77 protein-coding genes, 1 tRNA gene, 3 pseudogenes and 2 riboswitches (1 of these 83 running past the window's edge) are annotated in these 94043 nt (G+C 41.6%); of the genes and pseudogenes, 67 read left to right on the top strand and 14 right to left on the bottom strand.

Annotated elements, in window-relative coordinates; all coding sequences use genetic code 11:
• The 16 genes and pseudogenes from G613_RS0105695 to G613_RS0105625 form a co-directional block, all read left to right on the top strand.
• A pseudogene (locus tag G613_RS0105695) lies at nucleotides 1-200 on the top strand (transposase); the annotation flags it as partial.
• Nucleotides 201-561: 361 nt separating this feature from the next.
• Nucleotides 562-1266 (top strand): sugar transferase, encoded by a 705-nt coding sequence (locus G613_RS0105690; protein WP_081647792.1) that lies wholly within the window; start codon nucleotides 562-564, stop codon nucleotides 1264-1266.
• 150 nt (nucleotides 1267-1416) lie between these two features.
• Complete coding sequence (locus G613_RS0105685; RefSeq protein ID WP_029231739.1) at nucleotides 1417-2454, top strand: glycosyltransferase; 1038 nt, start codon at nucleotides 1417-1419, stop codon at nucleotides 2452-2454.
• On the top strand, nucleotides 2447-3430 hold the full coding sequence (locus G613_RS0105680; protein ID WP_035774281.1) for a radical SAM/SPASM domain-containing protein: 984 nt from the start codon (nucleotides 2447-2449) through the stop codon (nucleotides 3428-3430). The genes G613_RS0105685 and G613_RS0105680 overlap by 8 nt, the downstream gene beginning before the upstream one ends.
• 46 nt (nucleotides 3431-3476) lie before the next feature.
• Complete coding sequence (locus G613_RS0105675; RefSeq protein WP_029231738.1) at nucleotides 3477-4607, top strand: glycosyltransferase; 1131 nt, start codon at nucleotides 3477-3479, stop codon at nucleotides 4605-4607.
• Between the two features lie 23 nt (nucleotides 4608-4630).
• Nucleotides 4631-5812 carry a hypothetical protein gene (locus G613_RS0105670; RefSeq protein WP_029231737.1) on the top strand — a complete coding sequence of 394 codons (1182 nt, stop codon included), beginning with the start codon at nucleotides 4631-4633 and terminating at the stop codon, nucleotides 5810-5812.
• Nucleotides 5813-5824: 12 nt separating this feature from the next.
• On the top strand, nucleotides 5825-6811 hold the full coding sequence (locus G613_RS0105665; RefSeq protein ID WP_029231736.1) for a hypothetical protein: 987 nt from the start codon (nucleotides 5825-5827) through the stop codon (nucleotides 6809-6811).
• A gap of 55 nt (nucleotides 6812-6866) precedes the next feature.
• Nucleotides 6867-7013, top strand: coding sequence for a hypothetical protein (locus G613_RS19440; RefSeq protein ID WP_155828039.1), 147 nt, complete (start codon nucleotides 6867-6869; stop codon nucleotides 7011-7013).
• Nucleotides 7014-7056: 43 nt separating this feature from the next.
• Nucleotides 7057-7386, top strand: a complete 330-nt coding sequence (locus G613_RS0105660; protein ID WP_029231735.1) for a glycosyltransferase — start codon at nucleotides 7057-7059, stop codon at nucleotides 7384-7386.
• 188 nt (nucleotides 7387-7574) lie between these two features.
• Entirely contained in the window at nucleotides 7575-9071 is a 1497-nt protein-coding gene (locus G613_RS0105655) for a polysaccharide biosynthesis C-terminal domain-containing protein (protein WP_029231734.1), read from the top strand.
• Between the two features lie 13 nt (nucleotides 9072-9084).
• Nucleotides 9085-10077: a hypothetical protein gene (locus tag G613_RS0105650; protein ID WP_029231733.1), complete on the top strand. Its 993-nt coding sequence runs from the start codon at nucleotides 9085-9087 to the stop codon at nucleotides 10075-10077.
• 59 nt (nucleotides 10078-10136) lie between these two features.
• Complete coding sequence (locus G613_RS0105645; RefSeq protein WP_029231732.1) at nucleotides 10137-11072, top strand: DMT family transporter; 936 nt, start codon at nucleotides 10137-10139, stop codon at nucleotides 11070-11072.
• Between the two features lie 28 nt (nucleotides 11073-11100).
• Nucleotides 11101-11523: an HIT family protein gene (locus G613_RS0105640; protein ID WP_029231731.1), complete on the top strand. Its 423-nt coding sequence runs from the start codon at nucleotides 11101-11103 to the stop codon at nucleotides 11521-11523.
• 124 nt (nucleotides 11524-11647) lie between these two features.
• Nucleotides 11648-13501, top strand: a complete 1854-nt coding sequence (locus tag G613_RS0105635; protein WP_029231730.1) for an AAA family ATPase — start codon at nucleotides 11648-11650, stop codon at nucleotides 13499-13501.
• Nucleotides 13502-13557: 56 nt separating this feature from the next.
• Nucleotides 13558-14445, top strand: a complete 888-nt coding sequence (locus tag G613_RS0105630) for a nucleoside hydrolase (protein ID WP_029231729.1) — start codon at nucleotides 13558-13560, stop codon at nucleotides 14443-14445.
• A gap of 180 nt (nucleotides 14446-14625) precedes the next feature.
• The gene (locus G613_RS0105625; protein ID WP_029231728.1) at nucleotides 14626-16095 is read left to right on the top strand and encodes a methyl-accepting chemotaxis protein; all 1470 of its coding nucleotides are present in this window, start codon (nucleotides 14626-14628) and stop codon (nucleotides 16093-16095) included.
• 125 nt (nucleotides 16096-16220) lie between these two features.
• On the opposite strand, the gene sfsA is transcribed toward G613_RS0105625, so the two are convergent.
• Complete coding sequence (gene sfsA / locus G613_RS0105620; RefSeq protein WP_029231727.1) at nucleotides 16221-16964, bottom strand: DNA/RNA nuclease SfsA; 744 nt, start codon at nucleotides 16962-16964, stop codon at nucleotides 16221-16223.
• 98 nt (nucleotides 16965-17062) lie between these two features.
• Here sfsA and G613_RS0105615 point away from each other — a divergent pair, with 98 nt between their 5' ends.
• Nucleotides 17063-17563, top strand: coding sequence for an NUDIX hydrolase (locus G613_RS0105615; RefSeq protein ID WP_029231726.1), 501 nt, complete (start codon nucleotides 17063-17065; stop codon nucleotides 17561-17563).
• A gap of 27 nt (nucleotides 17564-17590) precedes the next feature.
• Nucleotides 17591-18496 carry an AmmeMemoRadiSam system radical SAM enzyme gene (gene amrS / locus G613_RS0105610; RefSeq protein ID WP_029231725.1) on the top strand — a complete coding sequence of 302 codons (906 nt, stop codon included), beginning with the start codon at nucleotides 17591-17593 and terminating at the stop codon, nucleotides 18494-18496.
• Nucleotides 18497-18555: 59 nt separating this feature from the next.
• Here amrS and G613_RS18525 read toward each other — a convergent pair whose 3' ends face one another.
• The 5 genes from G613_RS18525 to G613_RS0105585 all read right to left on the bottom strand — a co-directional run bounded on the left by G613_RS18525 (nucleotide 18556) and on the right by G613_RS0105585 (nucleotide 24556).
• The gene (locus G613_RS18525; RefSeq protein ID WP_051151038.1) at nucleotides 18556-19884 is read right to left on the bottom strand and encodes a glycoside hydrolase family 5 protein; all 1329 of its coding nucleotides are present in this window, start codon (nucleotides 19882-19884) and stop codon (nucleotides 18556-18558) included.
• Between the two features lie 209 nt (nucleotides 19885-20093).
• Nucleotides 20094-21677 carry an alpha-amylase family glycosyl hydrolase gene (locus G613_RS0105600; protein ID WP_029231723.1) on the bottom strand — a complete coding sequence of 528 codons (1584 nt, stop codon included), beginning with the start codon at nucleotides 21675-21677 and terminating at the stop codon, nucleotides 20094-20096.
• 198 nt (nucleotides 21678-21875) lie between these two features.
• Entirely contained in the window at nucleotides 21876-23054 is a 1179-nt protein-coding gene (locus G613_RS0105595) for a phosphoribosylaminoimidazolecarboxamide formyltransferase (protein ID WP_029231722.1), read from the bottom strand.
• Nucleotides 23055-23065: 11 nt separating this feature from the next.
• A complete protein-coding gene (locus tag G613_RS0105590) occupies nucleotides 23066-23773 on the bottom strand; it encodes an IMP cyclohydrolase (protein ID WP_029231721.1) in 708 nt (235 codons plus the stop codon).
• A 69-nt stretch (nucleotides 23774-23842) separates the two neighbouring features.
• Nucleotides 23843-23928: riboswitch (ZMP/ZTP riboswitch) on the bottom strand.
• Nucleotides 23929-23992: 64 nt separating this feature from the next.
• Complete coding sequence (locus G613_RS0105585; protein ID WP_029231720.1) at nucleotides 23993-24556, bottom strand: TIGR01440 family protein; 564 nt, start codon at nucleotides 24554-24556, stop codon at nucleotides 23993-23995.
• Between the two features lie 243 nt (nucleotides 24557-24799).
• Between G613_RS0105585 and G613_RS0105580 the strand changes: the two genes are divergently transcribed.
• From G613_RS0105580 to G613_RS0105550, 6 genes are all read left to right on the top strand, one after another.
• A complete protein-coding gene (locus G613_RS0105580) occupies nucleotides 24800-26968 on the top strand; it encodes a bifunctional diguanylate cyclase/phosphodiesterase (RefSeq protein ID WP_029231719.1) in 2169 nt (722 codons plus the stop codon).
• Between the two features lie 14 nt (nucleotides 26969-26982).
• Nucleotides 26983-30516 carry a PD-(D/E)XK nuclease family protein gene (locus G613_RS0105575; protein WP_051151037.1) on the top strand — a complete coding sequence of 1178 codons (3534 nt, stop codon included), beginning with the start codon at nucleotides 26983-26985 and terminating at the stop codon, nucleotides 30514-30516.
• On the top strand, nucleotides 30506-34366 hold the full coding sequence (addA, locus tag G613_RS0105570; protein ID WP_029231717.1) for a helicase-exonuclease AddAB subunit AddA: 3861 nt from the start codon (nucleotides 30506-30508) through the stop codon (nucleotides 34364-34366). The genes G613_RS0105575 and addA overlap by 11 nt, the downstream gene beginning before the upstream one ends.
• Before the next feature lie 57 nt (nucleotides 34367-34423).
• Nucleotides 34424-36154 (top strand): bifunctional diguanylate cyclase/phosphodiesterase, encoded by a 1731-nt coding sequence (locus tag G613_RS0105565; RefSeq protein WP_029231716.1) that lies wholly within the window; start codon nucleotides 34424-34426, stop codon nucleotides 36152-36154.
• Between the two features lie 392 nt (nucleotides 36155-36546).
• Nucleotides 36547-40614 carry an endo-1,4-beta-xylanase gene (locus G613_RS19820; RefSeq protein WP_051151036.1) on the top strand — a complete coding sequence of 1356 codons (4068 nt, stop codon included), beginning with the start codon at nucleotides 36547-36549 and terminating at the stop codon, nucleotides 40612-40614.
• A gap of 911 nt (nucleotides 40615-41525) precedes the next feature.
• Entirely contained in the window at nucleotides 41526-41726 is a 201-nt protein-coding gene (locus tag G613_RS0105550; protein ID WP_155828038.1) for a hypothetical protein, read from the top strand.
• A gap of 166 nt (nucleotides 41727-41892) precedes the next feature.
• Here the strand turns inward: G613_RS0105550 and G613_RS0105545 are convergent, their stop codons facing one another.
• Nucleotides 41893-42465, bottom strand: a complete 573-nt coding sequence (locus tag G613_RS0105545) for a CPBP family intramembrane glutamic endopeptidase (RefSeq protein WP_029231714.1) — start codon at nucleotides 42463-42465, stop codon at nucleotides 41893-41895.
• A gap of 116 nt (nucleotides 42466-42581) precedes the next feature.
• Here G613_RS0105545 and G613_RS0105540 point away from each other — a divergent pair, with 116 nt between their 5' ends.
• The 3 genes from G613_RS0105540 (at nucleotide 42582) to G613_RS0105530 (ending at nucleotide 45032) form a co-directional block, all read left to right on the top strand.
• Nucleotides 42582-43103 carry a peptidylprolyl isomerase gene (locus G613_RS0105540; protein ID WP_029231713.1) on the top strand — a complete coding sequence of 174 codons (522 nt, stop codon included), beginning with the start codon at nucleotides 42582-42584 and terminating at the stop codon, nucleotides 43101-43103.
• A 276-nt stretch (nucleotides 43104-43379) separates the two neighbouring features.
• Nucleotides 43380-43952: a hypothetical protein gene (locus G613_RS0105535; RefSeq protein WP_029231712.1), complete on the top strand. Its 573-nt coding sequence runs from the start codon at nucleotides 43380-43382 to the stop codon at nucleotides 43950-43952.
• A 135-nt stretch (nucleotides 43953-44087) separates the two neighbouring features.
• A complete protein-coding gene (locus G613_RS0105530; RefSeq protein ID WP_029674576.1) occupies nucleotides 44088-45032 on the top strand; it encodes a hypothetical protein in 945 nt (314 codons plus the stop codon).
• 63 nt (nucleotides 45033-45095) lie between these two features.
• Here G613_RS0105530 and G613_RS0105525 read toward each other — a convergent pair.
• Nucleotides 45096-45167 (bottom strand) — tRNA-Trp (locus G613_RS0105525).
• Nucleotides 45168-45357: 190 nt separating this feature from the next.
• Between G613_RS0105525 and G613_RS0105520 the strand changes: the two genes are divergently transcribed.
• The 11 genes from G613_RS0105520 (at nucleotide 45358) to G613_RS0105470 (ending at nucleotide 55962) form a co-directional block, all read left to right on the top strand.
• Nucleotides 45358-46722: an MFS transporter gene (locus tag G613_RS0105520; protein WP_029231710.1), complete on the top strand. Its 1365-nt coding sequence runs from the start codon at nucleotides 45358-45360 to the stop codon at nucleotides 46720-46722.
• A 207-nt stretch (nucleotides 46723-46929) separates the two neighbouring features.
• Nucleotides 46930-47982 (top strand): hypothetical protein, encoded by a 1053-nt coding sequence (locus G613_RS0105515; RefSeq protein ID WP_029231709.1) that lies wholly within the window; start codon nucleotides 46930-46932, stop codon nucleotides 47980-47982.
• A gap of 297 nt (nucleotides 47983-48279) precedes the next feature.
• Nucleotides 48280-50166 (top strand): alpha-amylase family glycosyl hydrolase, encoded by a 1887-nt coding sequence (locus G613_RS17875; protein ID WP_029231708.1) that lies wholly within the window; start codon nucleotides 48280-48282, stop codon nucleotides 50164-50166.
• 24 nt (nucleotides 50167-50190) lie between these two features.
• Entirely contained in the window at nucleotides 50191-50994 is an 804-nt protein-coding gene (locus G613_RS0105505; RefSeq protein WP_029231707.1) for an HAD family hydrolase, read from the top strand.
• A gap of 84 nt (nucleotides 50995-51078) precedes the next feature.
• The gene (gene pepF, locus G613_RS0105500; protein WP_029231706.1) at nucleotides 51079-52893 is read left to right on the top strand and encodes an oligoendopeptidase F; all 1815 of its coding nucleotides are present in this window, start codon (nucleotides 51079-51081) and stop codon (nucleotides 52891-52893) included.
• Nucleotides 52894-53041: 148 nt separating this feature from the next.
• A complete protein-coding gene (locus G613_RS0105495; RefSeq protein ID WP_029231705.1) occupies nucleotides 53042-53719 on the top strand; it encodes a flavin reductase family protein in 678 nt (225 codons plus the stop codon).
• 140 nt (nucleotides 53720-53859) lie between these two features.
• A complete protein-coding gene (locus G613_RS0105490) occupies nucleotides 53860-54330 on the top strand; it encodes a VanZ family protein (protein ID WP_242826127.1) in 471 nt (156 codons plus the stop codon).
• A gap of 139 nt (nucleotides 54331-54469) precedes the next feature.
• Nucleotides 54470-54769 (top strand): hypothetical protein, encoded by a 300-nt coding sequence (locus G613_RS0105485; RefSeq protein ID WP_029231703.1) that lies wholly within the window; start codon nucleotides 54470-54472, stop codon nucleotides 54767-54769.
• A gap of 36 nt (nucleotides 54770-54805) precedes the next feature.
• Nucleotides 54806-55084 (top strand): hypothetical protein, encoded by a 279-nt coding sequence (locus tag G613_RS0105480; RefSeq protein WP_029231702.1) that lies wholly within the window; start codon nucleotides 54806-54808, stop codon nucleotides 55082-55084.
• A gap of 11 nt (nucleotides 55085-55095) precedes the next feature.
• Complete coding sequence (locus tag G613_RS0105475) at nucleotides 55096-55662, top strand: rhomboid family intramembrane serine protease (RefSeq protein WP_029231701.1); 567 nt, start codon at nucleotides 55096-55098, stop codon at nucleotides 55660-55662.
• 51 nt (nucleotides 55663-55713) lie between these two features.
• Nucleotides 55714-55962, top strand: a complete 249-nt coding sequence (locus G613_RS0105470; protein ID WP_029231700.1) for a hypothetical protein — start codon at nucleotides 55714-55716, stop codon at nucleotides 55960-55962.
• A gap of 464 nt (nucleotides 55963-56426) precedes the next feature.
• On the opposite strand, the gene G613_RS0105465 is transcribed toward G613_RS0105470, so the two are convergent.
• Nucleotides 56427-57644 carry an iron-containing alcohol dehydrogenase gene (locus G613_RS0105465; protein WP_029231699.1) on the bottom strand — a complete coding sequence of 406 codons (1218 nt, stop codon included), beginning with the start codon at nucleotides 57642-57644 and terminating at the stop codon, nucleotides 56427-56429.
• Nucleotides 57645-57967: 323 nt separating this feature from the next.
• Here G613_RS0105465 and G613_RS0105460 point away from each other — a divergent pair, with 323 nt between their 5' ends.
• From G613_RS0105460 to G613_RS0105360, 21 genes and pseudogenes are all read left to right on the top strand, one after another.
• Complete coding sequence (locus G613_RS0105460; RefSeq protein WP_029231698.1) at nucleotides 57968-58195, top strand: FeoA family protein; 228 nt, start codon at nucleotides 57968-57970, stop codon at nucleotides 58193-58195.
• Nucleotides 58192-60207, top strand: a complete 2016-nt coding sequence (gene feoB, locus G613_RS0105455; RefSeq protein ID WP_029231697.1) for a ferrous iron transport protein B — start codon at nucleotides 58192-58194, stop codon at nucleotides 60205-60207. The genes G613_RS0105460 and feoB overlap by 4 nt, the downstream gene beginning before the upstream one ends.
• Before the next feature lie 17 nt (nucleotides 60208-60224).
• Nucleotides 60225-60512, top strand: coding sequence for a hypothetical protein (locus G613_RS0105450; RefSeq protein ID WP_029231696.1), 288 nt, complete (start codon nucleotides 60225-60227; stop codon nucleotides 60510-60512).
• Nucleotides 60513-60872: a heavy-metal-associated domain-containing protein gene (locus G613_RS0105445; RefSeq protein WP_029231695.1), complete on the top strand. Its 360-nt coding sequence runs from the start codon at nucleotides 60513-60515 to the stop codon at nucleotides 60870-60872.
• A 193-nt stretch (nucleotides 60873-61065) separates the two neighbouring features.
• Nucleotides 61066-61266: riboswitch (cobalamin riboswitch) on the top strand.
• A 233-nt stretch (nucleotides 61267-61499) separates the two neighbouring features.
• A pseudogene (locus tag G613_RS0105435) lies at nucleotides 61500-62741 on the top strand (sirohydrochlorin cobaltochelatase); the annotation flags it as partial.
• A 420-nt stretch (nucleotides 62742-63161) separates the two neighbouring features.
• Nucleotides 63162-64832, top strand: coding sequence for an ABC transporter substrate-binding protein (locus G613_RS18515; protein WP_029231692.1), 1671 nt, complete (start codon nucleotides 63162-63164; stop codon nucleotides 64830-64832).
• A 3-nt stretch (nucleotides 64833-64835) separates the two neighbouring features.
• Complete coding sequence (locus tag G613_RS0105425; RefSeq protein ID WP_029231691.1) at nucleotides 64836-65852, top strand: FecCD family ABC transporter permease; 1017 nt, start codon at nucleotides 64836-64838, stop codon at nucleotides 65850-65852.
• 114 nt (nucleotides 65853-65966) lie between these two features.
• Nucleotides 65967-66464 (top strand): annotated as a pseudogene (locus G613_RS20200) (ABC transporter ATP-binding protein); the annotation flags it as partial.
• A gap of 360 nt (nucleotides 66465-66824) precedes the next feature.
• Nucleotides 66825-68348 carry a cobyric acid synthase gene (locus G613_RS20195; protein ID WP_035774310.1) on the top strand — a complete coding sequence of 508 codons (1524 nt, stop codon included), beginning with the start codon at nucleotides 66825-66827 and terminating at the stop codon, nucleotides 68346-68348.
• Nucleotides 68345-69490, top strand: coding sequence for a nicotinate-nucleotide--dimethylbenzimidazole phosphoribosyltransferase (locus G613_RS0105415; protein WP_029231689.1), 1146 nt, complete (start codon nucleotides 68345-68347; stop codon nucleotides 69488-69490). The genes G613_RS20195 and G613_RS0105415 overlap by 4 nt, the downstream gene beginning before the upstream one ends.
• 105 nt (nucleotides 69491-69595) lie before the next feature.
• The gene (locus G613_RS18510) at nucleotides 69596-70234 is read left to right on the top strand and encodes a bifunctional adenosylcobinamide kinase/adenosylcobinamide-phosphate guanylyltransferase (RefSeq protein ID WP_029231688.1); all 639 of its coding nucleotides are present in this window, start codon (nucleotides 69596-69598) and stop codon (nucleotides 70232-70234) included.
• A 25-nt stretch (nucleotides 70235-70259) separates the two neighbouring features.
• Entirely contained in the window at nucleotides 70260-71036 is a 777-nt protein-coding gene (locus G613_RS0105405) for an adenosylcobinamide-GDP ribazoletransferase (RefSeq protein ID WP_029231687.1), read from the top strand.
• A gap of 60 nt (nucleotides 71037-71096) precedes the next feature.
• Entirely contained in the window at nucleotides 71097-72164 is a 1068-nt protein-coding gene (gene cbiB / locus G613_RS0105400; RefSeq protein ID WP_029231686.1) for an adenosylcobinamide-phosphate synthase CbiB, read from the top strand.
• Nucleotides 72165-72365: 201 nt separating this feature from the next.
• Nucleotides 72366-73592 carry a pyridoxal phosphate-dependent aminotransferase gene (locus G613_RS0105395; RefSeq protein ID WP_029231685.1) on the top strand — a complete coding sequence of 409 codons (1227 nt, stop codon included), beginning with the start codon at nucleotides 72366-72368 and terminating at the stop codon, nucleotides 73590-73592.
• 38 nt (nucleotides 73593-73630) lie between these two features.
• Nucleotides 73631-74317 (top strand): precorrin-8X methylmutase, encoded by a 687-nt coding sequence (locus G613_RS0105390; RefSeq protein WP_081647795.1) that lies wholly within the window; start codon nucleotides 73631-73633, stop codon nucleotides 74315-74317.
• A 24-nt stretch (nucleotides 74318-74341) separates the two neighbouring features.
• Entirely contained in the window at nucleotides 74342-75484 is a 1143-nt protein-coding gene (gene cbiD, locus G613_RS0105385) for a cobalt-precorrin-5B (C(1))-methyltransferase CbiD (RefSeq protein ID WP_029231683.1), read from the top strand.
• A gap of 3 nt (nucleotides 75485-75487) precedes the next feature.
• Nucleotides 75488-76252: a precorrin-4 C(11)-methyltransferase gene (gene cobM / locus G613_RS0105380; RefSeq protein WP_029231682.1), complete on the top strand. Its 765-nt coding sequence runs from the start codon at nucleotides 75488-75490 to the stop codon at nucleotides 76250-76252.
• A 117-nt stretch (nucleotides 76253-76369) separates the two neighbouring features.
• Nucleotides 76370-77410, top strand: a complete 1041-nt coding sequence (locus G613_RS0105375) for a cobalt-precorrin 5A hydrolase (RefSeq protein ID WP_196805039.1) — start codon at nucleotides 76370-76372, stop codon at nucleotides 77408-77410.
• A 143-nt stretch (nucleotides 77411-77553) separates the two neighbouring features.
• Nucleotides 77554-78282 carry a precorrin-3B C(17)-methyltransferase gene (gene cobJ, locus G613_RS0105370; protein WP_029231680.1) on the top strand — a complete coding sequence of 243 codons (729 nt, stop codon included), beginning with the start codon at nucleotides 77554-77556 and terminating at the stop codon, nucleotides 78280-78282.
• Nucleotides 78279-80390 (top strand): bifunctional cobalt-precorrin-7 (C(5))-methyltransferase/cobalt-precorrin-6B (C(15))-methyltransferase, encoded by a 2112-nt coding sequence (locus G613_RS0105365; protein WP_029231679.1) that lies wholly within the window; start codon nucleotides 78279-78281, stop codon nucleotides 80388-80390. Before cobJ ends, G613_RS0105365 begins: the two co-directional genes overlap by 4 nt.
• Nucleotides 80391-80450: 60 nt before the next feature.
• The gene (locus G613_RS0105360; protein WP_029231678.1) at nucleotides 80451-81845 is read left to right on the top strand and encodes a cobyrinate a,c-diamide synthase; all 1395 of its coding nucleotides are present in this window, start codon (nucleotides 80451-80453) and stop codon (nucleotides 81843-81845) included.
• Between the two features lie 103 nt (nucleotides 81846-81948).
• On the opposite strand, the gene G613_RS0105355 is transcribed toward G613_RS0105360, so the two are convergent.
• Nucleotides 81949-82458 carry a hypothetical protein gene (locus G613_RS0105355; protein WP_029231677.1) on the bottom strand — a complete coding sequence of 170 codons (510 nt, stop codon included), beginning with the start codon at nucleotides 82456-82458 and terminating at the stop codon, nucleotides 81949-81951.
• Nucleotides 82459-82727: 269 nt separating this feature from the next.
• On the opposite strand from G613_RS0105355, the gene infC reads away from it, so the two are divergent.
• The 7 genes from infC to G613_RS0105320 all read left to right on the top strand — a co-directional run bounded on the left by infC (nucleotide 82728) and on the right by G613_RS0105320 (nucleotide 88998).
• Entirely contained in the window at nucleotides 82728-83273 is a 546-nt protein-coding gene (gene infC / locus G613_RS0105350) for a translation initiation factor IF-3 (protein WP_081647794.1), read from the top strand.
• A 119-nt stretch (nucleotides 83274-83392) separates the two neighbouring features.
• The gene (rpmI, locus tag G613_RS0105345; protein WP_026489337.1) at nucleotides 83393-83593 is read left to right on the top strand and encodes a 50S ribosomal protein L35; all 201 of its coding nucleotides are present in this window, start codon (nucleotides 83393-83395) and stop codon (nucleotides 83591-83593) included.
• Nucleotides 83594-83662: 69 nt separating this feature from the next.
• Nucleotides 83663-84019, top strand: a complete 357-nt coding sequence (gene rplT, locus G613_RS0105340) for a 50S ribosomal protein L20 (protein ID WP_013280184.1) — start codon at nucleotides 83663-83665, stop codon at nucleotides 84017-84019.
• 166 nt (nucleotides 84020-84185) lie between these two features.
• A complete protein-coding gene (locus tag G613_RS0105335) occupies nucleotides 84186-85634 on the top strand; it encodes an aminoacyl-histidine dipeptidase (RefSeq protein ID WP_029231675.1) in 1449 nt (482 codons plus the stop codon).
• A 24-nt stretch (nucleotides 85635-85658) separates the two neighbouring features.
• A complete protein-coding gene (locus G613_RS0105330; RefSeq protein WP_029231674.1) occupies nucleotides 85659-86219 on the top strand; it encodes a TetR/AcrR family transcriptional regulator in 561 nt (186 codons plus the stop codon).
• Between the two features lie 48 nt (nucleotides 86220-86267).
• Nucleotides 86268-88703 carry an alpha-galactosidase gene (locus G613_RS0105325; protein ID WP_029231673.1) on the top strand — a complete coding sequence of 812 codons (2436 nt, stop codon included), beginning with the start codon at nucleotides 86268-86270 and terminating at the stop codon, nucleotides 88701-88703.
• Nucleotides 88704-88707: 4 nt separating this feature from the next.
• On the top strand, nucleotides 88708-88998 hold the full coding sequence (locus tag G613_RS0105320) for a DUF1858 domain-containing protein (protein ID WP_029231672.1): 291 nt from the start codon (nucleotides 88708-88710) through the stop codon (nucleotides 88996-88998).
• A 102-nt stretch (nucleotides 88999-89100) separates the two neighbouring features.
• Here the strand turns inward: G613_RS0105320 and G613_RS19650 are convergent, their stop codons facing one another.
• On the bottom strand, nucleotides 89101-89424 hold the full coding sequence (locus G613_RS19650) for a hypothetical protein (protein WP_196805038.1): 324 nt from the start codon (nucleotides 89422-89424) through the stop codon (nucleotides 89101-89103).
• A gap of 88 nt (nucleotides 89425-89512) precedes the next feature.
• Nucleotides 89513-89980 (bottom strand): DUF2752 domain-containing protein, encoded by a 468-nt coding sequence (locus G613_RS20190; RefSeq protein WP_029231670.1) that lies wholly within the window; start codon nucleotides 89978-89980, stop codon nucleotides 89513-89515.
• A 196-nt stretch (nucleotides 89981-90176) separates the two neighbouring features.
• Between G613_RS20190 and G613_RS0105305 the strand changes: the two genes are divergently transcribed.
• Entirely contained in the window at nucleotides 90177-90737 is a 561-nt protein-coding gene (locus tag G613_RS0105305) for a hypothetical protein (protein WP_029231669.1), read from the top strand.
• A gap of 140 nt (nucleotides 90738-90877) precedes the next feature.
• On the opposite strand, the gene G613_RS0105300 is transcribed toward G613_RS0105305, so the two are convergent.
• Together G613_RS0105300 and G613_RS0105295 are read right to left on the bottom strand one after the other, a co-directional pair.
• A complete protein-coding gene (locus G613_RS0105300) occupies nucleotides 90878-93661 on the bottom strand; it encodes a translation factor GTPase family protein (protein ID WP_029231668.1) in 2784 nt (927 codons plus the stop codon).
• Between the two features lie 3 nt (nucleotides 93662-93664).
• Nucleotides 93665-94043 carry the end of an ArsR/SmtB family transcription factor gene (locus tag G613_RS0105295; RefSeq protein WP_029231667.1) on the bottom strand. Its footprint extends 539 nt past the window's final position, so 379 of the gene's 918 nt are visible here — the last part of the coding sequence; its start codon lies off the right edge, out of view; the stop codon is at nucleotides 93665-93667.

Raw genomic sequence — 94043 nt, 5'->3', positions numbered from 1 at the left:
AGGATATAAGGTACACAGAAGGAATGAAGGATCTCTATTCTCACAGAAAAGAAACAATAGAGAGAATCTTTGGAACAGCAAAAGAGAACCACGGATTCAGATATACGCAGATGTATGGCAAGGCGCGGATGGAAATGAAGGTCGCGCTTACCTTTGCGTGTATGAATCTAAAAAAGCTTGCAAGAATCAAGCATGAATGGCGGTTAGAGATGGCCTGATAGAGGCCGTTTCTATCCTTTATTATCAATAAAACACTCGCGAAAAAGAAAAATGGTCTTGAGAGCTACGCTCTCAGGACCACTTTGTCTACAGTCTGAGGCGCAGCCTAGAGGCTGCGCCATTTTTACGTAGCAAGTTCCATGATGGTTTATAGTTTTTTAATTAGTAAAGCTATCGCATTATTGATAAAATATAAATGGAGCATTGTACTCAGATTTAGGGACATATGCTCGCTGATATAATAAAAAATCAGCGATAACAGATGAATGCTATAAATTTATCACATAGAAATGCCGATATAGTTTGTAGATATGCAGTCACAGCCTATGAGGGGGTTATGATATGGCAAAAACAGCAACACTTAGGGCAGAATCTTTAAGCGGCGTATTTGTTGGCCGGAAGATTATTGAACTCAACTATCAGGAAATTTACGATCACAAGCCCAACATCTATAAGTGGACCAAAAGAGCATTTGATATCGTGGCAGCAAGTATCGCATTGGTACTTCTTTCACCTATCTTTCTTTTGACAGCTTTGGCAATAGAGCTTGAAGACGGAGGCCCTGTGTTCTTTACACAAGTTCGTGCCGGACAGAACATGAAGCCCTTTAAAATCTACAAATTCCGTAGCATGTACAAAAATGCAGAAGCCCAGTTTGAGCGGATGCAGGCTCAGAATGAGCAGACCGGTCACGCTTTCAAGATTAAAAATGACCCAAGAATAACCCATGTAGGCAAGTTTATAAGAAGATATTCTATCGATGAGCTCCCTCAGCTTATAAACATAATTAAAGGCGACATGAGTATTGTAGGTCCAAGACCTATTCTCTATAACCAGATGGAAGAGTGCAACGCTTATGAAAAGCAGCGCCTCGTTGCAAAACCTGGACTTACCTGTTATTGGCAGGTATGTGGAAGAGCTAAGATTAAATGGGATAGATGGATTGAACTGGATCTGCAGTATATAGAGGATATGAGTATTCTCAAGGATATCGAGTTGATTTTCAAAACATTCCCTGCTGTGTTTGGCAAGGACGGAGCATATTGATCCTGTTAAAGTAGTTTTATATGGTAAAAGATAAATTGAAGCGTAGTCTCTTAAGTGTTAAGAGTCTACGCTTTTTTCTATGACATAATACTATATATAGTTTATAATTAATTGTGAATAGGAATAACTTGAGGATAGTTGGGGGTAGAGATGAAAACGATAATTCACGTGACAGAAGTACTGTCAGGTGGGGTTCTTCCAGTGGTGACAGGCATATGCAACGGTTTATGCGATGAGTATAAATTTGTTGTCTTATATGGAATAAGGCCGGATACACCTCATAATCTTTCTGATTATTTTGATCCCAGAGTAAAACTAATTCCTCTTCCCGACTTGAAATTGAGAATGTCTCTAATAGGTGATTTCAAAGCTATTAGAGAGATAAAAGGAATTGTTAAAGAGGAAAAGCCAGATATAATTCATATTCATTCTACAAAAGCGGGCATTATCGCACGAATTGGTTTAATGGGATGTGACGCATTAAAATATTACACTCCTCATGGCTTTTGCTTTTTGCGAAAAGATCAGTCAGGCTATAAGCGCTTTATTTTAAGAACAATGGAACGCATTCTGGCTGGATTATGTGATGGAATAATTGCCTGTGGAAAATATGAATATGAAGAAGCTAAGAAAATAATCTCCAAAGCTTATCTTGTGGAGAATGGACTGGATACTGAATTTGTTGACAATGCAATAGAAAACGTGAATCAATCTGGACACGAATATACTATATACACTGCAGGACGAATCGGACCACAGAAAAATCCGAAGCTATTTAATGAGATTGCTGAGAAATTGCCAAATTATAAGTTTGTGTGGATTGGCGATGGTGATGAAAGAACTCAGCTAACCAGTCGCAACATTGAAATAACCGGATTGCTTCCTAGAAAAGAAGCAATAAAGCGTGCAGTCAATTATGACTGCTATCTTTCTACAAGTCTATGGGAAGGATTGCCTATAGCGCTTATGGAATCGATGTATATGGGGAAGAAATGTGTCGTGTCGGATGTTGAAGGAAACAATGAGCTAATACATGATGGGAAAACCGGGACTCTTTATACAGAAGCAAGTGATGCTTGTTTGAGTATCATTAACAACGTAAGTTACGGAATGGAAGCGAAAAAACTGATAGAAACCCATTACAATTTAGAAGAAATGTGTATGAAATATAAGAGGGTATATGGTTAAAAAATACAGGAATTATGACATTACTCTTGTTGTAACGCATAGATGTAATGCCAGATGCATAATGTGCAATTCGTATAAACAATCTTCTTGCAAGCAGGATGAGATCAGTCTGGCTGATATTATGAAATTACCATGTTCCAAATTCATTCAGATAACCGGTGGAGAACCATTTGTCAGAGAAGATATTGAAGAAATAGTAAAAATCCTCTTACCAAAGACGAAGAGGTTAATGATCAATACAAATGGATACTATACGGATAAAATTGTTGATTTATGCAAAAAATATCCTGACCTTGTAATTAGAGTTTCTATTGATGGAAATAGAGAAACACATAATAGAATAAGACAAATCGATATATATGATAGGGCTATAGATACGCTAAAACAATTAAAGGCGCTAGGAATACCGGATTTAGGAATAAGCTTTACACTTCAGGAAAGCAATTACGATCAGATGATTGATATGTATAAGTATGCTTTAGAGTTGGGAGTGGATTTCGGCGTAAGTGTAATTCACAATTCATATTACTTTAACAAATCAGACAATGTGATCAATGATACTACACCACTTAAGGCAGAATTAAAGAAACTTGTTAATATACAGCTTATGTCTAATAGGAAAAAAGACTGGGCCAGAGCCTATTTTAATGATATGAGCATCAATTATATAGATAGAATGGCTATGCCTGTAAAGTGTGATGCAGGTAGATCATCATTTACAATTGAATGTAATGGAAATGTACTCCCGTGTAATATGACACCTACTGAATGGGTGATGGGTAATCTTAAAAGAAATACCTGGGATGAAATTATTAAATCGGACAGTTCCAATGAAATTATGGAAAAATGCAGAAACTGCAAATTGAATTGCTGGTCTGTGTGTAATGTACAAAGTGCTTTAAAAAAGAAAATATGGGTTCCGGGAGTTTGGTTCATGACTCATTTTTTTGCAGCACGTTTTAGAGCTAATAAATAATAATGTTCATTGCTAAAGCTAATTCTACAGAAGAGGGATGAGAAAAATGAAAAAGACAAATGTTGTGGAATTTACTGAAGCTTGGACCCCGGGAGGCGTCGAATCATATATCATAAATATTGCCAAAAATATTGATAAAGATAGATTTAGTATTATTATTTGGCCCACACAAGTATATGCCGATTTATACGATGAAGATTTGAAAAAACTGGGAATTGAGTTATATAGTCCTGTAAGGGTTGAAGCTTTTCTAAATCCTATTAAACGTACAATAAATGGCATAAGACTATTTAAAAAGACAGTTGTCGGGATGGAATGCGATGTTATCCACATCCATGCAGCAAATGGAATAGCATGGATTTATGCGCGAATGGCCAAAAGAAGTGGAATAAAAAAAGTAGTATTTCATGCTCATGCTTCTTGCTTAGGAAATAAAAAAAGAGCGTTGAAACAAATTATACATAGTATTCTTGTGAATATGCCTGGAAATAATGCTGATGTTTTACTTGCTTGTTCTGATAAAGCAGCAAATTTTCTGTATCCACCCAAAATGCACAATCGCATTCAATACGTTAATTGCTTAATTGATGTAGAACGATTCAGATTTGCGCCACAAATAAGAGACGAGATGAGGGGGAAATGGAGAATAAAAGATTCACAAGTAGTTTTTTTGAATGTTGGCCGACTCCAAAATCAGAAAAACCACATCTTTTTACTTTATCTTTTTAAGGAAATAAGCAGCGTAATTGATTCAAAACTATTTATTATTGGCGAGGGAGATGAAATAGAAAGCATCACCAATACTATAAGTGAGTTGAATCTTGAAAATGAAGTTGTAATGATTGATAAATCGCGGACTATTGAAAACTTTATGAACATGGCAGATGTTTTTCTGCTTCCATCTTTTCATGAAGGAAATCCATTGGTAACAGCAGAGGCTCAGGCATCCGGTTTGCCCTGCTACATTTCGGACAGGGTTACCAAACAAGCCAAAATACTAGAACAAAGCAAATTTATTGGAATTGAGGATGCAAAAGAAAGCGCAAAAATTGTTATTGATGATTATAACAATGGATCGTGGAATTATGACAGAATCGAATGCAACGATATTGTAAAGAGAAGCGGTTATGACAAAAAGTGTCAAATACGTGATCTTGAAACAATATATGAAGTCTAGTTAACGTTTAACAGGGAGCTAAGTTGGAAAAGAGAGATGTCTTTGGACAAAAATTTGTTGTGGTGATTTTATTCCTATGGGCAGGAGCCAGTGTCCTTTTGAATACTACTATTAAATACTTCTTTGTATGGAAGAAGGAGGACGTTAATAGTGTAGTTGATTTTGCAGTATTGGCGTTACTGGTAATTAACATCGTTTTTTTTCACAAATATACTCCAAGAGATATAGGAATTATAGTGCTAGGGACGCTGCTTATTGGTATAGCAACTATAAATTCGAAGAATAATTCTTTAATGGCAGCATGGATTTTTGTAGTGGCATCCAAAAATGTACCTTTTAATAGGATAGTCAGGATGGTGTATCTATCTCAGCTCATGGCATTTGGAATTGTTATATATTTGTTCTTTCGAGGATATATCGACGATAAAGTTTTCCTCCGAGGGGATATAACAAGGCATTCTTTGGGATTTACGCATCCTAACCAGCTGGGGGTAATGCTCTTTTTATTAGCAGCATACCGATTATACAATAGAAAAGACAAATTGAATGGCTTTGATGTTTTGCTGACGCTGTTTATGGCATATTTTGTGTATAAGGTTCCTAATTGCAATACGTCGTTTTATGCCTTAGTCATATTGGGAATAATAGTCTTTATCCATGTTATGACTGTCCGGTTGGGTGGTAATCTTGAAAAATTGTCTATCGTATACATAGCTACCGCAGTTATCGTAAATGCAATCAGTATTATCTTTTCTACATGTAATCCTACTGCGAACCCGCTGGTCAAAAAGTTTGATTATTTCATGTCATTGCGCTTTTCACTGTGTTACAAAACGTATAGATATTATGGAATCAGTTGGTTGGGACAGGATGTTCAGCTTTTTGTAAATAAGATTGCAACAGGCAAATTCTATCACTTTTGGTTAGACAATTCTTACATGGCCCTTTTGCTAAGATATGGGATTGTTGTGTATGTTTGTTTTTCATGTGTATATGTTGTGGCAATGATACATCAAAAGAAGAAAAAGGACTATTTACTTATTGAAATAATGTGCCTTTACGCAATTTATGGTGTTATGGAAAATAATTTCTTTTCCATATCCCAAAATATTTTTTTAATACTATTAGGGGTTCCTTTATTCCAGAAAGTTGAGAAAAAGGTTATTCAAACAAATAGTTTAGAAATGACAATTCAAACTGACTAGTAGGAAAATATTATGAAATTTGTTTATGTATTGGTCTCATCCGAATCAGATTACTATTATGAGCAGTGTATAATATCCATTTGCTCTCTTAGAAGACAAGTATCAGATGCAAATGTGATAGTTCTTGCTGATGATGTTACTTATAACGGATTGGTTGGGAAAAGAGCTGCTATATTTCAGATGGCAGAGGTTCATTCAGTTGATTTTGATAAAGCAATATCACCCAGAGTCCGCTCCAGGTTGTTGAAGGTTTCTGTAAGAAGGCGTATAGAAGGACGCTTTATGTTTGTAGATACAGATACTGTCTTTTGTGAAAATATAGCATGGCCTAAACAGAAGATAGATATAGGAATGGTATTGGACAGACATTTGTATTTCTCTGATTTTTGGAATAGAAGTTTTCACGATAACAATGCAAAGAAATTGTCTTTTTCGTCAAATTACGATAATAAGCATTTTAATACCGGGATTATATTAGTTTCAGACTCGGAAAATGCTTTTTCTTTTTACAAATTATGGGAGGATTTGTATAAGCAGTCTATAGCTAAAGGAATATACACTGATCAGGCATCAGCCAATGAAGCAAATTCGCGAATGAACGGAATTATAAAAGAATTAGATGGAAGCTGGAATGTTCAACCAGAATATGGCCTTAAATTTATAAGCGAGGCTAAGGTTATTCATTATTCGGGATATAGACCCTCTGATGGTATGAAAGGTATCAGGTATACAATTCCGTTTGAGCTATGTGATGAACAATACTTTTTGGATACCAGGAAAGAAGGTAAACCATCTTTAGGAGTTGAAAAGATATTAGATAATCCAAGAGCTGCTTTCAAAGACTCCTATATTATCCCAAATGATTGTTCAGCGTATTACCTTGTTTCGTCAAACGCATTTAGAGCACTTAGATATATATATGCAAAATGTCCAGGGTTTTTCAAGGTGATTGAAAGAATCTCGTCATTATTTGGGAAATGTGTAAAAGGTAAAGAGTGAATTGATTAGACAGCCAGGTGAGTTGAGTGGTGGGGGTATGACAGAAAAGGTCTTTATGACAAAAAAGAATAGCGCTTGGGATGGTGCAAGACCTTATATCACAGTTATCACCTCAGTGTTTAATAGGCGGGAGACTATAAGCAAAACGCTTAATTCTGTTAGTAACCAGACTTTTAGAAACATCGAGTACATTATAAATTGACGATGGCTCGACTATTTTAGCAGATGATATAATTTTTAGTTTCATGGAAGAAACTTCTTTACCAGTTCTTTATTTGAAAAAGGAGAATGGCGGTGTTCATACGGCGAGAAATGTGGGATACTGTCATGCTCGAGGAGAACTTGTGATAGGAATTGATTCTGATGATGAATTACTTCCTGAAGCTTGTCAGATTTTTTATGATGAATGGAATAAGATGCCTGGGGAAAAGCGTAAGCAATGTTTCCAGATTAAGGCATTGTGTGTTGATGCAGAAGGGAAACTAATGTCGGATAGATTTCCTGAAAACATTACATTTGTTTCTGAAAATACATTATGGCTTAAACTTGAAAGAAATATATTAGTTGGGGATTAAATGAAATAGTCCGTGTTTACCACACAGAGGGCAATGATAGATTAACTACTGTGAGAAGAAAAACGGTACAGGATTGCAAGAATTCATTTTGGAATCTTACTTACTTCATTAACAATAATATGTATGGTTATCATAAAAATAAATTTTTATGGATGTATCACAAAGGATTGATGCTTTAAAGGTTAATTATGGAGAAGAAACAATACTTAAGAAAAAATGTATTTTTCTCAATAATACATCATATAGTAGCGGTGATTGTTGGACTGATTGTTCCTAGACTTATCTTGAAACAATATGGATCCGGAGTAAATGGATATATTTATTCAATTACACAATTGCTTTCTGTAATAACATATTTTGATTTCGGAGTATCATCTGTAGCTCAAGCAGCGTTATATAAGCCTTTAGTTGAAAAAGACTGGACGTTAATATCGGCAATGTACCATGCAGTAAAGAAATATTTCCAAATCCTCGGAATTGGATTATTTTTTTATGTGTTATTGTTATGCTGCTATTATAGTGTTTCAAAAACAGAGTATTCCGTGTTTTTTTCTGTTTCGCTTGTATTGTGTCTAGCTGTTAGTATGATTGGCCAGTATTTGTTTGGACTGACAGATCAAGTTTTATTGTCTGCAGACCAAAAAATGTTCATTTGTACAAAAATAGATATTGTCGTTATTATTTTTAACGGCTTGGCAACTTATTTGGGAATAAGGAAAGGATTATCTATTCAAGCAGTAAAATTAGTTACTTCACTGATATTCCTTGCAAAACCATTGATACTACATGGGTATGTTTTAAAACGATATCAACTTAAAAAATGTACTTCAAATGAGAAATACGAAATTCCGCAACAATGGAGCGGACTGCTTCAACATGTAGCTTCAATGCTTATTATAAGTTTAGATACTATTGTACTTACTATTTGCTCATCTTTACAGAACATATCTGTGTATAATGTATATACATTTCCACTAAATGGATTGAGAGGGCTTGTGACCTCTGTCGGGGGAGGATATAAGAGCTTTTTGGGACAGGCATTGGTGTCTGAGAGCAATGAATCGTTATCCATAGAGTTCACAAGGTTTGAGATGCTTTTTCATTTTTTAGCAAATTTGATACTATGCGTTTCAGCAACGATGATTGTTCCCTTTGTAAAAATATATACTGCAGGTGTTGATGATGCAGAATATACAAATTATCCATTTGCATATCTTATCGTTTTTTCATACTCATTGTTAATATTACGAATTCCATATACAACTATTATACATTCTGCAGGGCATTTCAAGGAAACTCAGCAATATTGCATAGTTGAGATGATAATTAATATTTTGGTATCTTTTGCTTTAACATTGAAACTAGGGCTTGTTGGAGTGACGATTGGTACATTACTGGCAATTGTGTATAGGCTTATTGCAAGTGTTATATATTTGAGGAAGAATATTCTCGCCAGAAAGATATCCTTTTTTATGAAAAGAGTATTTCAGGATTTGGTGATTGTGGTAATATACGGAATAATAAGCAATAGGATTCATGTAATGGTCGATACATATATGTCTTGGGCAAAATATGCTTCTGTAGTTACTGCTTTATTTTTAATTATTAGTTTTGCGGTGTACGCTGTATCTGATTGGACGTTGATTGCTACTATGACAGATCGAATGAAGAAGATCAAAAAATAGTGGGAGAGTGGTTATGAAAAATTGTGTGATAGGCTATGTTTTTGGAAGTGAAAAATACTTTTCTTTTGTACCACTGTATTTATACTCAATAAATAAAGCATATCCAAACACTCATTTTATCATATATTATGATTGTGATACTGCAGATAAGTATTTAAAAACGATTGATGATATAACAAATTATATAGGTGGTGTAGAGTTTAAAAAAATAGATTTTGATAAAACAGGACTGAGTAACAAAGCTTTAGAGAATAATTTAGTTAAAAGAGCTTTAAGATGGATGATACTTGATTATTCATTGATGGAATATGATGTCGTTTATATTGGGGACATTGATATTTTTGTGTGCAAAGAAGATGCTGATCTATTTGATGCACATTTAAGACATTGTAATTATATCGGCCGACCTTATTCCAATATTGTTAGGGTACTTAGTGAGAGTAGGGGAGTGAAGCATCTAGTTGGGAATGCTATTCGTAATGGAACAATGGACGCTTTAAAAAACTATTTTTTTATCAAAAAGAAATGGAAGTTATTGAGCGGGTTGCATTGTTTTAAGCCCAAAGAATATATTCCTAAAGTGCAACAAAGTAAAGAACATATAATAAATGAAATTAATAAAGCATTTGAATGGAAATCTGATATATGGAATCCTTGTGTAATTAACGATGAGAGTATTTTATATGAACTTATGGAGTATGCAGGAATTGGATTGGATCAGATAGACCCAGAAAAATTTGGAGGGGTAAAGTTGATGGAGAATACTAATCCTGAATCGGTTTACTATAGGCCGCATCATGGACTTCATCTGCATATATTTGAAAAGGCTAATCCTATAGATAAAGAATTGGCCGACTCGCCCATATATGTGGAGTATTATAAATATTTTAAAGAACTGTGTGAATCCAATATTGACTTGTTTGAATTCATTAAATCTGTAGATGATTGGTACTGCGCTAAGCTAATAAAGAACATGAATAAGTATTATCATGATATGTTATATTGATATGTAAAATACATAAAAAATGACCGATGAAACAGAGCTCACGATAAGGTAATATCAAAATGCAAACTAAGAAACCAATATGGTCGCTGGCGCCTGTAATGGTTGCGACGGCCATTTTTTGTTGCGTGCTGTGGGGAAGTGCTTCCCCGGCGATTAAAATAGCATATGAATTATTCGGAATACCGGCGTCGGATACAGCATCGAGACTGGTGCTGGCGGGAGCAAGATTTGTGCTGGCCGGCGTGATGACGATTCTATTTGGATCATTGGTTTCGCGGAAGGTGCTGACGCCCAAGATAGAATCGCTCAAGTACATAGGCGCTCTGGCGCTATGTCAGACAATCGGGCAGTACTATTTCTTTTTCATGTCACTGGCAAACACTTCGGGAGTAAGAGGCTCTATTATCAATGCTTCAGGGAATTTCCTGGCTCCGATCCTTGCTATCTTTTTATTCAGACTTGAGAAGTTTGAGGTAAAAAAGCTACTGGGATGCTTTGTTGGATTCTTTGGAATATTTCTTTTTCTGGGAGGCAGCAGCGTTCTTGCGGGTGGCGGAATGTCTTTTGCCGGAGAAGGGGCGATGCTAATGGCGGCATTGTTCTATGCTATTTCCGGATGCAGTATTAAGATCTTTTCAAAGCATGAGAATCCGGTAGTGCTGAGCGGATATCAGTTTACTCTGGGGGGAATAGTTCTTTTAGCTATAGGTCTTTTGATGGGCGGTAATCTGTCTTTTAACAGTGCAGGATGCTATTTGAATCTAATTTATATGGGATTTATCTCCGCAGGGGCGTATACTTTATGGGGAGTGCTTCTTAAGTACAATCCTGTGAGTAAGGTTTCGGTTTTGGGATTTGTGAACCCGATCATGGGTGTGCTACTATCGGCGCTGTTTCTTGGTGAAGAGAGCCAGGCGTTTTCGGTAGTAAGTGTTATTTCACTATTACTGGTATCGGCGGGGATTATAGTAGTTAACGCCAAGAAGAACCAATAATTATTAGTAAATGGAAGGAGTCAGGGAAATGACTAAAGACAACAATTGCGGATATTGCGTGGGGGGAGAGCCACTGGCTAAATTTGGAATTAAGATCTGTGATCTTAGTGTGAGCCAGCTTATTCTGTTCAAGGAGCAGAGCCACAAGGGAAGATGTATTGTGGCTTACAAGGATCATGTAAGTGAGATCGTTGATATTTCAGATGAGGAGAGAAATGCATTCTTTGCTGATGTGAATAGAGCTGCTAAGGCTATTCACAAGGTATTTAACCCTGATAAGGTGAACTATGGCGCATACGGCGACACAGGCTGCCATCTTCATATGCATCTGGTGCCCAAGTACAAGGATGAATTTGAGTGGGGCGGAGTATTTGAGATGAACCCACAGAAGGTTTTCTTATCTGATGATGAGTATCAGGATATGATTGAGAAAATCAAGGCTGCACTTTAATTCTGAAAGAGTAAACTAAAGCAACTCTAAGGCAACTACACAAGCAACTACAATGGCAACTATTATGGTTGCTTTTGTAGTTGCTTTTTGCTATATTAGAAGCAAATAAGGAGAGCGTACTAATATGGCAGTTACCAGGGATGATATAGAGAAGATATATAGTGAGATTGGAGAGCTTCCCAAGGGAAATATCACCTATAAGACTATTCGCGGCAAGAGACGTATGTATCTTCAATGGACAGAGGATGGAACCAAGAAGAGCAGATATGTTAAGGCTGCAGAAGAGGGACTTATCATAGGGGCTATTGCTAAGAGGAAGATGCTTGAGGAAGAGCATAGAAGACTCTTGGAAGAATATTATAATTCAGCTTCGCAGAAAAATTCTGATTTTGCTAGTATCGTTAGAGAAGAAGCTCCAAGGTACATATCAGGTAGTGTTAATGTCAACAAGTTTGAAACCGGAGTGGTTATTGGAGAAGCTCTTTTACCGCTAATTGGAATGGCAGGTAAGCTTGGGAAAAGAGAATGCTATGAGCATCTACGTAGATATGTTACCGGTAAGATTGAGGCGAGGATATGCGTATTGTATGGGCTTAGACGAACCGGCAAGACGATTATGCTTTTTCAGGCTATTTCAGAGCTTCCACTTGAGCAGACTGCATATATCAAGATGAAATCAAGCGATGATATGGGCATGCTTAATAAGGATCTTAGGCAGTTATCTGTAATGGGAATTAAGTATGCTTTTATTGATGAAGTCACGCTTATGGAGGATTTCATAGACTCGGCATCTCTTTTATCTGATATTTATGCGGCTTCCGGCATGAAGATAGTGCTTTCAGGTACGGATTCGCTTGGATTTATGCTTTCAATTGATGATGAACTCTATGACAGAGCTTACACCATACATACCACTTTTATACCTTTCAGAGAATATGCCAGACTATTGAATATCCATAATTTAGATGAATATATCAGATATGGTGGTACTTTTAGGTTGGGAGAGTCTGACTATGGCAGCGATGAGTACCTGGATGATGGTCTGGCCTTTAGGGACGATGAGTCAACCAGGAAGTATATAGACACCGCAATTGCCAGGAATATTCAGCATAGTCTTTCGTGTTACCGGTATGGCGGCCATTTCAGGCATTTGATTGATCTTTACGACAAGAATGAGCTGACTTCGGCCATCAACAGAATAATCGAGGATATGAACCATAGGTTTGTGTTGTCGGTTCTGACCAGGGATTTCGTGTCCCATGATCTTGGATCGGTCAGACAAATAGACCGTAAAAGAGCCATTGTAGATGGCAAAGTGAGTGCACTGGATAGTATTGATGTTAAAAAAGTTACTGAAAGATTAAAAAGAATACTGGAAATCAGGAACAATGATGAGAGAAGGGTAGAACTGACGGATGAGCATGTCATAGAAATAAAAGATTACCTGAAAATTCTGGATCTTATTATGGATTGCCCAAGTAGAACTATTGGGACATCCAAGGAGGTTGAGAGGATTATTTTTACACAGCCGGGGATGCGGTATTGTCAGGCTCAGGCACTTGTTTATTCGCTTATGGCAGATGAAGCCTTTATGAAATATCCTTTGGTGGAGCGTAACCGCATTTGTAACACCATTTTAGAGGATGTGAAGGGCAGAATGCTTGAAGATATTGTAATAATGGAGACTAGAAAGCGCATGCCTCGTTACAAGAATGTCTTTAAACTGTCATTTCCTATCGGCGAGTATGACATGGTGATACAGGATGAAAATGATCTGACCTGCGAGATATTTGAGATAAAGCATAGTAGCGAAGTTATAGATGACCAGTTCAAACATCTTGTTGATAAGGAAAAGAATGAGAAAACTGAGTTCCAGTTTGGAACAATAGTATCGAGAAATGTCCTGTACAACGGGAAAGACAAGGTGTATAAGGGGATAAACTATATAAATATTGCAGGATATCTGGAAAAATTGTGATTGTATGATTGATTAAAGAGTTGAGTATGAAGACTTGAATTAAAAAGGGGGATTTTATGAAATTCGAGTATGATGTTCCGGAGAGTAAAAAGATACGAGTAATTGTGGACACTGATGCGGCCTGCGAGGCAGATGATCCATTTGCCATAGCTCATGCGCTGCTAAGCCCTAAGCTCGTAGTTAAGGGGATAATTGCTGAGCACTTCAAGGAAGCGGGTTCCATGGAAAAGAGCTTTCGCGAAATAGAGACAATTCTTGATGCCATGGACATTGATGACGTGTCGATTCTTAAGGGACAGGATGGACCGCTTTCTGTAGATGAAAACGTGTCAGAGGCTGTGAGGTTCATTATCGATGAGGCACTTAAAGAGGATGATAAGCCACTTTTCATCCTGTGTCAGGGGGCAATCACTAACGTTGCGAAAGCTCTTTTGACAGAGCCAAAAATCAAGGACAAGATAACTGTAATCTGGATTGGAACTCATGGGGAAGCACCCTGTAAGGCACCGTTTACAGAGTTTAATGCAACCAATGACATACCTGCTGCCAATACGGTACTTCAGAGCGGAATAGATTTATGGCTTGTACCATCTCATGTTTATATTACAGTTAATATCGGACTTGCAGAGATACAGAGGCGAATTAAGCCCTGCGGCAAGATTGGAGAGCATCTATTCCGCAATATGGTGGATTACAACATGTCGCCATTTGCAGGCTGGACACAGGGCGAGAGCTGGTCTCTTGGAGATTCTCCGGCTATAGCTATTGCAATAAACCCGGGATGTGGTCATTACCACTACGCAAGGGCACCTTTTGTAGCTGAGGACACATCCTCTGAGGCTAATGGCGACAATCCTATGATTCGCATATACACTGATGTTGATTCCAGATATGTGCTGGAGGATTTTATTGCTAAACTTGAGATCAACTATGGCAACGTATAAAAAAGTAAAGTCCGCAGAAATGCGGACTTTTCGCATATTCAATATTTATTTTGTTTATAAATAGTTAATTAGACTACTCGAAGTAAATGATAAATAATAGTATTGTGGATGTTAATTCGTATTTTTGTTTGCGTTCACGTTAGTCTTTTGTTCGTGGGCTATAAAGAAACGGAGAATACTATGGATTTACATGAAAAACATTTTTATGAGAGTAACCTGTTAGCTTTTAAGTTTTCGTGTATTATACACGCTTTTATGTTGGCCTCCACTATCGTGTATCAGGCTGAGAGAGTAGGATTCCTCAATACTACATCCATGTGTATCCTGCAGGTGATTACTATCATCGCCTCTGTTGTTTCCTACATACTGTATAGCCGCAGAAACAGAGGTAAATACCTTCTGATGGGATGCGCGGTTGCGGATTATCTGGTTGTAATGCTGGGATCTGTGCATATCACCTATATGTGGGCTTTTGGACCTGCGCTTCTGATATTGGCCCTTTTGTATGCGGATCCTGTGATCACAGCAATTACATGTGCACTTGTTGTAGGAATAAACATCCTGTACATACCGCTGTTTTATGTATACTCGACAGAAGTTGCCGCAAGAAGACATGCAGTTACGACAGATGCAGTGTTTGCAATATTGATGTCCCTGATGGCTATCTTCTATTCAAAACTTAGCAATAGACAGAATAAAGAGACTATCGAGGAAATCCAGGCTGCAGCTGAGCAGCAACAGAAAGATGCAGAAGTTATCAAGGGAATCGGCATTAAGATTGGCGAGAAACTTGAGGATGCACACGAGGCTATGGAGGCCCTGGCAGAGAAGGTTACACAGTCTGCGGAGTCTTCAGAACAGATATCTGTAGCTACAACTCATACTGCTGAGGCAATCCAGACTCAGACAGAGATGAACTCAAATATCACAACAGCCCTTGAGGACATTGCAAGTCAGGCCAAGGCTATGCGTGCCAATTCTGATGAGGTTACAGAGAATATCAATGATGGTAATAATCTGGTCAAGCAGCTTAACGCTAAGTCCAAGGAAGCTTCCACAGCTAATGCTGAGACCGCTGAGATGACCTCCAACCTTCAGCAGTCAGCTAGCTCGGTAAAAGAGATAGTTGAGACGATCCTCAGTATCTCAGGTCAGACCAATCTTTTGGCTCTTAATGCTTCAATCGAGGCTGCAAGAGCAGGAGAAGCAGGCAAGGGCTTTGCGGTAGTTGCTGATGAGATCAGAGCTCTTTCAGAACATACCAAGGAATCTGCAGAGCAGATTGCATCTACTATCGATGAACTTATTGGAAAAGTTAATCTTGCCTCCGATAACATGCTTAAGAGCGTGGAATCAGCTAATGAACAGGGCGAGATCATCACTCAGACCGGTGAGAAGTTTGAAGTGATCCTTGAGAAGGTTTCAGACCTTACCTCCAGAGCGGGAACAATTTCTGATAACGTTGATGCCTGTGTAGACGCTAACTGCAAGGTAATGGATGCAATCAGTAATCTGTCAGCCACATCAGAAGAGGTTGCAGCTTCAGCCCAGTCCAGCATCGAGATCAGTCTGGACTGCGAGAAAGATATGAAGACTACCAAGAATATCCTGGATGAGATTTTGGAAATCAGTAGAAGCGGAAATAAGTAATTGCTTCAAGATTACGAGAACATACTATTAAGGATGAACTAATTCATATATTGAATCAAAGGTCGCTATGCCGGTGATGGTATAGTGACCTTTTTTGAATGAGATATAGGGATATCACAAAAATTTTACGATTTAGTAATTGTAGCATTGGTCATTCTACGCTCAGAAGTTATTTCAAGGGTATCATCAGTAACCTTACATAAAAAGAACACAATCTCTACCCCGGCATCCACTGCTTCCTGAAAGGCTTTGGCAAATTCCGGGTCTGTAGCAGTGTTGGGACGGACCTCGTTTATTCCTTCGCCCTGAATTACAAAAGCAACCGAGGTGTGGTAGTCTTCCTTGACTGCACCGGCAAGTTCTCTAAGGTGCTTGGCACCACGCTGCGTGGGAGCATCGGGGAAATAGCCTATTCCATCAATGAAAAGAGTGCAGCCTTTAACTTCCATGAGACATCTGTGTGGTTCGTTGGCACTAGATGCCGTTTCATCTGAGACATTGCTGCCAGTATCATCAGTACTGATTTCCATGTAGAAATCAATCCTTGAGTTTCCGTACTTGTATTCAGGCTTGATATAGCTGTATTTGCCGCTTTTTTCAAGCCACTCTTTTACCACAATATTGGGAGCCTGGGAGTCAATATTGATAATGCGGCCATCCTTTTCTACGGCAATCAGATCATAAGGAGTTTTGCGCTCGGGATTGGCGGCCTTTTCCAGGTATACTGTGCACCCTGGTAAAAGAAGCTCCCTGCACCGTCCGGTGTTTTTGACATGTACCGTGATCTCTTTTCCATCAAGCAGGACCTGGGCAATAAATCTATTGGGACGGGATATGAACTTGGCAGATGAAATGTTATTGTATCTCATGTATCACCTCGAACCGATTTGTCTTTTTGATCCGGTACGCAAGAATGCGTTTTAGTGTATGATAGTTTTATAGTAATTGTAGTGGAAATGGAGGCAACATGGCAAGACGAGATGGAATAACAACTTTATGTTACTTAGAGCGTGATAACAAATATCTGATGCTCCACAGGGTTAGCAAAAAGAATGACATAAATAAAGATAAATGGATTGGCGTAGGCGGGCATCTTGAGGATGATGAGAGCCCTGAGGAATGCATAAAAAGAGAAATCTTTGAAGAGACAGGATATGATATTCCCCTTGATGCGCTTGAATTTAGGGCAGTAATAACCTTTGTTTCTGCCAAGGGTGACTATGAACTGATGAATCTTTTCACAGCGAAGGCTCCTGATTCTGAGCCAAAAGAGTGCGATGAGGGTAAGCTTGAGTGGGTTACCAAGGACAAGGTGTTTGAACTAAATCTCTGGGAAGGGGATAAGATATTCTTAAAAAGACTGTCAGAGAGTAGGAAGTTCTTTTCCATGAAGCTTGTGTATGATATAGAGGACAAGCTGGTGGAAGCGGTAATTGATGGAAAAACTCTAAACTTCAATACATTGTGATGTAGTACTATCAGTGAGGAAGATGGTATGCCAAGATGTAATGTATGTTACAGACATTGTGAGATAAGAGAAGGCGAAACGGGTTTTTGCGGTGTTAGAGGCGTGAAAAATGCCGGAAACGGTGATCCGCATAATTCTTCTGTTTGTCGCGATGAACTTACGGTTTACCCAATTAACTATGGCAAGATCACCAGCATAGCCCTGGATCCCATAGAGAAAAAGCCCTTGTCCAGATTTATGCCCGGCAGCAGAATATTGTCTGTCGGTAGCTACGGCTGTAATCTCAGGTGCCCATTTTGCCAGAACTATGAAATTTCCTGGTCTGACGAGGCCTATGAATATGGGAGAGAATCAAGATACCTTTCTCCTGAGGATTTAGCGGAGCTTGCTCTTGAGTACAAGAGAGAGGGAAATGTGGGCGTAGCCTTTACCTATAATGAGCCGCTAATTGGCTATGAGTATGTTCGGGACACAGCCAAATTAGTCCATGAAAATGGCATGGTTAACGTCCTGGTATCAAACGGTATGGCAAGTCAGGAGGTACTGCAGGAACTCATTCCATACATAGATGCCATGAACATAGATCTTAAGGGCTTTACAGACAATTACTATCGTGACATTCTTGGGGGTGACAGGCAGATGGTCATGGAATTTATCGCTGAGGCTGTTAAGCACTGCCATATTGAACTGACAACCCTGATAATTCCAGGGGAGAATGATTCTGCAGAAGAGATAAAAGAGCTTTCTCACTGGATTTCAGAACTCACAGACGCAGCCGGTAACGGAATTGGTCAGGACGTTCCGCTTCACATATCAAGATTTTTCCCAAGGTTCCATATGACTGACAGGGATGCTACAGATGTGGACCTGGTCTATGAACTGGCAGATGTAGCAAGGAAGAATTTGAACTATGTCTATACCGGTAACTGCTAGAACTAACATGCAAATAAAAACGTATCCAACAGATGAGTATTTGTTGGATACGTTTTGGTTTAATAGAACTTAATTACTGGTGTAAGTGTGCCGTTTTTAACAGCATCTGAATATTGCTTTTTGGACGTGGCTGTCTGAGCACTATTTATGCCTATTCTCACGCTAGTTGCACCTGATGGAATAGCTACTGACTTATCTACGAAACCATTCCAGTCGTTTATCTTATCCAGCAGGACATTGTTGCTGTCGAAGAAATATACATAGTGAAAAGCCTGTGTAGACATGTCTCCGGAGCGAGATAGCTGTAATGAAATCGCCGTGGCACCTGCAGGAATTGGGACAAGTCCGTTTCCGTCAATGTTTAAAATAATAGTTCCCCAATGTTTGTCTTCCTTGAGAGCTCCGGTATTTTGGTCTATAGTCATGTAGAGGTAATTGGACCAATCAGTGACTACACCGGCGGAATCAGAAGTATACGGAGCAGGGTTCATTATGGCGTGTATCATGTCCTGATTTGCAGTGAGGTTTACTCTGTCTATAATGGCATAATCACTGCCGTTATCCCAATAAATACACTTTATTCCATATGCGTTAGCTCTTGCCACAAAATTGGCTGCATGTACACTTCGATATGTAGCTGGAGAAAAAGAAGTTTTGGTGCCCCATTCTCCAATTACAACCGGAGCACCTACACGCTTTGAAAAACTCTGTAAATTGGCAAAGATACCATCAATTGATTGATCAAAGCTCTGTGGATAGCTATGAACAGTGACAAGAAGCCTGTCTTTTACTCTATCTTTGGGTAATACAAAAGCGTTTAGAAAATTGTCACCTGTCCCGTCCAGGAGAGTAGGAACAACTAGACAACGTTCTGCGTTATTTCCACCTGTTGAGCGAACTGTATTAACAAAAAGCTGGTTTAGTTCGTTCATCTGTGAGGCGGCTTTTTTTCCAAACTGCCAGTATTTCTCATAATTATCAGGCTCGTTGAAAGCCTCAAACATAAGTCTTGTATCGCAGTCATTAAAAAATGTAGCTATGTCAGTCCATACAGAAACAGTATTAGCTTTGATAGTAGCTAGTTCATTGGCACCAACTCCTGCATGAAAAATCTTGCCATCATGGTGAGAATCCATGATCACGTACATGTTGTCATTTAGACAGTAGTTTACAACCTCTTTTACTCTGGCCATCCAGTCAGGATGCACGTGGAGAGCCCCATCACTTCCGGTGTAGGTGTGATAATACCAGGATACCGGGATTCTTATGGTGTTGAAGCCCTGAGCTCTTACGAAATCAATAATCTGCTGAGTAGTCTTCGGCTGTCCCCAAATGGTCTCCTGGCCTAAATTTGCGGTGCCGTTAGGCTCGCCATAATGTGCGTCCAAAGAGTTCCCAAGATTCCAACCTACATTCATGTTCTTGGCAAAAGAACTGGCGGTTACAGTCGATGGGCTGCTTGCGGCAAAACTGACTAAACCTCCCGCAACTAGTGTGCCACTTGCCCCAATATGGGAAGTGCAAGTTAAGACAATTATGGCTAAAAAACTAATTATTTTTTTGAAACTATTGTGTAATATCATCTTTAATCCAATTGTTAATTCAGCTCATATACTGCAAAGGACTGTGCATCAACGATAAGTGTATTTCCGTCAATTCTGCTGTTTCCAATTCCATAGACCAGCTTAAGCTCGCACTGTGTATTGGAATTATCATTGTTTTTGACAAAGGCTTCCAAAGGAAGGGCAGTAGAATCTCTTTTTTCTGAAGGATTGATGGCAATAAGGAGGTTTCCACGTCTGTATACGAATGGGAATTCCTCTTTTTCTGCATATATAACAGCAAAAAAACTGTCGGCACGAAGATCCTCATATTTGTGGCGAAGTGCTGTCAGAGCCTTAACTGTATTGTATAGTGAATCAGGATCAGATGCCTGATTCTCAACAGTTGGAGCATCCTCGGAAGAATCAACAGGAAGATACAACAGGCTCTCGTCAGCATTTGAGAATCCCTTATTCTTGCTGTTGTCCCACTGCATAGGAGTTCTGGAGCCGGTTCTTGTGTATCCGCCTTCCTTGGTAGGGATATCCAGATATCGCATACCGATTTCATCGCCATAGTAAATAAAAGGGACACCCGGAAGAGTAAGGAATAATGCCCATGCAAGCTTGAGCTCATCATATCCAAGAGTAAGACGTGCCCTCGGTGTGTCGTGGTTACAGGTAATAAAGCTTATATAGCCATCGGTTTTGGTTGCGTCATACTTTGGAAGGTAGTCCAAAAGAAAACGCATAATATCACCGTTTCCATCTTTTTTAAGGAAAGAGTGGTCACCGCCCGGAGTTTCGTTGTCACGGATAAGTGTATTATAGCCGTTTCCGTGGTGATCAAGATAAAAGTCAGCGTGGAAGCCATTCTTGAGAGACTGATATGGGTTACTCCATTCTGATATGATAGCAGCCTCAGGATAATCACTATCCAGCATCTCTCTGATGTTCTGCCAGATTTTGCCGGTAGCTGACTTGTTCTCATCATCCTCTTTTACCAGAGAATCAGCCATATCTACACGGAAGCCGTCGCAGCCGTGGTCAAGCCAGAAACGCATAACGTCTTTCAGGGCCTCTCTTGTAGCAATACAAGCTGGATGGTCAGGTGGAAGCTGCCAATCCTCAGTTCTGTTAAGGAAACCATAGTTAAGAGCAGGCTGGCACTTGAAGAAGTTCAGCATATAACAGCCATTTCTTGGAGCCTCGCCGCCAATATATGGGTGTCCTGCAATTCCCTGAATCCAGTGGTGTGTCCACACATATCTATCTGAATATTCGTTAGGCTCAGCTTTTTTACTCTCCTGGAACCATTCGTGCTCCTCAGAGGTATGTCCGGGAACAAGGTCAAGGAGTACGTGGATGCCTTTCTGATGTGCTACCTCAAAGAGTCTATACAAATCCTCGTTGGTACCGTATCTGGAAGCAACCTTTTTGTAGTCTCTGACATCATAGCCTGCATCCTTAAAAGGTGAATCATAACAAGGATTGATCCAAAGGGCATTACATCCTAAATCCTTAATATAATCAAGCTTCTCAATGATACCGTCTATATCACCGATACCGTCATTATTTGTATCCTTAAATGTTTGTGGGTAAATCTCGTAGAAAACAGCGTCTTTTAACCAAGCTGGCATAACGAACCTCCTGAGTGTTTGAAATGATTAGTTATGTAATTCCGAAATATATTATTATTATTTTAAGTCTATTATCATCAGGTCGCAAACAAATAATATATTTCGGAAACGTTTCCATTATATAAAAATTCATTTTCTTTGTACAGAGAAAATAAAAAAGACTCCCCAATGGTGATGGGGAGCCTTACAATTTTGAAATCAGTGATGGAACAATCTAAGTCCGTTAAATGCCATAACCATGTTGTGGCTGTTAGCTGCTTCTATTACGTTATCGTCACGAACTGATCCGCCGGGCTGAACAACGTATTTTACGCCGCTCTTATAAGCTCTTTCGATGTTATCTCCAAATGGGAAGAAGGCATCTGAACCGAGAGCAACATCTGTGTTCTTATCAAGCCAGGCTCTCTTTTCAGCCTCTGTAAATACTGAAGGCTTCTCCTTGAAGATATTTTCCCACTTGCCATCAGCAAGAACATCCATGTAATCAGCACCGATATAAAGGTCGATGGCGTTGTCACGGTCAGGTCTCTTGATACTGTCAAGGAATGGAAGATTAAGAACCTGTGGAGCCTGTCTGAGGAACCAGTTGTCAGCCTTTGAGCCTGCAAGTCTTGTGCAGTGGATACGGCTCTGCTGGCCTGCGCCGATACCGATAGCCTGTCCGCCTTTAACGTAGCAAACTGAATTTGACTGTGTATATTTAAGAGTAATAAGAGCAATCTTGAGGTCAATCTTAGCTGAATCAGGAAGCTCCTTGTTATCAGTTACGATATTGTCGAACATCTCATCTGTGATTTCGATGAAGTTGTGACCCTGCTCGAAGGTGATACCAAATACCTGCTTCTTTTCGATAGCAGCTGGTACGTAATTCTCATCAATCTTAATTACAGCGTAGTTGCCGTTTTTCTTAGCCTTGAGGATCTCAAGAGCCTCATCTGTATAGCCGGGAGCAATGATTCCGTCTGAAACTTCTCTTTTAACAAGCTTGGCTGTATCTACATCACAGACATCAGAAAGAGAAATGAAATCACCAAATGAAGACATTCTGTCAGCGCCGCGGGCTCTTGCATAAGCGTTTGCAAGAGGGCTAAGCTCGCCAAGATCCTCAACCCAATAGATTTTCTTTTCGATATCTGTAAGAGGAAGGCCTACAGCAGCACCGGCTGGTGAAACGTGCTTGAAGGAAGTAGCTGCAGGAAGTCCTGTTGCCTTTTTGAGCTCGGAAACAAGCTGCCATCCGTTGAGGGCATCAAGAAGGTTGATATATCCGGGTCTTCCGTTTAATACTTCGATTGGAAGGTCTGAGCCGTCCTCCATATATACTCTTGATGGTTTCTGGTTAGGGTTACATCCGTATTTAAGCTGTATTTCGTTCATACCTTTTCTCCTTAGTTGTTCTTGTTGATGATTCTGCTCTCGTATTTGCCTGTAGCAATTTCAATATATCTTGTGAAAAGAGATACCTTATTATCTGCATTTAAAGCATTCCAAACGTTATTTGTAAAGGTATCGATGTCACCTTCGATGTTAACAAGTGTAGGCTCGCCTTCGTAGCTAGGAAGTGGATTGCCATCACCCATGTATGTGTGGATGAAGTAGCCCTCACCAGCCTTTGGATTTTCGTATGTATAAGTGAAACGCTGGCAGGATGATGGATCGCCGTGATTGCTCTTTAAGATTGACATAGCAAAATCATACTTGCCATCTGCAACGTTCATGATTCCTGAAATTCTAGGTGTGTAGTTAGGAGCATCTGGCTCAAACTCTCTTGTTCTAAGAGACTGCTCGAAGGTCTGACCCTTCTGCATGAGCTCATAAACTGTATCTGTCTGATCTCCGTTTGTAACGATTGTAGAGTTACCAAGAACTCTTACTGGAGCGTAGATGATAAGGCTTGGGTCTTCCATCTTGGATGGATCAAAAGCCTGTGTGCGGATGCCTTCGCCGTCCGCTACAAAGACTCTGTTACGCGAATTTTCGCTTCTGCCCATGATAAAGTATGCGCATGCTGCGTATTTGCCATCAGGAGTTGTACCGATGACAATTCCTCTGCCCGGATAAGTAGTGCTGCTGATTTCTTTTGATAAATCCTGCATGATGTCCTCCTAAAGAGATTCGTGCTTTTCTGTTTCACACGAAAAAACCGCCTGAGCAAACCTCTAAAAAGCGGTTGCCCAGGCGGTCGACATTCAATATTATTACCCATACTCCCATGTGGTTACCCACTTATCCGCCAGTTGTATGGACACCTATAAATTACAATAGGAAATAAAAAAAATCAAGATAAAACAAACATATCATGCGATATATAATAATTACATCAGCTTCTCATCGTAGATGGCACGCTGACCACCTACATACTTAGGTCTGTGACGGGCACAAATTATAGGAGCCTCTCCGATCTTGCGAAGAGAGATGCGGACAGGAACTACGACGCTGTGCATATGCATTCCGATCATTGTTCCTCCAATGTCTATTCCTGCATCAGCCATCTGTCTGATGTCTTCCACCAATACAGGATCATCAAAGCGCTGGTAACATACTGTGGCAAAGGCACCACCTGCGTGATTTGGCTGAGGAATCGCGTTAACCTGTTCAAAGCCATATTTTTTCATAGTTTCTCTTTCAACAACAAGAGCTCTGTTGAGATGTTCACAACACTGAGCGGCGACATAAACGCCATTTTCTTTTAGAACCGGGATGATACCATCAAATACTGCATTTGCAGAATCAAGGTTTGTGGCTGTTCCAATCTGATCTCCCAGAATTTCACTGGATGAACATCCTACAACAAATATATCGCCTTTTTTAAGTCTGGCAGCTTCTAAAATCTCAGAAACAGCCTGCTTACTTTGACTAGTAATTTCTGAAAAGTCCATTTTACACTCTCCTTATAACATTACATATGGTTTTTATTCCATACTCTCTATTAAACTTAGCACATATACAGAAGATGTCAATTCATGGTTTCGATAAAAAATATATACTCTTACTGATTAAACAGAGGGAAAGTAATAATTACATATATCTAAAATTTCGATAAATAATACAATAATATTCAAAGCATTAGTTCTAGCATGGTATAATCAATAGAGGTATAGGTATGCAATCAAGGTGAAACTATGGATGAACTGAACATGGCTTCAAAAGGGCAGCAAGACGATTTTGATGAGCTAACGGGCCTCCTTAATCTAAAGGGGGTATTGAAGCTCCTTAATGAGAGCAAGAGCTCAGATGAAAACGCCTATTCTGTAATAATCTATTTGAATGTGATGAATTTCAAGTCCTTCAACCAGCAGTATGGATTTGCCGGTGGAAATGAGTTCTTAAAAGGACTTTCGGGCGAGATTCAGCGCATTTTTTCGAATGAAATCATTGCCCGTACAGGCGGTGACCATTTTATTATTCTGTCCAAATCAAAAGATGAAGAGAGCATAAAAGAAAAACTTGATGCTATTACAGAAATCTCCCGTAAATACGAGAGAGGTCTTAAGATGCATATAAAGGCCGGAATATATTTGTCGACTGGTGATGAAAATGACCCGGTTATCATGATTGACAGAGCTAAGATAGCCTGTGACGATATTATCAGGGTTTATGATAAATACTACAATTTCTATGATGATGCTCTGAAAAAGAAAAATGAGCTCAGACAGTATGTTATAGATAACTTCGAGAGTGCTTTTAAAAAGCGCTATTTCAAGGTTTATTATCAGAAAGAAGTTCGGGCTTTAACAGGAAAAGTATGCGGCTACGAGGCTCTTGCCAGATGGATAGATCCTAACTACGGAATGATATCGCCTGCTATTTTCGTAGAGGTTCTGGAGGATGTTCATCTTGTCCATAAGCTAGATATTTACATTATTAACCAGGTATGCGCGGATATTAAAAACGATATTGAGTATGGAATGGCTGTAGAACCTGTATCTGTCAACCTTTCAAGGCTTGATTTCGAATTATGCGATATCAAGGCTGAAATTGATAAGTGCAGGGAGAAGTATGGGATCCCTGCAAATCTTTTGAATATCGAAATTACTGAGAGTGCAATTGCGTCCGGAGAAAGCTTTTTAGGCGACCAGATCAAGAAGTTCAGAGATGGGGGCTATCAGGTCTGGATGGATGATTTCGGTTCAGGATACAGTTCTCTTAATAACCTTAAAGTTTATGACTTTGATGTCCTTAAGATTGATATGGACTTTCTTAGAACCTTTGAGACAAATAAGAAAACACAGGTTATTCTTGCAACTATCGTAAATATGGCCAAAGAGCTTGATATGCACACCCTTGCTGAGGGTGTGGAAACCCAGGAACAGTACGAATTTCTTAGAAGAATAGGCTGTGAAAAGATGCAGGGATATCTTTTTGGTAAACCTAAGCCTTTGGATGAATTTGTTAGGCCCGACGATTTTTCTTTTGATAACTGTGAAGATATTGCATATCAGGATTATTACCATGATATAGGAGAGATAAATTTCCTTGGAAGTACTCCGCTTCGTGAGAAAAACATGGATGTATACAATAATCTTCCTATAGCTATCATGGAGCTTGAAAACGATGAGATAAGATTCATTTATGCCAATAATGCCTACCATGAGTTTCTCAGATCCGTTTCGATTAAAGATATCGGAACAGCCGGAGCTAGATCTTTTGACATGAATATTCCTGAAAACAATGCCATGCGTGAGGTCCTAAGGAAAGCAGAGAATAGTCCTGACCGTAGGAGCGATGCAAGCATAATAATAAATGGCAATGTTATTATCGCTAAGGTCAGATTTATCGCCAGACAAGGGGATAAGGCCGCATTTGCAGTGGTTCCAAGAAACCTTTCTCTTACAGGAAGCGAGCAGAGGTTGGCTGACAGTATTCATGTGGCTATGGCTCATGTGTTTAATCAGTACTTTAGGGTTGATTTGTATGATGAGGACGGAACCGTAGAAAATATCTTCCTGAACACTGATCAGTTGGCGGTTGCAGATGTTGAAAGTAATGCTGTAAGAGCAGTCCAGATGTACTCCAATATGTATCTTTATCCTGAGGATAGAGAAAGGTTCAGAAAATTCTATGACATGACTACTGTTCAGGAGAGAGTTAAAAACTCATCTTCCGATTATGTGGTTGATTATTATCATTCTGCGATTCCCGGTGACAGGGGCAGAATGCAGATGTACATGATTCTTCCTTTCTATTATAATGACAGATGGAAGTATATTTCGTGTTGCAGATATGCTGATGAGGTAACTGATGAGCAGATCTATGGGGATTATAAGGGACACGAAAATCCAAATAAATAGTAAAAGGATTTATCATGTTAAGGTTTTGTTTTGGGGCGTCAGGTGCCGGAAAGAGCACCGCAGTTTACAAGGAGATCATTGATAGAAGCTTTACGGACAAAGATAAGGATTTTCTTATCATAGTTCCGGACCAGTTTACTATGCAGACACAGAAGGATGTAGTCAGAATGCATCCTTCCCATGCAATAATGAACATCGACGTACTGAGCTTTGGTCGACTTTCTTATCGAATATTCGAGGAAGTAGGTCTTAGCTCTTTTTCTGTGCTAGATGACGTGGGAAAGAGCCTTATTCTCCGGCGTGTGGCAGATATTCTTGGGGACAAACTACCTGTTATCGGGCCCAATATGCATAAGCCCGGTTATATAGATGAGGTTAAGTCCACAATATCTGAGTTTATGCAGTATGGGATCACGGATCAGGAGCTGTCGCTTTTGGAGGAAAAGAGCTCTCATAAGGGTGCACTGAACAGCAAACTTAAAGATCTGAGACTTCTTTATAGTGAGTTTCATAAATATATAGCAGATAAATACATAACTACAGAAGAAACACTTGATATTTTATGTGAGTCCATACCAAAGTCTAAGCTCATAAGTAACAGCGTTATCATTTTTGATGGATTTACAGGCTTTACCCCTATTCAGTACAGAGTTATAAGCCAGCTCCTTAGAATATCCAAGGAAGTAATAGTGACTGTTACCATCGACCCATCAGAAGATGTATATGCGGACAGTTTTGAGGAGCAGGAGCTTTTCATGCTCAGTAAAAAGACTGTTCGAGACCTTGAGAAGCTTGAATATGAGCTAACGCAGGAAGAGATGAAAAATGTCGGTACGCTTCCTGATTTTGCTACCTGGAGACAACTTAAGGATAGATCAGGAGATTTCTTCATCAGGGATGAACATGTAAAAAGGCTTGAGAATAACCCAGCTTTGGCATTCCTTGAAGAAAACCTGTTTAGATACAATAACAAAAGATATGAAGGGAAGCCGAAGAAACTTGAATTGTTCGAAGCATCAACTCCTGAAAGCGAAGTTCGCCAGGCTATGCTCAAGATTATGGAGGCAGTCAGGTCCGGAAAGTATGCGTATAGAGATATTGCGCTGGTTTGCGGAAATCTGGAGGAGTACAGTGATCTGGTAGCCAGAACTGCAGATAGATTCGGAATTCCTGTCTATATAGATCAGAATACCAGTCTGATGCTCAATCCTTTTATCGAATATATCACAAGTGCCCTTGGAATCATTATTTATGGCTACAAATATGAGGATGTATTCCATTACATGAGAAGTGGCATGACTGCTTTTTCAAAAGAGGATACAGACCTTTTGGATAATTATGTCAGAGCCCTTGGAATAAAAGGACCAAGCCAGTGGGATGACAGATTTTCAAGGAGAATGCCCAAAAAGTTTTCTGGGGGCAATAAAAAAACAGGTGATACCGCAGAACGTGATGTGGCTATCATGGAAAAACTTGAGGACATGAGAACTCGCATTACACAGGAACTTGCGCCTTTGGCTGGGGTAAAAAAGGCTTCTGCAAAAGAGATTTCTGATGCCATTTTAGAGGTTATTGAGATTAATGGCAGTAAAACTAAGCTTTCCGAGTATAGAGATTTCTTTATGGAAAAAGGCGACCGCAGAAAAGCCAGGGAGTTTGAGCAGATTTATGACAAGGTCGTAGCTCTTTTGACACAGATTGGGGATCTGATCGGCTCGGATGAGCTGACTCTGTCAGAATACAGAGACATACTAAGTGTCGGCTTTGGAGATATTGAGGTTGGATCGATTCCTCAGGATGTTGATAGGATTATCGTGGGTGACATGGAGAGAACAAGGCTTAAGGAAATAAAGCTTTTGTTCTTCCTTGGAGCTGTTGATGGTTCTATCCCTTCAAATGCAGGTACCGGCGGTATTATTTCTGATGTGGACAGGCAGTTCCTGGTCGACCTTGGAACCGGCGTTGAACTTGCGCCTACGCCCAGGCAACAGATGTACATTCAAAGACTATATCTGTATATGAATCTGACTAAACCAACAGATAAGCTCTATCTGTCCTATGCTGAGCTGGACATAGAAGGCAAGTCCAGAAGGCCTGCTTATCTGGTGCCTAAACTTTGCCAGATGTATCCGGAGCTTGTCATTGATCGTCCGGAGGACGGAAATTTTGAGAGTCAGAACGTGGCACCTATGGATAGCCTTATGAATGCAGCGGACCTTGTGAGAAAGTACGCTACAGACATAATAAGCGATGAGGAAAAAGAATCACTTTACGCTCTGATGCAGCTTCTTGGCGACTTAGAAGGCACAAGCACACTTGTAGATACTATTACAGAAGCTGCCTTCAAACACTACGAGAGTAAGCCCCTGGCCAAAATGCTGGCTTTATCGCTATATGGTGCCAGTCTTGAGAACAGCGTCAGCAGATTGGAACTGTTTGCTTCCTGTTGCTATGCACACTTTTTAAAGTATGGTCTTCATTTGGAAGAACGTCAGGAATACGATTTCGACGTTGCTGACCTTGGAAATGTTTTTCACGAGGTTTTGGAGAAATATACCACTGAAATCATGACCAGAAAGATTGACTGGAGAGATATTAGTGATGAAGAATCAGAGGCAATATTAAATCGCGCCTTAACGGAATGTGTCGACCGTTATGGAGATACCATTTTACGCAGTAATGCCCGTAATCAGCACATGATAGACAGAATCCATAGAATCCTGTCGAGAACAGTGGGCATTCTCAAGTATCAGGTTAGCAAAGGCAAGTTCAATCCTGCATTTGTGGAGATGGATTTCAGAGAAGCGGGAAATCTTGATGAGATTAATATTACTCTCTCAGAGGACGAAAAGGCCCATATTACCGAACGTATGAAGCTTCACGGAAGAATTGACCGAGTTGATCTATGCGAAGATGATGACCACGTATATGTCAAAGTTATAGATTTTAAATCCGGTAAAAAGAAATTTAATGTGGCGTCACTCTACTACGGACTGCAACTTCAGCTTGTCATGTACATGAATGTGGCTACAGCAGTGGAAAAGAAAATATCAGGTGGCAAAGATGTGGTTCCGGCCGCGATTCTCTACTATCATGTAGACGATCCAATGGCTGAAGGCAAAAACGATATGCAACCGGATGATATCAATGAGGCTATCAGAGAAGAACTTAAAATGACCGGACTGGTCAGCGATAATAACGACATTATCCAGATGCTGGATACAGGCTTAACTTCTAAGTCTGACGTTATCCCTGTTGCTTACAAGAAGGATGGAGGCTTTACTGCCAATTCACAGGTTATTTCAAATCAGGACTATAGCGCTATTTCGAATTTTGTTAATAAGAAAATCAAGGAATTCGGAACCCGGATTTTGGACGGTGATATAAAGGTTAATCCTTATGAAGCCGGAACCAGAAATTCCTGTACCTATTGCCAGTACAGATCAATCTGTGGATATGACAATAAGATTTCAGGGTACGAGACAAGAAAGCTTGATATGGATGAAGGCGCAGCAATGGAGGCTATAAGAACGACTCATGGCAGTTAAATTTACAGAAGAACAACAGGCAGTCATAGATGCCAGAGACTGCAATATATTAGTATCTGCGGCAGCTGGTTCAGGTAAGACAGCTGTTCTCGTAGAACGAATCATCCAGATGATCAGTGAAGGAGTAGACATTGATCATCTTCTTGTGGTGACCTTTACCAAGGCCGCTGCTTCCCAAATGAAGGAAAAGATAACAATAGCTATTCAGAATAAACTTCTGGAAGACCCGGATAATAAGCACCTTCAGAAACAGGAGACTTTGATTCACAATGCTCAGATCACTACAATAGATTCCTTCTGTCAGTATGTCCTTAGGAATAACTTTAATACTATTGGAATCGATCCTTCTTTCAGAGTTGGAGACGACGGAGAAATGCGTCTTCTCCAGGAAGATGTTATGCAGGATATGCTGGAAGAAGAGTATGACAAATGTCGCGACGGAGAAAATGATGAATTTCTCTTTTGCATGGAATACTTTAGCACCGGAAGCAATGACAAGAAAGTAGAGGGGTATATCTCTGAACTCTACAAGTTTGCTATGAGTATGCCATGGCCTGAGGACTGGATAAATGAAAGATCAAGAGATTATCAGGTTGAAGGGACTGTATTTGATGAGTTCCCCTGGGTGAAAGCCTGCGTTGATAAGGCAAGAACACAGCTACAAGAAAAGGTAGCGATTATCGAGGCTCTTGAGAAGATTTGCTGCGAAAGCGACGGCCCATATATGTATGGGGATACCCTTGATGCGGACAAAGACAGTATTTGTGCGGCTTTGAAATATGATACCTACGATCAGCTATTTGACGGGCTTAGAGGAATTTCTTTTGGCAGAATATCAAGTAAAAAGGATGACTGCGTCAACCCTGATAAGAGAGCATATGTTAAGGATGTAAGGGATAAGATCAAGAAAGATATCAGTAGCCTCGTAGATAAGTATTTTGCACTTCCATCAGAGACTATCGTTGATCAAATGGCCCTTTGTGACAGGGCGGTAAAAGAGCTGTGCAGACTGACAATCAGGTACAAGCAGCTTTTTGATGAGAAAAAGAGAGAACGTCAGCTCATAGATTTCTCTGATATGGAGCATTTTGCGCTTCAGATTCTGGTCAATCACCCAAGTGATGAACAGTCCCTGGGTAAAACCAGTCAGGAAATAATAGATATGTGTACACCTTCTACAGTCGCCCTTGAATACCGCGATTATTACAAGGAAGTGCTGATAGATGAGTATCAGGACAGTAACAATGTTCAGGAACTGATACTTAAGTCTATTTCCGGGGAGATTCCGGATAAGTCTGAGCGTTTCATGGTTGGCGATGTCAAGCAGAGTATCTATAAATTCAGGCTTGCCCGTCCCGAGATCTTTATGGAGAAGCTTGGAACCTACGACAAGTCTGCGAATGCCCAGGATCGCAGAATTGACCTTCACAAGAATTTCCGTAGTAGAAAAGAGGTTTTGGAGGCCACCAACTATATCTTTGAGAAGATTATGGGTGTTGACCTGGGAAGTGTTGACTACGACGAGGATGCAAGGCTTGTGACCGGAGCTGAGTACCCTGAGCCCACCTATGACGTGGGACCTGAGCTGATCATGTTTGATAGTAGCAGTGATAACGAAGCTCTTTCCAATTATGATGGCAGGGAAAAAGAGGCACTGGTAATTGCCGAGAGAATTCATCAGCTAAAGGCAGAGGACCCAAAACTTCAATATAAAGATATTGTCATTCTATTAAGGTCTTTAAGCGGATGGGATGATGTCTTCAAAAAGGTTTTGGAAAATCAGGGAATTCCAACCTATATAGAATCCAAGAGCGGATACTTCCTTGCTTATGAAGTAGCTGTAATACTGGACTTTTTGACGATAATAGATAACCCAAGCCAGGATATTCCGCTTGTTTCTGTTATGCATTCGCCAATAGGCGGCTTTTCTGATGAAGAGCTGGCAAGACTTCGTGTCATGGTGGATGCCGATGAAGAGGCATCGATGGAGGATTCTTTTTACTATGGGTTAAAAAAGGCTATTGCCAACTTTGGAGAGCATCAATCAGGTGATGATGAAAATGGAAAAGAAACGCAGGAGGATAACAGCCTTAAGGAAAAATTGGCAGATTTTGTGGACTTCCTTGAGGATTTGCGCACTCTGTCGGTATATACACCTGTTCATGAGCTGATACAGCACATTTTTGACGTGACAGGCTTTGACAGATACTGCCTTGCTATGCCTGCAGGCAATCAGCGTAAGGCCAACCTTGATCAGCTCCTTTCCAGAGCATTGGCTTTTGAAAAGACAAGCTTTAAGGGACTGTTCCACTTTGTCAGATATATTGAGCACATGAAGCTTGTGGAGGTGGACTACGGAGAAGCGGGAATCATTGATGAGAATGCTGATGTTGTACGTATCATGAGTATTCATAAGTCCAAGGGCCTTGAGTTTCCGGTAGTATTTGTATCCGGTCTTACCAAGGGCTTTAACAGAATGGATACTATGGGCGATCTCATTGCAGACATGGATTTGGGGATCGGTGTAAAGTGCATCAACTCTGAGCTTCGTGTCAAATATGACACCTTAAAAAGACTTATCGTTGCGGACAAGATGACTACTGACAGTCTGGGTGAGGAGTTGAGAGTATTATATGTTGCTCTCACAAGAGCCAAGGAAAAGCTCATCATGACAGCATCAGTTAAAAAGCTTGCTGACGAAGTGGGTAAGGCAGTAAGAGGACTTCCGACCATATCGGGAAAAGAAAAACTGCTTCCTTATTCTGTGAGGGCCAGAGCAGAGAGCTATTTTGAGCTGATTCTTCCTTCAGTTATCAGGCATCCCGGCTTTGCCAAGGCTGCAGCTAAACTTGAAATTTCAGAGGATATGTTTAAGGGATATATTGAATCTGATACTCCGGCCATTAGATTTGTCTTTTTACAGGATTATGAGATTGCCGGTAATATGTTAAAGCGTGACGTTTTGGGAGCATCAAGGCGAAAAGAGCTTGAAGATGGCATTAAAGCATATCGTGGAGATCTAACTTCCAGACTTAAGGAGAAATTTGAAGCAAAATACCCATATGAGTATTTGGAAGGTCTTTTCACAAAGACCACTGTTACTGAGCTTAAGAAGCATAGGCTTGAGGAAATGGGCGAAGTCTTCGGACATAATGCGGACTATGCGGAAGATGAGGATGCAGATGAGCAGGAGTTATATGTAGATTTTCTGGCTCAGGATAATCAGACGGCTGGAAATACTGATAAGAAGCCTGGTAAGAGACTGACCGGAGCTGAGAGAGGTACTGCATATCACAGAATCATGGAGATTTTGGATGAGGATGTTTTCGGAAACGAAGAACTCATGGAGGCTGCAGAGAAGGTGTCTGTAGCAAATAGTAATAATTCAGAAATTGATGAGGTTTCCAAGCGAATCTACTCCTGGATGCACTTGCAGCACAAAAAGGGCATGATCCCCGAGGAGTACCTTTCCTGTGTTTGGAGTCCTGATGTTACATCATTTCTTTCATCTGAACTTGGTCAGAGAATGGGAAGAGCCTATAGAAGAGGAGAGCTTGTGAGAGAAAAACCTTTCATGATGGGAATTCCTGCAAGTGACCTTGAAGAGAAGTTCCCTAGTGACGAGATGGTGCTGATTCAGGGAATTATCGATGCCTGGTTCATAGAAGATGGCCAGATTGTTCTTATGGATTATAAGACTGACAGAGTCAAGGATGGTCAGGAACTTATCGACAGATACAGCATACAGCTGGAACTTTATAAGAGGGCCCTTGAAAGTGCGACGGATATGAAAGTTAAGGAAGTTTTAATATATGCATTTGCACTTGGTGAGACAATAAAGCTATTTTAATATTATAATAGATGTATCTGACAAATCGTTAATCATACAACGAAAGGATACAGCTACATGGATGATCAATTTTTTGGCATGGAGCATAATGGACGTATTCCCAAGGGACTTCCCGGTGGCTTCTTTGTTTATGAGGCAGGTGGCAATGAAAAGATAGTTTTTGCCGGCCCTAATGTTATTGAACTTTATGGATGTAATAGCATAGAGGAATTTCTGGAGCATACCCAGGGAAGCTTTAGGGGAATGGTTCATCCGGATGACCTGAGCAAGATCGAGGATGAGATTAGAGCCCAGACTATATACGGTGAGAAAAGACATGACTATGTCCGTTACAGGATCAAGACCAAGCAGGGCGAAAACAGATATGTTGAAGATTTTGGGCATCTCCTTCACAGCGTGAGTGGTAAATCTTATTACTTTGTTTTTATTGTGGACGTGGATCAGAACGAATTCTACAACAAGAACCGTAATTCTGTGGCTGAGGCGGAAATTCTGTCAGGCCTGCAGGAGACCGATCCCCTTACCGGACTTCTTAATATGTCCTGTTTTTACCAAAGAGTGCATAATTATCTGATGTCTTCGGCTAGTTGGAGAGAAGAAATCTCTTTTATCCATTTTGATATTCCTAACTTTAAGCTTATCAATGAAAGATATGGCTTTAACCTGGGAGATGAGCTTTTATGTGACCTTGGAAATACTATAAAAGAGGTATTTCAGGGAGCTTATGTATCAAGATTTTCGGATGATCACTTTGTTGTTTGCACAGCAGGTAACAGAGGTAGTGTAGTAGCCAAGGTTGAGACCGTTTATAAGAAAATGCTGCTTGCTGATGATGTCAATAAGAAGGTAAGGCTTAAAGCCGGTATCTACTATATGGATGACCGAAGAGCAGAGCTAGGACTTGCCTGTGACCACGCGCGTCTTGCCTGCAATAGTATTAAGGGAAGACATGATGTGAACTTCTGTGTGTATGATGACATGCTAAGAGAAACCATGAGAAGGCAGCAGTATGTCATAGATCATATTGATGAAGCGGTAGAAAACGAATATATTAAGGTCTTTTACCAACCTGTAATCAGGGTCAAGACAGGCAAGATATGTGGTTATGAAGCACTGGTGAGATGGGTGGATCCTAAGTATGGAATGTTATCTCCTGCGGATTTTATAGGGACTTTGGAACAATATCATCTGATTCATTTGATTGATACATATGTTGTCAAAAAAGTCTGTGAGGACTATGCAGCTATCATCGATGCCGGACATGAGATAGTGCCTGTTTCAATCAATATCTCAAGGCTTGATTTTGAACTGTGCGATATCTTTGGCATTATTGAAAAAACCAGAGAACAATACGGAATGCCTAGAAATATGCTGGATATTGAGATAACAGAGAGCGCTCTTGATCAGAATGGCGGATTTATAAAGAGTGAGTGTGACCGAATGAGGGAGATGGGCTATAGTATCTGGATTGATGACTTTGGATCGGGCTATTCCTCATTAAATACAGTGGCTGAGTACAATTTTGATGTCCTTAAGCTTGATATGATTTTTATGAGAAGCTTTCAGAATAATACCAAGACAGCCAAGCTTATGACCCACATCATGGATGGAGCAAGATCCATGGGCGTTGCTCCGCTCTGCGAGGGTGTTGAGACGCCGGAACAGGTGGAATTCCTCAAACAGATAGGGTGCGAACGTGCTCAGGGATATTTCTTTGGAAAACCCCTTCCTCTACAGGAGGCGAGGGCTATGGCACTTGAAAAAGGCATGGAGTGGGAAGAAAACTAATGCTAAAAAATATGGATATTGATAATTGAGTAGTATGAAGTTAGTGAATTTCATACTGAAGAAGTGAATATGGTGAAAGGCGGCTGAGTATTCAATTCGAATTGATTACTTGGCCGCTTTTTATTTTGGAAAAAACAAGTCGATAAATTTGCCACTTTTACATTAATAAATAACGGGAATTATACTAAATTTTTTAGGAAACCAGCACATAAATTGTTAATAATATACAGATAGTTGTTCTAATTTTTGGAAACTGCAAAAATATTACGAAAAATGTTACAATTTCCGCAATAACTGTCAACAAAGGCGCAATTTGTGGGAAGTGTAACCGTAACAATATTGTTAGAATGGGGGTGCTCGAGCGAAAAATTGAATATGGAAAGGGGTTTGCTATGAAAAAACGTTTAGCGTTGGCACTTTGCCTTTTGCTGTTTGGGGGAGCGGTAATTGGAAACAGTGTAGATGTTCAGGCGGCAAGCGTTGTTAATGGCAGCTATGTAAAGGCTGACAATGAGAACAACCCGCTTGTAACACAGAATTATGGTGCTGACCCGGGAGTATTGGTGTATAACGATACAGTATATATCTATACAACCAATGATTCTCAGGAATATGCGGCCATCGGTAACAATGAAAATACCTATGGTAGAATTAACACCTTAAACTGCTATTCATCCAAGGATATGGTCAACTGGACTGACCATGGCAGTTTCAAGATTGCAGGAAGCGGCGGCGCCGCAAAGTGGGCTACAAATTCATGGGCTCCATGTCTTGCGACCAAGAAGATTAACGGAAAGGATAAGTTCTTCCTTTACTTTGCAAACAGTGGCGGTGGAATCGGAGTTCTTACCGCTGATTCACCTACAGGACCTTGGACTGATCCTATAGGAAAGGCACTTGTTAACGGAAGTACACCAGGAGCAAGCGGAGTAGTATGGATGTTTGACCCTGCAGTACTTGTTGATTCAGATGGAACTGGATATCTTTACTTTGGTGGCGGCGTTCCAAGCGGACAGGCTGCACATCCAAAGACAGCAAGAGTTATCAAGCTTGGAAGCAACATGACTTCAGTGTCTGGCTCTGCTGTAACAATTGATGCACCATATCTTTTCGAGGATTCAGGCATCAATAAGATTGGAAATACATATTATTACTCATACTGCTCAAACTGGAACTGTGCAAATGGTTTCAACAATGCAGCAATAGAGTATATGACAAGCTCAAGCCCTATGGGACCTTTCACATACCAGGGCGAGATCATGAAGAATCCAGGAGTATTCTTCTCAGGTTCAACAGGCAACAACCACCACATGATCTTCGAGTTCAAGGGCAGCTACTACATGGCTTATCACACAAGAGCAGTTGAGTCTAAGGTTATCGGCAAGAGCCTTGGCTACAGAACTACTCAGATTGATAAGATCAATGTATCAGGCGGCAAGATCAGCGCACTTATACCTACAATGTCAGGTGTTTCACAGCTTTCATATGTAAATCCTTATGAGGCTGTTCAGGCTGAGACAATGTTTACTCAGAGCGGCATCACAGTTTCCGGTAACGGCGACGGCGTTGCATGGGTAGGCAGCATTTCAAACGGCGATTACACAAAGGTTAAGGGAGTTAACTTCGCAAACGGACTTGGCTCTATCACTGTAAATGTTAACAGCAGAGGTACAGGCACAATTCAGGTTAGAGAGAACAGCCCAACAGGTAACCTTCTCGGAACTATCAACCTTTCAAACACAAATGGCCAGAACAAGGACTTCACAGGCACAATGAAGAACGTAACAGGTGTCAAGAACATCTGCTTCGTATTCAACGGAAGCTTTGAATTCGATTACTGGCAGGCATCAGCTACCGGCGAAGCAGCAGGCGGAAACCAGGGCGGCAATGAAGGTGGAAACCAGGGTGGAAATCAGGGCGGAAACCAGGGCGAAGCTACAACAACACAGTCAGACAACAAGGTAGAGTGCGAGACCATGACATTGTCAGGTCAGTACGCAGGAACTATCAATAGCCCATTTAGCGGTGTAGCTCTTTATGCTAACAATGACACAGTAAGCTTTGATCAGTATTTTGCATATGATACACATGATGTAACTCTTCGCGGATGCTCTAACAACAGCAACATGGCTAGAGTTGACCTTAAAATCGCAGGAGAGAAGGTTGGTACCTTCTATTTTGGCGACGAGTATCCTGCAGAGTACACAATTGAAGGTGTTAAGCACCAGACAGGCGCAGTTAAGGTAGAACTTACTGTTTCTGCAGATGACGGAACATGGGATGCATATCTTGATTACCTCACATGGGGCACAGGTTCAGGTTCAAGCTCACAGGGTTCAAGCCAGGGCGGATCAAGCTCACAGGGTGGTTCTTCATCCGGTTCAGGCAGTTCATCCCAGAGCGGACAGGTTGTAGAAGCTAACCTTCTCAACACCTATGGCGCTCAGTACGGATATTCAGGAACATGTATCAACCTTTATCAGCTCAGAGATTCAAGCCAGCTTAATATCTTGAAGCAGCACTACAACTCAATCACACTTGAGAATGAGATGAAGCCTGATGCACTTCTTGGAAGCTCAGCAAGACTTATCTCTGTAAGCCAGGCTAAGAGCCAGGGTTATTACATCCCTGATGGATACAACGAGCAGTATGTTCCTCAGATCAACTTCAACACAGTTGATGAAGTTATGAAGATCTGCTATCAGAACGGCCTTAAGATGAGAGCTCATACACTTGTATGGCACTCACAGACACCTAGCTGGTTCTTTAGAAACGGATTCTCAGGAAGCGGAAGCTTTGTAAATTCTTCTACAATGGACAAGCGTCTTGAGATGTATGTTAAGACAGTTATGAACCACGTTTACAACAGCCAGTATGGCTCAGTCGTTTACGCTTGGGACGTTGCTAACGAGATTCTCCACGCTTCAAATTCAGGCTGGGAGTCAGTTTACGGCAGCAACAAGAAGAATGCTACTTATGTAAAGAAGGCATTTAACTACGCTTATGAGACACTTGAGTACTTCAAGCTCACAGATTCAGTTAAGCTCTTCTACAACGACTACAACACATACATGGAAGTTAACGATGTAATCACACTTGTTAATTACATCAACCAGGGCAAGAAGGTCTGCGCAGGTGTTGGTATGCAGTCTCACCTTGGAACAAACTATCCATCAGTTGATTACTACACAACAGCACTTAAGTCATTCCTTAACGCTGGATTTGAAGTTCAGATTACTGAGCTTGATATCACAAACAGCGGTGATTCAAACCTTGCAAACTATGCTTACAACCTCTTCAAGAGCATCAACAGTGTTAAGAAGGGCGGAGCTAAGATTACAGGTATTACATGGTGGGGACTTTCAGATCAGACAACATGGATTAACAACTCAGCTCCACTTCTTTTCTCAAAACCTGGTCAGCCTAAGCAGGCATACACAAAGGTTATTCAGGCTTATACAGAGACCTTTGGTCAGCCTACAGCAGGCGGCGGATCAAGCACACCTGAGATCAATCCTCAGCCAGACCCATCACAGGGGGGTTCTTCATCAGGCTCAGGTAGCTCACAGGAGACAACACCTGTTAACGAGAACTCAACAGCTCGCATTGAAGATGGATGGTATTACATCAAGGGCGTTCAGTCACAGAAGTACCTCACAGTTGAGGGTAACAAGGCTGATGGCTGGAACAGCGTTGTAATCAGCTCAGGTTCAGGCGTTGATGGCCAGAAGTGGTATGTAACAAACGTATCTGACGGTTACATCACTCTTACCAGCAAACTTGGCAGCATTATGATGGATGTTGCTAACGGCGAGGATGTTAACGGCGCAAACGTTGGAACATATCAGGGCTACGGCGGAGACGCTCAGCAGTTCATCGTTAAGAACACAGCTACAAGCGGTGTTTACACAATCGGAACAAAGTGCTCAAATACTACTAAGTACATCGACGTTAACGAGCACAAGACTGATGATGGAACAAACGTAATCCAGTATGCTTACAATGGCAATGCTAACCAGCAGTGGCAGTTCGAGAAGGTAGAAAACCAGTCTCAGGGCGGCCAGGAAGATCCAAGCCAGGGTCAGGGCAGTCAGGAAGATCCTTCACAGGGCCAGGAAGATCCTAATCAGGGTCAGGGTGGCCAGGAGACTCCGGAGCCTACTCCTGTAGCTTCGGGACTTGAGCTTACATACTCTATCAACAGCTGGGGATCAGGTTACCAGATAAGCTACAAGATCACAAACAATACAGGAAGCGCAGTAGATACATGGACACTTAAGCTCAACAAGAATCAGGTTAACCTTGATTCAAACTGGAATGTAAATGTAACTACATCCGGTGATTACTATGTAATTACTCCTGTATCATGGAATGGTCACATTGAGAACGGCCAGAGCATCGAATTTGGTTCTATCGGCGTTGGCCAGGTAGGAAATACTATCGAGTATTCATTTAATTGAGACTAATTACTTGAATACTTAATCCGATTCTGCATCTTGGCAGAATCGGGAGAATTCTCTAATACATCCTTTTTGTTGCATAACATAAATAGAGAGCCGGTGCAGCTTATATGCTGCATCGGCTCTTTAGATTAATGCAATATGCAGCACCGGTCCTTTGACCGGATACTATTCACAACTAATCAAATGCAGCACCGGTCTTTTGACCGGATACTATTTGCAATTAATCAAAATGGATGTGGATAATAGCTACAGATTCTTTTGACTATCATAATGGTTGACATGAGATGAAAGTGGCATTATATTAGTTCGAGTGTTATCTAGTAGATTTATATTTATTAGATTCTTATTTATTAGGCTCTTGTAATCTTATTAGATTCTTATTTATTAGATTCTTATGGTCTTATTAGAATCTACTACTTCTATGGTCTATGGCAGGGTTATTGTCTCGCCAGATTTTATTCATAGTTAGGATTGATAGTTAAATTGATAGTTAAATTGATGGTTTTGTTAAGCAGGCCAGAGCTGTATTGGCGCATTCCAAGCCGTTGGGGTGGTGGTTGAGTGCTATAGTTTAGTTCGGCTGTTTAGTTCAGTGGCTGAGAACAGTGGTCGAGCTCGGTGGTTGAGATTGGTAGTTGAGTTCGGGTTACTACGCGTGATTCAGGAAAAATCCCAAACCCAGTGTAGTCCCAAAGTTAGTACGAACAATTGAAAGCTATAATTACGCGTAACATGGGAAAAATCTCAGACCCAGTGTAATCCTAAGCCTCCAAAGTGTCACAGAAGCCTAAACACTACGCCTAGACCACGAAAATTTCCAGCATACGCGTAGCCAAATCCCAGGGACTGGAAAGGGCTACGAGTACAGGACGAAAAACGCTGGAATACTCGTAGTCGCTAGAAAAGAAATGGAAAAAGAAATGGAAATTGAAATGGTAATACGGACCATGAGCACAGGTCTCACCAGACCCCAAGCTCCAGGCGACCATAACCCTCAAAAAACGGCCCATGCAAAAAAAGAACCAAGACAATGCAAAAAAACAGAAAGGAACCAAAAAGAAATTGAAAGATTATTCGCCACAGCTAGCGCAGCAATTAAAAGAAATTGATGAATTGTTAAAGATTTCCAATAAAAACATATCCAAACTGGGGGATGTACCTGATCTAGGAGTCAATGTCGGAAGGAGCAATGGATGCAATCAGTATTATCTGATTGGAGATAGCTCTTCTGACTAAAGATGCTAGAATATGGGAATCAGAGCAATTTGCGACGGTTTACAATAAGTACGTTATAAAAAGAGCTGTTGCATTAGCACAGATATGCGCAACCACAGGAATAGAGAACTTGCGATATACCGCGTAGCTGTAAGTAATCACAAGTCCCATGAGAAAGGCATATAACCCCTGAATCAGATTCATATGATAGATTCCAAACAAAAGAGCTGTGAACCACACCGCAACATGAACCAATTTGGGTAATAATGTCACATTACGACACAAAAAGGAAATATTAGATGGGTTATTATCAGTAGATACGAAGGGATTGACGAAAGTATCCATTTCCACATCACTCCTAATAGATCTGCCCACAGCCCTCTTTAAAATAATTAGCAACAGATTAAATATCCCAAATCTGAAAATCAGTTCCTCAACGACAGGAGAAACGAAGCAGTACAGCCCAATAGTCTCAGCAAGAGAGTTATGGCCGAAGAATTGGTGCTGTGCAATCTCAGAATATGCTTCATTATCTGTAAGCCCAAGAAGTCCAAAGAGAAAAGTAAGCGTTACTGTAGCGATGATGCATATTGCAGCAACTTCTATGTAGTTGTACCATCTGATAGTTTTCATGTGAATAGGATACCCATCTATGCTATAATAAGCAAGTCGTAAGTTGTGACACTATGTAAGAGATAATCAAATTGAATACATAGCAGTCTATAATATATTTCAAGGAGGCATTTTAAATGGCACAGAATCCTGTAGTTACAATAACAATGGAAAATGGAGATGTTATCAAGGCTGAGCTTTATCCTGAGATCGCTCCTAACACAGTTAACAACTTCATTTCACTTATCAATAAGAAGTTTTATGACGGACTTATTTTCCACAGAGTAATTAATGGCTTTATGCTTCAGGGCGGAGATCCTGAAGGCTCAGGAATGGGCGGCCCTGGCTATGATATCAAGGGCGAGTTCTCATCCAATGGTTTCAAGAATGACCTTAAGCATACAGAGGGTGTTCTTTCTATGGCAAGATCCATGATGCCTGATTCAGCAGGATCACAGTTCTTTATCATGCACAAAAAGGCTCCTCATCTTGACGGAGACTATGCTGCATTTGGTAAGGTTACTGAGGGCATGGGAGTAGTTAACAAGATTGCAGAGGTTGATACTGACTGGAACGATCGCCCTGTAACACCACAGGTTATGAAGACTGTAACAGTTGAGACCTTTGGCGTTGACTATCCGGAACCTGAGAAAGTTTGATAATTACGAATAAGATGATTCCTGGTGTAAGGACTTATATTTAATTATACAAATGATGGTCTATCCTATGAACAATGTGGGATAGACCATTTTTATTTCACTAATACTTAATTGTTTTAAGAGATTATTTATGTGCACTACTCATAGTGCGGCTATATAATCAAGGTGGACGTGCACAAAAAATGCTATGTTGTGAGCAATCTTGCGTTACAAAAAGCTTTTGAACGGAATGCATTAGCCAAATGAATGATTTTGATAATAGTGAGGTGGAAACATATGAAAAGGATTTCAAGTAGAATAGTAGCTATTGTTTCATTGGTTTTAGTATTATCAGTTGCTTTTGGCGGCAAAGCATATGCTGCCAGTGAATGTCCGCAGTTTTTTGATCTGGGCGACCAGGTTATTAGCGTTGATGCAGGCGCAACTCAAGAAGTATGGCTCTACGCCAAGGTTGCATACAATTACTACATTGGCAATCATACCAGTAAGGGAACCTATCTTGAATGTGCTTCCAGAAGAGGAACAGAGTATATCAAGGTTCACATTGGAGCTGATGAGCAGGTTAAAAACGTATTTTTCTACTTCTATCCTGCAGAAGATCCCTACGAGCACTATGGCGACTATGCTTCTTTAGAAGTGTATGTTCAGAATATCAAGCCTGCCATGGCTGATCCTGCAGCAGAAGTTCTTAAGACCTATGCAGGAAACGACGCCGAGTTCAATGCATATTACTACTATGTAAATTATCCTGACCTTCAGGCTGCCTTTGGAAAAGACGCAGATGCTCTCAAGAAGCACTGGAATACATTCGGTAAACAGGAACTTAGGACCGCTAACAAAATCAAATAATACTATGGTTAAGAAAGCCATTTGACGGTAGAAATCTTTGTGCTGTTAAATGGCTTTTTTTCATGTTAAAAGAACTATATAATCATATCTGAAAATGCAGTCATATATGTACTGATGATATAAAGGGAAACTACCATGGAAAAAGAGATAAAGGCATATTACCATCTGCCTGGTTTGTTTGAATTCTACGAATTATACAAGGTATTTTTGCCACTATATAGGGAGCATTCAGAATGGTTCTATGAATGGTGTGATATAGGCTCGATATATGGTGCACCGGGGGATTGTCTGTGGGGCGGCGGAAGAGTTGGCTTCGGCGATGAAGACCCGGAAGCAGTAGCAGAACTAATGGAGGAATGCAGCATTTCTGCAAGACTTACCTTTAGTAACAGCCTCCTGACCGCTAATCACCTGTCTGATAAAAGATGTAACGGCCTATGCAAACTCTTTGAGAATAGTATAGAATTGGAAGGCGGTAATATTCCGCAAACAAAGGGGGAAAAAGTCCAAAACGGCATAATCATACACTCGGATCTGCTTCTTGATTATATTCAAAAGAACTACCCCGGCTTTTATTTTGTCTCGTCAACTACCAAGGTCCTTACAGATTTTGATGACCTGGTAAAAGAACTGGATAGACCGGAATTTAGATATGTTGTTCCGGATTATAGGCTAAATAAGGAATATGATAGACTAACTGCTCTTTCGGATGCCCAGAAACAAAAGGTTGAGTTCCTGTGCAACGAATGCTGTTGGTTTGGATGTTACGATAGGAAAAACTGCTATGAAAATGTCAGCAGGAAAAGTCTTGGAGAAAACTGTGAAGATCATGTATGTGTCTCACCAACCGCAAATAGAGGCTACAGATTTTCAGATGCGATGAAGAATCCAGGTTTCATCGGACTTGATGATATCAGGAATACATTTATTCCCAATGGCTTTACCAATTTCAAAATAGAGGGACGAAGCCTTGGAAGCGCAGTGTTGCTGGAATTCTTGCTATATTACATGACCAAACCTGAGTATCAATTAAATGTTCGGGAAGAAATCTATCTGGACAGTACGCTGGATCTCTTTTGATGATCTAATTAAAATGGATAAACAAAAACCGCTTAGCCATGATAGTTAAGCGGTTTTTGTTAACAGGGGAAGCAGGATTCGAACCCGCATGAGCGGTTTTGGAGACCGGCATACTAGCCATTGTATGATTCCCCTTTGTTCATATGTATCAGTGCCTTTCAGCACCGACGAAGGAAAGTATATCACATAGAAAATGGGTTGTAAAGGCTATTTTTACAAAAAACCAAATCTCGTATACTTAGTGCCATAATGCCGCAAACGTTGTAAAATAGAGGTGTTGAGGTAGTCCTTTTTTTATAGAAAAGTTGCAGGGGAGGCATGGGGGATGCAGACAACCAAAAAGGAAAGAATCAGTTACTATCTATATTTCTTTGGCCAGAACATGTTCTATATGATCATAGCCAGCTTTATTTCAGTCTTTTTGCTAAATCATGGGGTGAGCGAGACTGTGGCGGCTTCTGTCATTTTTGCTCCACAAATTTGGGATGTCATAAACGATGTAATATTTGGAAGAATAGTGGATAAATGCCATTTTAAGGGCGGAAAATTTATGCCATGGCTTAAGGTTTCATGGTTTTTGATTCCGCTGACAACGGTGTTTATCTTTTGTATGCCTCATCAGATCAGTGCTACTGCAAAGTGCGTCTGGGTTATAGTCGGTTACTGCCTGTGGTCCGTTGCCTATACTATGTGTGATACGCCTATTTTTGCGCTTTCTACAGCAATGACAGACAGAGTTGATGAGCGCAATTCAATCCTGTCCATAGGAAGAGTAAGTGGCACGGCGGCAGCGGTTATAGCAACACTTGCAATTGAGGGACTGTACACTAACCTTGGCTGGCCCCTTTTATCGATATCTCTTTCTATAGTTGCCATGGCGCTGATGCTTCCTATGATAGTTTGGGGAAAAGAGAGAAATCAAGCCGGATCAGGAGCATCTCCAACTTTTAAGGAGATGATCACAGCACTTTCCGGAAACAAATATCTCATTATTTTCTACTTCGCGTTTTTCCTGGTAGGCCTGACAAACACGGTGCAAACTGTTATTCCGACCTTTGCGCAGTATGTCCTGGGAGATACAGGGAAAGGCACAATTCTACTTGCTATGTCCATAATCCCTGCAATTATCGTGGCCTCTTTTTTACCATTTCTTTGTAAAAAGATTGATAAATTCTGGCTTTACATTATATGTCTTGGAATATTTGTTGTGGCATCTGTGGTTCAGTTCTTTTTCGGATATGAAAAAGACATACCGCTTTATATAACAATGGCGATGCGAGGAGTGGGCCTTGTGGGCACAAATGTCCTAGTTTATATGTTCACTCCGGACTGTGTCGAATATGGGCACTATACATCAGGAATCAGACAGGAGGGAATTACTTTCTCAATTCAGACCTGTGTTACTAAGCTTTCCGCAGCACTTATGAGCAGTATGTCACTTCTTCTTTTGGCACTTTTTGGTTTCAAAGCAGCAAATGCAGATTCTGTAACAGGAACAGTTGATGCTGTAGGAGCCTATGGCTGCTGGAATGTACTGACCTGGATCAGTGCCATTGGCCCTGTTATAGCAATAGTTCTTTTGATTTCCAAATATAAACTGAGGGATTCTTCTGTTAGTCTAATGGCCAGGTGTAATGCCGGAGAAATATCAAGAGAGGAATGTGAAACAAAGCTTTCGAACATGGCATGAATATTTATTAAGAAATAAATAGTAAATATCTGTAATTTCAAGTGGTGAAACTGTGAAACATAGAATTTTCCTAGGCTATGTACTATAGATACAAGATGATGTATAATAATAACGAATTATGTGGAATATGTAGTATAGAAATATGCTTTTTTCCACATAATCTTAATTCGAATCTGTTTCATGGATTACAATAGCGGGGGAATTGTTATGAAGAAAAAGATATTATCCTTAACCACCTTGTTTCTGGTGGCGTTTACCACACTTGCAAGCATATTTCTGTTCCCAGTGAGGATAGTTGCCGCAGAGTCAACATTCTCTGGTACAGTATCAGACAAGACCAACGCTGAGATGCTCTATCTGAACACCAGCGGCGGAACCATGGAGATCAAGATTGATTCAAATGTAGCTGTCACAGGAACTAAAGTCATTCTTCCTGGAAATTCAGTGGTTGCTACCTGCTATGTTGGAAGCGATGAATACTGGCATGTATCCAAGCTTTCAGGTAACACTCAGGTGGGCAAGGCTTCCATCGACCAGAGCACAAAAGCTACTGTTAAGGGCCGTATTGCAAAGGGCACTTCTGAAGAACTCCTTTATCTTGTAATTGATAACGGAACAATGCAGATTAAGATGGACAGCGATACAGATCTTAGTGGAACAACAATGCTGATCATTGGTAAGACTGTTCAGGTAGTGGTTGCAAGAGGTTCAGATGCTTACATGCATGCTCTTTCAATTACAGATGTAAACAGTGGAATTAGCACAGCTACAGCTTCTGCATCAACGACCGTTACTGCAACTTCCTCAGTTAATTCAGTTACCGGAACAGTTGAGAAGGGCACAACATCTTCAATGCTGTATCTTGGAACTTCAGGTGGAACAATGGAATTTGTTCTTGACCTTGCTACAGATGCCAGCGGATGCAGAGTTCTGATGCCTGGACAGAGCATATCAGTTAATTTCTATAGAGGAAGTGATGCTTGGAATCATACCTCCAAGATAGTTAACAACTCTTCCAAGGCTGCTTCTGAGGTTTCTCTTGATGCGTCTACCAAAGCCACAGTTACAGGAACTGTAGACGGAGCTACAACGGAGAACACTCTTTACCTGAACACCAGCGGCGGAACAATGCAGATAAGACTTGATGCTTCTACCAATTTCTCAAGATGTCCTGTTCTTCTCAAGGATAAGAACGTTTCAGTTGTTATTGAGCGTGGAAGTGATGAGTATAACCACGCAGTTTCTATTAGCCAGAATTGATGGTAGAGCGGATAGTGTGAATGCGCAGAAGTCTTAAGCTGGGAACTATCAGATTTTGAGATTATAAGAATGTATTATTATCAGCCCCCGGTGCAGTGCATCGGGGGTTTTTGATGACTTGTAACTACGTTGATTTAATGAGTGATATATAGGAAAACGTTTTCTTGCATCCAAGATTATGCTATACTGTAACTGATTTACTGACAAAAAAGGCTCTATAGTATTGGAAAAAATAGTAAAGTACTAGTAATAAGATATTCCTTGGCATGTAAAAGAGCCTTGCGGAGGACAAAAGAAATGCATTTTAAGAAAATATATTACCGTAAAACGCAGTATAAGAAGATATACATGACTTTAGCAAGCCTATTATCTATAGCTATGCTTGCTTCATGTGGCAAGCAGACGCCCATTTCAGGCAACGCTACCAATTCGACTGATATAATCCAGGAAACAGCCGAAGAAAGCACTGAGAATCTCCCACCTCTCAACATCATAGAAGACAAATACCGTACAACCTACGAAATATTCGTCTATTCTTTTTATGATAGCGATGGTGACGGCATTGGTGATCTTCAGGGTGTAATTGATAAGCTTGACTACGTTAATGACGGCGATATTACCACGGACACAGACCTTGGCTGCAATGAAATATGGCTCATGCCGATTTCTCCTTCGCCAACTTACCATAAGTACGACATTACTGACTATAAGGACATTGATCCTCAGTATGGAACACTGGAAGATTTTGATAATCTGGTAAAAGAGTGTCATGACAGAGGCGTTAATATCATTATAGATCTGGTTCTTAATCACACCTCAAGTGAGCATCCCTGGTTTAAAGAGGCAGCGCAGTACTTGAGAGAACATGATGAGCTTTCTGAGGAGTGCCCATACCTGTATTACTACAACTTTGCGACAGAGCCTCAGACCGGTTACGAGAAGCTTTCCGGTACCAACTGGTACTACGAAGCCCGTTTCTGGTCAGGAATGCCGGATCTTAATCTTGATAATCCCAGTGTAAAAGAGGAAATTGCTGATATTACACAGTTCTGGATTGACAGGGGTGTGGACGGCTTCAGACTTGATGCTGTAACCTCGTATTACACTGACAATGACACCAAGAATATCGAGTTCATGACTTGGTTAAATGATACAGTTAAGTCCCAGAAAGAAGATGCCTACATGGTAGGAGAGGGATGGGCTGCACTTTCAAGGTATTCCAAGTATTATGCCAGCGGAGTCGACAGCTTTTTTGACTTCGAATTCTCAGGAACCGAGGGTGTAATAGCAAGCGTGGCCAGGTCCAAGAAAAAGCCTATTGCCTACGCAAATGCAATCGCTGATGCGGAAAAAGAAATTACCAGTGTCAACGAATTTGCTATAGATGCGCCATTTTTTACCAACCATGACATGGCCAGGGCAGCAGGATACTTTGTGGGCCGGGGCTCTGACAAAATGGTGAAGATGGCAGGGGCATTGAATCTTCTGATGGGAGGAAATGCCTTCATTTACTACGGAGAAGAGCTTGGAATGAAGGGCTCAGGCAAAGATGAGAATAAGCGTGCTCCAATGCAGTGGGTGTCGCTGGATGAGACGGGTAATCAGAAATCAGGAGAGGTAGATAACAATCAATTGTCAGAAGTACTTGGCGGTGTGGTTTCAGCGGCTGATGCAGATGGCATGTGCGACGGGCCTAAGGATATGGATCCGGTTGAAATGACCTATCCAGCTCTTTTTGAGCAGGCTCAGGATCCTTATTCAATCTACAATTATTATAAGAAGGCAATTCGTCTTAGAAACACATATCCGGTTATCGCAAGAGGCAAGACTCAGCCTATAGAGGTATTGTCTGACGATGATATCGGAGCTTTTGTCAGGTACGGAAGTACCGGCCTTTCCTCTGATTCTCATGACTATATAGTTTTTGATGAAAATGGGAACAACATTGGATTGGACGGAAATGAAGGAACTGTCCTTGGAGCAAAAGACCCTCTGTACGGCGAGGCAGCACTACTTATCATTATTAACAACGGCGATGAGGCCAAGACAATTGACTTATCTAAGTGGAGCGGCACAGGTAGTAGCCCGGAGATCGCTTATGAACTCAATGTGAGCGAAGAAGCAGCTTCTATTGATGGCTTGAGCCTTACGATTCCTTCATATGGAATTACAGTGATTAAATGAAATGCAGTACAAACGGGAGATATTATGAAAAAAGAATTCGACAACTATATTTTTGACCTGTACGGAACCCTCATCGATATCCACACAGATGAGGAACAGCCGCAGCTTTGGGAAAAGATGGCTGACTACTTCAAGCTGCACTTTGGCGCTGTGTACGAACCCAAGGTCCTTCGTAAAAGATATATCGCTATCTGCAAAGAAGAGGAGAAAAAACTTCAGAAGGAAAATCACGCCAAGTGGCCTGAGATCAGGATTGAGAAGGTGTGGGTGAGGCTTATAGAAGAGGGAAAAGAATCGGTTGAATCCCGAAAAGCAGCTGATACCGGAATAGTCGGTGACGTTACTGAAGAATCCGCAGAAATCCGCACTCTTTGCGTATTCTTCCGGGAAGCCTCAAGAGATAAGCTGGTAGTTTACGATGGAGTTATTGATACCCTGGATAAGCTCAAAAAAGCCGGCAAGGGCATATATCTTTTGTCTAATGCGCAGCGCGCCTTTACGGAAAAAGAGCTGGAGATAGCCCACCTTACGGAGTATTTTGACGATATATTCATTTCCTCGGATAAGGGCATCAAGAAACCACAGAAAGAATTTCTTGAGTTGCTTTTAAAGGAAAACACACTTATTTCAGACAATTGTGTTATGATAGGAAATGATCTTCTTAGCGATGTGGGTGTTGCGTTTGCAAATGGCATAAACAGCGTATTTCTGAACACCTACGACTATTCAGACAAGAAGATTGATGAGGAACTAACAGAGCTTGGAATAAAAGGTTCGAGGTTCATGCCCCTCATCGTTAAGGATGGAGATATTCGCAAGATAATGTGATTATATGGGCAGATAGATGCAATCAGTAATTATTATGAATCTGCGTGACCAATTGGCAAATATATAAGGAAAGAGGATAAATTTATGCAGGACAGATTACCTAAACGTGACGAAGTAGCCCTTGAGCTCACATGGAGACTTGAGGACATTTATGATGATGAGAAAAAATGGGAAGAGGACTTTAATAAGATTGCAGAGCTTGCAGACAAGATCGCATCTTTTAGGGGAAAGCTTTCAGAGAGCGCCCAGAATCTCTTTGACGTGTTTGCAGTAAGCGAAGAACTTGAACACGTTCTTGACAGAGTATATGGCTATGCCCACATGAGAGAAGACCAGGATACAGCTAATTCCAAGTATCAGTCTCTTCACCAGCGCGCTATGTCTGCCTATGTTGGTGCAGGAGAAAAGACTGCTTTTATGAACCCTGAGATCCTTCAGATTTCTGATGAGCAGCTCAATAAATTCTATGCTGAGTGCAAAGGACTTAATAAGTACAAGAGAGCAATCGGCGAAATCAGAAGACTCAAGGATCACATGCTTTCAAGTGAGATGGAAGAGCTTCTTGCAAGCGCTGCAGAGGTTCAGGGTGCATCTCAGAAGGCATATGGAATGCTTTCAAATGCAGACCTTAAGTTCCCTACTGTTAAGGACGGAAAGGGCGAGGATGTAGCTCTTTCAGACGGAAGATTTGTTCCAATCCAGATGTCCAAGGACAGAGAGCTTCGTAAGAATGCATTCGAAGCTTACTATGGCAGATATGAAGAGTTTAAGAATACTTGGGCTGCTATGTATGACGGAGAGATTAAGGGCCGTATTTTCGAGGCTAAGGCTCGTAAGTACAACTCAGCTTTCGAGAAGGCAGTTGATGGAAATGACGTTTCACCTGCTGTTTGCGACAGCCTTTTTGAGTCAATCCACGACAACATGGACAAGATGCACAGATATGTATCACTTCGTAAGAAGCTTCTTGGCGTAGATGAGCTTCACATGTACGATGTTTATGTTGCTATGCTTGCTGATTACGACATGAAGGTTTCCTACGAGGAGGCCAAAGAGCTCTCTCTCAAGGCTCTGGCTCCTCTTGGCGAGGACTACCTTGATGTGGTAAAAGAGGCCTATGAGAACAGATGGATTGACGTAATTGAGAACGAAGGTAAAAGAGGTGGCGCTTATTCAGGCGGCTGCTACGATATCCACCCATACATGCTTCTTAACTACAACGACACATTAAATGATGTATTTACCCTTGTTCACGAGATGGGTCACTCAATGCACACTTGGTACTCCAACAAGGCTCAGAACATCCTTGATGCTAACTACAAGATCTTCGTTGCAGAGGTTGCTTCTACAACTAACGAAGTTCTTCTGTATCACTATATGAAGGATCATGCTCAGAATGCTCAGGAGAAGGCATTTATCATTAACCACTTCCTTGACAGCTTCAAGGGCACAATGTTCCGTCAGACAATGTTCGAAGAGTTTGAACGTAAGACTTGCGAGATGGCTGAGGCCGGAACTCCTCTTACAGCAGAGGCTCTTTATGAGGTTTACTATAACCTTAACAAGCAGTACTTTGGCGAAGATATGATCTCTGATCCTCAGATTGGATGGGAGTGGTGCAGAATTCCTCACTTCTATTACAACTTCTATGTATATCAGTACGCTACAAGCTTTGCAGCTGCTGTTGCAATTGCAGACAGAATCCTTAAAGAGGGCGCTCCTGCAGTAGAGCAGTACAAGAAGTTCCTTTCAAGCGGATGCACACAGGATCCTGTAAGCCTTCTTAAGATTGCAGGTGTTGACCTTACAACAAAGGCTCCTATCGATGCAGCTCTTAAGGTATTCGGTGAGGCTATAAGTGAAATGGAGAGTATAGTTGGCAACAGAAGTGTGCAGTAACTGCACACTTCGTAAGAATATGATTCATGTGTGAGGGGCAACCTTTGCGAAGCAAATTGGAATGTTGCCCCGAATCGATATGTGTAGTCGAAGACTATACATATCGAGATGGAGGAAGTGGTAAAAGAGCTTTAATTGGAGAACCAATATGGCAAAAGAAGTATGGCGTCCAGGCAATATGCTGTATCCCGCACCACCGGTGATGGTCAGCTGTCAGCGCCCGGGCGAAAAACCTAACATAATAACAGTAGCATGGGCAGGCACTATTTGTAGTGATCCTGTCATGCTTTCTATTTCCGTGAGGAAGGAACGACACTCACATAGTATCATCAAGGATACCGGTGAGTTTGTAGTCAACCTTACCAGCAAGAAACTTGCCTTTGCTGCCGACTGGTGCGGTGTCCGTTCAGGCCGTGAGTATGACAAGTTTAAAGAGATGAAGCTTACTCCACTTCCTTCTCAGAAAATATCAGCTCCCGGAATAGAGGAAGCCCCTGTTAACATTGAGTGTAAGGTTAAGCAGATACTTGAGCTTGGATCTCACGATATGTTTATTGCAGAGGTTGTGAGCGTTTCTGTTGATGAGAAGCTCATGGACGACAAGGGAAGGCTCGATCTTGGTAAGGCGGGGCTCGTGGCATATTCTCACGGTGAGTATTTTATGCTGGGTGAGAAACTTGGTAAATTCGGATATTCTGTTGCCAGGAAACCATTGGACAAAGAAAAGTCAAAGCCAGCAGGCAAGAAAGCATCCAAAGACAAATCATGGAAAGATAATAAATCCAAGGATAAGTCAGGAAAAAAGAAGAATAGAAAAGAAAAATAAGAATAGAATTATCATGAGACTATGTATATAAAAACATAATCAATGATAAGCATGTTACAAATATGAAATACTTTCTCTTATATATAAAGCAAACATTGCGGTTTGTACTTAAGCCTTTATCTTTCGTGCCCGCAATCATAATGATGTGTCTGATCTTTTCTTTTTCCGGACAGGATGCAGATACAAGTTCTGAGCTGAGCTTCCAGGTGGGCGTCAAGGTCTTTTCTGTTGCTAATGATGCCTTTGATAAGGGCTGGAGTATGAAGAGAATCGAGCAGTTGTCAGAGAAATCTCAGTACTACATTAGGAAAACGGCTCATTTCACTGAATACTTTGTACTGGCTGTTACAGTGGCATTTCCATTGTATGTATATGGAATAAGAGGCATCTGGCTAGTGATTTTGGCAGGAGGCTATTGCATAGTCTTTGCCGGATTTGATGAATACCACCAATCCTTTATTGACGGGCGTAGCCCACAGAAAAAAGATGTCCTCATCGACAGCTGCGGAGTAATCCTTGGTGTTATCATAACCAGGATTATCGGATGGACCGGCAGAATGACTGTATTCAGGCCGTTGTCTAATCACAAAAAGCCCAAAGAAAGCTATTAAAGATAAAATGTCGTCCAAAGAAATACCCCCATAAGGGGCTTACGGAATACTTAATAATGATTTAAACTCCTATTTGTGCACGAAAACTAGTACAAATGGGAGTTTACTTTATTATGAAAAAGAAAATTTTTCACTTTTGATGGCTGCTACACTTGCGGCAGGCATCATCGGATGTGGAAGCACTTCTGCAACATCTTTTGCTTATCCAAGTCTTGATGTACACAAGGAGTACTATGGTTGGTACACATCAATTTATGGTTTTTCAGAAGCTCTTTTCAAGATGGATGAGAACATGAGCGCAGCTTCTTGTCTTGCCAAGGACGCAACAGCTGACGGATCAGTTTGGACCATCACATTAAATGATGGCGTTGCATTCTCAAATGGTAATGCTCTTACAGCAGACAAGGTGTCTTTATTTATGAGTGGAAACACGCTATAGTTGTGTATGAACGTTTAATTAGGGGGATTATGGAAGATGATAACCATAGGCGACATAGATTTTACTGTGTATAAAGAGACGAATGTAGGCTTGAGTGGCTCCATAAAAAAAGGGTGCCTCCATCTGGAATCCTACGTTTACGGTGAAGATTATGACAGCGAAAAATACTATGATTTTTCAGAGGAAGATACAGAGAGACTCTTTTCAATAAACTCTTTTGATGTCTTTCTTATAAACTTAAGACAGGGGCGTCTTCGTTGGATGGAGAGCTTTCTTGAAGACTATGATATTCATCCAAAGACAAGCTGCTTTTAAGAGAGGGCAAAATGGGATTTCAGGAGCTCATGCGATATCCGGTGACATCGGTAATAATCGCGATAAATATAATAGTTTTTGCACTTGTGAACCTTAAGGCCATAGGTGTTAATAGGCTAGGGTCTTCCTATATGGACACAATCCAGAACAGACAGCTGCATCGTGTGGTGACCAGTGCTTTTACTCAGAGGGAGATTATGCATCTTGCCTGCAATATGTATTCCCTGTACAACATCGGAACTACGCTTGAATATGCGCTGGATTCGGGACTTTATGCATTATGCTATGCAGTCATAATGATAGCTGGAGGGCTTGTTTCTGCAAGACTCCACAAGAATGGCTCGCCATTTACTCTGTCAATCGGAGCCTCAGGAGTCATATGTGGACTTCTAGGGATTTATATGGTGATAGCTTATAGCGTGTTTGGGTTTGGCGGCATTAGATCCCTAATTCCAACCATAGTTCTTCTCATTGCCATGACAACTTCAAAAAAGATAGATTCCATCGGACATTTCACAGGACTAGTTTCTGGGATTATCTGCGGGATTGTTCTGGTAAGTGTTTACTCTTTTGGATAATCAATTTTCAATTACATTACAGATAATTACTTAATTAAAGGAGCTCCAACAATGGATTCAGTAACCAAAAAGGCATTCAAATTCATTTTTGCGCAGACTATTATAAATATTGTGTTGCTTGTGATATGTATTCTCTTCAAAGATGAAGCATTCATGAGATTCTATGGCACTCTTTTAATATTTGCCATAGTTGTTGGCATAGCTTACCTGATATATCTTTATGTTAAAAGAGATACATTAAGAGAGAAACATGCTTCCGCAGCTGCACAAAAAGCAGGCATGCAGGCAGAAAGTAAATGATTGTTATTTGTCTAGGCATTGCAGGGGTTCTTTGCTTAGGATATTTGCCAGGGGATGGTAATGTCAAATAGGGAAAAAGAGCATAATTGGTATTACATGTTTGAAGATTGGTAATGTCAAACAGGAGAACAGAGCATAATTGGTATTACAAGCTTGAAGATTAGTAATGTCAAAATAGTGAAAAAGAGCTTGATTGGTATTACAAGCTTGAAAATTGGTAATGTTAAATAGGAAAAAGAGCCTGATTGGTATTACCAACTAGGAGATTAGTAATACCAAACAGAAAGAAATAAGCAGGTTTGACATTACCTGCACAGAAAAATTGGATGTAACACTCGCTTGCATCAAAACAAATCCACCTCAATCCAACAATGAAGGGGCTGCGCCCGGATTTTGATCCAGTGGTACAGCCCCTTATTTATACACAATATTGTCATAATGCAGCAAGCGGCATAAGTCCTAAATTAGAAATCAACTTCTGTGTCGTAGTAGCAGCACTTAAGCAGCTTTTCCATTTCTTCCTGGCTTGGCTGGCGAGGATTGGAGCCTGTGCAGGCATCAAGGATTGCATTTGCTGCAATGTCGTGAAGTCTCTCAAGGAATACATCCTCAGGAACAAAGCCTGTTTCTGCTGGAAGTCCGTCAGGACCATAGTGGTTGATGCTGTGAGGAATGTTAAGATCATCATTCATCTTGCGAAGGTACTCGATAAGGAGCTTAACCTTCTCATCATCGTTTGATCCGCCAAGTCCCATGTAGTCAACGATTACACCATAGCGCTTTTTAGCAACAGGGTCTTTTGCGTTAAATGCGATAACCTTAGGAAGGTACATAGCATTAGCTGCGCCGTGGATGATGTGAGCACCAAGGTCAGCAAAAGCAGCACCGGTCTTGTGTGCCATTGAATGAACGATTCCAAGAAGAGCATTGGAGAAGGCCATTCCTGCAAGGCACTGAGCATCGTGCATAGCATCTCTTGAATCCATATCCTCATTGTAGGATTTAACAAGGTGCTTCATTATCATTTCTATAGCGTGTATTGCCAGAGGATCTGTGTACTCGCAGTTTGCTGTGGATACATATGCTTCAACAGCATGAGTCATAGCATCCATACCTGTGTGAGCAACAAGCTTTTTGGGCATTGTGTGAGCAAGCTCAGGATCTACAATGGCAACGTCAGGTGTGATTTCGAAATCAGCGATAGGATATTTGATACCCTTCTGGTAATTAGTGATGATAGAAAAAGCTGTAACCTCTGTAGCTGTTCCTGAAGTTGAGGAAATAGCACAGAATTTAGCCTTTGTACGGAGCTTAGGAAGTCCGAAAACCTTACACATATCTTCGAAGGTTGTGTCAGGATATTCGTACTTGATCCACATAGCCTTAGCTGCATCGATAGGTGATCCGCCGCCGATGGCAACAATCCAGTCAGGCTGGAACTTCTGCATGGCTTCAGCACCCTTCATTACAGTCTCAACTGAAGGATCAGGCTCAATTCCCTCAAATAACTCAACTTCCATTCCGGCTTCCTTAAGGTAGTCCTCTACCTTCTGAAGAAAGCCACCTCTTTTCATAGATCCGCCCCCAGTGCAGATAATGGCGCGTTTGCCCTCGAATGTCTTCAGAGCTTCAAGAGCTCCTTTTCCGTGATAGATGTCTCTTGGCAGTGTAAAACGTGACATGAATTTTATACCTCCTTAAAATTTTGTTAAAAAAATAACGTAACCCAATAACTATTATATCGATAAACCGCGCCTATTTCAACCAAAAAAGCATATATTCTCAGGAAAATCACAGAAATATGCACCTTACAGTTGTGTTCGTGAGGACATGATTCATTTTTTATATGATTCAGTAACGACACTCAGAATTATTCAATAAATTGATAACTTTTCTCAAAAGCCCATAATTAGCCCACAATCCGGCACGACCTGTGTATAATGGTTAGCGTAGGCTAACATGAGTTGATAAAAACTATCAATTACTAATAACGAGGGAGGACGATATGTGCTTAAGTGAACTTAAACAGGACAGTGATGCTATTGTTAAGAGTCTAAGTGGTGATCAGCGATTTATCAGCAGAATCACCTCTATTGGACTTACACCGGGGTGTAGTGTGAAGGTCATGAGGAATGACAAAAACAGACCTATGCTGATTTATTCCAGAGACACCATGATTGCCCTTAACAGAAAAGAGTGTATGGGAATTGAAGTTGCGGAGGTGACAGTATGAGTCAGTCAACTATTGCGCTCCTTGGACAGCCTAATTCAGGCAAGTCAACGCTTTTTAATGCTCTTACAGGCCTTCGCCAGCATGTGGGAAACTGGCCTGGCAAAACCGTTGAGAAAAAAGAAGGTTATTTTACCTACAGGGGAATGGAATGTGCAGTTGCGGATCTTCCTGGCTCCTATTCCCTGACAGCCAATTCTGATGAGGAAATAATCACAAGAGACTTTATTGCTTCTGGAAGGGCAGACGTGGTGTGTATCCTGGCAGACAGCTCCCAGCTTGAGAGAAGTCTTTTCATGACTGCGGATTATGCGGGAATCACAGTGCCAAGCTTCCTGGTTTTGAACATGGCAGACGTGGCCAAGGATCAGGGCAAGACCATAGACGTACAGGCGATTGAGAAAAAACTTGGCATTCCGGTGCTTCTTTTCTCTGCCACGGAAGGTAAGAACTACGAGCCATATTACGAGATCATGGAAAGAGCTGTTCGGGAAAAGACAGTTCTAAACACTTCAGAAATTGAAGAAGAATACAAGAAGATTGAAGGCTTTGAAGAGTTAAAGAGTCTTATTCCGGAAAATCTGGTTCCCGGTTTTTCATCCACCTGGATGGCGGTGAAGGCCCTTGAAAATGACAAACTTGTGATGAAGCAGTTAAAAGAAAAGCTTCCTGCTGACACCATGAAAAAGGTCACTTCAATCATAAATACTTCACAGGGGGCCATTGCTACAGGAAGCGCCAAGTTTAAGTGGATCGATGCGGTTCTGGAGGGGGCAGTATCATCTAGTAACAAACAGATTACAGTGGGCAAACTGGATAAGATATTCATGAGTAAAACCTGGGGCAAGCCTGCGGTTGTTCTGACAGTTCTCCTTGGACTTATTGCATCCTTTATACCGGCGCTGCCACTTATGTTTGTAGGTCAGGGAATCCTGGCGTTAAAAGAACCGGTGACAAGCGCTCTGACAAACATTGGCTGCCCGGATATTTTGGTTGCTGCTATATGTACAGTAATAATCCAGTCGTTTTGCTATATTTTCCAGATGCTGGGCTTTGTATTTGGTGTAACACTGGTCTTTGGGCTTTTGGAAGAAATCGGTGTCATGGCCCGAATTTCTTATGTGTTTGACAATACTATGGGCAAACTTGGACTTCAGGGTAAGTCCGTAATGCCTTTCCTTGTAAGCTTTGGCTGTACTATGGGAGGCGCAGCAGGTGCCAGAGTTATCGATAACTGGGGACAGAAGGTCCTCACCATTGCTCTTGCATGGGCTGTTCCCTGCGGAGCGGCTTGGTCAGTTGTGCCCATGCTTTCTTCAATATTCTTTGGCCCGGGAGCAGTACTTGTTATCGTTGTTATCCTTCTTACAATGATCCTGCACATGTACATAACAGCCAAGATCTTTGGAAGACGTCTTGTTCAGACAGGAGACCGCTACGGGATGATTATGGAGCTTCCTCCATACCATAAGCCTAAGTGGGGAGCACTTCTTCGATATGTGTTCGGCAGAACAGTTGATACTTTTAAGAGAGTTAGCAGTGTGGTTATTCTTGTGTGTGGTATTTTCTGGCTTCTTAGCTATACCTTTATCCCGGGAACAGCGCCAATCCTCTGCAGACTTGGCCAGGCAATTGAGCCTGTTACTAAGGTATTTGGCCTTGGATGGCAGCTGTTTATTGCTTTCATTGCTTCATCTGTGGGTAAAGAGGGAGCTATTGGCGTTATTAGTGCTCTTTTCACAGGGGAGAATGTAGCAGGAGCTTTCAACGCAGCTATGGCAGGAGCTGGGGCTGCGTCAAACCTTAGCGAGATCCTTCTTGCCAACGTAACCAAGGCAGAGGCTCTGGCCTTCATATTTGCCATTACCTTTAACATGCCTTGCGTTGTGGCTCTGGCTGCAACCTATCAGGAAACAGCGTCAGCTAAGTGGACTCTTAAGATAGCTCTTTATTACACGGCGACAGCTCTTTTGCTATCAACCATTGTGTATCACATAGGGCTTCTCATCTGGTAAAATAGAAAGAGGCAAACATGACAGAACTATTAAATCTTCTAAGGGACGGACATGCCAGAACGACTAAGCTTTTGGCAATTGAACTTAAGACCTCTGAAGAGGATGTAAAAAGACAACTTGAGTACCTGACAAACATCGGGGTGATCAAGAAAGTTGATTTATCCTGCGCCGGATGCGGTGAAAACTGCACAGATGGCTGCGGAGGAAACTGCGGGGGGAGCCATGGAAGTGGCCATTCTGCTTGCAGCTCCTGCCTTCCTGAGGGGGGCTTTAAGAATATGGGAGAAATGTACGAGGTAGTATAAATGACAACAAATGCGTTGATAATCATAATTCTGGTGGTAGTGCTCATCATTGCGGCAAGGGGCTCTATTAAGCACTTTAAGGGAGAGGGCGGCTGCTGTGGTGGAGGCTCTGTGGTAAAAGAGCCGGATAAAAAGCTGAATGGTCCGATTCTCAAGACTAAAACCTTCAAGATCGATGGCATGACTTGTGAGAACTGTGTAAACAGAGTTAAGCGTGGAATTAACAGAATTGATGGAGTATCAGCCAAAGTGAACCTGCGGAAAAAACAGGCGGTTGTTCAATTTGAAAAGGATGTTGAGGACTGTGTCCTTCAAAAAGCCATCGAAGAAATGGGATACAAAGTGACATCAATTAAATAATCTTCGTATGGATTTAATTAGAAATTACATTATTATTTTGGGGTGTTCCGCTAAGGAATGCCCTTTTTAATATTGAAGAAATCAGCGTTCTTATACCGGTAACTTGAGCATATAAAATAGATATGCTACAATGCAAGCAAATAAATACATAAAGTTTTATGGTGCCGCTGAGCTTAGCGGACTGGCGATGTTTTCGATTTGCCAGCCCCTTGCTGCAGAGGGTAAAAGGGAAGCAGGTGCAAGACCTGAGCGAACTCGTCACTGTAAATGCGGAGTACTGTTATCGCAGTTTGTGACCACTGGAAAATGGAATTAGATAGTCCTTTTTCTGGGAAGGCAGATGACAGTGTGATGATGCATGAGCCAGGAAACCTGCCATAGAGCTGGTACAGGAAGGATATTCCGGATCACGAGTAATTGGTCGTACCGAATTTACAGGGTGCATAACCCTGTGTTTTTCGTGTGCACAATACTCATGTTGGATTATTTCCGATATGGGTATTTTTTATGCACACTTGCGCGATATGAATATGTTGCATAAATGCAACCGCGCTCGGCGCAAGAATGTCGTAAGCGACATTCTATTCTAAAATCCGGGTTTATCTGATATATATAAGGAGGCATATTATGAAGAAAAAACTACTTACAATTGTACTTGCCGGTGTAACTGCATTTTCAGTTCTGGCAGGCTGCGGAGCTGCAGGAACAGATGTACCTGCTGAGGAAGTAACCATGGATACTGAGGCTGTAGCAGAAATTATTGCACAGGAACAGTCAGAAACAGCATCGGAGACAACAGAGATGAGCGATGAAGAAAGAGCTAAGGAAGTTGCGGATTTAATTGATGCAATCTATGTTCAGGAAAGAACTGATGAGACAGATGAGCTTTGCCAGAAAGCCAAGGAAGCTTGGGATGCTCTTACAGATGAACAGAAAGAAATGGTAGAGGGCGAAGATGCAGATCCTGACTACTTTGGAAGAGATACTGGAGATGCATCCAAGGACGATCCCCTTAATTCAGATGATATTGGTGAGAATGAGATACTTGTAGTGAGCTTTGGTACCTCTTTTAACGACAGCAGAGTAGAGGATATCAGCGGCGTTGAGAAAGCTATTGCAGCAGCTTTCCCTGACTGGTCAGTTAGAAGAGCATTTACAGCTCAGATCATCATCAACCACGTTCAGGCAAGGGATGGCGAGAAGATTGACAACGTGGAGCAGGCTCTTGAAAGAGCTGTAGCAAACGGGGTTAAAAATCTCGTGGTTCAGCCAACTCACCTTATGCACGGAGCTGAGTACGACGAGCTTACAGATGCTCTTGAGAAGTATGCAGACAAGTTCGAGAGCGTAACCGTAGCTGAGCCTCTTCTTGGTGAAGTTGGAAGCGATGCAACAGTTATCAATGATGACAAAAAAGCTGTTGCTGAAGCAGTTGTTGAGGCAGCAGTTAAGGCCTCTGGCTATGAGAAGCTTGCAAATGCAGATGCTGACAAGACAGCTTTTGTATTCATGGGACATGGAACAGCTCATACAGCCAAGGTTAGCTACAGCCAGATGGCAACTGTGATGAAAGAGCTTGAATACGACAACGTATTCATCGGAACAGTTGAAGGTGAGCCTGAAGAGACAGCCTGTGAGAATGTTATCGAGGCTGTTAAGGAAGCCGGTTACACCAAGGTTATCTTAAGACCTCTTATGGTTGTTGCCGGTGACCATGCCAACAACGATATGGCAGGTGATGACGAGGATACTTGGAAGAGCATGTTTACAGCATCAGGAGCATTTGAAACTGTAGATTGTCAGATCGAGGGCCTGGGAAGAATTGATGAGATTAAGGATCTTTATGTTGCTCATACCACAGAGGCTATTGGAAACGTAGGTATTGCCAGTTCAGATATAGTTGTTCCCGCTGAGACTCTTGCAGATGGCGAGTATCAGGCAAAGTTTACTTCCGACAGTTCAATGTTCAAGGTTAATGAAGCTTATGATGATTACGGAACACTCACTGTAAAGAACGGCGAGATGACAATTCACATTTCTCTTCCTTCAGAGAATATAGTTAATCTTTATCCCGGTCTTGCAGAGGATGCCAAGAAGGACGGAGCTAAGCTCCTTGAGCCAACCAAGGATGAGGTTAAGTACAGCGATGGAACTACAGAAACAGTAAACGGCTTTGATGTTCCTGTTCCTTATCTTGATAAGGAATTTGATCTTGCACTTATCGGAACAAAGGGCAAGTGGTACGACCACAAGGTAGTAGTGGCATCTCCTGAGAAATAAGGATTATTCATGACTAGATTTTCTAAATGTATTTTGAAAAAGTACATAGTTTTTCTGATTTTTTTACTTGGAACTATTTTTGTGACCTCCTGCGGCCGGCAGGAGGTTACTTCTGCTAATGAGGAAACATCGACTGTTGCAAGTGTTAATGAAGATGTGATGGATTCAAATTCTACCAGTTCATTGGCAGAAACGATGTTTATTGATATCGATTTCCAGGGCGGCACCGGGAAAGCCTGCATAAAATCTCCGGTTGAAGTAACAAATGATAGTGGAAATTTGACTGCCAGATTTGTGTGGAGTAGCAAAAAATACGACTACATGATTGTTAATGGAGTCAGATATGAGAATGAGAATAATGGTGGCGAATCCACCTTTACTGTAGATATAGATAGTATTACCGGGACACTAACTGTTATCGGCGATACCACTGCCATGAGCACACCTCATGAGATTGAGTATAGGATCACTTGGGGAGAGGTCAGAGACGCAAAAAAAACTACTGATGAGGCGAAAGCTGATTCAGATAGTACAGAAATAGGTATATCTGAAGAAAACAATATAGATGATTACAGAAAAGTCACTGTTGTAGGTAATGGCTACAATAGTGAAGGTATAAAAAAGGTAAAACAGATTCTTGAAAATTCAGGATTGGCATATACGGGAAACACTAAGCTTGCCTATGCCACTGGTTTTACAATCGATAATTACGGCGATTATGCCCTTGTTTCCATAGCTAATTCAGGAGAGTATCTGGTAGTGCCGGAAGGAAAGGAAGCTCCTGCGGGCCTTCCTGATGACCTTGTAATTTTGCAAAAGCCTCTGGATAAGACTTATCTCGTATCCACCGCCGCCATGGACCTTATAAATACCTGCGGAGCCCTTGATATGGTAAAGCTTTCCGGCACAAGAGAAAGCGACTGGTACATAGATGATGCCAAAAGAGCCATGGAGAGCGGAAACCTGGTCTATGCCGGTAAATACCGGGCTCCAGACTATGAGCTTATCCTTGGAAGTGGCTGCAATCTGGCTATTGAGAACACTATGATCTACCATGAGCCAGCGGTAAAAGAAAAGCTAAATGAGCTTGGAATTCCGGTTCTGGTGGAGACATCAAGCTATGAGCAGCACCCACTTGGAAGACTTGAGTGGATTAAGCTTTACGGACTTTTATTTGACCATGAAAAAGAGGCTGATGAGTATTTTGAAAAGCAGCTTGAAATCATAGAGCCTATCATGAATGACAATACAAATACCGGTAAGACAGTAGCTTTTTTCCATGTGACAGCAGGAGGGCTTATCAATGTCAGAAAGTCCGGTGACTATATCACCAAGATGATTGAACTTTCCGGCGGAAACTATTGTCTCACAGGAGCAGGAGAGGGCGAAAATGCTCTGTCCACCATGAATATGCAGATGGAAGAGTTCTATGCAGAGGCCTGTGAGGCGGACATAATCATTTACAACAGCACAATTGGCGGCGAGATTTCATCTATAAACGAGCTGATTCGCAAAAATGAGCTGTTTAAGGATTTTAAGGCTGTTAAGGAAGGCAATGTTTACTGCACGGACAGAAATCTCTTTCAGCAGATCACCGGAATGGGCGAGTTCATGAAAGACCTTAATGCGGTATTTACGGATACTGACAGAAACTATACATATTTGAACAAACTGGATTAAAGAATGAGTAAAAGACGCTGCGGAAATTTCTTTTGCCTGATCATAATTCTCATCCTGGCTTTCTTCGTAGTTAACATAGTGCTGGGAAGTGCTCATGTTTCTACCGGTGAGGCTTTTGGGATTATATTCGGGGAGGAATCCGGATCAACTAATTACAACATAATAATGAATATCCGCCTTCCAAGGGCAGTTTCTGCGATTTTACTTGGGGGAGCGCTGGCTCTTTCGGGATATCTTTTGCAGACCTTCTTTGGAAACCCTATAGTGGGCCCCTTTGTTCTGGGCATTTCTTCAGGAGCCAAGCTCTTTGTGGCAATCACCATGATTTTCTTTTTGTCCCTGGGAAAAGAGATGGGGCTTAACATGATGGTTCTGTCGGCATTCGTGGGCGCAAGCCTTGCCATGGTTTTTGTTCTCCTGATTTCAGTAAAGGTTAGGAGCATGAGCGTACTGGTGGTGTGCGGTATCATGATTGGCTACATTTGCTCGGCTATTACGGATTTTGTGGTGACCTTTGCAGATGATTCCAATATTGTTAACCTTCACAACTGGTCCATGGGAAGCTTGTCCGGAGTTAACTGGGCTCAGATCAGGGTTATAACTGTGATTGTGGCGTGTTGTCTTTTGATGACCGTTTTCATATTAAAGCCAATGAATGCCTACAGGCTTGGAGAGGCCTACGCAAGGAGCGTCGGTGTTAACATAAAGTTCCTTCGGGTGATGCTGATATTTATTTCTAGTCTTCTGGCAGCCTGTGTTACAGCCTTCGCAGGACCTATTTCTTTTGTTGGAATTGCGGTGCCTCATCTTGTGAGAACCAGCCTTAAAACAGACAGTGCCCATGTGATGATCCCGGCCAGCTTCCTTGGGGGAGCGCTGGTTACGCTATTTTGCGATCTTATCGCCAGAACTGTTTTTGCACCGACGGAAGTCAGTATCAGCTCAGTGACAGCTCTTTTCCTGGTGCCGGTGGTAATATTCATGATGATTCGAAGGGCAGGTAATTCAACGAACAAGTAATAGGAAGATGGTCATTTGTTTAGTGAAACATCGAATAATGAATAATTATCGATGAATTGGATTATATATAGAAGATCTGAATAAAGAATTTAGATATGGAGTATTTGGATTTAGATGTCTGATTTAAAGGGAATAAGAACAGACAAACTGAATATTGGATATAAGTCAGATCTTATCAGAGATATTTGCTTTGAGGTAGAAGCTGGTAAGATTATCACTCTCATTGGCCCCAATGGCTGCGGGAAAACTACGCTTCTTAAGACCATTACAGGGGAACTTAAGAAAAGAGGCGGAGTCATTTATCTAAACGGCGATGACAGGGATGAGCTCAAGGCAAGCGAGATTGCAAAGCGCATGTCTCTTGTTATGACCTACAAGATAAGGCCTGAGCTTATGACCTGCAGAGAGGTTGTGGAAATCGGAAGATATCCATATACGGGAGGCCTTGGAATATTATCTGACCTTGATAAAGAAAAGGTCAGAGAGGCTATGGAATGGACCGATGTGATTGACCTTCAGGATAATCTCTTTTCCAATATCAGCGATGGGCAGAAGCAGAGAGTGCTGCTGGCAAGAGCCATCTGCCAGGAACCGGAGGTGCTGGTTTTAGACGAGCCTACATCCTTTCTTGATATCAGGCACAAGATAGATATTGTGGAGAAAATCAGGTCTTTTGCCAGGGAAAAGAACGTGGCGGTTCTCATGTCACTTCATGAACTGGGCATAGCCAGGAATATTTCAGATACTGTGGTTTGCATCGGCGACGAAGGTGTAATGAAGATTGGTGCGCCTTCTGAGGTGTTCACGGAAAGTTTTATTAGGAAACTATATCACCTGGAAAATGTGGAGCTTGAACTACTGGGTGAAACTCCTTGGGATGGAAAGAGAATCTGCGATAATGAGGCGGACTTGGGGAATTATAGTAAATATGGTAATAGTGAGTCCGTAAGTGAAATTGGCATAAATAGTGAAATGGGCAGTGAGACATTGGGAAATAAGCACAGAGCTAAGGTTATCATGGTGCAAGGCACAATGTCCAATGCGGGAAAAAGCGTAATTGCAGCGGGACTGTGCCGCATATTTTCTGATGACGGATATAAGGTTGCACCCTTTAAGTCTCAGAACATGGCGCTTAATTCCTATATAACTTCTGAGGGCTTGGAGATGGGAAGAGCCCAGGTAATGCAGGCTGAGTGCGCGAGGATAGAGCCTAAGGCCATTATGAATCCAATTCTGTTAAAGCCTACAAGTGACGTCGGAAGTCAGGTCATTGTAAATGGCCAGGTCATCGGCAATATGAAGGCCATGGAATACTTCAGGCACAAAAAAGATTACGTTAAGGATATTATGGCGGCCTTTGATGAGCTCTCTGAAATGGTGGACATCATTGTGATTGAGGGGGCTGGATCTCCTGTTGAGATGAATCTCAAAAAGGACGACATCGTGAACATGGGATTGGCGCAGATGCTGGATGTGCCGGTGCTTCTCGTTGGAGATATTGACAGAGGCGGCGTGTTTGCTCAGCTTCTTGGAACTCTGGATCTTTTTGATGAAAATGAAAGAGAAAGAGTTAAGGGCGTGATTGTCAATAAGTTCAGGGGGGATGCCCGTCTTTTTGACGATGGAATTAAGATTCTTGAAGAGCGCGGCAGGACCAAGGTTGTAGGCGTTGTGCCTTACATGAAGGTTAAGCTTGACGACGAGGACTCACTTTCTGAGAGGTTTGATAATAAAGAGGTTAAGGCCTTTGATATAGCGGTTTTGCGGTTGGGACATATTTCCAACTTCACGGATTTTGACACCTTTGAGCAGATGGAAGATGTGTCGGTTAGATATGTTTTCGAAGTGCGTGACCTTGGAAATCCGGATATGATCATAGTTCCCGGCTCCAAGAACACCATAGCGGATTTGCGGGCTATTAAGGAAAATGGGCTGGCTGATGCAGTAGTTAGGAAAGCGTCTGAAGGGTGCTGTATCTTTGGAATCTGCGGAGGCTATCAGATGCTGGGAAAAGAGATTTCGGATCCTCACGGTGTTGAGGAAGGCGGAAGCATAGAAGGACTTGGGCTTCTACCTGTTACTACTGTTTTGAAAAAAGAAAAGGTGAGGACGAACTATACTGGCTCTGTTGTAGGGGCTACCGGGGTGCTGGCAGGGATTGAAGGAAGTGCTGTCAAAGGATATGAGATTCATATGGGCAAGACGGAGCCTTGCGATGGAGTGAATGATTCTGGTCTAATTGAATTTACATCTGCTGGAACCGGATATTGTCAGGAAAATGTGTACGGAACCTACATTCATGGCTTTTTTGACAAGAAGGAGATTGCCTCTGAGATAGTTAGAAAGGTGGCTGACTCAAAGGGTAAAAAGGTATCAACAGAATCCGTTACTGATTACGAGGACTTTAAGGATAGCCAGTACGATCTTCTTGCCAAGGGCCTTAGAGAGAGTCTTGATATGGATTATATTTACGAGATTATGGGAATTAAGAGATGACAATTTCTGAGCTTTTTAATGTGATTGTTACACAACCATCACAGGATATTTACAAACAATCTAAAGATAAGTGGGACTCCATTGCTAAGCCAATTGATGGCCTGGGGGACTTTGAAGAAATGGTTAGCCGCATTGCGGCCATCAGAGGGCAGGTGAGGCCTGACTTGTCTCGTAAGGCTCATGTGATCATGTGTGCAGATAACGGCGTTTATGAAGAGGGTGTATCTCAGACAAGTCAGAGTGTTACGAGAGATGTAGCTCTTTTGATGGGAGAGCGAAAGAGCTCCGTTGGCATCATGGCAAAGGGGTATCCGATAGATTTTTTTGTATATGATGTGGGAATTAACTCTGATGATAAGCTTCCCGGAGTAATAGATAAAAAGGTCAGGAAGGGCACAGCCAATTTTGTTAAAGAGCCAGCCATGAGCAAGGTGGAGTGTCTTGCTGCAATTGAAGTTGGAATTGATGCAGTTAAAAGCTGCAGCGATAAAGGCTACGGAATTATCTCTACCGGAGAAATGGGAATAGGAAATACCACAACGAGTACAGCTTTATTGTGTGCTCTAAAAGGCCTTGAGCCTTCAGCTGTAACAGGCAGAGGTGCTGGGCTTTCCGATGAGGGACTGCAAAAGAAGATTCAGGTGATTGAAAAGGGGCTAGAACTCCATATAGGTAGTAAGAAAGACGTGGAGCCCCATGAGGAGACTAAGGAAGACATAGAGTATCACGGAAATGATAATGGAAGCCTAGAAATCGCCACAAGAGAAGATACTTTCAATGCCCTGCGTTGTTTTGGGGGCTTTGATATAGCTGGACTTGTGGGAGTGTTTATTGGTGGAGCTATGTATCATGTACCGGTAGTGATTGACGGAGTTATAAGTGCTGTTGCGGCCCTGGTAGCTGAGAGACTTATTCCCGGATGCAAGGATTACATGCTTGCTTCCCACATGGGAAGAGAGAAGGGCATGGGGAGTATTCTTGAAGACTTGGGGCTTAAGGCTGTGATACATGCCAATCTTGCTCTTGGAGAAGGAACGGGAGCGATACTTCTTTTCCCAATGCTGGATATGGTAATGAATCTGTACAGTAGTGGAACAAATTTTGAAGATACTGTAATTGAGCAGTATGAGAGGTTTCAGTGATAAATAACCTATGATGTACCAGGAAATGTAAGTAGATAGCCAGTGATGAATCTGAATTGATATGGATTTGTTACGAAATGAAAGTAGTGATAAAGGAATTTGAATATGATCTACTTGATAATAGGGACTCAGAATAGCGGTAAATCAGCATTGGCTGAGGAACTTTCGGTTAGTACCGGAGATGAGCACAGAATCTACCTTGCCACTATGAAGGTATACGATGAAGACGGATTAAAGCGCATTGAGAAGCACAGAAAACAGAGGGAAGGCAAAGGTTTTTTTACCATAGAAAAGGAATATGGGATTGCAGAGGTGCTGGATGAAATAGAGAGCCCTAAGGCTACAACTGTTTTGCTGGAGTGCGTATCAAACCTTGTGGGAAATGAGATGTATGAAAATCCGGAATGGAGAGATATTCTAAAAAGCCTTGATAAAGGAATGCATATAGAAAAAGGTAATGAAAGTGAATTGGTCATGCAGACAGACTGCAACTTCCCAAAAGAAGACATGAAGGATATGCATGAGACAGACTGTGACGTGATATATAGCGAGTTTGCCGATGCGGTTACCAAGGAAATAAGGGAACTGTCGGAGAAGGTGAACAACATGATTATTGTCACCAATGAGTATGACGCCGATGAGAAATATGACTGGGAAACAAGGCTGTATTTAAAGCTCCTTGGTATGGTTAATGAACGAGTCAGCTCTTTTGCTGATAAAATCTATAATCTCAGATGTGAGTAATTGCTGGAGATCAGAGGATAAAATTTTGAAATTATTAAGATGGTTTGCTGTTTCTTTTTCTATGTATAGTAAGATTCCAATGCCACGATTCGAGTGGAAGGAAGATGACATGGCCCATAGCCTGGTGTTCTTTCCCTTTGTGGGGCTGGTGATTGGGGCACTTATTTGTGCAATAAATTACGTGCCTGTTCTTGCGGAGTTTCCGGTGGCACTGCGTATTATCATGACACTATTCATTCCGCTTTTTATAACAGGGGGATTTCACGTGGACGGCTTCATGGATACTGAAGATGCCCTTAGTAGCTATGGCTCCAGGGATAAGAAACTTGAGATTTTGAAGGATTCTCATATTGGGGCTTTTGCCGTTATCTCTTTGGTGAAGTGGGGGCTTGTATATGCCTTTTCTGTAACAGCTATTCTTATGAGTAACAACTGCGGGATTGATGCGCTTGTGGTCTTTTCCATGACCTTTGTGATTTCCAGATGCTTTAGTGGTATAACTTCTCTGGCCCTTGATAAAGCCAGGAAAAATGGAATGCTGTACGAGGAAACCAGGGGAAATCAGAAGGGAATTGTTATCTGGCTTACAATTGTACTTATTGCAGCCTTTGCGACTATGATCATCATGAATGCCATATATGGCGCAGTGGTGGCAGTAGTCTTTATCTTTTACACTGAGTATTACAGACACAGGGTTCGTCGCGAGTTTGGTGGCGTGACCGGAGATACAGCCGGGTTTTATCTGACCACAAGTGAAATTCTGACAGCGCTGGCCTTGGCTGTGACAATGATTGTGGTCTGAGGTGTGTTGCTATTAAAATTTGACCAGTGTCAATATTTACAAATAATCTGGAGTTTATGAATGAAGGAATTGTTAACATGCCACATGGCGGCGCTAATTATAGGGATTTGTCTTGATCAGGTCATCGGAGATCCCCATTGCATGCCCCATCCCATCAGATGGATTGGGAATCTGATCTTTTTTCTGGAAAAGAGATTGCTGGGAGATGTCACTGGAAATAAGGATAGCCGGTGTATAGAGCAAGAAGGAATAGACGAAGGTACAGATCATCAAGGAAGTGATCGTAGTAGGAATTATGAGAAAGAAAAGAGAAGAGGAATCCTGTTGTGGTTTGCGGTTGTGATCACAGTTGCAGCGGCAACTTTTTGCATCGTGTACGCGGCCTATAGCCTTAATAAATATCTGGGAATTGCGATAGAGTCAGTGCTCACCTGTTATATTCTGGCAGCAAGAAGTCTTTGCAGAGAGAGCATGAGGGTGTACAGGGATCTGGAAAAAGATGATATTGCTGCGGCAAGATTTTCCATATCTATGATTGTTGGGCGAGACACAGATAATTTGGATGCCGAGGAAATTGCCAAAGCGGCAGTTGAGACCGTGGCAGAGAATACCTCAGACGGAGTAATTGCCCCGCTGATATACACGGCGATCGGCGGCCCTGTTCTTGGCTTTTTCTACAAAGCAGTTAACACCATGGATTCCATGCTTGGGTATAAGAACGAGAGATATGAGAATTTTGGTTTCTGGGCGGCTAAGGCAGATGACTTTTTTAACTATGTTCCATCAAGGATAAGTGCTTTATTTATGATCCTTGGCAGTTTTGCTTTAGGTCTTTTTTCCAAGTCATATGATGGGAAAAAAGCGTATGCGATTTGGAAAAGAGATCGCTATAATCATAAGTCCCCTAATTCAGCTCAGACTGAGAGCGTTTGCGCTGGGGCTCTTGGCCTTAAACTTGGAGGAACGCACCTGTACAAGGGAGTGCTGGTTGAAAAGCCCACAATCGGTGATGAAATCAGAAGAACTGAGCCTGATGATATAAAGAGATCCAACAATCTTATGTTTGCAACAGAGGCAATAACGGTGGTTGTGGTGGTGCTTATATTTATGATAGTTAGATGTTTTTGATGAGCCAGATGATGATGGAAATTAAGTTGAATTCCAGAAAGTTGACATAATTATTAGTTTTGGTAGTACCTTTTCCTGTTGGAGTTTTAATTTAAGCGAATTACAACAGTGAAAAAAAGCTAGAAGCAACAGGTCCCTAAAAAGAAAATGGCCTGTTGAAATAAGCAAAAGTAACAAATTAGGCAGACTGGAAGTGTTTATATGGCCCACGGTGGAGATATTTATAGAAATAAAGTGAATATGGACTACTCGGTGAATCTAAATCCTCTGGAGACACGGGCGGAGATTCTGACTGCAGTGCAAGGAGCAATTTCAAAGGCTCAGCTTTACCCTGATATTCTGCAGCAGGAGGTTAGAGAGGCAATAGCAGATACTATTGGCCTTACTTCGGAGTACATTTATGCCGGAAACGGCGCGTCAGAGCTGATTATGGCGGCGGTCAGAGCAATGACGGAGATATTTGCAAATCCCGGCCATGATGGGCTAGAAGGCATTTCTGGTGAAAAAAAGAACCGGAATAAATATGAGAAAAGACATCTGAAGGCTCTTTTATTTGAACCAGGCTTTTCCGGGTATGAGTACGCTCTTAAGGCAGCAGGTGCAGAGATTGTAAGGCATGTCCTTACTGAGGAAAAGAGCTTTGATCTTACAATAGAAAATCTTGAGGCACTAACTAACGATATCGACGTTGTCTTTATCTGCGACCCCAATAATCCCACGGGACGCCGGATAGATGAGGCAGTTCTAACCACGTTCCTAGATAAAGCTAAAGAGAAGAATATTACAGTATGTCTTGATGACAGTTTCTATCTTATGTCTGATACGGAGATATATGGCCATAATCGGTATTCAAAAGAAATGCTTCATACCAGAAGCAAACTAATAGAGAAATACGACAATCTCATCATAATCACATCTCTGACTAAGCTTTTTGCACTTCCGGGAATCAGGATGGGCTATGTTGTTGCGGTTCCGGATACTATTGTTAGAATTAGAAAGCAGCTCCCTGAGTGGAACCTGGCGGTGACAAGTGATGCCGGGATAAAAGCAGGGATGAAGCTTATTGTTGAAACAGATTTTATTGCAAGAACTAATGAAATCATCAGCGTGGAGAGAGCATTTTTATCAAAAGAGCTAAGAAATCTAGGGCTGAAAGTCTATGACAGCGATACCTGTTTTATTTTGTTCCAAGGGCCACAGAATCTATATGACAATCTTCTTGAAAGAGGAATCCTTATCAGAGATTGTAGCGACTACAATGGATTGTGCAGAACGGATTCAACTGAAGATAGTAATAATGGCAATTTGATGGATGTGAGTGATGGGATTACGAATAGATTCTACAGGATTGCTGTCAGAAACCATGATGATAATGAAAAATTAGTGGAAGCTATGAAATTCGCAATCAATGATAATCAAATACAATGAAGAACGAGAGTAATATGCACGATAAAGGACACGATAAAATGGCAAATACTGATAAAACAGTAAGTGGCACACCCAAAAAAGACTTGAGTCCATACGGTAAAGAATCCGAAAATGTCAGACCTGAAGATATAGAGAAGAGAAGCTTTGAGATTATCACCAAAGAGCTGGAAGAAGCCGGAATAGTGCTGGATGAGGCCACAAGCTTTGTTACAAAACGCTGTATCCACACTTCGGCCGATTTTGACTATGCCCACACCTTATTTTTTTCCGAAGGGGCTGTAGATGAGATGAAAAGACTCATAAGGGGCGGTGCATGCATAGTAACTGACACAAACATGGGGCTATCCGGAATTAACAAGAAAAAGCTGGCATCTTTTGGCGGAGAAGCTATGTGCTTCATGGCAGATGAGGATGTGACTAAAGAGGCCAGGGAAAGAGGGGTTACCAGGGCAGCAGTCTCAATGGAAAAAGCTGCAAAACTGGACAAAGATGTGATTTTTGCCATAGGAAATGCTCCTACAGCTCTTATTAAGCTGCACGAGATGATGCAGGAAGGTATTTTTGTTCCAAAGTTTGTAATTGGAGTCCCGGTGGGATTTGTGAATGTGGTTTGGGCAAAAGAGCTGTTTCTTGACGGAGACGTTCCCTATATCATTAACAAGGGAAGGAAAGGCGGAAGTAATATTGCGGCAGCAATATGTAATGCAGTGTTATACAATATGTGAACTATAATTTATAAGGATAAACTAATGAATAAGGGCTTCACTACGGGTAGTTGCGCTGCGGCGGCAAGTAAGGCTGCTGCGTTTATGCTGCTTTCCGGTCAAAAGAAACTTCAAATTGCGATAGATACGCCGGCTGGAGTTAAGTATAACCCTCAGATAGAAGATATTGAAATCGGAGAGGGCTATGTTTCCTGCGCTGTAAGGAAACAGTCCGGGGACGATCCGGATATTACTAATGGAACACTGGTTTTTGCCAGGGTTTCTTTTACCGATGAAAAGACCTCAGGTGATGGAAAAGACATAGCGAATAAAGACAGCAATTGCAGAAAGGTCTATATTGACGGCGGAAAAGGCGTAGGCAGAGTAACAAGACCAGGCCTTGATCAGCCTGTTGGAAATGCCGCAATTAATTCAGTTCCAAGACAGATGATTGAGAATGAAATCATGCAGGTTATGGATCTTTTTGATTATGAGAGAGGCCTTGATGTAATAATCTCTGTTCCTGAAGGTGAGGAGCTTGCGGCCAAGACCTTTAATCCAAGGCTTGGAATAGAGGGCGGAATATCAATCATAGGAACAACAGGAATAGTGGAACCCATGTCCACCAAGGCTCTTCTTGACACCATCATGGTAGAACTTCGCCAGATGAAGGCCATGGGCGCCACAGTTGCTGTTGTTTCACCCGGAAATTACGGAATGGAATTTATGAAGGAAGCTTTTGATTACGATCTTGATAAGGCTGTAAAGTGCTCCAATTTTATCGGAGATACCATAGACATGGCAGCAGAACTTGGCTTTAAAAAGCTGCTACTATGCGGCCATGTAGGGAAGCTAATTAAGGTTTCAGGCGGAATCATGAACACACATTCCAGAGAGGCGGACTGCAGAATGGAACTCATGGCAACAGCAGCTATCAGATCCGGAGCATCCGCAGATGCAGCTCGCGAGATTTTGGACTGTGTTTCCACCGAGGAAGCTATGGAAATATACCTTAGAGAAGGCTTAGATAAGCAGTGCTTTGACTACATTATGGACAGGATAGATTTCTTTTTGTGTAAAAGAGCTGCCGACAGGCTGGAAGTGGAGTGTATTGTGTATTCCAATCAGTATGGGCTACTTGGTAAGACAGAGCATGCGGAGGACTTCCTGAGGGAAGCGAAAGGATAAAAAATGGTAAATTTCGTGGGAGCAGGTCCCGGAGCTGTTGATCTTATCACGGTAAGGGGCATGGAACTTATAAAAAATGCAGACGTCATCATATACGCGGGAAGTCTTGTTAATCCGCAGCTTCTTGACTATGCCAAGGAAGGCGCGGGAATTCATAATAGCGCTACCATGACCCTGGAAGAAGTCCTTGATGTCATGAAAAAAGCTACTGCAGATGGCAAGGAAGTTGTAAGACTCCATACCGGAGAACCCAGCATTTACGGGGCTGTCCGGGAACAGATGGACGCTCTTGATGAAGCGGGAATAGAGTATGCTTCCTGTCCCGGCGTAAGTGCATGTTTTGGAGCTGCATCGAGCCTTAATCTTGAGTATACCTTGCCAAATGTTTCTCAGACTTTGATTATCACAAGACTTGAGGGTAAGACTCTTGTTCCGGAAAAAGAAAAAATGGAGAGCCTTGCTTCGCATGGGGCTTCCATGGCAATTTACTTAAGTGCAGGGATGCTGGATAAGCTTTCTGAAAAGCTGATTGCAGGCGGCTACAAAGAGGACACTTCGGTAGCCCTTGTCTACAAGGCAACCTGGCCTGAGGAGAAAAAGATTATCTGCACAGTGGGAACCATGGCCGAATGTGCCAAAAAGGAAAATATCACTAAGACAGCAATTGTGCTTGTTGGAGATGCTATCAACTGCACTAATTACGATAAGTCCAAATTGTATGATCCATCTTTTTCTACCGAATACAGAAAGGCTAAGAGTACTGACTGATCATGATGAATGTAATTATGCATGACTAACAAATGCATTAACTGTGAGCAGGATTTAGAGTATATGAACAAGATTGCTATATGTTTTACCCGGCAGGGGGAAACCGTAATTAGAAAATTGAATAAGGAAAGCGCTAGAAAAGGGATTGATCCTGTAAAGGCTTATGTGCTGAGAAATGATGATCATGATGATATGTGTATGTCTGACAAGGAAGATGGTTTGATCAGTGGAAAAGATTGCGTTGACGATGACCAGTGTAGGAATAATACTCAGGATGAAAAGAGTAGTTATGATAGAGGCCGCTTTATACAGGTAGACCAATCTCTTGGGGAATGGGCAAAAGAAATGTTCACTCCGGGGAATGTCCTTATATTTGTTGGAGCGGTTGGAATCGCAGTAAGAGCAATCACGGGACTACCCAAGGATAAGTTAAGTGACTGTCCTGTAATAGTCATAGATGATAATGGGCAGTTTGTTATTCCTATCTTGTCCGGTCACGCCGGTGGATCCAATAAACTTGCAGCTATTATCGCTGAGCTCCTTGGAGCAATTCCTGTTATCACAACGTCTACTGATGTTAACGATACTTTTTCTGCGGATTCCTATGCGGTAGAGAACAGACTGACTATAGCAAATAGAGAAGGCATCAAAAAGGTTTCGGCTAAGGCTATTGAGGGCAAAAAGATAACCCTTTCCATCAAGAATTTCCCGCCCAAAGAAATGGTGGATGTGATTGTTGCCGATGAAACCGACGCAGAGTATTCTCTTTTACTAAAACCAAAGAAATACACTGTGGGACTTGGGATGAAAAAGGACAAGGATCCACAGGAGGTTGAACAATTCTTCCTGGAGACCTTGGCTTGTAATGGAATAGATGTAAGTGATGTCTATGCCATCTGTACCATAGATATTAAGGAAGATGAGGCAGCGGTCAGGAATCTTCGAGATAAGTACAGGATCCCGGTGTTGGCTTTTGACAAGGATATTCTTAATAAGGTTGAAGGTTCTTTTACCAAATCCGAGTTTGTAAAGGGCGTAACCGGCGTTGATAACATCTGCGAAAGAGCTGCGGTGGCTGGGGCAGGATTCGGCGCTGAGCTTGCGGCTTATAAGCTTGCCAAAGATGGTATGACAATTGCCATTGCAAAGAAAAAATAACCAAATAGAATTATATGATTAAGAAATGAGTGATAATAATACGAGTAATATAATCCATGTAATAACAAGCTGTCTGGAAATAAGCTTTTGGTATTATGGGGAATTATTTGAATAATACTAAGAGGATAATAATCGGAGAAAAAATGGGAAAAATCTACGTTGTGGGCATCGGCCCCGGTGATAATAAAATGATGACGCTTAGGGCCAAGGAGGCGCTGGATAACAGCGATATAATCGTAGGCTACAAGGCCTATATAGAGCTGGTAAAAGAAAACTACAAGGACAAGGAGTTCTATGAAAACGGCATGCGCGGCGAAATAGAACGCTGCGAAAAATGTGTGGAGTTTGCTAAAGAAGGAAAGACAGTTGCCCTTATATGCAGCGGAGATGCAGGGGTTTACGGAATGGCCTCTCCTGTTCTTGAGATTGCAGAAAGAGAAGACTTCAAAGATATAGAGGTTATCCCCGGAGTTACTGCGGCTCTTAGCGGCGCGGCAGTTCTTGGTGCGCCTCTTAGCCACGATTTTTGTGTTATCAGTTTGAGCGATCTGCTGACGCCCTGGGAGCTTATAGAAAAGAGGCTACTTTGCGCGGCAGAAGGGGATTTTTGCATGGCAATCTATAACCCCTCAAGCCACAAAAGAGCTGACTATCTAAAGAGAGCCTGCGAAATTCTCCTTAAGAAGCTTCCGGAAACCACAGCCTGCGGATATGTGAGAAATATCGGAAGAGATGGCTGTGACAGCAAGGTTTGCACTCTCGGAGAACTTTTAAATGAAAATGTAGACATGTTTACCACAGTATTTATCGGTAATTCAAGAACCAGAATAGCAGATGGGAAGTTAATTACCCCCAGAGGATATCAGCTATGAAAAGAGTTGTGATTTTTTCAGGGACAACTGAAGGAAGAATCCTGTCAGAGCATCTGTCAGCGGATAAAATTCCACACACAGTCTGCGTTGCCACGGAGTATGGCGCGGAGATGATGGAGGAGAATTCATATGCCAAAGTGCATGTGGGCCGCATGGATGCCTCGGAAATAAGGGCTTTTCTTGCTGCGAGTAAAGATTTTAATAATGAGAAGAATTTGTCACAGGGAATAGATTTAACTGGAACAAATGTATCCTTTACTACTGATAATGTTGAGGAGATGACAGTTGTTGATGCAACCCATCCCTATGCAACTGAAGTAACTGCCAATATTAAGGAGGCCGCAGATACTCTGGGGATTCGATACATCAGAGTAATAAGAGACATGGCAAAAGAACTTCCTAAAACTGCCAACATATATTCAGACATCTCAGAATGCGCCAAAAAGATAGATGAGTCTTGTGGAAACATCATGCTTACTACAGGCAGTAAGGAACTGGCTAAATACTGCGAGAATGTTTCAGAGAATACCAAGAAGAGAACCTATGTGAGAGTCCTTCCATCTGCTGAGAGCCTTAAGCTTTGCGAAGAGCAGAGCATTGAACCTGATCATATAATCGCCATGCATGGGCCCTTTAGTAGAGAACTCAATGAGGCCCTTATCAGACAGTATGATATTAAACACCTTATTACGAAGGAAAGCGGCACTTCCGGTGGATTTCAGGAGAAAGTAGAGGCTGCGGCAAATTGTGGTGCTTCAATTCATGTGATAAAGAGGCCTACGCAGGAGATAGGAATGAGTCTTGAAGAGGCTTATTCTGCGTTGACAGGAAAAGAAAGTGTTGGGAATGCGGAATATGACAAAAAGATTGAAGCATCTGAGGTTTCCGGTAATTCCTTGAAGATTTACCTTGTAGGCATTGGCATGGGAGCTGCAACCTCTATGACAGTTGACGCCGAGACCGCGATAGAAGATAGCGATGTAGTATTTGGAGCAGAGCGCCTTATCAGGGATATTACATGTCATAACAAATTTTCAATGTATCGTGCAGCGGACATTATTCCTGTGTTGGAAAAAGAAAACTATAAAAAGGTAACAATTCTCTTTTCCGGAGATACCGGCTTTTACAGCGGTGCCAGGAAGATGCTTGATTCACTGAAGGAATGGCGAAAAGATATAGATGTGCAGGTGATCCCTGGAATATCATCCTATTCTTATCTGGCAGCAAGACTTGGTGAGAGCTACGATGATGCGGTTCTTTTCAGCATTCACGGCAAGAATACTGAAAAAGATATAGCGACTCTTGTAGATAAGATAAGGTATAACAGCAAGGTGTTTACTCTTTTATCCGGTGCTAAGGATGTAAGAGAGATTGGTAATAGACTTAAAGCTGATGGCATCACATGCAGAATCTATGCAGGCTCCAATCTGTCCTATGATAATGAGACTGTTAGAGAGCTTTCCGTGGAAGAAGCTTTGTCTTTTGACGATGAAGGTGTAGTAACTGCGCTGGTTAAGAATACCAATCCTTTAAAACGACCAATTATAAACGTCAGAAAAGATTCTGATTTTATCAGAGACAAGGTGCCTATGACCAAGGAATGCATCAGGCATGAGAGCATTATAAGGCTTGGCCTTCATGAAGGCGATGTTTTCTATGATATCGGCGGCGGAACCGGATCAGTGGCCATAGAGGCAGCGTCTCTTCATCCAAGTCTTCAGGTTTATACCTTTGAGAAAAAGAAAGAGGCAGCAGAGCTTATAAGGCGGAACATAGAAAAGCTTGGAACCTTCAATGTAACCGTTGTGGAGGGGAATGCAGAAAAAACTATAGCCGACATGCCAAAGCCTGACTGCGTTTTCATAGGAGGAAGCAGTGGCAAAATGGCTGAGATAATCGACACGCTCCATTCTAAGGGCGTGGGAATTAGATTTGTAATTAACGCTGTGAGCCTTGAGACAATAGATGAAACCAGGAAAATTATAGAAAAGTATAAGCATTCTGATGAAGAAACTATTGTGATCACGGTTAGTGACGTGAAAGAGATTGGTTCCCATCACATGCTTCAGGGGCAGAACCCTATTTGGATTTTCTCTTTTACGATATAAAATGCCCAGTAACAGCATAAATTAGCAGAATATCTTATATACAAATGTAAGGAAGAAAAAATGAGTTTAAGGAGCGTCTTAATAGCTGCACCGGGAAGCGACAGCGGAAAGACTACAATTACATGCGCACTTTTGCAGGCCCTTAAGGACAGGGGACTTGATACTGTGTCCTTTAAATGCGGTCCTGATTATATTGATCCCTTGTTTCACAAAAGGGTGCTGGGAGTGGATTCCAGGAACCTTGATACCTTTTTTGCAGGAAAAGAGGGCGTGTGGAATACCGCAGCGAAGCTTGGAAACAGATACGCAGTAATTGAAGGCGTTATGGGACTTTACGATGGCAGAAGCACTGATGGAATAGATGGCTCCGGCTATGAAATCGCGGAGACTCTAAATGCCCCGATAGTACTTATTGTGAATGCATCTGGCACCGGCAGGACCATTATTTCTATAATAAAGGGAATGCTTCTTGATGATACTGAGCATCTGATAAAGGGAGTTATACTTAACAAGATCAGCGCCGGCTTTTATGAATCACTAAAACCTTCTTTGGAAAAAGAACTTTCGGCTATGCGAGAGGATGTTAAGCTACTTGGCTGTTTTCCAAAAAACGCAGGCATCAGCATTGGCAGCAGGCACTTAGGGCTTATGATGCCGGATGAAATATCGGATTTACAGAGGATGATTTCTGATGCTGCATCTATATTGGAAGAAAATGCGGATGTGGATGGAATCATTTCTATTATGGAGGATGGAAAAGCGGACCAGCCAATAGTCAATAACAAATCATCGGCTGTTGCTGGCGGAGTTGATGATCTTACTCTGGCCGTAGCCTATGACGAGGCTTTCTGCTTCTACTATGCTGATAACTTTGACATTTTAAGAGAAAATGGAGTGAAGCTGCAGTTCTTTTCCCCAATCCATGATGAGAAGCTGCCTGATAATATTGACGGAATCCTCTTAGGAGGCGGCTATCCGGAAAACTATCTGGAACAGCTAAGCAGCAATAAGTCTATGCTTGCTTCCATAAAAGAGGCAATAAATAAAGACATTCCCAGCCTTGCGGAATGCGGCGGTTTTATGTATCTTCATAATTCAATAACAGATACCGAGGGCAAGACCTATGATATGGCCGGCGTAATAGACGGAGAGTGCCGCTATACAGGGCATCTTGTGAGATTTGGCTACATGCAGATTGAGTCGGCAAAAGACCTGAATAATGAGGCACTGCTATATAAATCTCTTGTGGGCATGAAGGGCCATGAGTTTCACTACTATGACAGCACCTTCAATGGCAATTCTTATATAGCAGGTAAACCAGGAAAAGACAAAAAGTGGGACTGCATAGTGACTTGCAATAACGGCGTATGGGGATTTCCTCATTTTTACTACAGATCCAATCCGGAGTTTATAAAGGCATTTACAGAGAAAATGAAATTACATAGACAGTCATGAAAGATAGAATGAGCTGACGGATAAAAAGAATAAATAATACAAGAAAAGCTATCAACAGGTTGAATCCTGCTGATAGCTTTTTGCAGTTAATAACTTAAGATGATTATTGGCCGCGAACGCCCAGGATAATTGTAGCGATTACAAGGGAAATAGCAGCTACAGCAACAAATAAAAGAGCTGATAAAAGAACCTTTACTCCTGTAGACTTTTTGCATCTTGTAGCAATCTGAATAGAAAGCGCTGCTGCAAAAAGGTTTACCATACCGCCAAGAGCGCCACCAAGGACTGCAAGAAAGTTGAATGCGTAGAGGACTACAAATATCCAAGCCCATCCTGGAATAGGTGCTGCTGCATATTCCTCTCCTGTGTTAACATCTCTTCCGTTGTAAACCATGTGCTTCTTGGTTGTTGAAACGAACAGTTTTGCAATTTCATTATTAGGTAATGCAATATCAAGTACGTTTTCAAAAATGTTACTTTCTGCCTTATTCTTAATTGTTCTGGCGTTTACTTCCTCGCCTCCGTTGACGGATACCCAAGTGTTTCTGCGGAGATTGATCTCTACAGGAGTTCCGTCTGCTGTGTTAAATTCCCATGAAATAACTTTAGCCATAATACTCCTCCTAAATAAATAATAACTTTGCTATGATACTACTTTTCTTTTTATATTTCCATAGTGTATAATCAAGAGGCAAAAAACGTTATTATGAAAAAAATGTTGACATAGTAGTTGTATTTGTGCTATAGTATCACAGTATTTGAAAACAAAGCAGAGTATCCACTCTCACCCTGCGGCCTAGCTAGCAGGCGTTAATATCTTTTAAATACCGGATTTAGAACCGGGTTTGATTGCGATTATTAGGTGGATGCATTTGCGAATGTATCCACTTTTTTCATATTGTTTGGAGGTATAAGGCCATTAGCGAATTATTTATTAACGATCAGATCAGAGCTAAAGAGGTAAGAGTTATCGGTATCGACGGAGAGCAGCTCGGAGTAATGCCTATTCAGGATGCCAGAAACATCGCTGACGAAGAGGGCGTTGATCTTGTTATGATTGCTCCTACAGCTAAGCCACCTGTTTGCAGAGTTGTTGACTACGGTAAGTTCAAGTATGAGCAGCTTCGCAAAGAGAAGGAAGCTAAGAAGAAGCAGAAGACCGTTGAGATCAAGGAAATCAGACTTTCACCTAACATTGATACTAACGATCTGAATACTAAAGTTAATGCAGCCAAGAAGTTCCTTGAGAAAGGTAACAGAGTTAAGGTTACACTTCGTTTCCGCGGCCGTGAGATGGCTCATATGGGAGCAAGTGTTCACATCCTTACAGACTTTGCTGAGGCACTTACAGATGTTGCTGTTATTGAGAAGCAGCCTAAGGTTGAGGGACGTAGTATGACAATGTTCCTTACCGAGAAGAAGAACTGATTTTTCACCAATTTATTTGGTTGAAAGATATATGATACGGATCATCAGATTCAAGTACAAATGTGCTTGATAGTATCATATAGATATATTATTAAGAGATTCACAGGAGGATTTTAGTTATGCAGTTAAAGATGAAGACAAAGAGAGCTGCTGCCAAGAGATTCAAGGTTACAGGCACAGGCAAGCTCATGAGAAACAAAGCGTACAAGCGCCACATCTTAACAAAGAAGTCCACAAAGAGAAAGAGAAATCTTAGACATGCTGGACTCGTTGACGCTACTAATGTAAAGGCAATGAAGAGCATTCTTCCTTACGCTTAATTTCAACATTAGTTCGCGTTTGGTTTTAGGTAGTACCAGTAGTATTAGATTATTTAGGAGGATTTTACAATGGCAAGAGTTAAAGGCGCATTAAATGCCAAGAAGAAGCACAATAGAGTATTAAAGCTTGCAAAGGGCTACAGAGGAGCAAGATCTAAGCAGTATAGAGTAGCTAAGCAGTCAGTTATGAGAGCACTTACATCAGCTTTCGCTGGTCGTAAGCAGAAGAAGAGAGACATGAGATCTCTTTGGATCACACGTATCAACGCTGCAGCTAGAATCAATGGTCTTTCATACAGCAACATGATGCATGGTCTTAAGCTTGCAGGCGTAGACATCAACAGAAAGATGCTCGCTGAGCTTGCAGTTAACGATCCAGACGGATTCAAGACACTTGCAGAGCTTGCAAAAGAGAAGATCGCTTAATCGAATCTTTAATTAGAAAATAAAAAGTTTCCGGAATGATATTTATTCTGGAAACTTTTATTGTATTAATAGTTTTTATAGGATAAAATGTAGGGGTATCGAGTATTGATACACCTACATTTTTTGTATTTGAATATTAGATTTTATATCAACGAGGTGATAATAAATGGCAGCATTTGATAACTTACAGCCCAAGGAAGTATTTCATTTCTTTGAGGAACTGTGCAATATCCCACATGGTTCAGGTAATCTCCAGCAGATCAGCGACTATCTTGTTTCTTTTGCCAAGGAAAGAGGATATGAGGTTTCTCAGGATCAGGAGCTCAATGTAATAATCAAGGCTCCGGGAACTGCAGGCTATGAGGATAAAGAGCCTGTTATCTTACAGGGTCACATGGATATGGTTGCAGTTAAGGAAGACTCCTGCGATATTGACATGAAGACAGAGGGCCTTCTTGTTACAACCGATGGCGAGTATGTATGGGCTGAGGGCACAAGTCTTGGGGGCGATGATGGTATTGCAGTAGCTTTCTGTCTTGCTCTTCTTGATTCAAAAGAGATTCCACATCCACCTCTCGAGGTTGTTATCACAACTAACGAAGAGACAGGAATGTTTGGTGCTGCAGCTATAGATCTTTCAGGCCTTAAGGGTAGAAAGATGATCAATATCGATAATGAAAAAGAGGGACAGTTTATAACCAGCTGCGCAGGCGGGGCAAGAATATACTCAAGACTTGCAATGGAGCAGACTCAGGTAAAGGGTACTGCTTGCAGCGTATCTGTTTCAGGACTTCTTGGCGGCCATTCCGGCGAGATGATAAAGTGCGGCAGAGGAAATGCTAACCATATCGAGGGTAGAATCCTTGCTGACTTGGCAAAAGAGATGCCTGTAAACCTTATTAACATAGAAGGCGGAGTTGCCGATAATGCAATTCCATCAACAGCAAATATGAAGTTTGTGGTTGAAAACGGAAATGAAGTCAAGGCAGAAGCTGTTGTTAATAGAGTGTTTGAGGAGCTTAAGGGCGAGCTTGAAGGAAAAGATGACGGTCTTGAGATTTCTTTTAACAAAGAAGATAAAGTAGAAACTTTAAGCGCATTTTCTGCTGAGGATACAGCTAAGCTTTCCAAGATGATCACTGTGATGCCTGATGGAGTACAGGCTATGAACGCAATGGTAGCAGGTCTTGTAGAAACATCACTTAACCTTGGAATCATCAAGACAGAGGGAAATGTGGTTACTCTTGAACAGTCTGTTCGAAGCAGCGTAGAGTCCTCCAAGAAGGTTCTGATAAATAAGCTTCTTACTATCTGCGAGCTTTTTGGAGCAGAGGTTTCTGTAAGCGGAGAGTATCCGGGGTGGAAGTACAGAGCTCATTCCGAGCTTCGTGACCATATGGTTAAGGTATACGAGGAAATGTATGGCCAAAAGCCTGTTCTGGAGGCTATTCACGCAGGACTTGAGTGCGGCATTTTAAGTGAGAAGATCCAGGGACTTGATTGTATATCAATCGGACCTGATATGAAGGATATTCACTCCACGGGGGAAAAGTTATCTGTAAAGTCTACAGCTAATTTGTGGGAGTATTTAAAGAACGTATTAAAAGAATTCTAATGGGGCTTTAAGGAGGGTTACAAGTTGGAAGAAATTAGAAGACAGATCATGGACGCGGTCATTGACCAGTTTAATGAGAAGGGCATGAAGTTCACAATGGATGATATTTCCAGAGAGCTTCATATCAGTAAGAAAACCATCTACAAGGAATTTGATGATAAAGACGAGCTGTTTTTTGCAACAGTAGACTACGGTTTTTCTGCTATCAAGAAGAAGGAGGCAGAGATTGTAGCCGATGATTCTTTGGATCTCGTAGACAAGATTTCCAAGCTTATAGTATGCCTTCCTGATAATTACAAGAACATTGATTTCAGACGTGTTTATCAGTTAAAAGAGAAATACCCTAAGGTTTACATGAAGGTAGCCGAGAGGGTTGAAAGCGACTGGGGCGAAACAGAAAAGCTTCTTAATAAGGCTATGGATCAGGGGCTTATAAAGAGAGTTCCTATTCAGCTGATCAAGCTCATGGTTGAAGGAGCTATTGAAAAATTCCTTAGTTCAGAGGAACTTTCTCGTACACAGTATAGCTATGAGGATTCACTTAACATGATGATCGATGTCATCATTAATGGAATCAAAGCCTGATGTAATCCGGCTTAAGTATTAGGTTTTTTTTATACGGAGGATACCACATTGATTTACGCAGATGGCGATTTATTTTTACTACAGACCGCGCACACATCTTATTTGTTTAGAAGAACAGCTTCAGGACATCTTGAGCATATCCATTATGGAAGCTCAATAATTTCTGAAGAGAGTTATAAAAAGGCAGTAGCAGAGGGTGATCTCGAGCGGGCATTCAAAAACGGCAAGGAAGGCCTTAATAGCATAGCTCATGCCATTGGACCCAAGCATTACCACGGCGGTGGAAATATGAATGTTTATTCCGATGATCACAAGGATACATTCCTTGAAATGCTGTGCCTTGAGATGTCTTCTTTTGGTAAGGGTGATATCAGAGAACCCCTGGTTGAGCTTACATATGCTGATGGAAACTCAACAGTTGATTTCATTTATTACAGCATGAAGGTAACCGATGGCATCAAAGAGATTAAGACACTTCCGTCATCTTATGATGATGCTACAGTTTCAGAGAATAGTGATGGAGCTAAAAAGGATAAAGTTCAGCAGCTCCTTATTACTTTAAAAGATGCCGGATATGGCACAAGCCTTGATCTTATCTATACTGTATTTCCTGACAATGATGTCATTACCAGAAGATGCGTACTTCATAATGACAGCGACAAGGACGTCAGAATAGAAAGACTCCTTAGTACTCAGATAGATTTTGATACTCCTGCCCTTAAGATGACTTCTTTCCATGGAAGATGGGCTGATGAGATGGGAATACATGAGTCTCTTTGCACTGGCGGCAAAGTGGTATGCGAAGAACTTGCAGCCGGTGAGTCAGGTTCAAGATCTAATCCACTTGTTATAGTAAGTGCTCCTGAGACTGATGAGAATTACGGTGAATGTATTGGATTTAACCTTGTATATAGTGGAAACCACTACGAGGCTCTTTCTTCAAACGGCAAGAATATGAGCCGCTTTGTTAGTGGTATTCAGCCTGTAGGCTTTAACTGGCTCCTTACTCCCGGGGAAAAGTTTGAGGTTCCGGAAGCTGTTATGGCCTTTTCTTCAGAAGGCTACAACGGCATGAGCATACGTATGCAGGACTTTGTAAGACAGCATATAGTAAGAGGATCCTGGAGAGATAAGGAAAGACCAATCCTTATCAACAGCTGGGAGGCATCCTACTTTAATATTACCCAGAACTCCCTGGTATCTTTGGCAAAAGAGGCTAAGAAGTGCGGAATCGAACTCTTTGTCATGGATGATGGCTGGTTTGGAAAACGTAATGATGATACAACATCACTGGGCGACTGGTATGAGAATAAGAAAAAGCTTCCGGGCGGAATCAAGGAGCTGGCTGACAAGATTAATGATCTTGGCATGATGTTTGGTCTCTGGGTAGAGCCTGAGATGGTCAATGAGGACAGTGATCTTTACAGAGCACATCCTGACTGGGCTGTAGCTGTTCCCGGTAAGCCTCATTCAAAGGGACGTAACCAGATGAATCTTGACCTTTCAAGGACTGAGGTTCAGGACCATGTTATTGATGCTATGAAGAAGGTCTTTTCCGCAGGTAACGTTGCTTATGTTAAGTGGGATATGAACAGAATCTTCTCAGACAGATTTTCAACAGCTCTTCCTGCTGACAGACAGGGCGAGTTCCAGCACAGATACTATATTGGTCTGTACCGCATTATGAAGGAGCTTACAGAGAGTTTTCCTGAAATTCTGTTTGAAGGCTGCTCTGCCGGCGGTAACAGATTTGATCTTGGTATACTTTCATACTTCCCACAGATTTGGGGAAGTGATGACACAGATGCTTTCTGCAGACTTGATATTCAGAGAGGTTACAGCTATGGATATCCTGCAAGCACAGTAGGAGCACATGTTTCAGCAACTCCTAACCACCAGACACTGAACAGCGTTCCGCTTGAGACAAGATTTGAGATAGCTTGTCCGGGATGCTTTGGGTACGAGCTTAATCTCTGCGAAATGGCTGATGCGGACAAGAAGGTTGTTACAGGACAGGTAGAGTTCTACAAGAAGTGGAGAGAGGTATTCCAGTTTGGTGACTACTATAGACTCCCGGACTATGGATACATGATCGTTAGCAAGGACAAAAAGAAGGCTGTAGCTTTTGCAGTAGAAAAGGGGTCACGTCCTAATAATGACTACCGCAAGATTAAGTGCATGGGACTTTGCGAGGATAAGATCTATAACGTTGTTAACCGCGTTGTTCCTCTTAATCTCAAGGATTTCGGAAGCCTTGTTAATTCAATTGCACCAGTACATATCAAGCAGGATGGCATCATTCACAATATTATGGATAAGGTTGTCCATATGAACGGCGAGGAGCAGAAAGAGGTTGCAACAGGAGCTTCTCTTAACAGCCATGGCCTTGCTCTTAATGCGAATTTTGCAGGTACCGGATATAATCAGGATACACGTATCATGAGAACCGGAGATTCCAGACTTTACACTTTTGAGGAAGCGTGATATCATGGGCAAATTGAGAGATTTATTCTTTGGAAATGATACGGAAAGTGAGGAAATAAACATGGGTGAAGAGAATAAGAACGAGGGAGCTCTCGTTACAACAGATATGCTTGTAGGAGATATTATTGTTAAGCATCCACTTGCCGCACAGTTCCTTATGGAGTGTGGAATGGGATGTATTCACTGTCCTGCTTCTCAGATGGAGTCACTTGCTGAGGCATGTGCAGTACATGGCATTGACGGTGAGGAAATTGTTGATGCACTTAATGACTATCTTCTTGAGCACAATGCTTAATTAGATTTGAGAACAGTTTAATAGACAGAAATAAAGCCTGAGATTGTGAAAACACAATCCCAGGCTTTTTTGTACTATTCATTGCAGATAAGCTATATGGAATTATAATCCGCCATATTCAGCTAAAAGAGCTGCGCCAATTGCAACGTAGAAAATGATCAGAGCTACAACGCCGATGGCAGCCCAGATGAGCTGAGCTTTAGCCCAGTTTGCTTTTGACTTATTGGTGTTGCTTCCAAATGCCCATACAAAGAGAAGAATAAGTCCTACGCATGGAATGCATGTCAAAAAGATGGTGAGTACCCAATCCCCAACAGAATTAGGTGTTTCCGTCTCAGGTGCAGCAGGCTGTACATAGACATTCTGCTGACCAACAGGCGGAGTGTTAACGGGCTGCTGATTCTGGTTCATGTTGTTTGAATCCATTATTTTCCCTCCTCTAAGAAAATGAAAATGTAGTGAGCCAAAACTCACTTCTTCTATTATACGGGGAAAAGTTCACTGCGTAAACGTTTTAACGAAATAAAGTTGTTACAAAAGCGTCGTAGGAGGAGTTTAAATATGAAAACAGGTTCTCGTGAACATAGACCATTGGCTCGAGACTAGGGAACATAAATATCATTCTGTAAATATAAACAATCAATGTCATAATAGCCGTAAAAAGAAGTGGAAAATAAAGCTTTTTAAGTGCTTGTCCCTTGACATATCTAAGCCAAATAGCTGCAATAATAACCGATAACCACAGAGGATAAGTGGGATTATACATAAATGCACGAACAGGATGAAGGGTAAAAAATGAGAAAAAAGCCCTTGTGAGGCCACATCCCGGGCATGGAAAACCACATAACAAAACCACGGGACATGAATGATGGTATAACAAGTTCAAGATTACCCACACTGAAATTATGATAAGCAAAAACGCCTTGTTTTTGCGGATGTCAGAAATTACATTCTTTGAAAAATTTATTAATTCTACGCCCATATTTTTGGGTTTCCTTTCATTTCATGGTACTTATCATAGTCTACAGGTACCCAATCGTCAAATTTATCACATAAGAATTTATTCACAAAAAGTTTAGTCTGTCTAAACTCCTATTTAATTATTTGGTTATATGATGTTAGACAGTGACGTAGTTACATCCGAGAAAGATTATATTTGTATTCAAGGAGGAACTCTAATGAAGAAATTTTTATCACTTGCTTTAGCAACAATAATGTTTTGTGCTATGACAGTATCTGTTTGTGCAGCGCCTACAGCTCCGGACAGAATTGTTCAGGGTGAGATTAGAAATAATGCTGTTCTCGGTGGAATGTGGCTTGAGCATGATACATTTATTCCTATTTCCACAGGTAAAGGTGATGTTTATGTAACCCGTGATGTTAAGACTGGTATGACTGCCAATATTTTCCATATTTTCCCTACTTACTCCAAGACTGCTATGAAGCTTGCTGCTAATCATGGCGGAAACGTTGTATGTGCCTTTGACGTAAGACTCCCTGCCGGTGTTACAGAGGCGTTTGTATCCTTTGATGTAAAGGAAGGATATAGTCTGCCGGAGAATATGTCTGTTGTTTCAATGCATGGAACATATTACAATGCACCTGAATTTGTTAAAGTTAACGACAGACTTTTTGGTATTAAGCTTAAAGCTTCTGATGATCATATCATTATTATTGATTCTGCAGATATTTCAGCAGGTACACAGGAAACTTACAAAGAATGCCTGGGATGGAAATAAAGCATTAAGAAGAGTGGAAAACAATTAACTGATCGGATGAGTAACTATGTAAATAAGAGCGAAATTATAGCCACCGGCCGATGCTTTGGCTGGTGGCTTTTTCATTAAAAGAAGGTTTTGTTAATTATTGTAGATACTAATTAAAAATGTTCTCTGATTTGTCTCTCGGTATGTTTAACTTCTTCCCAGAATTCTCTGGCTGATAGTCTTATGGCACCGCTACTCATGACGATAACCTGCTCAATGGCATCAGAGGTGGCTACACAAACGCGGTATTTTTTGCCGATTTCGTGGGCAGCCTTTTCTATGTACTGATCGGCAGTTTCGGCTTCCTTGGTGTAGATGACGGTCAGACTTGCGTGATCTTCCATGTGTTCAGTTCCGCCCCTTACTCTGTAGGCGTCGAATACGAGAATTACTTCTTCCCGGCGATATCCCTGGAAATTAACAAGAATATCTATGAGTTTATCTCTTGCGGCTTTAAGGTCGGTTGTAGCAAGGGCTTTTAATTCATCTGAAGCGTAGATTATGTTGTAGCCATCTACCAGAAGGTATTCTTTTTGACGTTCAGCGATCCGCTGCTCTTTTTTACTGTTTTGTTTTTTGGCTGAAAGAGTGACCTCTGGGCCTTCATCAGGATCAATTAGTCCCTGAGCGATTGCTTCCTGACGGGCTCTTTCTGCGTCCTGGCGAGCATAGCGCTTTCTGTCTTCTTCGGTTTCCACATATCTTGGTTTGATTGTGCCGTAGGTTCTTTCGAAAATGTCTTTTAACTCGTTCTCAGCGTAGCGCAGGTCTCTGTCAATTTCCTCAAAGGTTCTGTTATCTGTGACCTTCCTGGTGGACCTGGCTTGCAATTTTTTAAGAGCTTCCATATCGATGTTGTCGGTAAGGTCAGTGCCTGTTGTTATGCCTCTTTCAGAATCCCAGGCACTTTCGAGGTGCATGTGGGATTTGACCTCATCCCATGGAACAATTGTACCGGCACCATGGGAACAGAATACTGAGGCTGCGGGATTGGCTGTATCAAGTTCAGGATAGTAGCCCTTTTCGTCAAGGACTTCCTGAGTGTTGTGGCAGGGAGCATAGCCGCTGAGGGTAGTGGATAAAACACCTTCGCCATGGGTATAGCTTTTAAGCTCCTGGGCATAGTCATATAGACAAGCGGCAGGAACTGTGCCGGTGATAACGGATTTGCCATTCTCAATATCGGGAAGACCTACAGTTCCGTTCATTTTCTGGATATCTGTAAGAACGCGACCTACATTTTCCTGAGGTACTTCAATTCTGAAATCAAACATTGGCTCAAGGAGAACAGACTGAGCTTCCATAAGGCCCTGGCGAACAGCTCTGTAGGTTGCCTGTCTGAAGTCACCGCCTTCTGTGTGCTTTTCATGGGCACGACCTGTTAGTAGGGTGATTCTCAAATCTGTGATCTCGGAGCCTGTCAGTACGCCAACATGTTTTTTCTCCTGAAGGTGAGTAAGTATCAGCCTTTGCCAGTTGAGATTAAGCTCATCGGTAGAGCACTTATTGTCAAAAGAAATACCGCTTCCGGGCTCAGTTGGCTCTAATAGAAGGTGAACCTCTGCGTAGTGCCTTAAAGGCTCGAAGTGGCCTACACCTTCCACAGGAGCTGCGATAGTTTCCTTATATACAATCTGGCCGGGGCCAAATTTAACTTCGATTCCAAAGCGGGTAAGAATTAGGTGATGGAGGATTTCTTTTTGCACATCTCCCATGACCTGAACCATGATCTCGCCTGTTGCCTCGTGGAGAGAGACCAGGAGCATTGGTTCTTCTTCCTCAAGTACCTTGATCTTCTTGTAAAAAGAAATAGAGTCAACTTCATCAGGAAGGATTAGGGCGCAGGAGAGGATAGGCTGGATTACTTCTGTAGAAGTTCCGCCCTCCAAAGTGCCCAGGCCTTCACCGGCCCTTGTGTTTGATAATCCTGATACAGCAACAATCATTCCTGCTGTAGCTTCAGGGAGAGCCTCGAATTTTTCACCATTGTAAAGGCGAATCTGGTCTATCTTTTCATCGCGGATTACATCTCTTACTTTGAGAGATCCACTTAAAATCTTCATGTGAGTAAGGCGATTTCCTTGAGAATCACGGCTTATCTTGTATACGCGGGCTGAGAAACCTACATTATCACTGGTATTAGCCTGAGGTTTTGCTGATGAATTATACTGTGCATCGTGGCCAAGATATTTCTTGGTGTCAGAGAAGCTTTCAAGGGTCTCCAGCAGCTCTTTTACCCCATTAAGCTTAAGAGCGGAGCCGAAGATAACAGGATAGCATTTGCGGTTGTTAACCAGCTCTTTTACTTCAATATCAGTAATGACATGGCCCTCCAGGAACTTGGCAAGAAGGTCGTCGTCGCATACTGCAAGTTCTTCCTGAAGCTCATGATTATCTAAATTGATTTCTGTAGCATCAGCATCTCCGAATAAATCAACGCAGTGCTGACTCAGAATCTCTTTTAACTGAGGAAGAACCCCGGATTTGTCTGCCCCAGGCTGATCCATCTTATTAACGAATATGATTGTGGGAACCTTGTAGTGATCAAGGAGCTTCCAAAGAAGTCTTGCTTGGCTGGTAACACCGTCAGCAGCACTGATGATGAGAACTGCCATGTCCAGAACCTGAAGAGTCCTCTCCATCTCAGGAGAGAAGTCCGCGTGACCGGGAGTATCCAGCAAGGTAAAAGAAATATCACCATGCTGAAAAACTGCCTGTTTGGAGAATATAGTAATGCCGCGGGATCTTTCCAGCTCGTAGCTGTCAAGGAACGCGTCCTTGTGGTCCACGCGGCCAAGTTTCCTTATAGTTCCGGAGGTGTATAAAAGTGCCTCCGAAAGAGTTGTTTTACCGGCATCTACATGTGCCAGAATTCCTATTGTAATAGCTTTATTCATTGATTATTCTTGTGGGCTATAGGCAATCTTAACATTGATGTCCTGATTGTAATTGCCAAATCCTTTTCCGAAAATAGTAAGACCACCTACATGTTTGGCATTATCAGGAACTTCCAGTCTCAGTTTAAGGCTGCTCTTGGAGGTGAGCTTCAGGTCGTCTATAGTGACCTTGGAGATCATGATGCCATCGATAAAGGTGCCTTTGTGGCCGATTACCAGCATCTTGAGCATACCATATTGGTTCCAATTAGGAAACCACCAATCAGGAGTAAATATACCCTTAACATCACCGAAATCACCGGGAGATGTCCAGGTTCCAAGTGGGGTTCCGTTAAGAGAAAAATAAATATCAGAAGGCCACACGTTGTTGGTGCCGGGAGCT

Origin of the sequence: Butyrivibrio sp. VCB2006 (assembly GCF_000420945.1) — a bacterium.
Lineage (GTDB): Bacteria > Bacillota > Clostridia > Lachnospirales > Lachnospiraceae > Butyrivibrio.
The sequence above is the reverse complement of the archived record's forward strand: the minus strand, read 5'-3'. Positions and strand labels throughout refer to the sequence as shown.

What these genes read in the sequence shown, in the direction of transcription:
- G613_RS0105485 (WP_029231703.1), top strand. Translation starts at nt 54,470, where the DNA reads ATGGCTGCTACACTTGCGGCAGGCATCATCGGATGTGGAAGCACTTCT.
- G613_RS0105585 (WP_029231720.1), bottom strand. Translation starts at nt 24,556, where the DNA reads ATGGACTTTTCAGAAATTACTAGTCAAAGTAAGCAGGCTGTTTCTGAG.
- G613_RS0105540 (WP_029231713.1), top strand. Translation starts at nt 42,582, where the DNA reads ATGGCACAGAATCCTGTAGTTACAATAACAATGGAAAATGGAGATGTT.
- G613_RS0105590 (WP_029231721.1), bottom strand. Translation starts at nt 23,773, where the DNA reads ATGCAGGATTTATCAAAAGAAATCAGCAGCACTACTTATCCGGGCAGA.
- pepF (WP_029231706.1), top strand. Translation starts at nt 51,079, where the DNA reads ATGCAGGACAGATTACCTAAACGTGACGAAGTAGCCCTTGAGCTCACA.
- rpmI (WP_026489337.1), top strand. Translation starts at nt 83,393, where the DNA reads ATGCAGTTAAAGATGAAGACAAAGAGAGCTGCTGCCAAGAGATTCAAG.
- G613_RS0105300 (WP_029231668.1), bottom strand. Translation starts at nt 93,661, where the DNA reads ATGAATAAAGCTATTACAATAGGAATTCTGGCACATGTAGATGCCGGT.
- G613_RS0105465 (WP_029231699.1), bottom strand. Translation starts at nt 57,644, where the DNA reads ATGTCACGTTTTACACTGCCAAGAGACATCTATCACGGAAAAGGAGCT.
- G613_RS0105665 (WP_029231736.1), top strand. Translation starts at nt 5,825, where the DNA reads ATGAAATTTGTTTATGTATTGGTCTCATCCGAATCAGATTACTATTAT.
- G613_RS20195 (WP_035774310.1), top strand. Translation starts at nt 66,825, where the DNA reads ATGGGCAGTGAGACATTGGGAAATAAGCACAGAGCTAAGGTTATCATG.
- G613_RS0105360 (WP_029231678.1), top strand. Translation starts at nt 80,451, where the DNA reads ATGAGTTTAAGGAGCGTCTTAATAGCTGCACCGGGAAGCGACAGCGGA.
- G613_RS0105530 (WP_029674576.1), top strand. Translation starts at nt 44,088, where the DNA reads ATGGAAAAAGAGATAAAGGCATATTACCATCTGCCTGGTTTGTTTGAA.
- G613_RS0105495 (WP_029231705.1), top strand. Translation starts at nt 53,042, where the DNA reads ATGGCAAAAGAAGTATGGCGTCCAGGCAATATGCTGTATCCCGCACCA.
- G613_RS0105545 (WP_029231714.1), bottom strand. Translation starts at nt 42,465, where the DNA reads ATGAAAACTATCAGATGGTACAACTACATAGAAGTTGCTGCAATATGC.
- G613_RS0105475 (WP_029231701.1), top strand. Translation starts at nt 55,096, where the DNA reads ATGGGATTTCAGGAGCTCATGCGATATCCGGTGACATCGGTAATAATC.
- G613_RS0105305 (WP_029231669.1), top strand. Translation starts at nt 90,177, where the DNA reads ATGAAGAAATTTTTATCACTTGCTTTAGCAACAATAATGTTTTGTGCT.
- G613_RS0105650 (WP_029231733.1), top strand. Translation starts at nt 9,085, where the DNA reads ATGAAAAATTGTGTGATAGGCTATGTTTTTGGAAGTGAAAAATACTTT.
- G613_RS0105655 (WP_029231734.1), top strand. Translation starts at nt 7,575, where the DNA reads ATGGAGAAGAAACAATACTTAAGAAAAAATGTATTTTTCTCAATAATA.
- cbiD (WP_029231683.1), top strand. Translation starts at nt 74,342, where the DNA reads ATGAATAAGGGCTTCACTACGGGTAGTTGCGCTGCGGCGGCAAGTAAG.
- G613_RS0105685 (WP_029231739.1), top strand. Translation starts at nt 1,417, where the DNA reads ATGAAAACGATAATTCACGTGACAGAAGTACTGTCAGGTGGGGTTCTT.
- G613_RS20190 (WP_029231670.1), bottom strand. Translation starts at nt 89,980, where the DNA reads ATGGGCGTAGAATTAATAAATTTTTCAAAGAATGTAATTTCTGACATC.
- G613_RS0105450 (WP_029231696.1), top strand. Translation starts at nt 60,225, where the DNA reads ATGACAGAACTATTAAATCTTCTAAGGGACGGACATGCCAGAACGACT.
- G613_RS0105535 (WP_029231712.1), top strand. Translation starts at nt 43,380, where the DNA reads ATGAAAAGGATTTCAAGTAGAATAGTAGCTATTGTTTCATTGGTTTTA.
- G613_RS0105645 (WP_029231732.1), top strand. Translation starts at nt 10,137, where the DNA reads ATGCAAACTAAGAAACCAATATGGTCGCTGGCGCCTGTAATGGTTGCG.
- G613_RS0105390 (WP_081647795.1), top strand. Translation starts at nt 73,631, where the DNA reads ATGGCAAATACTGATAAAACAGTAAGTGGCACACCCAAAAAAGACTTG.
- G613_RS0105595 (WP_029231722.1), bottom strand. Translation starts at nt 23,054, where the DNA reads ATGAACGAAATACAGCTTAAATACGGATGTAACCCTAACCAGAAACCA.
- amrS (WP_029231725.1), top strand. Translation starts at nt 17,591, where the DNA reads ATGCCAAGATGTAATGTATGTTACAGACATTGTGAGATAAGAGAAGGC.
- G613_RS0105690 (WP_081647792.1), top strand. Translation starts at nt 562, where the DNA reads ATGGCAAAAACAGCAACACTTAGGGCAGAATCTTTAAGCGGCGTATTT.
- G613_RS0105550 (WP_155828038.1), top strand. Translation starts at nt 41,526, where the DNA reads ATGGAAAAAGAAATGGAAATTGAAATGGTAATACGGACCATGAGCACA.
- G613_RS0105565 (WP_029231716.1), top strand. Translation starts at nt 34,424, where the DNA reads ATGGATGATCAATTTTTTGGCATGGAGCATAATGGACGTATTCCCAAG.
- sfsA (WP_029231727.1), bottom strand. Translation starts at nt 16,964, where the DNA reads ATGAGATACAATAACATTTCATCTGCCAAGTTCATATCCCGTCCCAAT.
- G613_RS0105575 (WP_051151037.1), top strand. Translation starts at nt 26,983, where the DNA reads ATGTTAAGGTTTTGTTTTGGGGCGTCAGGTGCCGGAAAGAGCACCGCA.
- G613_RS0105680 (WP_035774281.1), top strand. Translation starts at nt 2,447, where the DNA reads ATGGTTAAAAAATACAGGAATTATGACATTACTCTTGTTGTAACGCAT.
- cbiB (WP_029231686.1), top strand. Translation starts at nt 71,097, where the DNA reads ATGAAGGAATTGTTAACATGCCACATGGCGGCGCTAATTATAGGGATT.
- G613_RS0105460 (WP_029231698.1), top strand. Translation starts at nt 57,968, where the DNA reads ATGTGCTTAAGTGAACTTAAACAGGACAGTGATGCTATTGTTAAGAGT.
- G613_RS17875 (WP_029231708.1), top strand. Translation starts at nt 48,280, where the DNA reads ATGCATTTTAAGAAAATATATTACCGTAAAACGCAGTATAAGAAGATA.
- G613_RS0105625 (WP_029231728.1), top strand. Translation starts at nt 14,626, where the DNA reads ATGGATTTACATGAAAAACATTTTTATGAGAGTAACCTGTTAGCTTTT.
- G613_RS0105515 (WP_029231709.1), top strand. Translation starts at nt 46,930, where the DNA reads ATGAAGAAAAAGATATTATCCTTAACCACCTTGTTTCTGGTGGCGTTT.
- G613_RS0105395 (WP_029231685.1), top strand. Translation starts at nt 72,366, where the DNA reads ATGGCCCACGGTGGAGATATTTATAGAAATAAAGTGAATATGGACTAC.
- addA (WP_029231717.1), top strand. Translation starts at nt 30,506, where the DNA reads ATGGCAGTTAAATTTACAGAAGAACAACAGGCAGTCATAGATGCCAGA.
- G613_RS0105355 (WP_029231677.1), bottom strand. Translation starts at nt 82,458, where the DNA reads ATGGCTAAAGTTATTTCATGGGAATTTAACACAGCAGACGGAACTCCT.
- G613_RS0105365 (WP_029231679.1), top strand. Translation starts at nt 78,279, where the DNA reads ATGAAAAGAGTTGTGATTTTTTCAGGGACAACTGAAGGAAGAATCCTG.
- G613_RS0105425 (WP_029231691.1), top strand. Translation starts at nt 64,836, where the DNA reads ATGAGTAAAAGACGCTGCGGAAATTTCTTTTGCCTGATCATAATTCTC.
- G613_RS0105520 (WP_029231710.1), top strand. Translation starts at nt 45,358, where the DNA reads ATGCAGACAACCAAAAAGGAAAGAATCAGTTACTATCTATATTTCTTT.
- G613_RS0105635 (WP_029231730.1), top strand. Translation starts at nt 11,648, where the DNA reads ATGGCAGTTACCAGGGATGATATAGAGAAGATATATAGTGAGATTGGA.
- G613_RS0105640 (WP_029231731.1), top strand. Translation starts at nt 11,101, where the DNA reads ATGACTAAAGACAACAATTGCGGATATTGCGTGGGGGGAGAGCCACTG.
- G613_RS0105580 (WP_029231719.1), top strand. Translation starts at nt 24,800, where the DNA reads ATGGATGAACTGAACATGGCTTCAAAAGGGCAGCAAGACGATTTTGAT.
- G613_RS19820 (WP_051151036.1), top strand. Translation starts at nt 36,547, where the DNA reads ATGAAAAAACGTTTAGCGTTGGCACTTTGCCTTTTGCTGTTTGGGGGA.
- G613_RS0105480 (WP_029231702.1), top strand. Translation starts at nt 54,806, where the DNA reads ATGATAACCATAGGCGACATAGATTTTACTGTGTATAAAGAGACGAAT.
- G613_RS18510 (WP_029231688.1), top strand. Translation starts at nt 69,596, where the DNA reads ATGATCTACTTGATAATAGGGACTCAGAATAGCGGTAAATCAGCATTG.
- G613_RS0105445 (WP_029231695.1), top strand. Translation starts at nt 60,513, where the DNA reads ATGACAACAAATGCGTTGATAATCATAATTCTGGTGGTAGTGCTCATC.
- G613_RS0105415 (WP_029231689.1), top strand. Translation starts at nt 68,345, where the DNA reads ATGACAATTTCTGAGCTTTTTAATGTGATTGTTACACAACCATCACAG.
- G613_RS19650 (WP_196805038.1), bottom strand. Translation starts at nt 89,424, where the DNA reads ATGGATTCAAACAACATGAACCAGAATCAGCAGCCCGTTAACACTCCG.
- G613_RS18515 (WP_029231692.1), top strand. Translation starts at nt 63,162, where the DNA reads ATGACTAGATTTTCTAAATGTATTTTGAAAAAGTACATAGTTTTTCTG.
- rplT (WP_013280184.1), top strand. Translation starts at nt 83,663, where the DNA reads ATGGCAAGAGTTAAAGGCGCATTAAATGCCAAGAAGAAGCACAATAGA.
- cobJ (WP_029231680.1), top strand. Translation starts at nt 77,554, where the DNA reads ATGGGAAAAATCTACGTTGTGGGCATCGGCCCCGGTGATAATAAAATG.
- G613_RS0105600 (WP_029231723.1), bottom strand. Translation starts at nt 21,677, where the DNA reads ATGCCAGCTTGGTTAAAAGACGCTGTTTTCTACGAGATTTACCCACAA.
- G613_RS0105505 (WP_029231707.1), top strand. Translation starts at nt 50,191, where the DNA reads ATGAAAAAAGAATTCGACAACTATATTTTTGACCTGTACGGAACCCTC.
- G613_RS0105335 (WP_029231675.1), top strand. Translation starts at nt 84,186, where the DNA reads ATGGCAGCATTTGATAACTTACAGCCCAAGGAAGTATTTCATTTCTTT.
- G613_RS0105630 (WP_029231729.1), top strand. Translation starts at nt 13,558, where the DNA reads ATGAAATTCGAGTATGATGTTCCGGAGAGTAAAAAGATACGAGTAATT.
- G613_RS0105490 (WP_242826127.1), top strand. Translation starts at nt 53,860, where the DNA reads ATGATGTGTCTGATCTTTTCTTTTTCCGGACAGGATGCAGATACAAGT.
- G613_RS0105675 (WP_029231738.1), top strand. Translation starts at nt 3,477, where the DNA reads ATGAAAAAGACAAATGTTGTGGAATTTACTGAAGCTTGGACCCCGGGA.
- G613_RS0105615 (WP_029231726.1), top strand. Translation starts at nt 17,063, where the DNA reads ATGGCAAGACGAGATGGAATAACAACTTTATGTTACTTAGAGCGTGAT.
- G613_RS0105320 (WP_029231672.1), top strand. Translation starts at nt 88,708, where the DNA reads ATGGGCAAATTGAGAGATTTATTCTTTGGAAATGATACGGAAAGTGAG.
- G613_RS19440 (WP_155828039.1), top strand. Translation starts at nt 6,867, where the DNA reads ATGACAAAAAAGAATAGCGCTTGGGATGGTGCAAGACCTTATATCACA.
- feoB (WP_029231697.1), top strand. Translation starts at nt 58,192, where the DNA reads ATGAGTCAGTCAACTATTGCGCTCCTTGGACAGCCTAATTCAGGCAAG.
- cobM (WP_029231682.1), top strand. Translation starts at nt 75,488, where the DNA reads ATGGTAAATTTCGTGGGAGCAGGTCCCGGAGCTGTTGATCTTATCACG.
- G613_RS0105470 (WP_029231700.1), top strand. Translation starts at nt 55,714, where the DNA reads ATGGATTCAGTAACCAAAAAGGCATTCAAATTCATTTTTGCGCAGACT.
- G613_RS0105660 (WP_029231735.1), top strand. Translation starts at nt 7,057, where the DNA reads ATGGAAGAAACTTCTTTACCAGTTCTTTATTTGAAAAAGGAGAATGGC.